Annotated in this window: 133 protein-coding genes (2 of these 133 only partly in view); 86 read left to right on the plus strand and 47 right to left on the minus strand. The window is 70.9% G+C overall.

The annotated features are described in order from the left end of the window. The 3 genes from glgX to ADL05_RS25495 all read left to right on the plus strand — a co-directional run. A protein-coding gene (glgX, locus tag ADL05_RS25485) for a glycogen debranching protein GlgX (protein ID WP_053619542.1) crosses the window boundary here: on the plus strand, positions 1-1,533 show its 3' portion. The gene continues 630 nt to the left of window position 1, outside the view; only the last 1,533 of its 2,163 coding nucleotides appear in the window; its start codon lies off the left edge, out of view; the stop codon is at positions 1,531-1,533. 98 nt (positions 1,534-1,631) lie between these two features. Then, positions 1,632-2,417, plus strand: a complete 786-nt coding sequence (locus tag ADL05_RS25490; RefSeq protein ID WP_053619793.1) for a pyrimidine reductase family protein — start codon at positions 1,632-1,634, stop codon at positions 2,415-2,417. Between the two features lie 167 nt (positions 2,418-2,584). Next, positions 2,585-3,373 (plus strand): GntR family transcriptional regulator, encoded by a 789-nt coding sequence (locus tag ADL05_RS25495; RefSeq protein WP_053619543.1) that lies wholly within the window; start codon positions 2,585-2,587, stop codon positions 3,371-3,373. Between the two features lie 81 nt (positions 3,374-3,454). Here the strand turns inward: ADL05_RS25495 and ADL05_RS25500 are convergent, their stop codons facing one another. Further along, a complete protein-coding gene (locus tag ADL05_RS25500; protein ID WP_053619544.1) occupies positions 3,455-3,874 on the minus strand; it encodes a hypothetical protein in 420 nt (139 codons plus the stop codon). Between the two features lie 250 nt (positions 3,875-4,124). Here ADL05_RS25500 and msrB point away from each other — a divergent pair, with 250 nt between their 5' ends. The 3 genes from msrB (at position 4,125) to ADL05_RS25515 (ending at position 6,294) form a co-directional block, all read left to right on the plus strand. After that, positions 4,125-4,568 carry a peptide-methionine (R)-S-oxide reductase MsrB gene (msrB, locus tag ADL05_RS25505; RefSeq protein WP_053619545.1) on the plus strand — a complete coding sequence of 148 codons (444 nt, stop codon included), beginning with the start codon at positions 4,125-4,127 and terminating at the stop codon, positions 4,566-4,568. 270 nt (positions 4,569-4,838) lie between these two features. Next, positions 4,839-5,507: a phosphatidylserine decarboxylase gene (locus ADL05_RS25510; RefSeq protein ID WP_053619546.1), complete on the plus strand. Its 669-nt coding sequence runs from the start codon at positions 4,839-4,841 to the stop codon at positions 5,505-5,507. After that, the gene (locus ADL05_RS25515; protein ID WP_053619547.1) at positions 5,494-6,294 is read left to right on the plus strand and encodes a phosphatidylcholine/phosphatidylserine synthase; all 801 of its coding nucleotides are present in this window, start codon (positions 5,494-5,496) and stop codon (positions 6,292-6,294) included. The genes ADL05_RS25510 and ADL05_RS25515 overlap by 14 nt, the downstream gene beginning before the upstream one ends. Positions 6,295-6,465: 171 nt before the next feature. Here ADL05_RS25515 and hemQ read toward each other — a convergent pair whose 3' ends face one another. Then, the gene (gene hemQ / locus ADL05_RS25520; protein ID WP_053619548.1) at positions 6,466-7,176 is read right to left on the minus strand and encodes a hydrogen peroxide-dependent heme synthase; all 711 of its coding nucleotides are present in this window, start codon (positions 7,174-7,176) and stop codon (positions 6,466-6,468) included. Then, entirely contained in the window at positions 7,173-8,639 is a 1,467-nt protein-coding gene (hemG, locus tag ADL05_RS25525) for a protoporphyrinogen oxidase (protein ID WP_053619549.1), read from the minus strand. The genes hemQ and hemG overlap by 4 nt, the downstream gene beginning before the upstream one ends. Before the next feature lie 179 nt (positions 8,640-8,818). Between hemG and ADL05_RS25530 the strand changes: the two genes are divergently transcribed. Beyond that, positions 8,819-9,901: a DUF4349 domain-containing protein gene (locus ADL05_RS25530; RefSeq protein WP_369800995.1), complete on the plus strand. Its 1,083-nt coding sequence runs from the start codon at positions 8,819-8,821 to the stop codon at positions 9,899-9,901. Between the two features lie 267 nt (positions 9,902-10,168). On the opposite strand, the gene hemE is transcribed toward ADL05_RS25530, so the two are convergent. Beyond that, the gene (gene hemE / locus ADL05_RS25535; RefSeq protein ID WP_082376894.1) at positions 10,169-11,206 is read right to left on the minus strand and encodes a uroporphyrinogen decarboxylase; all 1,038 of its coding nucleotides are present in this window, start codon (positions 11,204-11,206) and stop codon (positions 10,169-10,171) included. 281 nt (positions 11,207-11,487) lie between these two features. Here hemE and ADL05_RS25540 point away from each other — a divergent pair, with 281 nt between their 5' ends. The 7 genes from ADL05_RS25540 to ADL05_RS25570 all read left to right on the plus strand — a co-directional run bounded on the left by ADL05_RS25540 (position 11,488) and on the right by ADL05_RS25570 (position 19,411). Further along, positions 11,488-12,063 carry a DUF3000 domain-containing protein gene (locus ADL05_RS25540; protein WP_053619794.1) on the plus strand — a complete coding sequence of 192 codons (576 nt, stop codon included), beginning with the start codon at positions 11,488-11,490 and terminating at the stop codon, positions 12,061-12,063. A gap of 64 nt (positions 12,064-12,127) precedes the next feature. Beyond that, positions 12,128-13,390 (plus strand): ribonuclease D, encoded by a 1,263-nt coding sequence (locus ADL05_RS25545; RefSeq protein ID WP_231640906.1) that lies wholly within the window; start codon positions 12,128-12,130, stop codon positions 13,388-13,390. Positions 13,391-13,726: 336 nt separating this feature from the next. After that, positions 13,727-14,785, plus strand: coding sequence for a tetratricopeptide repeat protein (locus tag ADL05_RS25550; RefSeq protein WP_053619795.1), 1,059 nt, complete (start codon positions 13,727-13,729; stop codon positions 14,783-14,785). Positions 14,786-15,045: 260 nt separating this feature from the next. After that, positions 15,046-16,245 carry an acetyl-CoA C-acyltransferase gene (locus ADL05_RS25555; RefSeq protein WP_053619553.1) on the plus strand — a complete coding sequence of 400 codons (1,200 nt, stop codon included), beginning with the start codon at positions 15,046-15,048 and terminating at the stop codon, positions 16,243-16,245. Continuing rightward, the gene (locus ADL05_RS25560) at positions 16,242-18,335 is read left to right on the plus strand and encodes a 3-hydroxyacyl-CoA dehydrogenase NAD-binding domain-containing protein (protein ID WP_053619554.1); all 2,094 of its coding nucleotides are present in this window, start codon (positions 16,242-16,244) and stop codon (positions 18,333-18,335) included. The genes ADL05_RS25555 and ADL05_RS25560 overlap by 4 nt, the downstream gene beginning before the upstream one ends. Before the next feature lie 48 nt (positions 18,336-18,383). Continuing rightward, a complete protein-coding gene (locus ADL05_RS25565) occupies positions 18,384-18,824 on the plus strand; it encodes a hypothetical protein (protein ID WP_197285931.1) in 441 nt (146 codons plus the stop codon). Positions 18,825-18,949: 125 nt separating this feature from the next. Further along, on the plus strand, positions 18,950-19,411 hold the full coding sequence (locus ADL05_RS25570) for a MarR family winged helix-turn-helix transcriptional regulator (RefSeq protein ID WP_053619555.1): 462 nt from the start codon (positions 18,950-18,952) through the stop codon (positions 19,409-19,411). Positions 19,412-19,445: 34 nt separating this feature from the next. Here ADL05_RS25570 and ADL05_RS25575 read toward each other — a convergent pair whose 3' ends face one another. Together ADL05_RS25575 and ADL05_RS25580 are read right to left on the minus strand one after the other, a co-directional pair. Next, entirely contained in the window at positions 19,446-21,671 is a 2,226-nt protein-coding gene (locus ADL05_RS25575; protein WP_053619556.1) for an MMPL family transporter, read from the minus strand. Between the two features lie 299 nt (positions 21,672-21,970). After that, the gene (locus ADL05_RS25580; protein WP_053619557.1) at positions 21,971-24,196 is read right to left on the minus strand and encodes an MMPL family transporter; all 2,226 of its coding nucleotides are present in this window, start codon (positions 24,194-24,196) and stop codon (positions 21,971-21,973) included. Positions 24,197-24,343: 147 nt separating this feature from the next. Between ADL05_RS25580 and ADL05_RS25585 the strand changes: the two genes are divergently transcribed. Both ADL05_RS25585 and ADL05_RS25590 read left to right on the plus strand, forming a co-directional pair. Continuing rightward, positions 24,344-25,138: a TetR/AcrR family transcriptional regulator gene (locus tag ADL05_RS25585; RefSeq protein ID WP_053619558.1), complete on the plus strand. Its 795-nt coding sequence runs from the start codon at positions 24,344-24,346 to the stop codon at positions 25,136-25,138. Positions 25,139-25,227: 89 nt separating this feature from the next. Then, entirely contained in the window at positions 25,228-26,292 is a 1,065-nt protein-coding gene (locus ADL05_RS25590; RefSeq protein WP_231640907.1) for a neutral zinc metallopeptidase, read from the plus strand. Positions 26,293-26,964: 672 nt separating this feature from the next. Here ADL05_RS25590 and ADL05_RS25595 read toward each other — a convergent pair. Beyond that, positions 26,965-28,377, minus strand: a complete 1,413-nt coding sequence (locus ADL05_RS25595) for an FAD-dependent oxidoreductase (RefSeq protein ID WP_053619559.1) — start codon at positions 28,375-28,377, stop codon at positions 26,965-26,967. Between the two features lie 464 nt (positions 28,378-28,841). On the opposite strand from ADL05_RS25595, the gene ADL05_RS25600 reads away from it, so the two are divergent. The 4 genes from ADL05_RS25600 to ADL05_RS25615 are packed head-to-tail and all read left to right on the plus strand — an operon-like array spanning position 28,842 to position 32,508. Next, complete coding sequence (locus ADL05_RS25600; RefSeq protein ID WP_053619560.1) at positions 28,842-30,110, plus strand: ABC transporter substrate-binding protein; 1,269 nt, start codon at positions 28,842-28,844, stop codon at positions 30,108-30,110. A gap of 8 nt (positions 30,111-30,118) precedes the next feature. Beyond that, complete coding sequence (locus ADL05_RS25605) at positions 30,119-31,063, plus strand: carbohydrate ABC transporter permease (protein ID WP_053619561.1); 945 nt, start codon at positions 30,119-30,121, stop codon at positions 31,061-31,063. Continuing rightward, the gene (locus tag ADL05_RS25610) at positions 31,060-31,902 is read left to right on the plus strand and encodes a carbohydrate ABC transporter permease (protein WP_053619562.1); all 843 of its coding nucleotides are present in this window, start codon (positions 31,060-31,062) and stop codon (positions 31,900-31,902) included. Before ADL05_RS25605 ends, ADL05_RS25610 begins: the two co-directional genes overlap by 4 nt. A gap of 6 nt (positions 31,903-31,908) precedes the next feature. Further along, positions 31,909-32,508 carry a hypothetical protein gene (locus ADL05_RS25615; RefSeq protein ID WP_053619563.1) on the plus strand — a complete coding sequence of 200 codons (600 nt, stop codon included), beginning with the start codon at positions 31,909-31,911 and terminating at the stop codon, positions 32,506-32,508. Positions 32,509-32,579: 71 nt separating this feature from the next. Here the strand turns inward: ADL05_RS25615 and dxs are convergent, their stop codons facing one another. From dxs to ADL05_RS25645, 6 genes are all read right to left on the minus strand, one after another. Continuing rightward, entirely contained in the window at positions 32,580-34,505 is a 1,926-nt protein-coding gene (gene dxs / locus ADL05_RS25620) for a 1-deoxy-D-xylulose-5-phosphate synthase (RefSeq protein ID WP_053619564.1), read from the minus strand. 345 nt (positions 34,506-34,850) lie between these two features. After that, complete coding sequence (locus tag ADL05_RS25625) at positions 34,851-35,621, minus strand: sulfite exporter TauE/SafE family protein (protein ID WP_053619565.1); 771 nt, start codon at positions 35,619-35,621, stop codon at positions 34,851-34,853. A gap of 241 nt (positions 35,622-35,862) precedes the next feature. Further along, on the minus strand, positions 35,863-37,143 hold the full coding sequence (locus ADL05_RS25630; protein WP_053619566.1) for a sugar ABC transporter permease: 1,281 nt from the start codon (positions 37,141-37,143) through the stop codon (positions 35,863-35,865). Further along, complete coding sequence (locus ADL05_RS25635; RefSeq protein WP_053619567.1) at positions 37,140-37,940, minus strand: ATP-binding cassette domain-containing protein; 801 nt, start codon at positions 37,938-37,940, stop codon at positions 37,140-37,142. Before ADL05_RS25635 ends, ADL05_RS25630 begins: the two co-directional genes overlap by 4 nt. A gap of 48 nt (positions 37,941-37,988) precedes the next feature. Then, a complete protein-coding gene (locus tag ADL05_RS25640) occupies positions 37,989-39,134 on the minus strand; it encodes a sugar ABC transporter substrate-binding protein (protein WP_053619568.1) in 1,146 nt (381 codons plus the stop codon). Between the two features lie 382 nt (positions 39,135-39,516). After that, on the minus strand, positions 39,517-40,692 hold the full coding sequence (locus tag ADL05_RS25645) for an ROK family transcriptional regulator (RefSeq protein ID WP_053619569.1): 1,176 nt from the start codon (positions 40,690-40,692) through the stop codon (positions 39,517-39,519). A 320-nt stretch (positions 40,693-41,012) separates the two neighbouring features. On the opposite strand from ADL05_RS25645, the gene ADL05_RS25650 reads away from it, so the two are divergent. Then, positions 41,013-41,627: a uridine kinase gene (locus ADL05_RS25650; protein ID WP_053619570.1), complete on the plus strand. Its 615-nt coding sequence runs from the start codon at positions 41,013-41,015 to the stop codon at positions 41,625-41,627. A gap of 60 nt (positions 41,628-41,687) precedes the next feature. Here the strand turns inward: ADL05_RS25650 and ADL05_RS25655 are convergent, their stop codons facing one another. Continuing rightward, on the minus strand, positions 41,688-42,548 hold the full coding sequence (locus ADL05_RS25655; protein ID WP_053619571.1) for an alpha/beta hydrolase: 861 nt from the start codon (positions 42,546-42,548) through the stop codon (positions 41,688-41,690). Between the two features lie 129 nt (positions 42,549-42,677). On the opposite strand from ADL05_RS25655, the gene ADL05_RS25660 reads away from it, so the two are divergent. Beyond that, entirely contained in the window at positions 42,678-43,331 is a 654-nt protein-coding gene (locus ADL05_RS25660; RefSeq protein WP_053619572.1) for a TetR/AcrR family transcriptional regulator, read from the plus strand. 1 nt (position 43,332) lies between these two features. Here ADL05_RS25660 and ADL05_RS32000 read toward each other — a convergent pair whose 3' ends face one another. The 8 genes from ADL05_RS32000 to ADL05_RS25700 all read right to left on the minus strand — a co-directional run bounded on the left by ADL05_RS32000 (position 43,333) and on the right by ADL05_RS25700 (position 57,288). After that, a complete protein-coding gene (locus ADL05_RS32000; protein ID WP_053619573.1) occupies positions 43,333-44,823 on the minus strand; it encodes a protein kinase in 1,491 nt (496 codons plus the stop codon). Between the two features lie 14 nt (positions 44,824-44,837). Further along, complete coding sequence (locus ADL05_RS32205) at positions 44,838-45,212, minus strand: protein kinase (RefSeq protein ID WP_053619574.1); 375 nt, start codon at positions 45,210-45,212, stop codon at positions 44,838-44,840. A gap of 28 nt (positions 45,213-45,240) precedes the next feature. Next, positions 45,241-47,379: a serine/threonine-protein kinase gene (locus tag ADL05_RS25675; protein ID WP_231640908.1), complete on the minus strand. Its 2,139-nt coding sequence runs from the start codon at positions 47,377-47,379 to the stop codon at positions 45,241-45,243. Positions 47,380-47,419: 40 nt separating this feature from the next. Next, positions 47,420-49,726, minus strand: a complete 2,307-nt coding sequence (locus ADL05_RS25680; RefSeq protein ID WP_053619576.1) for a serine/threonine-protein kinase — start codon at positions 49,724-49,726, stop codon at positions 47,420-47,422. Between the two features lie 137 nt (positions 49,727-49,863). Next, entirely contained in the window at positions 49,864-51,231 is a 1,368-nt protein-coding gene (locus tag ADL05_RS25685; RefSeq protein WP_156366032.1) for a hypothetical protein, read from the minus strand. Next, complete coding sequence (locus ADL05_RS25690) at positions 51,221-53,221, minus strand: hypothetical protein (protein ID WP_053619577.1); 2,001 nt, start codon at positions 53,219-53,221, stop codon at positions 51,221-51,223. Before ADL05_RS25690 ends, ADL05_RS25685 begins: the two co-directional genes overlap by 11 nt. A gap of 152 nt (positions 53,222-53,373) precedes the next feature. Then, the gene (gene acnA / locus ADL05_RS25695) at positions 53,374-56,088 is read right to left on the minus strand and encodes an aconitate hydratase AcnA (RefSeq protein WP_053619578.1); all 2,715 of its coding nucleotides are present in this window, start codon (positions 56,086-56,088) and stop codon (positions 53,374-53,376) included. Between the two features lie 264 nt (positions 56,089-56,352). After that, entirely contained in the window at positions 56,353-57,288 is a 936-nt protein-coding gene (locus tag ADL05_RS25700) for an LLM class F420-dependent oxidoreductase (protein ID WP_053619579.1), read from the minus strand. A gap of 127 nt (positions 57,289-57,415) precedes the next feature. Between ADL05_RS25700 and ADL05_RS25705 the strand changes: the two genes are divergently transcribed. The 6 genes from ADL05_RS25705 to ADL05_RS25730 all read left to right on the plus strand — a co-directional run bounded on the left by ADL05_RS25705 (position 57,416) and on the right by ADL05_RS25730 (position 61,918). After that, a complete protein-coding gene (locus ADL05_RS25705; protein WP_053619580.1) occupies positions 57,416-57,997 on the plus strand; it encodes an RNA polymerase sigma factor in 582 nt (193 codons plus the stop codon). Then, a complete protein-coding gene (locus ADL05_RS25710) occupies positions 57,994-58,794 on the plus strand; it encodes a zf-HC2 domain-containing protein (RefSeq protein WP_053619581.1) in 801 nt (266 codons plus the stop codon). Before ADL05_RS25705 ends, ADL05_RS25710 begins: the two co-directional genes overlap by 4 nt. Next, positions 58,791-59,681: an ABC transporter ATP-binding protein gene (locus tag ADL05_RS25715; protein ID WP_053619582.1), complete on the plus strand. Its 891-nt coding sequence runs from the start codon at positions 58,791-58,793 to the stop codon at positions 59,679-59,681. The genes ADL05_RS25710 and ADL05_RS25715 overlap by 4 nt, the downstream gene beginning before the upstream one ends. Continuing rightward, on the plus strand, positions 59,678-61,189 hold the full coding sequence (locus ADL05_RS25720) for a hypothetical protein (protein ID WP_053619583.1): 1,512 nt from the start codon (positions 59,678-59,680) through the stop codon (positions 61,187-61,189). The genes ADL05_RS25715 and ADL05_RS25720 overlap by 4 nt, the downstream gene beginning before the upstream one ends. A gap of 86 nt (positions 61,190-61,275) precedes the next feature. Then, positions 61,276-61,524, plus strand: coding sequence for a hypothetical protein (locus ADL05_RS25725; protein ID WP_156366033.1), 249 nt, complete (start codon positions 61,276-61,278; stop codon positions 61,522-61,524). Further along, the gene (locus ADL05_RS25730; protein WP_053619585.1) at positions 61,517-61,918 is read left to right on the plus strand and encodes a type II toxin-antitoxin system VapC family toxin; all 402 of its coding nucleotides are present in this window, start codon (positions 61,517-61,519) and stop codon (positions 61,916-61,918) included. Before ADL05_RS25725 ends, ADL05_RS25730 begins: the two co-directional genes overlap by 8 nt. Before the next feature lie 110 nt (positions 61,919-62,028). On the opposite strand, the gene ADL05_RS25735 is transcribed toward ADL05_RS25730, so the two are convergent. Continuing rightward, on the minus strand, positions 62,029-63,414 hold the full coding sequence (locus tag ADL05_RS25735) for an MFS transporter (protein WP_053619586.1): 1,386 nt from the start codon (positions 63,412-63,414) through the stop codon (positions 62,029-62,031). A gap of 607 nt (positions 63,415-64,021) precedes the next feature. Between ADL05_RS25735 and ADL05_RS25740 the strand changes: the two genes are divergently transcribed. The 9 genes from ADL05_RS25740 (at position 64,022) to ADL05_RS30825 (ending at position 69,427) form a co-directional block, all read left to right on the plus strand. After that, the gene (locus ADL05_RS25740; RefSeq protein ID WP_053619587.1) at positions 64,022-64,273 is read left to right on the plus strand and encodes a hypothetical protein; all 252 of its coding nucleotides are present in this window, start codon (positions 64,022-64,024) and stop codon (positions 64,271-64,273) included. Further along, on the plus strand, positions 64,270-64,503 hold the full coding sequence (locus ADL05_RS25745) for a hypothetical protein (RefSeq protein ID WP_053619588.1): 234 nt from the start codon (positions 64,270-64,272) through the stop codon (positions 64,501-64,503). Before ADL05_RS25740 ends, ADL05_RS25745 begins: the two co-directional genes overlap by 4 nt. A gap of 78 nt (positions 64,504-64,581) precedes the next feature. Beyond that, the gene (locus ADL05_RS25750; protein ID WP_053619589.1) at positions 64,582-64,770 is read left to right on the plus strand and encodes a hypothetical protein; all 189 of its coding nucleotides are present in this window, start codon (positions 64,582-64,584) and stop codon (positions 64,768-64,770) included. Beyond that, positions 64,770-65,213, plus strand: a complete 444-nt coding sequence (locus ADL05_RS25755) for a hypothetical protein (protein WP_053619590.1) — start codon at positions 64,770-64,772, stop codon at positions 65,211-65,213. The genes ADL05_RS25750 and ADL05_RS25755 overlap by 1 nt, the downstream gene beginning before the upstream one ends. Before the next feature lie 10 nt (positions 65,214-65,223). Then, a complete protein-coding gene (locus tag ADL05_RS25760; RefSeq protein WP_053619591.1) occupies positions 65,224-65,403 on the plus strand; it encodes a hypothetical protein in 180 nt (59 codons plus the stop codon). Then, on the plus strand, positions 65,400-67,082 hold the full coding sequence (locus ADL05_RS25765; protein ID WP_053619592.1) for an FtsK/SpoIIIE domain-containing protein: 1,683 nt from the start codon (positions 65,400-65,402) through the stop codon (positions 67,080-67,082). The genes ADL05_RS25760 and ADL05_RS25765 overlap by 4 nt, the downstream gene beginning before the upstream one ends. Before the next feature lie 178 nt (positions 67,083-67,260). Next, positions 67,261-68,406 carry a hypothetical protein gene (locus ADL05_RS25770; protein ID WP_053619593.1) on the plus strand — a complete coding sequence of 382 codons (1,146 nt, stop codon included), beginning with the start codon at positions 67,261-67,263 and terminating at the stop codon, positions 68,404-68,406. A 123-nt stretch (positions 68,407-68,529) separates the two neighbouring features. After that, a complete protein-coding gene (locus tag ADL05_RS25775) occupies positions 68,530-69,252 on the plus strand; it encodes a metal-dependent hydrolase (protein WP_231640909.1) in 723 nt (240 codons plus the stop codon). Between the two features lie 19 nt (positions 69,253-69,271). Further along, positions 69,272-69,427, plus strand: a complete 156-nt coding sequence (locus ADL05_RS30825; protein WP_156366034.1) for a hypothetical protein — start codon at positions 69,272-69,274, stop codon at positions 69,425-69,427. 101 nt (positions 69,428-69,528) lie between these two features. On the opposite strand, the gene ADL05_RS25780 is transcribed toward ADL05_RS30825, so the two are convergent. The 5 genes from ADL05_RS25780 to ADL05_RS25795 all read right to left on the minus strand — a co-directional run bounded on the left by ADL05_RS25780 (position 69,529) and on the right by ADL05_RS25795 (position 71,274). Continuing rightward, on the minus strand, positions 69,529-69,828 hold the full coding sequence (locus ADL05_RS25780; RefSeq protein ID WP_053619595.1) for a hypothetical protein: 300 nt from the start codon (positions 69,826-69,828) through the stop codon (positions 69,529-69,531). Positions 69,829-69,883: 55 nt separating this feature from the next. Then, the gene (locus ADL05_RS25785; RefSeq protein WP_053619596.1) at positions 69,884-70,225 is read right to left on the minus strand and encodes a DUF6221 family protein; all 342 of its coding nucleotides are present in this window, start codon (positions 70,223-70,225) and stop codon (positions 69,884-69,886) included. A 59-nt stretch (positions 70,226-70,284) separates the two neighbouring features. Continuing rightward, on the minus strand, positions 70,285-70,428 hold the full coding sequence (locus ADL05_RS30830) for a hypothetical protein (RefSeq protein ID WP_156366035.1): 144 nt from the start codon (positions 70,426-70,428) through the stop codon (positions 70,285-70,287). 86 nt (positions 70,429-70,514) lie between these two features. Continuing rightward, positions 70,515-71,012 (minus strand): hypothetical protein, encoded by a 498-nt coding sequence (locus ADL05_RS25790; protein WP_053619597.1) that lies wholly within the window; start codon positions 71,010-71,012, stop codon positions 70,515-70,517. A 67-nt stretch (positions 71,013-71,079) separates the two neighbouring features. Continuing rightward, the gene (locus ADL05_RS25795; protein ID WP_053619598.1) at positions 71,080-71,274 is read right to left on the minus strand and encodes a hypothetical protein; all 195 of its coding nucleotides are present in this window, start codon (positions 71,272-71,274) and stop codon (positions 71,080-71,082) included. Between the two features lie 99 nt (positions 71,275-71,373). On the opposite strand from ADL05_RS25795, the gene ADL05_RS25800 reads away from it, so the two are divergent. Then, the gene (locus tag ADL05_RS25800) at positions 71,374-71,595 is read left to right on the plus strand and encodes a hypothetical protein (protein ID WP_053619599.1); all 222 of its coding nucleotides are present in this window, start codon (positions 71,374-71,376) and stop codon (positions 71,593-71,595) included. 4 nt (positions 71,596-71,599) lie between these two features. Here ADL05_RS25800 and ADL05_RS25805 read toward each other — a convergent pair whose 3' ends face one another. Next, positions 71,600-72,199 carry a hypothetical protein gene (locus ADL05_RS25805; RefSeq protein ID WP_053619600.1) on the minus strand — a complete coding sequence of 200 codons (600 nt, stop codon included), beginning with the start codon at positions 72,197-72,199 and terminating at the stop codon, positions 71,600-71,602. Next, positions 72,196-73,044, minus strand: coding sequence for a hypothetical protein (locus tag ADL05_RS25810; RefSeq protein WP_053619601.1), 849 nt, complete (start codon positions 73,042-73,044; stop codon positions 72,196-72,198). The genes ADL05_RS25805 and ADL05_RS25810 overlap by 4 nt, the downstream gene beginning before the upstream one ends. A gap of 224 nt (positions 73,045-73,268) precedes the next feature. On the opposite strand from ADL05_RS25810, the gene ADL05_RS25815 reads away from it, so the two are divergent. The 11 genes from ADL05_RS25815 to ADL05_RS25860 all read left to right on the plus strand — a co-directional run bounded on the left by ADL05_RS25815 (position 73,269) and on the right by ADL05_RS25860 (position 77,517). Beyond that, positions 73,269-73,640: a ParB N-terminal domain-containing protein gene (locus tag ADL05_RS25815; protein WP_053619602.1), complete on the plus strand. Its 372-nt coding sequence runs from the start codon at positions 73,269-73,271 to the stop codon at positions 73,638-73,640. Next, complete coding sequence (locus tag ADL05_RS25820) at positions 73,640-73,855, plus strand: helix-turn-helix domain-containing protein (RefSeq protein WP_053619603.1); 216 nt, start codon at positions 73,640-73,642, stop codon at positions 73,853-73,855. The genes ADL05_RS25815 and ADL05_RS25820 overlap by 1 nt, the downstream gene beginning before the upstream one ends. A gap of 17 nt (positions 73,856-73,872) precedes the next feature. Continuing rightward, the gene (locus ADL05_RS25825; RefSeq protein WP_053619604.1) at positions 73,873-74,070 is read left to right on the plus strand and encodes a hypothetical protein; all 198 of its coding nucleotides are present in this window, start codon (positions 73,873-73,875) and stop codon (positions 74,068-74,070) included. A 23-nt stretch (positions 74,071-74,093) separates the two neighbouring features. Continuing rightward, on the plus strand, positions 74,094-74,315 hold the full coding sequence (locus tag ADL05_RS25830; RefSeq protein WP_053619605.1) for a hypothetical protein: 222 nt from the start codon (positions 74,094-74,096) through the stop codon (positions 74,313-74,315). A 9-nt stretch (positions 74,316-74,324) separates the two neighbouring features. Then, the gene (locus tag ADL05_RS25835) at positions 74,325-74,522 is read left to right on the plus strand and encodes a hypothetical protein (RefSeq protein WP_053619606.1); all 198 of its coding nucleotides are present in this window, start codon (positions 74,325-74,327) and stop codon (positions 74,520-74,522) included. Beyond that, entirely contained in the window at positions 74,522-74,713 is a 192-nt protein-coding gene (locus tag ADL05_RS25840) for a hypothetical protein (protein WP_053619607.1), read from the plus strand. The genes ADL05_RS25835 and ADL05_RS25840 overlap by 1 nt, the downstream gene beginning before the upstream one ends. Next, positions 74,713-75,090, plus strand: a complete 378-nt coding sequence (locus ADL05_RS25845; protein ID WP_053619608.1) for a hypothetical protein — start codon at positions 74,713-74,715, stop codon at positions 75,088-75,090. The genes ADL05_RS25840 and ADL05_RS25845 overlap by 1 nt, the downstream gene beginning before the upstream one ends. Then, entirely contained in the window at positions 75,090-75,257 is a 168-nt protein-coding gene (locus ADL05_RS30835; RefSeq protein ID WP_156366036.1) for a hypothetical protein, read from the plus strand. The genes ADL05_RS25845 and ADL05_RS30835 overlap by 1 nt, the downstream gene beginning before the upstream one ends. After that, the gene (locus tag ADL05_RS25850; protein WP_053619609.1) at positions 75,257-75,691 is read left to right on the plus strand and encodes a hypothetical protein; all 435 of its coding nucleotides are present in this window, start codon (positions 75,257-75,259) and stop codon (positions 75,689-75,691) included. Before ADL05_RS30835 ends, ADL05_RS25850 begins: the two co-directional genes overlap by 1 nt. A gap of 300 nt (positions 75,692-75,991) precedes the next feature. Beyond that, positions 75,992-77,200 (plus strand): helix-turn-helix domain-containing protein, encoded by a 1,209-nt coding sequence (locus ADL05_RS25855; protein WP_053619610.1) that lies wholly within the window; start codon positions 75,992-75,994, stop codon positions 77,198-77,200. A 71-nt stretch (positions 77,201-77,271) separates the two neighbouring features. Then, positions 77,272-77,517: a hypothetical protein gene (locus ADL05_RS25860; protein ID WP_053619611.1), complete on the plus strand. Its 246-nt coding sequence runs from the start codon at positions 77,272-77,274 to the stop codon at positions 77,515-77,517. Positions 77,518-77,609: 92 nt separating this feature from the next. On the opposite strand, the gene ADL05_RS25865 is transcribed toward ADL05_RS25860, so the two are convergent. After that, the gene (locus ADL05_RS25865) at positions 77,610-77,873 is read right to left on the minus strand and encodes a winged helix-turn-helix domain-containing protein (protein WP_053619612.1); all 264 of its coding nucleotides are present in this window, start codon (positions 77,871-77,873) and stop codon (positions 77,610-77,612) included. A gap of 78 nt (positions 77,874-77,951) precedes the next feature. Here ADL05_RS25865 and ADL05_RS25870 point away from each other — a divergent pair, with 78 nt between their 5' ends. Then, positions 77,952-78,251, plus strand: a complete 300-nt coding sequence (locus ADL05_RS25870; protein ID WP_053619613.1) for a hypothetical protein — start codon at positions 77,952-77,954, stop codon at positions 78,249-78,251. A gap of 190 nt (positions 78,252-78,441) precedes the next feature. On the opposite strand, the gene ADL05_RS25875 is transcribed toward ADL05_RS25870, so the two are convergent. After that, a complete protein-coding gene (locus tag ADL05_RS25875) occupies positions 78,442-78,825 on the minus strand; it encodes a DUF6221 family protein (protein WP_053619614.1) in 384 nt (127 codons plus the stop codon). Then, positions 78,822-79,085 (minus strand): hypothetical protein, encoded by a 264-nt coding sequence (locus tag ADL05_RS25880; RefSeq protein WP_053619615.1) that lies wholly within the window; start codon positions 79,083-79,085, stop codon positions 78,822-78,824. Before ADL05_RS25880 ends, ADL05_RS25875 begins: the two co-directional genes overlap by 4 nt. Before the next feature lie 98 nt (positions 79,086-79,183). On the opposite strand from ADL05_RS25880, the gene ADL05_RS25885 reads away from it, so the two are divergent. The 8 genes from ADL05_RS25885 (at position 79,184) to ADL05_RS25915 (ending at position 82,137) form a co-directional block, all read left to right on the plus strand. Then, complete coding sequence (locus ADL05_RS25885; RefSeq protein WP_053619616.1) at positions 79,184-80,062, plus strand: hypothetical protein; 879 nt, start codon at positions 79,184-79,186, stop codon at positions 80,060-80,062. A 26-nt stretch (positions 80,063-80,088) separates the two neighbouring features. Next, a complete protein-coding gene (locus ADL05_RS25890) occupies positions 80,089-80,439 on the plus strand; it encodes a hypothetical protein (protein WP_053619617.1) in 351 nt (116 codons plus the stop codon). Between the two features lie 8 nt (positions 80,440-80,447). Next, positions 80,448-80,720 carry a hypothetical protein gene (locus ADL05_RS25895; protein ID WP_053619618.1) on the plus strand — a complete coding sequence of 91 codons (273 nt, stop codon included), beginning with the start codon at positions 80,448-80,450 and terminating at the stop codon, positions 80,718-80,720. Continuing rightward, positions 80,720-80,932 (plus strand): hypothetical protein, encoded by a 213-nt coding sequence (locus tag ADL05_RS25900; protein ID WP_053619619.1) that lies wholly within the window; start codon positions 80,720-80,722, stop codon positions 80,930-80,932. Before ADL05_RS25895 ends, ADL05_RS25900 begins: the two co-directional genes overlap by 1 nt. After that, entirely contained in the window at positions 80,929-81,147 is a 219-nt protein-coding gene (locus ADL05_RS25905) for a hypothetical protein (RefSeq protein WP_053619620.1), read from the plus strand. Before ADL05_RS25900 ends, ADL05_RS25905 begins: the two co-directional genes overlap by 4 nt. A 71-nt stretch (positions 81,148-81,218) precedes the next feature. Further along, positions 81,219-81,596, plus strand: coding sequence for a hypothetical protein (locus ADL05_RS25910; RefSeq protein ID WP_053619621.1), 378 nt, complete (start codon positions 81,219-81,221; stop codon positions 81,594-81,596). Then, positions 81,593-81,721: a hypothetical protein gene (locus ADL05_RS32210; protein WP_255351867.1), complete on the plus strand. Its 129-nt coding sequence runs from the start codon at positions 81,593-81,595 to the stop codon at positions 81,719-81,721. The genes ADL05_RS25910 and ADL05_RS32210 overlap by 4 nt, the downstream gene beginning before the upstream one ends. A gap of 152 nt (positions 81,722-81,873) precedes the next feature. Continuing rightward, a complete protein-coding gene (locus ADL05_RS25915) occupies positions 81,874-82,137 on the plus strand; it encodes a hypothetical protein (protein ID WP_156366037.1) in 264 nt (87 codons plus the stop codon). A gap of 49 nt (positions 82,138-82,186) precedes the next feature. On the opposite strand, the gene ADL05_RS30090 is transcribed toward ADL05_RS25915, so the two are convergent. Continuing rightward, a complete protein-coding gene (locus ADL05_RS30090; RefSeq protein WP_231640910.1) occupies positions 82,187-82,567 on the minus strand; it encodes a hypothetical protein in 381 nt (126 codons plus the stop codon). 87 nt (positions 82,568-82,654) lie between these two features. On the opposite strand from ADL05_RS30090, the gene ADL05_RS25925 reads away from it, so the two are divergent. From ADL05_RS25925 to ADL05_RS26050, 28 genes are all read left to right on the plus strand, one after another. Continuing rightward, entirely contained in the window at positions 82,655-83,197 is a 543-nt protein-coding gene (locus tag ADL05_RS25925; protein WP_156366038.1) for a helix-turn-helix domain-containing protein, read from the plus strand. Continuing rightward, positions 83,142-84,434, plus strand: coding sequence for a PBSX family phage terminase large subunit (locus ADL05_RS25930; protein ID WP_053619625.1), 1,293 nt, complete (start codon positions 83,142-83,144; stop codon positions 84,432-84,434). The genes ADL05_RS25925 and ADL05_RS25930 overlap by 56 nt, the downstream gene beginning before the upstream one ends. Continuing rightward, positions 84,431-84,592, plus strand: a complete 162-nt coding sequence (locus tag ADL05_RS30840; protein ID WP_156366039.1) for a hypothetical protein — start codon at positions 84,431-84,433, stop codon at positions 84,590-84,592. The genes ADL05_RS25930 and ADL05_RS30840 overlap by 4 nt, the downstream gene beginning before the upstream one ends. Positions 84,593-84,659: 67 nt before the next feature. Continuing rightward, complete coding sequence (locus tag ADL05_RS25935) at positions 84,660-86,255, plus strand: phage portal protein (protein ID WP_197285932.1); 1,596 nt, start codon at positions 84,660-84,662, stop codon at positions 86,253-86,255. 62 nt (positions 86,256-86,317) lie between these two features. Then, the gene (locus ADL05_RS25940) at positions 86,318-86,983 is read left to right on the plus strand and encodes a hypothetical protein (protein ID WP_053619627.1); all 666 of its coding nucleotides are present in this window, start codon (positions 86,318-86,320) and stop codon (positions 86,981-86,983) included. Between the two features lie 18 nt (positions 86,984-87,001). Next, complete coding sequence (locus ADL05_RS25945; RefSeq protein ID WP_053619628.1) at positions 87,002-88,069, plus strand: major capsid protein; 1,068 nt, start codon at positions 87,002-87,004, stop codon at positions 88,067-88,069. Between the two features lie 5 nt (positions 88,070-88,074). Continuing rightward, on the plus strand, positions 88,075-88,413 hold the full coding sequence (locus tag ADL05_RS25950; protein ID WP_156366040.1) for a hypothetical protein: 339 nt from the start codon (positions 88,075-88,077) through the stop codon (positions 88,411-88,413). Then, the gene (locus ADL05_RS25955; RefSeq protein WP_053619630.1) at positions 88,410-88,595 is read left to right on the plus strand and encodes a hypothetical protein; all 186 of its coding nucleotides are present in this window, start codon (positions 88,410-88,412) and stop codon (positions 88,593-88,595) included. Before ADL05_RS25950 ends, ADL05_RS25955 begins: the two co-directional genes overlap by 4 nt. 27 nt (positions 88,596-88,622) lie before the next feature. Next, positions 88,623-89,012 carry a hypothetical protein gene (locus ADL05_RS25960; protein ID WP_053619631.1) on the plus strand — a complete coding sequence of 130 codons (390 nt, stop codon included), beginning with the start codon at positions 88,623-88,625 and terminating at the stop codon, positions 89,010-89,012. A 131-nt stretch (positions 89,013-89,143) separates the two neighbouring features. Next, positions 89,144-89,383: a hypothetical protein gene (locus tag ADL05_RS30845; protein ID WP_156366041.1), complete on the plus strand. Its 240-nt coding sequence runs from the start codon at positions 89,144-89,146 to the stop codon at positions 89,381-89,383. Position 89,384: 1 nt separating this feature from the next. Continuing rightward, the gene (locus tag ADL05_RS31330; RefSeq protein WP_053619633.1) at positions 89,385-89,765 is read left to right on the plus strand and encodes a hypothetical protein; all 381 of its coding nucleotides are present in this window, start codon (positions 89,385-89,387) and stop codon (positions 89,763-89,765) included. Between the two features lie 8 nt (positions 89,766-89,773). After that, positions 89,774-90,019, plus strand: a complete 246-nt coding sequence (locus ADL05_RS25975; protein WP_053619634.1) for a hypothetical protein — start codon at positions 89,774-89,776, stop codon at positions 90,017-90,019. Continuing rightward, positions 90,012-90,290 carry a hypothetical protein gene (locus ADL05_RS25980; protein ID WP_053619635.1) on the plus strand — a complete coding sequence of 93 codons (279 nt, stop codon included), beginning with the start codon at positions 90,012-90,014 and terminating at the stop codon, positions 90,288-90,290. Before ADL05_RS25975 ends, ADL05_RS25980 begins: the two co-directional genes overlap by 8 nt. 9 nt (positions 90,291-90,299) lie before the next feature. After that, entirely contained in the window at positions 90,300-90,761 is a 462-nt protein-coding gene (locus tag ADL05_RS25985; RefSeq protein WP_053619636.1) for a hypothetical protein, read from the plus strand. An 82-nt stretch (positions 90,762-90,843) separates the two neighbouring features. After that, a complete protein-coding gene (locus ADL05_RS25990) occupies positions 90,844-91,662 on the plus strand; it encodes an Ig-like domain-containing protein (protein WP_053619637.1) in 819 nt (272 codons plus the stop codon). 91 nt (positions 91,663-91,753) lie between these two features. Beyond that, positions 91,754-92,134 carry a hypothetical protein gene (locus ADL05_RS25995; RefSeq protein WP_156366042.1) on the plus strand — a complete coding sequence of 127 codons (381 nt, stop codon included), beginning with the start codon at positions 91,754-91,756 and terminating at the stop codon, positions 92,132-92,134. Between the two features lie 17 nt (positions 92,135-92,151). Beyond that, a complete protein-coding gene (locus tag ADL05_RS26000) occupies positions 92,152-92,556 on the plus strand; it encodes a hypothetical protein (protein WP_053619639.1) in 405 nt (134 codons plus the stop codon). A gap of 10 nt (positions 92,557-92,566) precedes the next feature. Continuing rightward, entirely contained in the window at positions 92,567-96,028 is a 3,462-nt protein-coding gene (locus ADL05_RS31335; protein ID WP_053619640.1) for a hypothetical protein, read from the plus strand. After that, positions 96,021-96,902 (plus strand): hypothetical protein, encoded by an 882-nt coding sequence (locus ADL05_RS26010; RefSeq protein WP_053619641.1) that lies wholly within the window; start codon positions 96,021-96,023, stop codon positions 96,900-96,902. Before ADL05_RS31335 ends, ADL05_RS26010 begins: the two co-directional genes overlap by 8 nt. Positions 96,903-96,911: 9 nt before the next feature. Continuing rightward, a complete protein-coding gene (locus ADL05_RS26015) occupies positions 96,912-97,910 on the plus strand; it encodes a hypothetical protein (protein WP_156366043.1) in 999 nt (332 codons plus the stop codon). After that, a complete protein-coding gene (locus ADL05_RS26020) occupies positions 97,910-99,157 on the plus strand; it encodes a hypothetical protein (RefSeq protein WP_053619643.1) in 1,248 nt (415 codons plus the stop codon). Before ADL05_RS26015 ends, ADL05_RS26020 begins: the two co-directional genes overlap by 1 nt. Next, a complete protein-coding gene (locus ADL05_RS26025; protein ID WP_053619644.1) occupies positions 99,154-101,139 on the plus strand; it encodes a hypothetical protein in 1,986 nt (661 codons plus the stop codon). Before ADL05_RS26020 ends, ADL05_RS26025 begins: the two co-directional genes overlap by 4 nt. 8 nt (positions 101,140-101,147) lie before the next feature. Next, on the plus strand, positions 101,148-101,321 hold the full coding sequence (locus tag ADL05_RS30860) for a hypothetical protein (RefSeq protein ID WP_156366044.1): 174 nt from the start codon (positions 101,148-101,150) through the stop codon (positions 101,319-101,321). A 10-nt stretch (positions 101,322-101,331) separates the two neighbouring features. Further along, a complete protein-coding gene (locus tag ADL05_RS26030) occupies positions 101,332-101,625 on the plus strand; it encodes a hypothetical protein (RefSeq protein WP_053619645.1) in 294 nt (97 codons plus the stop codon). Then, a complete protein-coding gene (locus ADL05_RS26035; RefSeq protein ID WP_053619646.1) occupies positions 101,625-101,846 on the plus strand; it encodes a hypothetical protein in 222 nt (73 codons plus the stop codon). The genes ADL05_RS26030 and ADL05_RS26035 overlap by 1 nt, the downstream gene beginning before the upstream one ends. Before the next feature lie 10 nt (positions 101,847-101,856). Next, positions 101,857-102,132 carry a hypothetical protein gene (locus ADL05_RS26040; RefSeq protein WP_156366045.1) on the plus strand — a complete coding sequence of 92 codons (276 nt, stop codon included), beginning with the start codon at positions 101,857-101,859 and terminating at the stop codon, positions 102,130-102,132. Positions 102,133-102,189: 57 nt separating this feature from the next. After that, positions 102,190-103,059 (plus strand): N-acetylmuramoyl-L-alanine amidase, encoded by an 870-nt coding sequence (locus ADL05_RS30095; protein ID WP_082376897.1) that lies wholly within the window; start codon positions 102,190-102,192, stop codon positions 103,057-103,059. A gap of 52 nt (positions 103,060-103,111) precedes the next feature. After that, positions 103,112-103,306: a hypothetical protein gene (locus ADL05_RS26050; RefSeq protein ID WP_053619648.1), complete on the plus strand. Its 195-nt coding sequence runs from the start codon at positions 103,112-103,114 to the stop codon at positions 103,304-103,306. 48 nt (positions 103,307-103,354) lie between these two features. Here the strand turns inward: ADL05_RS26050 and ADL05_RS30865 are convergent, their stop codons facing one another. The 13 genes from ADL05_RS30865 to ADL05_RS26105 form a co-directional block, all read right to left on the minus strand. Further along, positions 103,355-103,810, minus strand: a complete 456-nt coding sequence (locus ADL05_RS30865; RefSeq protein WP_156366046.1) for a helix-turn-helix domain-containing protein — start codon at positions 103,808-103,810, stop codon at positions 103,355-103,357. Continuing rightward, the gene (locus ADL05_RS26055) at positions 103,807-104,601 is read right to left on the minus strand and encodes a hypothetical protein (RefSeq protein WP_156366047.1); all 795 of its coding nucleotides are present in this window, start codon (positions 104,599-104,601) and stop codon (positions 103,807-103,809) included. The genes ADL05_RS30865 and ADL05_RS26055 overlap by 4 nt, the downstream gene beginning before the upstream one ends. Positions 104,602-104,696: 95 nt before the next feature. Beyond that, positions 104,697-105,404, minus strand: a complete 708-nt coding sequence (locus ADL05_RS26060) for a hypothetical protein (protein WP_053619650.1) — start codon at positions 105,402-105,404, stop codon at positions 104,697-104,699. 137 nt (positions 105,405-105,541) lie between these two features. Further along, the gene (locus ADL05_RS26065) at positions 105,542-105,778 is read right to left on the minus strand and encodes a hypothetical protein (RefSeq protein ID WP_053619651.1); all 237 of its coding nucleotides are present in this window, start codon (positions 105,776-105,778) and stop codon (positions 105,542-105,544) included. Continuing rightward, positions 105,771-106,133: a hypothetical protein gene (locus ADL05_RS26070; RefSeq protein ID WP_053619652.1), complete on the minus strand. Its 363-nt coding sequence runs from the start codon at positions 106,131-106,133 to the stop codon at positions 105,771-105,773. The genes ADL05_RS26065 and ADL05_RS26070 overlap by 8 nt, the downstream gene beginning before the upstream one ends. Next, positions 106,126-106,431, minus strand: coding sequence for a hypothetical protein (locus ADL05_RS26075; protein ID WP_053619653.1), 306 nt, complete (start codon positions 106,429-106,431; stop codon positions 106,126-106,128). The genes ADL05_RS26070 and ADL05_RS26075 overlap by 8 nt, the downstream gene beginning before the upstream one ends. After that, positions 106,428-106,745 carry a hypothetical protein gene (locus tag ADL05_RS26080; RefSeq protein WP_053619654.1) on the minus strand — a complete coding sequence of 106 codons (318 nt, stop codon included), beginning with the start codon at positions 106,743-106,745 and terminating at the stop codon, positions 106,428-106,430. Before ADL05_RS26080 ends, ADL05_RS26075 begins: the two co-directional genes overlap by 4 nt. Before the next feature lie 55 nt (positions 106,746-106,800). Then, positions 106,801-107,262 (minus strand): single-stranded DNA-binding protein, encoded by a 462-nt coding sequence (locus ADL05_RS26085; protein WP_053619655.1) that lies wholly within the window; start codon positions 107,260-107,262, stop codon positions 106,801-106,803. A 3-nt stretch (positions 107,263-107,265) separates the two neighbouring features. After that, entirely contained in the window at positions 107,266-107,439 is a 174-nt protein-coding gene (locus tag ADL05_RS30870) for a hypothetical protein (protein ID WP_156366048.1), read from the minus strand. Between the two features lies 1 nt (position 107,440). Next, a complete protein-coding gene (locus tag ADL05_RS26090; RefSeq protein ID WP_053619656.1) occupies positions 107,441-107,848 on the minus strand; it encodes a hypothetical protein in 408 nt (135 codons plus the stop codon). Beyond that, on the minus strand, positions 107,848-108,324 hold the full coding sequence (locus tag ADL05_RS26095) for a hypothetical protein (protein WP_053619657.1): 477 nt from the start codon (positions 108,322-108,324) through the stop codon (positions 107,848-107,850). Before ADL05_RS26095 ends, ADL05_RS26090 begins: the two co-directional genes overlap by 1 nt. Before the next feature lie 119 nt (positions 108,325-108,443). Further along, the gene (locus tag ADL05_RS26100) at positions 108,444-108,686 is read right to left on the minus strand and encodes a hypothetical protein (RefSeq protein ID WP_053619658.1); all 243 of its coding nucleotides are present in this window, start codon (positions 108,684-108,686) and stop codon (positions 108,444-108,446) included. 154 nt (positions 108,687-108,840) lie between these two features. Beyond that, on the minus strand, positions 108,841-109,866 hold the 3' portion of the coding sequence (locus ADL05_RS26105) for a DNA cytosine methyltransferase (protein ID WP_053619659.1). 375 nt of this gene lie beyond the right edge of the window; the window shows 1,026 of its 1,401 coding nt (coding positions 376-1,401); its start codon lies beyond the right edge, outside the window; it ends in the stop codon at positions 108,841-108,843.

Raw genomic sequence — 109,866 nt, forward strand, 5'->3', positions numbered from 1 at the left:
GAGCACGCCATGGTGGCGCGCGGACTCACCAACTACTGGGGCTACAACACCCTGGCCTTCCTCGCCCCGCACAGCGGGTACGCGGCGCGGGGCTCGCGCGGCCAGCAGGTCCAGGAGTTCAAGGCGATGGTGAAGTCGCTGCACGAGGCGGGCATCGAGGTGCTCCTGGACGTGGTCTACAACCACACCGCCGAGGGCGACCACATGGGGCCCACGCTGTCGCTTCGGGGCATCGACAACATCGGCTACTACCGGGTCAGCGACGAGGACCAGCGCTACTACCTCGACTACACCGGCTGCGGCAACAGCCTCAACGTCCGCTACCCGCACTCGCTCCAGCTCATCATGGACTCGCTGCGCTACTGGGTCCTGGAGATGCACGTGGACGGGTTCCGCTTCGACCTGGCCTCCGCGCTGGCGCGCGAGTTCCACGACGTGGACCGGCTGAGCACCTTCTTCGACATCGTCCAGCAGGACCCGGTCATCTCGCAGGTCAAGCTGATCGCCGAACCCTGGGACGTGGGGCCCGGCGGCTACCAGGTCGGCAACTTCCCGCCGCTGTGGACGGAGTGGAACGGCAAGTACCGCGACACCGTCCGCGACTTCTGGCGGGGCGAGCCGGTGCTGGGCGAGCTCGCCTCGCGCCTGGCCGGGTCCAGCGACCTCTACCAGAACGACGGCCGCCGCCCGGTGGCCTCGATCAACTTCATCACCTGCCACGACGGCTTCACCCTGGCCGACCTGGTCTCCTACGACCACAAGCACAACGAGGCCAACGGTGAGGACAACCGGGACGGGACCGACGACAACCGGTCCTGGAACCACGGGGTGGAGGGGCCCACCCAGGACCCCGAGATCATCACCCTGAGACGTCGCCAGATGCGCAACTTCCTCACGACCCTGTACCTGTCGCAGGGGGTCGTGATGCTCTCGCACGGCGACGAGGTGGCCCGGTCCCAGGGCGGCAACAACAACGCCTACTGCCAGGACAACGAGATCTCCTGGATCGACTGGAAGGGCGCCGGGCTGGACGGGGAGGAGCCCGACAACGACCTGTTGGACTACGTGCGCACACTGGCGCGGCTGCGCCGGGAGCACCCGGTCTTCCGGCGCAGGAGGTTCTTCCACGGAAGCCCGGTGGAGGGCCCGCGCTCGGGCCGGGACGGCCTGCCCGACATCGCGTGGCTGCGCCCGGACGGCCAACCCATGTCCGGAGCCGACTGGAACGCGGCCGGACGGGCACTGGGCGTGTTCCTCAACGGGGAGGCCATCACCGAGCCGGACCCGCGCGGCCGGGGCATCCGCGACGGCTCCTTCCTGCTGCTGCTCAACAGCGGCGCGCAGGCGGTGGACTTCACGCTGCCCGGCAAGGAGTTCGGGATGGCGTGGGAGACCGTCCTGGACACGGCCGAACCGGACGTGGAGGACCGTCCGACGGTGCCCGCCTCGGGCCCCGTCCGGGTGATCGACCGCGCCCTGCTGCTCCTGCGCAGGGTCTCGCACCGCACGGGCCGGACCGCCCGCCGCGGCTGAGGGGCCGGGCCGTCCGGCCGGGCCCTTCCGCTCCCGGCCGGGCGGCGCGGCTCGCGCCGCACGGGTCACGCGGGAGGGAAGCCCTACCCTTGGTGACCATGTCGTCGAACAACCCGGACCACGCGCCCCTGCGCGCGCTCCTGCCCGCTCCCGGGACCACGGACGTGGACCTGGCCGCCGCCTACGCCTACCCCGTCGGCCTGGACCAGCCCTGGGTGCGCGCCAACATGGTCGCCAGCGCCGACGGCGGCGCCGTCGGGCCCTCCGGGCGCAGCCGCGACCTGTCCTCGGTTCCGGACCGCCGGGTGATGGGCGTCCTGCGCGGGTTGAGCGACGTCGTCCTGGTGGGCGCGGCGACCGCGCGCGCCGAGGGATACGGTCCGGTCCGCGCGCGCCGGTCGTGGGGATCGCTGCGCGCGGGCCGCCCGGACACGCCGCGCGTGGCGGTGGTCTCGCGTTCACTGGAGCTGCCCGAGGCCCTGCTGACGGAGGCGCCGAAGGACGCGCGCACCCTCGTCTTCACCACCTCGCACGCCCCGCCGGACCGGCTGGAGCACGTGCGCGAGCACGCCGACCTGGTCGTCGTCGACGGCGTGTCCGTGGGCCCCGAGCACGTGGTGAACGCCCTGGCCGAGCGCGGGCTGTACCGGGTGCTCACCGAGGGCGGTCCGCACCTGCTGGCGGAGTACGTGGCCGCCGGGCTCCTGGACGAGCTGTGCCTGACCCTGAGCCCGCACCTGCTGGGGTCCGGCGCGCCCCGCATCGTCGCCGGGGGTTCCGGCACACCGGGGGCGCCGGAACGCGCCTCCGTCCAGAGCACACCCGTGCGCATGGCACACCTGTTGGAGGCCGACGGCCACCTGTTCGCGCGTTATCTGCGGTAAACGCTCCCTCACGGGACCCGCGCGCTACAGGTCGATTTCGGCCACCCCCCAATCACGCATGAACCGCCCCGGAATCGGACATACCCGATGTGTGCCTCCGGTGGACAGATCCCCGGCGGGCACACCGCATCGACGGGGCTTACCGGCTTGGCCCCCCGGCCGAGAGGATGAACGTAGTGCCGACGTCCGACAACGGGTCCCCTCCGGTCTACCGAGAGATCGCCGAGGAACTACGCGGACAGATCCGCTCCGGACGGTACGCCGACGGCGACCGCCTCCCCGGTGAGAACTCCCTCATGGAGCGTCATGGTGTCGCGCGGGCGACGGCACGGCAGGCGCTCTCCGTCCTGATCAATGAGGGCCTGGCCGTGGCCGTGCGCGGCTCCGGCATCTACGTCCGCCTGTTCCGACCGGTACGAAGACACGGGGCCCGCCGCCTGTCCAAGGAGCTGTGGGGCAGCGGGCGGGCGATCTGGCAGACCGACAGCGAGGACCGCGGCTACGAGGTGGACCGCCTGCGCGTGGAGGAGGCGGCCGCCGGGGACCACGTGCGGCGCGCCCTCGGACTGGCCGAGGGCGCGGCGGTGGTGCGGCGGGCCCGGCGCTACCTCGTGGACGGCCGCCCGGTGCAGAGCGCCGTCTCCCATCTGCCCGTCTCCCTGCTCGGCCCGGCGGAGGGCTCCCCCGCGGCCCGCAGGATCAGGGAGCCCGACTCCGGCCCCGGCGGGATCTACGCGCGCCTGGCCGAGCTGGGCCGGGCACCGGCGCGTTTCACCGAGGAGATCCGGGTGCGCATGCCGACCCCCGAGGAGAGCGAGGAGCTGAGCCTGACGCCCGGAACGCCGGTTCTGGAGGTGGCGCGCACCGCCCTGACCGAGCAGAACGTGCCGGTGGAGTTCAACGAGATCACCATGGACGGGTCCGCGTACGTGCTCCAGTACGACTTCGACGCCTGAGTCGGCCGCGCGCACGCCGTACCCGCGCCGTACACACGAGGAGGGGCGCCCGCGGGCGCCCCTCCTTCCGTTTCGGTCGGCTCACACTCGGTCGACTCGATTTCCGTTTTCCGTCCTGACTCGGCCACCACCCCGCTTGGAGGCGAACACCAGATATCCCAGCGGCAGGATCGCCAGCCCGACGGCCAGCGCCCCCGCCGCGGCGAAGAACGGACTCTCCGGCTCGGTCATCGCCCACTGGGCCATCCCGTACCCCAGGAACACCGCCAGAGCCAGGGCGCCGGCGGCGATCGCGCCCGCCAGCACCAGCAGACCGCGATCGGTCCAGGGTTCGGGCCTGGCACGGGCGATCCCCGCCACCGTGGCCCTGGCGCTGAGCTCGGCCGCCCAGCGCACCTCTCCCGCGACCGAGGCCACCCCCGCGGAGGCGGCCCGGGCACGGACCCGGGCTCCCGCGGTGGCCTGGTCCAGCCACCACAGTCCGTATCTGATTCTTCCCACACGCAGTGGTCGGCGCGTCACTCTGAGTGGTTGTTGTGCCGCTACAGCCATGCCACCTGCCTCAGTGCACTTCGACCGCTGACCCTAATTCGTTGCGTACCCTGCACAATCCGCTCCGAACGTTGCGCAAAGTGAAGTTACGGGTATGTGGCCTCTAAGGATGATTTACCTGGCTTCGCGGATATCTGCGCACTTTGTCGCGCTTGGGGCCGTGGCAGCACGCGAGCACGATTCGGGGTAGCGTCTCACCATGGCTGACTCAGTGGATCCGACCCCGGGCACCAGCGGTGGGGCGGCACGCATTCCCCAGACCGACCAGGAGTGGCGCGAACGGCTCAGCGCCCAGGAGTACGCCGTACTCCGCCAGGCGGGTACCGAGCGCGCCTGGACCGGCGACTACGTCGACACCAAGACGGCCGGGGTCTACCGCTGCCGCGGGTGCGGGGCCGAGCTGTTCCGCTCCAGCGAGAAGTTCGACTCCCACTGCGGCTGGCCCAGCTTCTTCGACCCGGCCGACAGCGACGCCGTGACCCTGCACGAGGACACCTCGCTGGGCGCGGTGCGGACCGAGGTGCGGTGCGCCACCTGCGACTCCCACCTGGGCCACGTCTTCCGGGGCGAGGGCTACGCTACTCCCACCAACGCCCGGTACTGCATCAACTCCGTCGCCCTCGACCTGGAGCCGACGGAGTAGGTTGGCATACCATCCAGGTTCCGGGTCACGAGCCACGCCGACCACCGCCCCCGGTGGCCGGCGACGTCTCCGGCGGCCGCGCCACGGCCACGGCCGGATCAGGGATAATCACATGACGTGCGACCGGGTGCCCCCCAGCCCGGGGCGCACGGCGCGGACGGGCGGAAGCACCCGCACGCGCACCCGCCAGACCCGGCAGGCACCGGGTCGACCCCTCACAGCGGTACCCGATGTGCGGGCGACCAGACCGACCCGCGACGAAAGCGCTCGATGACCGACGACTCACCCTCCTCCTCCGCCTCCCCGCGTCCCGCGGCCAGGCCCAGACTCGGCATGGCACAGGGATCGGCCCCGTGGCTGGTCCCGTCCCTGGCCGCCGCCGGCGCCGCCGCCCTGGCCGCGCGCGGTTCCCGGGCCCGTACGGCGGCCGCCCTCCCCGTGGTCGCCCTCGCCGCGGGCATGACCTGGTTCTTCCGTGACCCCGAGCGGGGCCCGGCGACCGGTCGGGTGCTGTCCGCGGCCGACGGCGTCGTGCAGAGCCTCGACCCCCAGCCCGACGGGCGCCTCCGGGTCGCGGTGTTCATGAACCCCCTCAACGTGCACGTCAATCGTGCTCCCCTGGCCGGCGTGGTCACCGGCGTCGAGCACCGCCCCGGGGGTTTCCGCCCCGCATTCGACAAGGACAGCGAGCGTAATGAGCGCGTCATCTGGACCCTTGAAACCGAGATCGGTGAGGTCACGGTCGTTCAAATCGCCGGCGCGATGGTCCGGCGTATCGTCCCGTATCTCGCTGCGGGGCAGAAGGTCGAGCAAGGCGAGAGGATCGGTCTCATCCGGTTCGGGTCACGCGTCGACGTCTACCTTCCGACCGGGATCGCCCCGGCGGTGGAGGTCGGCCAGAAGGTCCGCGCCGGAGAAACCCGTCTTGACGCCGACTGACGGCGCGGTCCTTCCCCCACCGGCCGGAACGGCCGCTGAGACGGCTCCACGGCTGCGGCTGGGCCTGGCCGACTACCTCACCCTCGGCAACGCCCTGTGCGGCTTCCTGGCCGTCTGGGCGCTGGCCACGGCCCAGTCGGCGCACGCGGTCTCCGGGGCGGGCGGGCCGCTGCCGCACGCGGCCATGGCCACGGTCGTGGGCCTGCTGCTCGTGGCCGCGGCCCTGGACGTGCTCGACGGCCGTGTGGCGCGCAAGCTCGGCGGCAGCGGCATGGGCGCCGAGCTGGACAACCTCGCGGACGTGGTCAGCTTCGGCTTCGCCCCGGCGTTCTTCTTCGTCGTGTGGGGCATGCGGGCCGAGGGCCTGGAACCGTTCGCCGTCGTGGCGGGCGGCGCCGTGCTGCTCGCGGTGATCGTCCGGCTGGCCCGGTTCTCCTGCCAGGCCCCGGGATCGCACTACTTCACCGGCCTGCCGTGCCCCTTCGGCGCGATGGCCGTGGTGACGGTGGTCCTGCTCGACCCGCCGCCGCTGACGGGCGTGGCCGCGGTGCTGCTGATCTCCTGGCTGATGGTCAGCCGGATGGAGTACCCCAAGCCGCGCGGGCGCAAGGCCTACGCCGTCCTGGGCGTCCTCGCCGTCGGCGTGGCCCTGATGGCCGCCTGGGGTCTGGGGCTCCCGGCCGGGCAGTCGCTGATCTACCTGATGAGCGCCGCCGTGCTGGGCTTCATCGTGACGATCCCGTTCTACGTGCTGGCCACCCGCAGATCGGCCCGCGAGGACCTCTGAAGCACCAACGTGCGCCGGCCGGACGGTTTCCACCGTCCGACCGGCGCACGCGTGTGTCCGGGCCGACCCGCTCTCCGGGACCACAGGGGGTCGTTCGGAGTCCGGCCCGCCGTCAGCCCCAGGGGGTCGGCTCGGGCCAAAGCGAGGAACGGGCGGAGGCCCCAAGGAAAACTAGGGCAGGGCGTCGACCAGCTCCGCCACACTCCTGCGGCGACCGGTGTAGAACGGCAGCTCCTCGCGGGTGTGCAGGCGGGCCTTGGCGCCGCGCAGGTGGCGCATGAGGTCCACGATGCGGTGCAGTTCGTCGGCCTCGAAGGCCAGCAGCCACTCGTAGTCGTTCAGCCCGAACGACGACACGGTGTTCGCGCGCACGTCGGGGTAGGGCGCCGCCATGCGGCCGTGCTCGGCGAGCATCGCGCGGCGCTCGTCGTCGGGCAGCAGGTACCACTCGTAGGAGCGCACGAACGGATACACGCACAGGTGGTCGCGGGGCTCCTCCCCGGCCAGGAAGGCCGGAACGTGGCCGCGGTTGAACTCGGCCGGGCGGTGCAGGCCCACGACCGACCACACCGGGGTGCTCGCCTGGCCGACGCGGGTGCGCCGGAAGGCGGAGTAGGTCTCCTGGACCAGCTCGGAGCTGTCGGCCACCCACCAGAACATGATGTCGGCGTCGGCGCGGAACCCCTGGACGTCGTAGGTGCCGCGGGTGGTCACCCCGCGCTCGGCCGCCTTGTCGAGGAAGGTCCGCAGCTCGTCGGCGGCGGCGGCGCGGTCCAGGTCCTGGAGGGAGTCGACCTTGAAGACCGACCACATCGTGTAGCGGATGAGGGCGTTGAGGTCGGTGCCGTCCTGGTCGACGGCGGTGTTCTGCTGGCCCGTCACGGGTTGACTCCTTGTCGGTTCGGTCCGTCGGCGTCGCCGCCGCGGTGGGTGTGACTGTGCGTCTGGAGTGTGCCCGCCAGGTGCGCGGCCTCGCGGCCCGCGTCGGCGATGCACGCGGGGATGCCCACGCCACCGTAGGCGGCGCCGCACACCCCCAGTCCCGGGAGGCCGTGGACGGCCGAGCGCACGCGCTCGACCCGGTCGGCGTGCCCGACCGCGTACTGGGGCAGTCCGCCGGCCCACCGGGTGAGGCGGGTCTGCACCGGAGGCGCGGTCCGTCCGGTGACCGCGGCCAGGTCCGCGAGCGCGGCCGCCGTCAGCTCCTCGTCCGAGCGCTCCAGCGCCCCGTCGCCGGCCCGGCCGATGGAGCAGCGCACCACCACGAGGTCGTCGCCGGGGTTGGCGGCGGCGAGCTCCTCGGCGAGCCACGGCCACTTGTTGGTGGAGTAGGTCGCGGCCTTGATGGTGAGCCCCTCCCCCGCCGGAACGAGGAACCCGGTGCCGCTGAGCGGTTCGGGGAAGGCCGAGGCCTGGAAGGCGAAGGTCAGCAGCGCCATACCGGCGTACTCCACGCCCCGCAGCCCGTCGGCCGCCGCCGGGGCGTGGCCGGCGAGCAGCCGGGCGGCCTCGGGGGCCGGGCAGGCCAGCAGGACGCCGTCGCAGTCGAACGCCTCGCCGTCGTCCAGGTGCACCCTCCAGCCCCGGGCGTGCCGTTCCAGGGAGCGCGCGCGGGTGCCCGTGCGCACGTCCTTGCCCAACCGCTCGGCCAGGGCGGCGGTGAGCGTGGCCACGCCGCCGCGCAGGGAGGCGAACACCGGCCCGTCGGCCGTGGGGGCCGAACCCCGGCCCCGCAGACTCGTGTGCACGGCCCGCATGAGGGAGCGGTCGCGGCGGGCCATGGGGGCGATCTGGGGCAGGGTCGAGTCCAGGGACAGGCGGTCGGCGCGGCCGGCGTAGACGCCGCCGAGCAGGGGTTCGACGAGGCGGTCCACGACCTGGGCGCCCATCCGGACGCCCACGTAGGCGCCCACGGGCACGTCGCCGCGCACCGGGGTGCGCGGCCAGACCAGGTCGAGCCCGGCGCGCAGCGTCCCGGACCAGGTCAGCACCCCGCTGCGGGCGAGTTCGCGCAGGCTGCCCGGTACGCCCATCAGCTGGCCCTTGGGCAGCGGGCGGATCCGACCGCGGCTGTAGATCCCGGCGCCGCCGCGGCCGGGGTGCACGATCCGGTCGGACAGGCCCAGCTCGGCGAAGAGTTCCAGCGCCTCGGGGCGGCGTGCCAGGACCGACTCCGCGCCCGCGTCCACGGGGACGCCCGCGACGGCCGAGGCGTGCAGCTTCCCACCCGGGGTCCCGGCGGCCTCCAGGACGGTGACGGCGGTTCCGAGCCCGGTGAGGCGGTGGGCGGCGGTGAGTCCGGAGACCCCGCCGCCGACCACGACGACGTGCGGTGCTTCAGGCATGTACCCAGCTTTCCAGATGCTCCGGGTCACAGCGATCCGCACTGCCCGTTGGAGCCGGCCGAGGGCTCCCCGTGGGAACCGCCTCCACCGCGGCGTGTCCCAGCCGTTGCGGGGTCGTGACCGCGCGACCGCAACGGGCGCCGGAGCGGCTGCGTCCGAGGGACATGGATACTTCAGCGTTGCCCCCGGCGCGGTCCGTCGGGGTGGTGATCGCGGCCGGCCTGTCGGCCTGGCTGCTCGTCGCGTGCGGAGCGCCCGGAAGCGGCTCGTCCACGGACCGCTCCACCGAGGCCTACGCCCAGGGCGCCGCTCCGGAGGCGGCCCAGGACGAGGCGGCCGACAACGGGGCGGCCGAGGGCGGAGCCGCCGAGGAGGGCGCCGGGGACGGATCCGCCGAGGCGGGCACCGGCGCCGGTACCGACGTCGACGCCGAGGTGGAGGGGCGCGACCTCATCCACACGGCCGACCTGTCCGTGCGGGTGGACGACGTGGCCGAGGCGGCCGAGGCCGCCAAGGACATCGCCGTCGCGGCGGACGGGTACGTGGCCTTCGAGGAGCTGTCGACCCCGACGGGCGGCGCGCCCGAGGCCTCACTGACACTGCGCGTGCCCAACGAGGGGTACGAGGACGCCCTGGGCGATCTCGCCGAGCTGGGCGACCGGTCCAGCCTGGAGCGGTCGGTGGAGGACGTGACCGAGGAGGTCACCGACGTCGAGAGCCGGATCGAGTCGGCCGAGGCGTCGCTGGAGACCCTGCGCGGCTACCTCGACGAGGCCGAGGACGTCGACGACCTGTTGCAGGTGGAGCGCGAGATCCAGTCCCGGCAGGCGGAGCTGGAGTCGCTCCAGGCGCGGATGGAGTCGCTGAGCAACCTCACGGCCTACTCCACGGTGCACCTGCGGCTGATGCCGCCGGAGACCTACATCGAGGAGCCCGCCGAGGAGTCGATCGGGTTCCTGGGCGGGCTGGAACGCGGCTGGCTCTCACTGGTCTCGGTCGGCGAGGGGATCGCGGTGGCCGTGGGCTGGCTGCTGCCGTTCCTCGCGGTCATCGCGGTGATCGGCGCCGGCCCCCTCCTCTGGTGGCGCCGCCGTCGGCGGGCCGCCCGCGGGACCGGGGGCGCGGTGCGCCGCACCCCGTTCGGCCGCGGGCGCGCGAAGGCCGAGGGGCGGGGCGGCGGGTCGTCCGCGGCCACCGCCGAGCGCACGGACGAGGCGGGTCCGGACACCGGCGACGCGCCGGACGGAAGCGACGAGGGCTGACCCGCACGGCCACCGGGCCGTGAGCGGCACGGTGCCCGGTCACCCTCCGGGGGCGTGACCGGGCACCGGAGCACCCGCGGGGGTCGATCGGGCCGAAGCGGGAAGGGCCGCGCCGGAGGCGTCCGCTGAGGGTGGTGGCGGGCGACGGGGTGGGCACGAGCGGAGGCCCGGGAAGGGCACAGCGAGGGCCCGGAGTGCCCGGAGGTGCACTCCCTCGTTCCTCGGGAGTGCACCCGAGGGCGCGCAGACTCCGCCTGAAGTCCCCGTCTAGAGGCGCCCGACACTCTGCTCGTGCACGAACGCCGTCAGGCGCGTGAGGACCTCGGGGTCGGTGCTGGGCAGCACGCCGTGCCCGAGGTTGAAGATGTGGCCGTCGGCGGCGCGGCCGCGGTCCAGGATGTCGCGCGTGCGCTCGGCGATGACCTCCCAGGGAGCGAACAGGGTCGCCGGGTCCAGGTTGCCCTGGAGCGCGGTTCCCGGCTGGACGCGCTGGACGGCCTTGTCCAGCGGGACCCGCCAGTCGACGCCCACGACGTCGGCCCCGGCCTCGCTGAGCAGGCCGAGGAGCTCGCCGGTGCCCACGCCGAAGTGGATGCGCGGCACCTCGTACTCGCTGAGCTGGCCGAAGATCCACGAGGTGTAGGGCAGGACCGAGGTGCGGTAGTCCTCGGCGCTCAGCGCGCCGACCCAGGAGTCGAACAGCTGGACCGCGCTGGCCCCCGCCTCGATCTGGGTGCGCAGGAAGCCGAGCGTGATGGTGGCCAGGCGGCGCATCATCTCGTCCCACAGCTCGGGCTCGCCGTACATGAGCGCCTTGGTGTGCTCATGGTTCTTCGACGGCCCGCCCTCGATGAGGTAGGAGGCGAGGGTGAACGGCGCCCCGGCGAAGCCGATGAGCGGCTTGTCGCCCAGTTCACCGGTGAGGCGGCCGACCGCCTCGGTGACGAAGGGCAGGTCGTCCGGCTCGATCTCGCGCAGGCGCTTGATCCCGGAGGCGTCGCGCACGGGGTCGGCCACGACCGGTCCGACCCCGGGCTTGATGTCGAGGTCGATGCCGATCGCCTTGAGCGGGACGACGATGTCACTGAAGAAGATGGCGGCGTCGACGTCGTAGCGGCGCACCGGCTGCATCGTGATCTCGGTGATCATGTCGGGGCGCGCGCAGGCCTCGAGCATCGGCACGTCGGCGCGGACCCGTCGGTACTCGGGCAGGGAGCGTCCGGCCTGGCGCATGTACCACACCGGCGTGTGGTCCACCGGCAGGCGCCGGCAGGCGCGGAGGAATGGAGAGTCTTGAAGCGTCACTCCTCGATCGTGCCATGCCCTCCGCCGTACTCCGACTCGGACCGGCCGTCCGGGGAAGGCCGGGAGGGGCCGCGCGGGCGCGATCCGGGGCGGCCCAGCGGTTCCGGGTCCCAAGATCATCACAAAACCCCGACACGCCGTGCCATCTGCGGCCACCACGCGGTGACTCGTGCCACGGTCGAAGGCGTGCCCACCCCTTCGTCCGCGGGGGGAGAACCGGGGATATCCGGACGAGCCCGCCAGGACGTGATCACCACACAATGAAGGCTGACGTTCCCACCATGCCCGATGTCGGAAGTGCCGAGAACGCGCACGAGACGTTCCGGCGAGCGGTCGAGGCCCTGCACGGCGCCCGTGTCCGCCCCGAGATCACCGTGCGGGAGATTCCCGCCCCCCAGCGGCTGGCCCCCCACACGGCCGCGGTCTCGGCCGAGGTCAGCGTGCGCGACGAGGAGATCGCCTGGGGACGCCTCATCCTCCTGTACGACCCCGAGGGCGTACGGGACTGGCCGGGGCCGTTCCGCGTCGTCTGCCAGGTCAACTCCGAACTGGAGTCGGACATCGCCACCGACCCCCTGCTGGGACCGGTCGCCTGGAGCTGGCTGACCGACGCCCTGGACGCCGAGGGGGCCTCGCACCACACGTTGAGCGGCACGGTCACGCGTGCCACGACGGAGGGATTCGGCACGAAGTCGGGCGAGGGTTCGACCACGGAGGTGGAGATGCGCGCCTCCTGGACACCGGAGGCCGACGACCTGTCACCGCACGTCAGCGCGTGGTTGGGGCTCCTGGCCTCGGCCTCGGGGCTCCCGCCCCTGGACGTGGCCGACATCGCCAGGCAGCGCTCACGGCCCTGAGCACGCGTGCCGTGCCCCGACGGCCGAATCGGCGTTCGGTGGTGACAGCGCATACCGTAGTGGTGTGGCGAACGCGTTGAACTCCAAGACAGACTCCCGCGAACCAGGCGACGACGACGCTGAGAGGGCGCCCCTGCTGCGGGAACCGCGCGAGGGCCTGCCCGAGGTCACCTCCGACGCAGACGCGCTGGCCGGTGTGGTCACGGCCCTGTCGGCCGGGTCCGGCCCGGTCGCGGTGGACGCCGAGCGCGCCTCCGGCTACCGGTACGGCCAACGCGCGTATCTGGTGCAGCTGCGCCGGGAGGGTTCGGGGTCGGCACTGATCGACCCCGTCGCCTGCCCCGACCTGAGCGCCCTCAACGACGCACTGGACGGCGCCGAGGTGGTCCTGCACGCCGCCCACCAGGACCTCCCGTGCCTGTCCGAGGTCAACCTGCGCCCGGCGCGGCTGTTCGACACCGAGCTGGCGGGCCGGCTGCTGGGCTACCAGCGGGTCGGCCTGGGCTTCATGGTCGAGCGCCTGCTGAACGTCCGCCTGGCCAAGGAGCACTCGGCGGTGGACTGGTCACAGCGCCCGCTGCCCGAGGACTGGCTGCGCTACGCGGCGCTGGACGTGGAGATCCTCATCGAGTTGCGCGACGCCCTGGAGCAGGAGCTGGCCGAGACCGGCAAGCTGGAGTGGGCCCGGGAGGAGTTCGCGGCGGTGCTGGCCGCGCCGCCCAAGGAGCCGCGGGCCGATCCCTGGCGCCGCACCTCGGGGATCCACCGGGTGCGCAACCAGCGGGCCCTGGCCGCCGTGCGCGAGCTCTGGTACGAGCGCGACAGGATCGCCCAGGAGCGGGACGTCTCGCCCGGCCGGGTGCTGCCCGACGCGGCGATCGTGGAGGCCGCCTCGACCATGCCGCGCACCACGGCCGAACTGGCCGCGATCCGGCAGTACGGCATCAAGCTCGCGCGCCGCTACCTGACCACGTGGATGAGGGCGATCAACCGGGCGCGCGACATGGAGCAGGCGGATCTGCCACGGCCCAACGCCCCCGGCGACGGGCCTCCCCCGGTGAACCGGTGGGCGGACCGCGCCCCGGAGGCGGCGCGGCGGCTGGAGGCGGCGCGTGCGACGGTGACGGGCATCGCCGAGGACGTCGTCATGCCGACGGAGAACCTGCTGCTGCCGGACACGGTCCGGCGCCTGGCCTGGTCGCCACCCGAGACGGTCGACCCCGAGTCCGTGGCCGCGTTCCTGCGGGAGCGCGGGGCGAGGGACTGGCAGGTCGGGCTGACCGCCGAACCCCTGACCACGGCTCTGCTCGGAGCCGAGCAGGAGTAGGACGGGTCGTCGGCGGGTAGGCCCGTCGCCGTCGGCGGGCGATCCGTCGGGGGCGGAGGGCTGGATGACCGCCCGGCGGTGCGGTGGTGCGGCGAACACCACCTGGCCGGAGAGTGGACAAAACGTAGCTGGTACCCCCAGCGGCCACATCCAACCCAAACGTGACCGAAGTCACGGACCATTGAGGGTGGTTCACGCCTGGTCCGTGGCCTCGTGTCCGATTAAGTTATAGAAACGTGCCCCGACGTTCTCGGGCGCGTGAGGATCATTCGGGTTTGCGACCGACCGTCGGCGATCACGGCCACGGCGTTCGATCAGGGAGATGTGGTGAGTCTGCTGTCGTTCTGGCGTGCCCTCGTACGCGGCACCCGCCTGGCGGGTCTGTCCGCCCAGCGGTCGGCCGGCACCGCACGTGCCGCCTCCGGCGAGCGCGCCCAGGATTGGGGCGAACACGCCGACACCGCCATGACCGAGGAACAGGTGACGGGCGCCTCCGTCGCTCCGGTCCGGGCCCCCGCCCCCAAGCGCCTGCCCGCGCCGAGCGCGACGCACGCCGTCGCCGAGCCCGCGGACGGGACGACGCGTGTCGTCTCCCGCTCGGCCCAGCCGCACGTCCCCACGGCGGGGATGCGCGCCGCCTCCCTGGAGCGGACGCTGCGCTCCCTGGTGGAGCGCCTGGGGACGGAGCACCCGGACACGATCACCGCGCGCAACAACCTCGCGACCAAGTACGCGCAGATGGGTCGCCGCCAGTCGGCGGTGCAGCAGTTCGAGCTGGCCCTGGCCGAGGCCGTCTCGGTCTACGGCGACGAGCACCCGCGCACCGAGATCATCCGCGAGAACCTCGCCTGGGCCTACGAGGACGCCGGGCGTCCCGCGGAGGCGGCGAGCCAGTGGGAGGTCCTGCTGGGCGAGCGGGAGAGCCAGTTCGGCACGGCCGACGCCGACACCGTGGAGGCACGGATCCGGCTGGCGGTGTGCCTGCGGCGCAGCGGGCGCCCGGAGGCGGCCGTGGAGCACTACGAGCAGGCGATCCGGGACGTGTCCTCGACCGAGCGCCGCGAGGAGCTGCGCCTGGGCCTGAGCGCCGCTCTGAGCATGACGGGCGGCGCGGAGGCCGCCATCGACCAGCTGCGCCTGGTCCTGGCCGCGCGGCGGCGACGCCTGGGCAAGGGCCACCTGGACACCCTGTCGGTGCACCACCGGCTGGGGCGGGCCCACACACAGGCGGGCCGGCCCGACGAGGCGGTCGACGTGCTGCGCGAGGCCTACCGGGTGGCGCTGAACTCCTCGGGCGACCCGGAGGTGCGGCGGCTGACCATGCGGCTGCGCCGGGACCTGGCGGGCGCCTACAACGCGGCCGGCCGCCACCGGGAGGCCAACGCCCTGCTGTGACCCCGCGGGACGGCCGCGGAGCGCCGACGGGTACGCGGGAGCCACCCCGCCCGCACGGCGCGCCGTCGGCGGTATCCCGGACAGGAGCACCTCGAACGCCCCCGACACCGAGCCGCGTGTCGGGGGCGTTCGCGTGCCCGGGAGGGGGAGGATGCGGGTTCGGTCCGCGTTCGTGGCCCCCTCCCACTCGCGGAACTTGTTACTGGCGAGTAGCATGAACGCATCGAGTCCGTTCACATCTTGGAGAAGGAGGGCCCATCGTGCCGCGAACAGCCCGCGATGTCGTGTTTGTCGACGGGGTCCGCACCCCGTTCGGCAAGTCAGGCAAGGGCCTCTACGCCGAGACACGCGCCGACGACATGATCGTCCGTGTCATCCGCGAACTGATGCGCCGCAACCCGGGCCTGCCGCCCGAGCGCATCGACGAGGTCGCCATCGCCGCCACCACCCAGATCGGTGACCAGGGCCTGACGATCGGGCGCAGCGCCGCGATCCTCGCCGGTCTGCCGAAGAGCGTCCCCGGCTACGCCATCGACCGCATGTGCGCCGGTGCGCTCACGGCCGTCACCACCTCCGGCGCGGGCATCGCCTTCGGCGCCTACGACGTCGTGATCGCCGGCGGTGTCGAGCACATGGGCCGCCACCCCATGGGTGAGGGCGTGGACCCCAACCCGCGCTTCCTCTCCGAGAAGCTGGTCGACCCCAGCGCCCTGGTCATGGGCAACACCGCCGAGAACCTGCACGACCGGTTCCCGACCATCACCAAGGAGCGCGCCGACGCCTACGCGGTGCGCAGCCAGGAGAAGGTCGCCAAGGCCTACGCCGACGGCAAGATCCAGCCCGACCTGGTCGAGATGCTGGTCCGCTCCCTGGAGCAGGGCTACGGCCTGGCCACCCAGGACGAGCCGCCGCGGCCCGGCACGAGCATGGAGTCGCTCGCCGGCCTCAAGACCCCGTTCCGCGCCCACGGCAACGTGACGCCCGGTAACGCCGCCGGCCTCAACGACGGCGCCACCGGTGCCATCCTGGCCGCCGAGGACGTCGCCGCGGAGCTCGGCCTGAGCTCCAAGATGCGCCTGGTCGACTTCTCCTTCACCGGTGTCGAGCCCGAGGTCATGGGTGTGGGCCCGGTCCCGGCCACCGAGAAGCTGCTCGCCCGCCAGGGCCTGGGCATCGACGACATCGGCCTGTTCGAGATCAACGAGGCCTTCGCCGTCCAGGTGCTCGCCTTCCTGGAGCACTTCGGCATCGCCGACGACGACGCGCGCGTCAACCCGTGGGGCGGCGCGATCGCCCTCGGCCACCCGTTGGCCTCCTCGGGCGTGCGCCTGATGATGCAGCTCTCGCGCCTGTTCGCCGAGCGTCCCGACGTCCGCTACGGCCTGACCACCATGTGCGTGGGCATGGGCATGGGCGGAACCGTCCTGTGGGAGAACACCAACTACGAGGGGGGCAAGTGAGCACCGCCATCGAGCAGGCACGGGAACTGTTCAGCGACGAGGTCGTCACCAACGCGATCTCGCGTGACGTCGAACTCCCCTACGGCGCCGGCACGGCCGTCCTGATCACGCTGGACAACGGCCACGACCACACCAAGCCGAACACGTTCGGCCCCGGCGGCCTGCTGAGCCTGGACGCCCAGATCGAGGCGGCCCGGGCGCGCACCGACATCGTGGCCGTGGCGATCACGGGCAAGCCGTTCATCTTCGCCGTCGGCGCGGACCTGACCGGTGTGCCCAAGATCCAGACCCGCGAGCAGGCGCACGCCATCGGCAAGCTGGGGCACGACGTGTTCCGCAAGCTGGGCGAGCTCGACGTACCGACGTTCGCTCTGGTCAACGGCGCGGCGATGGGCGGCGGCACCGAGGTGGCGCTGCACTGCACGTACCGCACCATCTCCTCGGGCGTCCCGGCGCTCGCGCTGCCGGAGGCCTTCCTGGGGCTCGTCCCGGGCTGGGGCGGCACGTACCTGCTGCCGCACCTGATCGGCGCCGAGAAGGCCCTGAAGCTGATCGTCGACAACCCGCTCGCCCAGAACAAGATGATCAAGGGCAGGCAGGCGTTCGAGATGGGCATCGCCGACGCGATGTTCGAGCCCGCCGACTTCGTCGAGGAGTCCCTGCGCTGGGCCGCCCAGGTCATCAAGGGCGACGTCACCGTGGAGCGCCCCGAGGTCGACAAGGGCGAGGCCTGGGACAACGCGGTCAACATGGCCCGGTTCGTGGTCGAGGGCAAGCTGCACGGCGCCGCCCCGGCCCCGGTCCGCGCGGTCGAGCTGGTCGCCGAGGCCAAGAACCGCACGCGCGACGAGGGCTTCGCCGCCGAGGACGACGCGCTGGCCGACCTCATCATGAGCGACGAGCTCAAGTCGGGCCTGTACGCCTTCGACCTGGTCCAGAAGCGCGCCAAGCGCCCCGCGGGCGCGCCCGACAAGTCGCTGGCCCGCAAGGTCACCAAGGTCGGCGTCGTCGGCGCCGGTCTGATGGCCGGGCAGCTGGCGCTGCTGTTCGCCCGTCGCCTGGACGTGCCGGTCGTCATGACCGACCTGGACCAGGAGCGCCTGGACAAGGGCGTGGACTACGTCCACGGCGAGGTCGACAAGCTCCTGAAGAAGGGGCGCATCAACGGCGACAAGGCCAACCACCTCAAGGCCCTGGTCACGGGTTCGCTGACCAAGGACGCCTTCTCGGACGCCGACTTCGTCATCGAGGCCGTCTTCGAGAAGATGGAGGTCAAGCAGCAGGTCTTCGCCGAGGTGGAGGCGGTCGTCTCCCCGGAGGCGATCCTGGCCACCAACACCTCGTCGCTTTCCATCACCGAGATGGCGTCCAAGCTCCAGCACCCCGAGCGGGTCGTGGGCTTCCACTTCTTCAACCCGGTCGCCGTCCTGCCGCTGCTGGAGATCATCCGCGGCGAGCGGACCGACGACGCCGCGCTGGCCACGGCCTTCGGCACGGCGCGGAAGCTGAAGAAGACCGCGGTGCTGTGCAAGGACGCTCCGGCGTTCGTCGTCAACCGCCTGCTCACCCTGTTCATGGGCGAGGTGCTGGGCGCGGTGGGCGAGGGCACCGAGCCCGAGGTCGCCGACCGCGCGGTCGCGCCCCTGGGCCTGCCGATGTCGCCGCTGATGCTGCTCCAGCTGGTCGGCCCGGCGGTGGCGCTGCACGTGTCCGAGACCCTGCACGAGGCGTTCCCCGAGCGGTTCGCGGTCTCGTCCGAGCTCGCCGAGATCGTGAAGGAGGGCAAGACCGCGATCTTCGCCCCCGACCTCACGATCGACCCGGAGGTCAAGAAGCTCTTCAGCGGTGGCGACCAGCCCTCCGAGGAGAGCGAGATCCTGGAGCGGGCGCTGCGCGCGCTGGCCAGGGAGATCCGGATCATGCTGGACGAGGGTGTCGTGGCCGAGGCCGCCGACATCGACCTGTGCCTGATCACGGGCGCGGGCTGGCCGTTCCACACGGGCGGCATCACGCCGTACCTGGACCGCGCCGGCGTGTCCGAGGCCGTCAACGGCAAGCGGTTCCACGAGGGCGACCCGAAGGCGCTCTAGCCTCGCCGAACCCCTGGACGGGCCCGGTCGCCATCGGCGACCGGGCCCGTGACGTTTCCCCACGAAGACGACACCGTCTCCGCCTGCCCCACGCTGGGCGTGCTGTCGGCCGCCGCCCACGGAACGAAGAAGTCGGACGTCCTGGAGGCCCTCCACACGGGCCTCGCCGCGATCGACCCCGAAGACGCGGCGAAGTACATTGGATACTCGCTGCACCTGCTCGCCGACACCGATGGACAGAAGGCACTGGAGGCGCTCATGATGGCGGACACCTACGAGTACAGCAGCACCTGGGCCGACAGCCTCAGGGCCGAAGGCGAGGCCAGGGGCGAGGCCAAGGCGGTTCTGCGGGTTCTCGCGAGGCGCGGCGTCGAGGTGCCCCAGGAAGCGCGCGAGCGCATCAGCCGGTGCACGGACGAGGAGACCCTCGGCGCGTGGCTGGACAGGTCAGTGACCGCGGCGACCGTGGACGAACTGTTCGCCGAGTAGGTCCGCGTACGTGAACGGGTCCGGCCGCCGCGGGCGACCGGACCCGACCATGACCCGATCCGATGATTATAGGATTGAACTATAGTCAAGCATTTTGATTGATCAGCGGATCTGGGGACCGAGCGATGAACAATGCCGCCGAATGGGAGACCCCCCTGTGGCACATGACCGGCTTCCGGCTGATCAAGCTGGGAGAACTGGTCCAGGCGACGACCGCCGAGGTCTTCGGCTCTTTGGAGATCACCTCGCGCCAGTTCCACGTGCTGTCGGCCGCCGCGTCCCTGCCCACGCCCTCGCAGAAGGAACTGAGCCGGGTGCTGGGCGTGGACCCCAACGTGATGGTCGGCGTCGTCGACGACCTGGAGGCCCAGGGGCTGGCCGAACGCGTCCGCAACCCCCAGGACCGGCGGCGCTACATCGTCACCCCCACGGACAAGGCCCGGCGCCTGCTGGAGGAGTCCTACGCCGTCGTGGCCGCGGCCGAGAAGGACCTGTTCGCCTCGCTGTCGGACCAGGAGCGCGCCGACCTGCACGAACTCGCCGGGCGCATGCTCACCGCCAACCCCCGGGTGACCAAGCACGAGTAGGCGGGCGCGCCGCCCCGGCGCACCCCCGGTCCCGTCAGCCCTCCCTGATCCCGTACCGTTCCTGGAACCGCTTGAGCGGCGCCGGCGCCCACCAGTTGGCCCGCCCGGCCAAGCGCATGAACACCGGGACCAGGACGGCGCGGATGAGCGTGGCGTCCACCAGGATCACCACGGCCATGCCGACCGCCAGCATCAGCAGGTAGAGGACGCTGGAGGACGCGTAGGTCGCGAACGACGCCGCCAGGATGACCGCGGCGGCGGTCACCAGCGGGCCGCTGCGCTGCAGGCCCGCCGCGACGGCGCCCGTGGTGTCGCCGGTCGTGTCGTACTCCTCCTTGATCCTGGACATCATGAACACCTCGTAGTCCATGGACAGGCCGAAGGCGATGCAGAACATCAGGATCGGGAACGTCGTCTCCAGGGTCCCGTTGGCGGTGAACCCGAGTACGCCCGACAGGTTGCCCTCCTGGAAGATCCACACGATCACGCCGAACATCACCGCCAGGCTGAGCACGTTGAGCACGATCGCCTTGGCGGGCAGCAGCACGCTGCCGGTCATGAGGAACAGGATGACGAACGTGATCGCGAGGATCAGCCCGAACACCAGCGGCACCTGGCCCAGCAGGGCCTCGCGGAAGTCGGTGAGGTCGGCCGGGTAGCCGCCGATCTCGGTCTCGGCCGGGGCCGGGACGTCACGGATGCGGTCAATGAGCCCGGCCACGTCGTCCAGTGCCTCGGCCTCGGGCACGACGGAGAACCAGGTCGCCTCGGCCGAGCCGAACCGCTCGACCGCGTCCGGCTGCGGGCCGGACAGCGCGCGGCCGTCGGCGTAGCCGCCGGTCAGGGCGTCCACCTGGTGGACGCCCTCCACCTCCGACAGCGCGGTCGCGTACGCGTCGATCTCGGCCGCGTCGGCCTCCCGCCCCGGCAGGTCGGTCAGGACCTGGACGGCGTCCATCTCCTCCTGGGCGAAGTCCGCCTCGATCCGGTCCTGCACGTCGCGGCTGGAGGTGCCCTGCGGCAGCACGCGCGCGTCGGGCAGTCCGAAGTCCAACTGGACCACGGGCGAGGCGAGCAGCAGGACCAGGCCCAGCGCCGGGATCCCGTACAGCAGGGGTCGGCGCATCATCCGCAGCGACATGGTGTGCCACCAACCGCTGTCCGCGCGCGGCTCACGTTTGGGCCGCACGCGGTGGCCGACCTTGGCCAGGGCCGCGGGCAGGATCACCAGCGCCGCGAACACCGAGGTCAGCACGACCCCGACCCCGGCGTAGGCGAAGGACCGCAGGAAGGGGAAGGGGAAGAGCACCAGGCAGGACAGCGCGACCGCGACGGTCAGGCCGCTGAAGGCCACCGTGCGCCCGGCCCGGGCCACCGAGATCCGTACCGCCTCGGGGACCGCGCGCCCCCGGGCCAGCTCCTCGCGGAAGCGGTTGATGACGAACAGGCTGTAGTCCACGCCGAGCCCGATGCCCATGACCAGGGTGAGGTTGGCGGCGAACGTGGACACGTCGGTGAGGTAGGTGACCCCGCGCAGCAGGGCGAGCGTGGTGACCACGGAGAAGAGGCCCATGGCCAGCGTCAGGGCGGCCACGGAGACCCGCCGGTAGAGGACCAGCAGCAGGACGAACACGAGCGGGAGGATGATCAGCTCGGCCCGCACGAAGTCGGCCTGGGCCTGCGCGGCCGCCTGGCGGAACACCTCGTCGCCGCCGCCGACCGCCACGCTGATGACGTCGTCCCGCCGGGTGAAGTCCGGGGAGATCTCGGCGAGCGCGGTACGGGCCTCGGTGACGGTGCCCTCCATGCGCACGGTCACCAGCGCCTGGGTGCCGTCCTCGGAGCGCATGGCGGGCGAGTCGCCGCGCGACCAGTACGACGCCACCTCCGCCACGCCCTCGCGTGCGGCCAGCTCCCGCTCCACGGCGGTCGCCGCCTCGGCCACCGCGTCGTCGTCGACCGTGCCCTGGCGGGCGGTGACCAGTAGCAGGAAGTGGTGCTTACCCGTGCCGAACTCCGTTTCCAGGGCCTCCTCGACGCGCAGCGACTCCGAGCCCGGGCTCTCGAACCGGCTGAGCAGCAGGCGGTCCATCGTGCCGACCGCCAGCAGGAGGCCGACGAGCGCCAGGACGGCGCTGAGCACGATCACCCGCCCGGGGCGGCGCGCCACTCCCCCGCCGAGTCGGGAGAGGAGCCCGGGGCGCTCCGGCGGCGCCGCCGTCCGGGCGGGGGGCGGCTGTGTCGACGGTGACGTGGTCATGTCCTGCCTTCCAGGGTCAGAAGGTGCGGGCGTGCGGCCCAGGGGCGGGCCGACCCTCGGCGGCACCGTACTATATGTAACTCCTATGAATAGGGTGCGTGATAATATGCTTCACATACTGTTTACCCTGACGCACGGACAGCCCGAGGGAGGCGGTCACGGCCCCGAACGGCGACCGCCCCCGAACCGGCCCCGGGGATGACACACGTCGGCCCGCGCCGGAAGGATCCGGCACGGGCCGTCCGCGACCTCGGGCGGGCGCGGGCCTCAGCGCCCGCCGCCCCGCTCGTCACGCCGCGTCAGATGCGCTCCAGCTCCCGGCCGCGGCGCTCCCGCGCGGTGGGCGCCTCCGGTTCGTCCTCCTCGCCCCCGCCCTCCGAGATGCCGATGCGGTCGTGCACCCACCGCAGCGGCCGCGGCAGCCACCAGTTGGCGCCGCCGAGCAGGCGCATCGTGGCCGGCACCATCACGGCACGCACGAGTGTGGCGTCCACGACCACGGCCAGCGCCAGGCCGATCCCGATGACCTTCAGGAACAGCAGGCCGGAGGTTCCCATCGCCAGCAGGACCACCACGAGCAGCAGCGCCGCGCTGGTGATGATCCGCCCCGTGCGCTGCAGGCCCAGCGCCACCGACGCGGTGTTGTCCCCACTGCGCAGGTACTCCTCACGCACCCGGCTGAGCAGGAACAGCTCATAGTCCATCGCCAGGCCGAAGGAGACGATGGTGATCAGGACCAGGTAGGTGGGGTCGATCGTGCCGACGGCGTCGAACCCGAGCACGGCCGCGAAGCCGCCCTCCTGGAAGCCCCACACGACCAGCCCCAGGGACGCGCTCAGCGACAGGGCGCCCATCAGGACCGCCTTGACCGGCAGCACCACGGACCCGAAGGCGAGGAAGAGCAGCAGCAGGGTCGCCGTGGCCACGAAGGCGACCGTGACGGGCACCGACTCGACGATCGACGCGACGTTGTCCGTCTGCATGGCGGCCACTCCGCCCACCAGGGACTCCTCGGCGCCCTCGGGCAGCGGTTCGGACCGCACGTCGGCGACCAGGCCCTCGATCTCCGGCGAGTCCGACTCGCCCTCGTAGGCGACCAGGACGTGCGCGATGCCGTCCCCGGTGCGCTCCACCGAGGCCAGGGCGGCCTCGGGCAGGTCCGCCAGCCGTTCGGCGTAGTCCGCCAGGTCGTCCTCGGCGACGTCGCCGACCACCGCCACGTGCAGCCGCCCCAGGCCGCCCGCGGGGAAGTCGTCGGCCAGCGACTCGGTCGCGATCCGGCTCCCGGCGTCCTCGGGCAGGTAGCGCTGGTCGGTGGAGCCGAGCTGGGCCGAGGCCAGCCCCGAGCTGAGGACGAGGAGCACGCCGCCGACCGCGACCAGCGAGACCGCGGGGCCGCGCATCACCGTACGGGCCAGCCGGGCCCAGCCCCCGGCCCGCTCGTGCACGGCGCCGGTGAGGGTGCGGCGCGGCAAAGGGATGCGCAGGCTGTCGATCCGGGACCCGACCACGGACAGCAGCGCGGGCAGGAAGACGAGTGCGGCGATCAGGTCGAAGGCCACGACGGCGATACCGCCCCAGCCGATCGACTGCAGGATCGGCTGGGGGAAGAAGAGCAGGCCCGCGAAGGCGATGCCCACGGTGACGCCGGAGAAGGCCACCGTGCGGCCCGCGGTGTCCACGGTCCGGCCCACCGCCTCGGCGATCGACCGGCCGCGGCCGGTCTCCTCCCGGAACCGGCTGACGAGGAAGAGTCCGTAGTCGATCGCCAGGCCCAGGCCGAGGATGGTGGCGACGTTGATCGCGAACACCGACACGTCGGTGACGTAGGTCAGGGCGCGCAGGGCGGTGAGGGAGCCGAGGATGGCCAGTCCGCCGACGGCCAGGGGCACGAGCCCCGCGATGAGGCCCCCGAAGATCAGCACGAGCAGGAGCAGCAGGATCGGCAGCGTGACCAGTTCGGCGCGCACGACGTCGCTCTCGGCCGTGGCCGAGAGTTCGCTCTCGACCGCGACGGGACCGCCCAGGTGGACGTCGAGCTGACTGGACTCCAGGACCTCGGCGACCTCGTCGTACTGGTGGAGGCGCTCGGTGTGGTCCGCGCCGGACAGGGTGACCGGCACGTAGGTGGCGTGCATGTCCTCGGAGACGAGCATGCCGCGCTCGGTCTCGCCCAGGTCCTCGTCGAGGTAGGTGTCGGCCTCGGCCACGGCGTCCTCGGGCAGCGCGTCCACGACCCGCTGCACGGCCGCCGCGAAGGACGGGTTGTCCACGCGCATCTCGTCACTGCGGTAGACCGCGACGACGTCGACGTCATCGTGGCCGAGTTCGTCCTCCAGGAGCCGCACGGCCCGCGACGACTCCGAGTCGGGGTCCTCGAAGCCGCTCTCGCTGACATCGGAGAAGACCGCCGAGCCCCAGACCGCGGCGAAGACCGCGAAGAGCGCCGTGGCGACCAGGACCCACCAGCGGCGTCGGTGGGCGGCCAGCCCCAGGCGCCCGAAGATCCCCATGTGTGTGCGCATGCGTCGCCCTCCGCGAACGGTCTTCGTGTGGGTGAACAGTGTGAGCTAACGGTGTTCACTAAAGCGTTCGGGCGTTACGATGTCAATGTCGCATTGTCGAGTCACGCGCCACCGACCGGCGCGTGGAGACGGGGTGTTCCGCAGCACATGACCACACCGCAGGTCCCGGCGCCACCGACGGGCACGAGCCCCCTCACCCGGAGGGAGCGTGTGCGCGAAGCCACACTCCTGGAGATCAAGGAGACCGCCCGGCGCCACCTGGTCGAGCACGGCCCCGCGGGCGTGTCCCTGCGCGCCGTCGCCCGCGAGATGGGGATGACCGCCCCCGGCCTGTACCGCTACGTTCCCGGGATCGACGCCCTGCTCGTGGCCGTCACCGCCGACCTCTTCGACGAACTGGCGTCCGCCGTCGCCGCCGCGGACGCCGGCGTCCCCGACCACGACACCGACCAGCGCATCCTCAGCTCCCTGCGCGCGTTTCGCTCGTGGGCGACCACGCACCGCGCGGAGTTCGCGATCATGTTCGGGCCGCGCACGGCCCCCGAGGCCGACATCACCCCCGCGGTGGAGGCGGGCCGCCGGTTCGGCGCCACGTTCTTCACGCTCTTCGACCGGCTGCTGGCCGAACGGCGCTTCCCCCTGCCCGACGACGCGAGCGTTCCCGACGACCTCGCGCGGGAGCTGCGCTCGTTCGCGGACACCTGCGGGATCTGGACCGACCACATTCCCGTGGCCGCCGTCCAGGTCCTCGCCTCGTGCTGGGTGCGGCTGTACGGGGTGGTGTGCATGGAGGTCTTCGAGCACATGCACTTCGCCATGCACGACATGACGCCGCTGTTCGAGGCCGAGCTGTTCGACGTCCTGACCGGGCTGGGCGTGCGCTACACACCGCCCGGCGACGGGGGCGGCACGGCCGCGCGTCCGAGCGACTCGTCGGATTAGGCCCCATACTGGAGTTCTGCGACACTTGCCGGATTCGCGCGCCGAACCGGCCAGCCCGGTGCGTCGGAACGATAGCGAGGACAGACCCCGTGGAGAACCGACCCGGCGGCGGCGAACCGCCCGGGGCCGTGCCCTCCGGCCCGCAGGGCCCCGGCCCCGCAGCCCAGGCCCCGCGGCCCGCCCCGCCCGCGTACCCGGCCCCGCCGCAGGGCTACGGCGCCTTCCAGCCGCCCGCCTGGCACCTGCCGCCCGCGCCGCGGCCGGTGCCGCCGCCTCCCGCGCCCCCGTCCGGTCAGAGCGGCGCGGGCGTGCTCTTCGGCGCGGGCGTGGCCGCCGCGGTCGCGCTGTCCGCCCTGGCCGCGAGCGTCCTGATCGTCGTCACGACCCCGCGCGAGGAGCCACCCACCGGAGGGACCGACCTGTCGGTCCACTACGACGACGCCCTGGCCGCGCCGCCCAACCCGGTCACGGTGGACCTGGCCGACCACCCCCTGTACGAGTCCGCCATGCCGGAGCCCGTGGACTGCGAGACCCCCGAGCTGCGGTCGGAGTCCGACGAGTCCTGGGAGGAGTTCGCGACCGCGGCCGGCGGCTGCCTGGAGGAGCTCTGGGCACCGGTGCTGACGGATCTGGGCCTGACGGCCGAGGCACCGGACTTCGCGGTCACCACGGAGTCGCCGGATCCCGCCGACGCCGAGGGTTACACGCTCGCCTACTACGAGGGCGACTTCACCCGGATCACCGTGGTCCTGCCGAACGTGCGCGAACTCGGCGCCCAGGTGCTCCCGGACGAGCGCGAGCAGGTGTGGCTGGCCCTCATGGGACACGAGTACGGCCATCACATCCAGTACGCCACCGGCATCCTGCGCATCAGCCACGACCTGCGCACGTCCGCCACCAGCGAGGCCGACGAGCTCGACGCCCTGCGCCGGACCGAGCTCCAGGCCGAGTGCATGGCGGGGATCGGGCTCCGCGGGATCACCGACGGCGGCGCCGACACCCTCGAAGTGGTCAACGCCAACTTCAACGGCGGCGGCGACCTGCCCACGCACGGAACCGCGGTCAACCGGGCCTTCTGGATGGAACAGGGCTGGTCGCAGCCGACCGTGGGCAGCTGCAACACCTACGGCGCCGACGACGACCAGGTCCTCTGACCGAGCACGTGCACCGGAAGGCGCGCCCCGTCTACCGGCCGCCGTGCCCCGCCCCTGGGCGGCGAAGGTGAACGGCCTTCTCACAGGAACCACAGGGGGTTGGTCGGGCCGAAGCGAGGAACGAGCAAGGCAGTAGCGACGACGAAGGCCCCGGCGTGAAGCGCCCCGAACCACCGGGCCAAAGGAGGACCGCGCCGCAGGCGTCCGTTGAGGGTGGTGGCGGGCGACGGTGTGGGAACGAGCGGCGGCCCAAAGAAGGCACGGCCCCGTCTACCGGCCGCCCTGCCCCGCCCCCAGGCGGCGAAGGTGAACGGCCCCTCTCGCGGGGACCACAGGGGGGTTGGTCGGGCCAAAGCGAGGAACGAGCGGAGGCCCAAAGAAAGCACGGCGAGGGCGCCGACGGGTCCTGGAGTGGCTGGAGGTGCACTCCCGAGGAACGAGGGCGTGCACCGGAAGGCGCGAAGGCCCCGTCTACCGGGCGCCGTGCCGCGCCCCCCGGGGGGTGAAGATGAGCGGCCGCGCGCACGGGACCACAGGGGGGTTGGCCGGGCCAAAGCGAGGAACGAGCGGAGGCCCAAAGAAAGCACGGCGAGGGCGCCGACGGGTCCTGGAGGGCCTGGAGGTGCACTCCCGAGGAACGAGGGCGTGCACCGGAAGGCGCGAAGGCCCCGTCTACCGGGCGCCCGAGCGCCGGGCCGCCTCGCGATAGGCGTCCCAGCCGTGCAGTTTCACCCGTTCGCCGCGCTCCAGGTCGCGGGCCTGGTCGGCCTCGGCCGTGTCGATGCGCAGCCAGTCCTGGTAGTCGTAGTGCGCGAGCCCGCGCTCGTCCAGCAGCCGCTCCAGCGGTACCGTGTCCGGGCTCGCGGCCAGCAGGGCGTCGGAGTCGGCGAGCAGGGACCGGACGGTGGCGGCGGCGTCGGACTTGTTGGTCCCGATCACCCCCGTGGCGCCGCGCTTGATCCACCCGGCGACGTAGTCGCCCGGGACCACCGCTCCCTCGGCGTCCAGCACCCGTCCGTCCTCCTGCGGCACCGTGCGCCGCCGGTCGTCGAAGGGCACGCCCTCCAGGGGCACCCCGGCGTAGCCCACCGAGCGCAGCACCATCCCGGCGTCGAGGTCGGTGGTCCGGCCCGTGCCCTCGATCCGCCCCTCGGCGTCCAGGCGGGTGTGCTCGACCCGGACGCCGTGCACCCGGTCCGTGCCCAGGATCCGCACTGGGCGCGACCAGAAGTGCAGGTGGACGCTTCGGGGCAGTCCCCTGGGCGCTCGCCCGGCCAGCTCGGAGAGCAGGCGGAGGTTGGTCCGCGCGGCGCGGGAGACGTCGCGCAGCTCCGGGCCGCCGCTGCCCACCTGGGCCGGGTCGATGTCGACCTGGTCGGCGCGCACGTGGACGTCGGCGCCGGGCAGGTCGAGCAGGTCGCGCAGCTCCGGAGCGGTGAACCGGGCCTGGAGGGGGCCGCGGCGGGCCAGCAGGTGGACCTCGCGTACGCGGCTGGCGGCCAGGACGTCCAGGACCGGCTGGGGGATGTCGGTGTGGCGCAGCTCGTCGGCGGTCTTGGCCAGGATGCGCGCCACGTCGAGGGCGACGTTGCCCGCGCCGACCACCACCGCCCGCTCGGCGTCCAGGACGAACCGCTCCAGCTCGCTGTCGGGGTGGCCGCAGTACCAGTTGACGAAGTCCGTGGCGGCGACGCTTCCGGGCAGGTCCTCCCCCGGCACGCCCAGGCGGCGGTCGACGCTCGCGCCGGTCGCGTAGACCACGGCGTGGTAGACGCGCGAGAGGTCCTCGCGGGAGAGGTCGGTGCCGAACTCCAGGCCGCCCACGAAGCGCACCTCGGGGCGTTCCAGGACGGTGCGCAGCGCGCGGGCCACGCCCTTGATCTTGGTGTGGTCGGGGGCGACGCCGTAGCGCACGAGTCCGTAGGGCGTCGGCAGGCGGTCCATGACGTCGACCCGGACGGGGACACGTGTCTGCCGGGTCAGGGCGTCGGCCGTGTAGACGCCCGCCGGTCCGGAGCCGATGACGGCGACGCGCAGCGGACCGGCGCCGTCGGTGCGCGGCCGCTCGGGTGCGGGTGAGGTCATGGCGCCATTGTCGCAGCCATGGCGGCGGAGCGGCCCGTAACGCTCGGGCGGCGAGCACGCCGAGCCAACTTAAAACGTATTAACCATCTGCTCGCCCGCGCGCCGACGGACTCCTCAGCGGTGGACGCCGATGTGATCCACTTCATTGCGATCAGGTAACAGGAAAGCCGCCTGCCAGAAACCGCGACAACGCTCCCCACCTGGTACGACAGGCCCCCTACCGACCTTCGCGCACCACCGGGGCGCCACCCGACCTCCGCCGTTCACTCGGCCCCAGGGTCTTGTCCACCCGGCATTAAGACGTTTAAATCCAAGGACGCACCGGACTCGGACACCCCTCGGAGCCCGATCCGCGTGCTCCACCAACCGAGGAGCCTCCCACCAGCCACCCCCCAGGTTTTGGAAAGCGCTTGCTCACCATTGAGCGACGTGTGTCCGGACCTGGCCAGACGAGAGAGATCCACGTGAAGAAGACACCGGTCGCGGTCACCGCGCTGGCCCTGACCCTCCTGGCGACCGCCTGCGGCGGCTCGGGCTCGGAGGACGGCGAGACCACCCTGCGCTTCGCCATCTGGGGCAGCGACGAGCGCTACGAGATCGTCCAGGGCGCCGTCCAGGCGTTCATGGACGACAACCCCGGCATCCAGGTCGAGACGACCGTCGCCGAGTACGACGCCTACTGGCAGCGGATGAACACCGAGATGGCCGGCGGCAACGCCCCCGACGTGTTCCTCATGAGCGACCGGCACCTGCGCGAGTACACCGGACGCAACGTCGTGATGGACCTGGCACCGCACGTCGGCGAGGGCGTGCGCACCGACGACATCACCCCCGAGGTCATGGGGCTGGGCACCGACGGCGACCACCTGTGGGGCCTGCCGATGAGCCAGATCACCATCACCATGCCCTACAACCCGGGGTTGTGGGAGGAGGCCGGGGCCGAGGCCCCCGAACTCGGCTGGACCTGGGACGACTACCTCGAAGCCGCCCAGACCGTCTCCGAGCACACCGACGAGGACGTCTACGGCGCCAGCGACTTCGGCGGCATCGAGTCCTGGTTCAAGGTCTACCTCAGCCAGAAGGGCAAGTCCCTCTACACCGAGGACGGCGAGCTCGGCTACACCGCCGACGACGTCGTCGAGTGGTGGGAGATGGCCACGGAGTTCCGCGAGGCCGGGGCCACGACCCCGGGCGAGATCACCAACGACACCACCGCCGGATCGCCCATGGTCCAACGCCACTCGGCCTCGGAGTTCACCCCGGACTCGACCTTCGCGCCCGACCAGGCCGACGAGTTCGACGGCGACTTCGCCCTCGCCCCGCTCCCCCAGGCCGACTCCCTCGGCCTGTACGCCGAGCCCGCCATGCTCATCAGCGCCAGCGCCCGCACCTCCCACGAGGAGGAGTCCCTGGCCCTGATCGACTACGTCGTCAACGAGCCCGCCGCCGCGGAGGCGCTGGGCATGACCTTCGGCCTCCCCGCCAACCAGACCAACCGCGAGCACATCTCCGGGGACCTGGAGGGCGCCTGGCAGCAGGTGTACGAGTACGAGGAGCTGGTCGGCCCCGAGCTCAAGGAGGGTCCGCCCGCCCCGCCGCAGGGCGCCAGCGCCCTGTTCGACCTCTTCACGGCCTACTACGAGGACGTCATGTTCGACCGGGCCGACCCGGAGGAGCAGGCGCGCGCCTTCTACGCCGAGGCCGAGCAGGTCATCGCCGACAACCAGGACTGAACGGCCACATGACCACTCCGCTCACCCGCTCCGCCGCCGCCCGCCCCCGCCGGCGGCGGAGCGGCACCTACGGCGACCACCCCGCGACCGGATACCTCTTCCTGTCCCCATGGATCCTCGGCGCGCTGCTGCTGTTCCTCGGCCCCATGCTCGCCTCGCTCTACCTGTCCTTCACCGACTACGACCTCTTCTCCACACCGAACTGGATCGGGCTGGAGAACTACGAGCGAATGCTCACCGACGACGCCAGGTTCGGCAACTCGGTGCTCGCCACCGTGCGGTTCGTCGTCTTCGGCGTCCCGATCCAGCTCGCCGCCGCCCTCGGCGTGGCCCTGCTGCTGAACCGGGCGAGCCGGATGTCGGGCGTGTACCGCTCCGCGTTCTACGCCCCCTCGCTGCTGGGCGGCAGCGTGGCGCTGGCCCTGGTCTGGCGCTCGCTGTTCACCGCCGACGGGCCGGCCGACCAGCTCTCCGGACTGTTCGGGATGCCCTCGCGCGGCTGGGTCAACGACCCGCAGCTGGCGCTGGCCGTGCTGGTGCTGCTGATCGTGTGGCAGTTCGGCGCGCCCATGGTGATCTTCCTGGCCGGGCTCAAGCAGATCCCGCAGGAGCTCTACGACGCCGCCTCCGTGGACGGCGCCAACGCCTGGCAGCGGTTCCGTGCGATCACGGTCCCCATGCTCTCGCCGGTGATCTTCTTCAACCTCGTCCTCAACACCATCAACGCCTTCCAGGTGTTCAACGCCGCCTTCGTGGTGAGCGGCGGCACCGGCGGTCCGAGCGACACGACGCTGTTCTACACGCTCTACCTGTGGCGGAAGGGATTCGTGGAGTTCAACATGGGCTACGCCTCGGCCATGGCCTGGCTCCTGCTCCTGGGCATCGCCCTGGTGACGGGGCTCATCTTCCGCAGCGCCCGCTCCTGGGTGCACTACGCGGGGGAGAAGAAATGACGCCCGCACGCATGCGAAGGCTCGCCTGGCACGCGCTGGTCCTGGCGATCGTGGCGGTCATGCTCTACCCGCTGGCGTGGATGCTGGCCAGCAGCCTCAAGCCCAGCCGCGAGATCGTCACGAGCGTCGCGCTCATCCCGCGGACCTGGGAGTGGGCCAACTACGCGTCCGCGCTCGAACCCCGCGTGGGCGTCCCGGTGTGGCGGTTCTTCCTCAACACCGCGCTCATCTCGGCCGGAGCGGTGGTGGGCAACGTCATCACCTGCTCACTGGCCGCCTACGCCTTCGCCCGCCTGCGGTTCCGCCTGCGAGCGCCGATGTTCGCGTTCATGCTGGCCACGATCATGCTGCCGTACCACGTGGTGCTGATCCCGCAGTACACGATCTTCCAGCAGCTGGGCATGGTGGACACCTTCTGGCCGCTGGTGCTGCCGAAGTTCCTGGCCACCGACGCCTTCTTCGTCTTCCTCATGGTGCAGTTCGTCCGGCAGCTGCCCCAGGACCTGGACGAGGCCGCGCGCATCGACGGCTGCGGACCCTTCCGGATCTTCACCCTGGTGATCCTGCCGCTGCTGCGGCCCGCGCTGATCACCACGGCGATCTTCACCTTCATCTGGACCTGGAACGACTTCTTCCAGCAGCTGATCTACCTGTCCTCTCCGGACAACTACACGCTGCCGCTGGCGCTGCGGCTGTTCGTCGACACCCAGGAGTCGGTGGCCAACTTCGGCCCGATGTTCGCGCTGTCGGTGCTGTCGATGCTGCCGGTCCTGCTGTTCTTCGCCGCCTTCCAGCGCTACCTCATCGACGGCATGGCGACCTCGGGCCTGAAGGGGTGATGTGAGGTGTTCCCACGCCTGGGCCTGTTCGCGGAGTCCCTGCTGGTGGGGCTGTTGACCGCGTTGGCCGCGCTGCTGGTCGTCCCGGCCCTGGCGGCGGTCGCCGCCGGGTGCTCGGTCCTGCGCGAGTCGCGGACCGGCCCGGCCGGCGCCGCGCTGTTCGCCGTGCGCCTGCGCGAGGCCCTGCGCGCGGGCCCGCCCGTCCTGCTCCTGCCGCCGGCGGCCGCGGCCCTGCTCCTGGTGGGGTACGGAGCGGCCGGGGCGGGCCTGCCCGGAGCCCAGGCGTGGTCGGTCGCCGCCGCCGTCGCCGTGGTGGCGGCCGCAGCGGCCCTGCTGCGCATGGCGGCGTGCTGGCGCCCGGGCATGGGCTGGCGCGACGCCGCCCGCGCCGGGGCCGACCGGATCACCGGCGACCTCCACGGGTCGGCCCTGGTGGTCCTGGCCGTGGTCGCCGCGGCGGTGGTCTGCACGGCCGTGCCGGTCATGGCACCGCTCGTCCTGGGGCAGGTGCTGCTGGCGGGCGCGGCCGTGGAGGTGCGCGCCGAGGAAGGAGAGGCGGCCCGGGCCTCGGGCCGAGGCATCGACGGATCGGCGGGCCGGGGATGAGGGCCCGGACGCCGTGAGGCCGTCCCGCCGGCGGCGGGACGGCCTCACGGACGTGTGCGGGGGGGGGGAGGTCAGGCGGTCTCGTCGGCCAGTTCGTGGCCCTGGCCGGCCTCGGTGCGCCGCAGGACGGCCTCGGTGAGCTTGCGGGACAGCTCCTGGGGGGTCAGGCCCTGCTGCTGGAGGATGCGGTCGCGCTTGGCGTGGTCCAGGAACTCCTGCTCGATGCCGAACGTGCGCACCGGCACGTCGACGTCGTTGTCGCGCAGCAGGCGGGCCACGGCGTCGCCCACCGCACCCGTGCGGCCGTTGTCCTCGATGACGGCGACCACGCTGTGCTCGGCGGCCTCGGCCACCAGGGCGCTGTCCAGGGGCTTGACCCACACGGGGTCGATGACGCTGACGCCGATGCCCTGGTCGGCCATCCGGTCGGCGACCTCGCAGGCGACCTGGGCCATCGTCCCCACGCCCACGATGAGCAGGTCGCGGGACCGGCCGCCCTCGGTGGCGCGGCGGAGCAGGTCCATCGAGCCGACCTTGTCCAGGGCGGGCAGGTCCTCGGCGACGGCGCCCTTGGGGTAGCGCACCACGGTCGGCGCGTCCTCGACGGCGACCGCCTCGCGCAGTGCGGTGCGCAGGCGCTCGGCGTCGCGCGGAGCGGCCAGGCGCAGGCCCGGCACGACCTGGAGGATGGACATGTCCCACATGCCGTTGTGGCTGGCGCCGTCGTTGCCGGTGACGCCCGCCCGGTCCAGGCAGAACGTGACGCCCTGGCGGTGCAGGGCGGCGTCCATGAGCACCTGGTCGAAACAGCGGTTGAGGAAGGTGGCGTAGACGGCCACCACGGGGTGCAGGCCGTTCATGGCCATGCCGGTCGCCGAGGTGGCGGCGTGCTGCTCGGCGATGCCGACGTCGAAGATGCGGTCGGGGTGGGCCGCGGCGAACTTGTGCAGTCCGGTCGGGTGGAGCATGGCCGCGGTGATGGCGACGACGTCCTCGCGCTCGTGGCCGATCTCCACCATCGTGTCGGCGAAGACCGAGGTCCACTTGACGACGTTGGGGCCGGGCTTGGCCTCGCCGGTGGCGGCGTCGAAGGGGCCGGGCGCGTGGAACTGGTCCTCGTCGTGGTTCTCCGCGGGGGCGTAGCCCTTGCCCTTCTGGGTGATGCAGTGGACGATCACCGGGCCGCCGAAGTCGCGCGCGCGGCGCAGCGCCTTCTCCAGGGCCTGCTCGTCGTGGCCGTCGATGGGGCCGAGGTACTTCAGGCCCAGGTCCTCGAACATCATCTGCGGCTGGATGGCGTCCTTGACGCCCTTCTTGAGGCCGTGCAGGGCCTCGTAGAGGGGCTGGCCGACCACGGGGGTGCGGTTGAGGGTGGTCTTGGCCAGGTCGAGCGCCTGCTCGTAGCCGGGGGCGAGCCGCAGGGAGGACAGGTGGTCGGCGAGGCCGCCGCGCGTGGGCGAGTAGGAGCGGCCGTTGTCGTTGACCACCACGACCAGGCGGCGGTTCTTCCGCTCCGCGATGTTGTTGAGCGCCTCCCAGGCCATGCCACCGGTCAGGGCGCCGTCCCCGATCACCGCGACGACGGTGCGGTCGGTGCGGCCCTGGACCTCGTTGGCCTTGGCCATGCCGTCGGCGTAGGACAGGGCGGTCGAGGCGTGGGAGTTCTCGATGAAGTCGTGCTCGGACTCGGCCCGCGAGGGGTAGCCGGACAGGCCGCCCTCCGACTTGAGGTTGCTGAAGTCGTGCCGCCCGGTGAGGACCTTGTGCGCGTAGGCCTGGTGGCCGGTGTCGAAGAGGATCGGGTCCTTGGGAGACTCGAAGACGCGGTGCAGGGCGATGCTGAGTTCGACCACGCCCAGGCTCGGGCCCAGGTGGCCGCCGGTCTGTGCGCAGGAGACGACCAGGAAGTCTCTGATCTCCTGGGCCAGCGCAGGGAGCTGGTCGGCCGGAAGCCTCTTGAGCGCTTCCGGATTCTGTATCGACTCGAACAGTGCCACTGTCTCGTCAGTCCCCTCGTCCAGCGTGTCCGTCAACTGTGCCCCGCCCGGCCCCTGACGTGGGTCCGGAGCCGGCTACCGGCAGGTATACATACCCGAGTTTATGGGCCGGATCCCACGGGTCCCGCCCAGGTCGGCCTCGCGGGGGCCGCGGATCCCGCACGGACCGGCCCCACGCGGTGAGCCGCACCCCGCGCGTCGACGGCCCGCCCTCGGTTTGGGCGTACATTACCGCCTTTGGGACGCGATACGGCCGCTGCCGTGCTGGGGCACCGTCCGCGCGGCGCGCGCCAGGACGTGTTCGGCGGTGACCCGCTCCCGCGCGCGGCGTCCCCGGGCGTGTCCCTAGCCGAGGACGGCCTGCACGAGCAGGCCCAGCGCCGAGGCGGTGACCACGCACAGCATCGCCAGGCGCAGCCACCCCGCGTCGACCCACCGGCGCAGGAGGTTGCCCACCCCGAAGCCGACGGCCACGCACGGGATCATCGCGACCCCGGCCACCAGCGTGCGGGTGTCCATCTGCCCGCCCAGCGTCAGCGCGGTCAGCGACAGCGCGGCCCCGAACAGGAAGAACGCGGCCAGCGTCGCCCGGACCCTGGCGGGCGGCTCGTGCTGGTAGAGCAGCGCCATCGGCGGCCCGCCCACGGAGGTCGCGGTCCCGGCGAACCCCGACAGGCATCCGGCGACCACCAGGGACACCGGGGTGATGCGCGCCCGGAAGGACCACACCGACAGCGCCACGGCCGCGAGCACCATGGCGCCGACGACCCCGGCCAGGGCCCGGGGCGCCAGGACGGCCACCACCCACACCGCCACGACCGTGCCCGGCAGGCGCGCGGGCAGTCCCCAGGCGATGCCCCTCCAGTCCACGTGCCGCCACTCCTGCAGGAGCGTGAGCACCGGCAGCAGGACGGCGGCGATGAGCATGGCCCCGGGCATCAGCGTGGGGTCGAGGAAGGAGATGACCGGCGCGGCCACCAGGCCGAGGCCGAGGCCGACGGTGCTCTGGACGGCGGCTCCGGCCAGGACGGCCACTCCGGCGATGAGCAGCACCACCCAGATGTCGGCGGAGCCGGCCAGCCCCTGGGCGGCGGGGCGTGCGATGTCTTCGATCATGAGGAGGCCGACGCTATATGTCGATCCATCCGACCGGGATTAGGAGATCGGGACATCGGATGTCCGTGCCGCCGTGGACCGGCGGAGGATTCGGGGGAACGGGCCGCGTGACGGGGAAGTCGGGCAGGAGGCGGCATGGCGGCGACAGCGCGGAAGGGCCCGCCTCGGTCGGCGGGCGGCGCACGCCACGGCGCACCCGCCCGGGCCCGAGGTCGGGGCCGGACGGGTGCGCCGGACGTCCCTAGGCGCCGCCCCTGGCGTGGGTCTTGCGACCGCGCCGGGAGATGGCGTCCAGGATGACCGCGATGAGCAGCACCGCGGCGGTGATCATGAAGCGCACCGAGGACTCCATCTGCAGCAGGAGCAGACCGGAGGCGATCGCGCCCAGCACCAGGCCGCCCAGCAGCGCCGAGTAGGCGTTGCCCCGGCCACCGAACAGGCTCGTTCCGCCGATGACCGCGGCCGCGATGGCCATCATCAGCTCCTCGCCGCCACCGGTGGACACGCTCGCCGCGAAGTTGCGCGAGACGAGCATGATGCCGCCCAGGGCCGCCAGCATGGAGGCGATCCCGAAGACCGAGATCCGGATGAAGTCCACGCTGATGCCGGCGCGGCGCGCCGCCTCGGAACTGCCGCCGACCGCGTAGACCATGCGCCCGTACCGGGTCTTGCGCAGGATCAGGTCGAGGGCGACCACGAACCCGACGAAGATCAGGAAGGCCAGCGGCACACCCTTGTACTGGTTGAGCACCCACACGCCGCCCACCAGCGGCACGGCCAGCAGCGCGGACCGGAAGAGCACCTCGGGCAGGGGCTTGTAGGGCAGCCCCGCCAGGCGGCGCCTGCGCTCGACCGCGAACACCGTGCCCATGTACAGCAGCACGGTCACGATCACGAGCGACCAGCCCACGACCGGGACGAAGTAGGTCTGGGTCAGCATGGCGATGGCGCCGTTGGCGCTGGTGTTGACCGAACCGGAGCTGTCCAGCAGGTACAGGTGCAGGCCCTGCCACCCCAGTAGTCCGGCCAGTGTGACCACGAAGGCCGGGACGCCCAGCTTCGCGAAGATGACGCCGTGCAGCAGTCCGACCAGGAGGCCGACCAGGACCGCCGCGCCGATCGCCACCCATTCGGAGACGCCGAAGCGCACGGCCAGGACCGCCAGGACGGCGGCCGAGAGCCCGGACACCGACCCCACGGACAGGTCGATCTCGCCCAGCAGCAGGACCATGATCACGCCGGTGGTCATCAGGCCCACGGCGGCGATCTGGACGGTGAGGTTGGACAGGTTCTGCGCCGACAGGTACCGGTCGTTCATCGACTGGAACACGACGGCGATGAGGATCAGGCCGATGATGACCGGGACGGGCCCGAGCTCGCCGCCGCGCAGGTTGCGGCGTAGGGCCTTGAGCCAGCCGCTCGGGGAGGCGGCCGTGACCAGGAGGCGCGGGTCGCGCCGCGGCTCGCCGGGTGTGCCCGTCCCTTCGCCCGACGCGGGCGTGGCGTGAGTCTGCTGAGTCATCGGTTGTCCTCCGTGGCCAGGGCCGAGGAACCGGTACGGCTGGAGCGCCGGGTGACCGGGTTGTCGGCGGCACCGGTGATGGCGGCCACGATCTCCTCGTAGCTCGTCGACGCGATGGGGAAGTCCCCGGCGTTGCGGCCCAGGCGGAGCACGACGGCGCGGTCGGCGACGGCGCGTACGTCCGCCATGTTGTGGCTGATGAGCACGACGCCCAGGCCCTGGTCGCGCAGGCGCTCGATCAGGTCGAGCACCTGGGCGGTCTGGGCCACGCCCAGTGCCGCGGTGGGCTCGTCGAGCATCACCACGCGCGGCTGGCCCAGGAGCGAGCGGGCGATGGCGATGATCTGCCGCTGGCCGCCGGAGAGCGAGGAGACGGGGACGCGCAGGTTGGGGATGCTCACCGACAGCGAGTCGAGCAGTTCCCGCGCCCGGCTCTCCATCTCGACCTCGTCGAGGGTGCCGGGGAAGTGCAGCTTCTCGTTGCCGAGGAACAGGTTGCCGACGATGTCCAGGTTGTCGCACAGCGCGAGGTCCTGGTAGATGGTGGCGATACCGAGCTTCTGGGCGTCGGACGGCGAGCCGATGGTGACCGGCCGGCCGTCCCAGGTGATGACTCCGCCGGTGTCGGCGGGGTGGGCTCCGGCGATGACCTTGACCAGGGTGGACTTGCCAGCGCCGTTGTCGCCGAGCAGGGCGACGACCTCTCCGGGATCGACCTGGAAGTCGACCTCGCTCAGGGCCCGGACGGCCCCGAAGGTCTTGGAGATCCCGGACAGTTCCAGGACGGGTGTACTCATGCGCTCTTTCTCTCTTCTCGTCCCGGCGGGGCGTCGCGCCTGGACCGGTTAGAGGGCTTCCTGGCAGAAGTCGGTGTCCTCGTAGTCGGCCGTGCAGATCTCCTCGATGGAGTAGATGCCGTCGGAGACCACGGTGTCGCCGATGTTCTCCTCGGTCACCGAGATCGGCTCCAGCAGGATGGAGGGCACGGCCTCGCCGTTGGCGTCCTCGACGTCGGTGAGCGTGTACTCGCCCGCCTCCAGCTCCTCGCCGGTGGCCAGGGAGACCGCCATCGCGGCGGCGATCTCGGCCTCCGGCCGGATCGCCTTGTAGACGGTCATGTACTGCTCACCGGAGATGATGCGCTGGATGCCGTGCAGCTCGGCGTCCTGGCCGGTGACGGGCGGCAGGTCGTCGGTGGACACGCCCGCGCTGCGCAGCGCGGAGATGATGCCGGAGGCCATGCCGTCGTTGGCGGAGTAGACGCCGACGATCTCGTCCACGCCCAGGGAGGTGATGGCACCCTCCATCTGGCTGTTGGCCTCGTCCGGCGACCAGTCCGGCGTGTCGAACTCCTGGCCGATCTCGACCTGGCCGTCGAAGATCTCGTGCGCGCCGGCCTTGAAGTCGGCGGCGTTGGGGTCGGTGGGCGAACCGTTGATCATGACGATCTGGCCCTCGCCCGTGGTGCCGTCCTGCTCCAGCGCCTCCAGCAGGGCCTGGGCCTGGACCTGGCCCACGCGGTGGTTGTCGAAGGACACGTACATGTCCGCGCCGCCCTCGGCGAGGCGGTCGTAGGCGACCACGGGCACGCCCTGCGAGCGGGCCTCGTTGACGGTGCCCGCGGCGGCCTGGGAGTCGACGGCGCCGAGCACGAGGACGTCGACCCCGTCGGTCAGCATGGCCTGGGCCTGCGTCTGCTGCTCGTCGACGTCCTGGTCGGCGTTGGCGTAGGAGAGCTCGCAGTTGGGGCAGAGCTCGCCCAGGGCCTCCTCGAAGAAGGGACGGTCGAAGGCCTCGTAGCGCGCGGTCTGCAGCTCGGGGAGCAGCAGGCCGACGTGGAAGCCCTCCTCGACCGTGTGGTCGGCCTGATCGCCAGCCTCTTCACCGGAGGTGGTGAGGGCACCGCAGCCGGAGACGAGCAGGGCCAGGGAGGCCGTGACGGCGGCGAGGCCGCCTGTGAACTTCTGGTGGGTTGCGAAGCGTCGGGTCATCAACGCTGTGCCTCTCTTCACGGGGGATTTTCGGTGTGGGAACTCGCGAGCAATGATGTGAAGTACAACCCCGCGGTGGGCTTGCCGTCAACTCCTGAACACATAACTGAAACATCACGGACATTGCCTTCAAGCACTAAATGCACGGAAACCCCTGGCCAAAGCGGCTCGCGGCGTTCGTGACCTTGTGTGAAGGGTACGCGTCGATTGCCCGTCCTCGAACTTTTTACCCGCCCCTGACCTCGAAGGACGCCGAGCGACACACCTCGGCGGGGCGCCGCGGGGAGCGCGCCGGACGGCGTTCGGGCACGCGTCAACGCTGTGGAGCGGTGACACGCCCCACAGTGACGAGCCCTACAAGACTTGGGTGGGAAGGCGCCGGTCAGCCGACGCGCTGCGCCGCCATGAGCAGCCCGCCGTAGAGCGAGGCGTCCCCGCCCAGCGCGCTCGGCACCAGTTCGAGCTGGCCCAGCGCGCTGCCGAGCGCACCCAGCTCCATCGCGCGGCGCATCGGGTCCAGCAGCAGCTCACCCGCCTCGGCCAGGTCGCCGCCGACGACCACCCGGTCCGGGTTGAACAGGTTGGCGATGATCGCCGTGCCCTGGCCGAGCGCCGTGCCCGCCTCGGAGACGATCCGTCGGCTGCCCAGGTCCCCGTCCAGGGCCGCGGCCACGACGTCGGGCACTCCGACCGGCCCGGGGCGACGCGCCACGTCGGCGTTCTGGGGCAGCATGTCGAGCAGGTAGTGCGCGCCCGTGAACGTCTCCAGGCAACCCCGGTTCCCGCACCGGCACACCTGGCCGCGCGGGTCCAGGGCGATGTGGCCCACCTCGCCCGCCGTGCCGCCCGCGCCGCGGAAGAGCCGGCCGGACATGATGATGCCCGCGCCCACACCCTCCCCGATGACCAGGGTGATCACGTGCTGGGCGCCCCCGCCCGCGCCCTGGTGCCATTCGGCCAGCGCGGCGAGGTTGGCGTCGTTCTCGGCGACGACCGGCAGGCCCAGCCGCTCGGTCAGCGCCTTGGCCGGGCGGTGGCCGGCCCAGCGGGGGACGCAGGAGATCCGGCCGACCTCGCCGGTGCCCGGGTCGATCGGCGCCGGCACCGAGGCCACCACCGAGGAGACCGTGCCCACGTCGATCCGGGCGCGCTGCAGTGTGGTCTCGGTCAGCCACGCAGCCCGGCGCACCCCGCGTTCGGCGTCGGCGGCCACGTCGTAGGCGATCGCCTCGCGGGCGAGCATGTTGCCGTCGCTGTCGCCGACCGCGACCTGGATCCGGGTGGGCATGAAGTCCACGGCCACGACGGCGCCGGGCGGGCGCAGCAGGGTGACCGCGCGGGCGCGGCGCCCGTTCGAGGCGGTGTCGCGGACCGAGACGGTGCCCGCGGCGCGCAGCCCGCGCACGATGTTGGACACGCTGGCGGCGGACAGCCCGGTGGCCCGGGCGAGTTCGGCCTGCGTCCGCGTGCCCTCCTTGCGGAGCGCGTCCACGATCCGGCGTTCGTTGGCCTGCCGGAGGGCGGACTGTGATCCCGGTGTCCCGGCGGTGTCGGTCACCCGGTGGCCCCTTCGTCGTCTCTCGTGCCAGCGCGACGGCGCTGCTGAGACGAATGCTACAAGCATTGAACGCAAGCCGGAACGCCGCCTGGACCGCGCTCGGCATGGCCAGGGCGGTTCCGCGGATGCCGCCCGTCGCGGGCGGCGCATCCAGTGGTGCTCCCGCGAGGCCGAAGGAGGAACTCCCCTCCTCTGCGGCTTCGCCGTTGTCCCGTGGGCCCGGGCGGTCCCCCTGCCGACTGATGGGAACGCGGTGAGAGTGCCGCTGGGGCGCCGCGCAGCAGGGTGGGTGTCCGCGGAACATGGCCTAGGGTGCGATCGTGCCAGTACCGAGGATCAGCACCGCCGAGAGCGGTTGGGCGGCCCGCGCGGTGTCGCTCCTGCCCGCCCGGAGCACTCCCGTGCGGGTCGTGGCCGTGGAGGGCCGCTCCGGATCCGGCAAGAGCACGGTCGCCGGGCACCTGCGCGCGGCGCTGGCCGCGTGCGGCGAACCGGTCCACGTGCTGACGATGGAGGACCTCTACCCCGGCTGGGACGGCCTGGCGCGAGCGCCGCACCTGCTCCGGGACTGGGTGCTGGCCCCGCTGCGCCGCAGGGAGCCTGCCGCCTGGCACCGCTACGACTGGGCGGACGGCCGTTTCGCGCCGGAGTGGTCGCGGCTCCCGGCGGAGGTCGCCGCCGGGGGCACGCTGGTGGTGGAGGGCTGCGGGTCGGGCGCGACGCGGGTCCGGGACCTGACCGACGCGCTGGTCTGGGTGGCCGCGCCCGGCGCCGAGCGGGCCCGCAGGCTGGACGCGCGCGGGGACGCCGCCGTGTACGCCCCCCACCGGGACCGGTGGGCCCGGCAGGAGGAGGCGTTCTACGCCCGGCACCGGCCCCGCGCGCACGCCCGGCTGGTCGTCGACAACTCCGCCGCGGCCGGTCCCGCGCGGTGAGGCCCGGAGGTGCACGGGACCGGTGCGCGGAACGCGGCGGGCCGGTGCGGCCGGTCCGCGCTACGGCAGGGCCAGCGGCGCGCCCTGGACGAACGCGGTGATGCGGTCCAGGCTGGCTGCGTCGGCGAGGATGCCGTTGTGCCGGAGTCCTGACGTGGTGACCAGGCGGGCGCGCTCGCCGAGGGCGGCGAGCACCCGGCGCGACTGGGAGTGCGGGATCATCGGGTCCTCCTGGTCGTGCAGGAGCAGCACCGGCTGGGTGAGGGTGTCGGCGTCGTGGGTGGCGCTGAACCGGGTCCACACGGTGGTGTCGCCACCGAAGTACCGGTGCTCGATCGCCGAGCGCAGGGCGGCGACCGTGCGGGGCCGTAACCGCAGTTCGGCGGCGAACCCGGCGACGACGGTCTCGAAGTCGGCCACCCCGGAGACGAGGACGAGCCGGTCCGCCCCGATGCCCTCGCGCAGGGCGTGGACCGAGAACAGCGCGCCCAGGGAGTGGCCGACGACGGCGCTGAAGTGACCGTTCCGGGACTGCAGCAGGCCGATGGTCTCCAGGGCGTCCAGGATGGTGCCGGCCCGGCCACCGGTCGCCCCGTGGCCGGGGGCGTCCCAGGCCACGGGGCTGTAGCCGAGGTCGAGCAGACGGCGCACGAGCGGCGCGAACCGGGAGGCCCGTGAGCGCCACCCGTGCGCGAGCAGCACGGGGCGGGCGCCGTCGCCCCAGGCGTAGGTCGCCACCTCCCACTCCCCCACGTGCAGGGTCTCGGCGCGGGCCGACTCGTGGACGTCGCGGTCCTGGTCGGCGACCGGGCGCGTCCCGCCCGTTCGGACCCAGAGACGGCGGGCCCGGTCTCCGGCGAACGCGGGAGCGGGCAGCGCGAGGGTGTTGAGGGCGGTGCCGATGAGGCGTGCGGTGTTCACGGAGGCTCCCCTACGATAAAATAATACGAACGGTCGTATTATTTGTTTGCCAGCGTCACGTTGTCAAGGCGAGGTATTCTGAACCGGTACTCGACCGACCGTGCACTTTTGCCCTCGGGGAGACGGAGCATGACCACACAGACCGACGGGAGGACCCTGCGCGGCGACCAGACCCGCAGGGCCGTCCTGGGGCGCGCGCTGGACATCGCCTCCAGCGAGGGCCTGGAGGCGTTGTCGCTGGGGCGGCTCTCCAAGGAGCTCCAGGTGAGCAAGAGCGGCGTGTTCGCGCACTTCGGTTCCAAGGAGGAGCTGCAGCTGGCCGCGATCAGGGCGGCGCGCGAGGTCTTCGTCGACCACGTCGTGCGCGACGCCCTGGAGACGCGCCCGGGGCTGGAGCGCCTGTGGCGGCTGTGCGCGAACTGGATCACCTACTCGCGCGACCGGGTGTTCAGCGGCGGGTGCTTCTTCTACACGGTGACCGCCGAGTTCGAGTCACGGCCGGGACGGGTCCGCGACGCGCTCGTCAAGGCGCACCGGGACTGGCGCGGGTCCCTGTCCAGGAACGCCGCGGACGCCCGCCAGCTCGGCGAGCTCTCCGAGGCGGCCGACCCGGACCTGCTGGCCTTCGAGCTGCGCGCGCTGCTCGACGCCGCGAACGGCGTCTCCCTGCTGGAGGACGACCGGGACACGCCCTACGCCATGGCGCGCGCGTCGATCGTCGCCCGCCTGGACGTGCTGGTCCTGCCGGGCGTGCGACGGCCCTGGGAGGACACCGGGTCCTGAGTCAGGGGCGCCGGAGCAGCCCGAACACGGCCGCGGCGTACCCGGCGCGCGCGGCACCGGCGGCGCCCTCGACCCGCGCCCACAGGCCGCGCGCCCACTCCGCCCTCCCGGGCCGGTCGCCGGGGTCGGGCTGGACCACCAGGTCCGGGTGCAGCAGGAACACCAGGGTCAGGACGGGGTCCGGTCGTCCCGGGGGCCCGTTCTCCTGCCAGAGCGCCGCCCCGGCGCGCTCAGCCGTCGCGAGGTCCTCGGCCAGGACGCGCAGGGTCTCGGCGTCCGGGCCGTGGTGGGCGGCCATCAGCCGGATCACCGCCGGGCGGGCCATCAGCAGGCGTTCGTGGGCGGTCCGGTCGCCGGGCCCCGGCGGCCGGGTGTCCCGGAACAGGGCGCGCAGTGCGGCGGGCGAGGCGTCCTGGCCGCGGAAGGCCGGCGGCAGGTCGGGGCGGAGCTGGGCGACGAACGACGCCACCGCCAGGTTGACGTCCACCACGCCGCGCTGGAAGGGCGAGCGGTCGGCGAGCGCGACGCGCAGGTCGTGGGAGATCCAGGAGTCGAGGGCGGCACGCTCGGTGGTGTCGCCGAAGACGGAGGCCGCCGCCGTCCAGTCGCGCCGCATCGCCGCCGCGAGATCTCCGGCGTCGGCGTACGCCGTCCCGGCGAAGCGATAGGTCGGCACCCGGCCCCGCCCGGGCGGCGTCCCGGTGTGGCCGGGGGTGGAGGGCACGCCCGGGTGGGCGGCCCCGGCGTCCGACGGCACCGCGTGCCCCGGTGCGGCGCGGGAGTGGTCCGGGTAGGGCGGGACCCCGGTGGCACCGGAGGTGGCGGGCGCGCTCGTCGGATGCGGGGCGGGCAGGGTGTACCCGTCACCGGGATCCGGCGGCGGCGCCCCGGGGTCGGACGTGCGGGGCACACCCGTCGCACCCGAGGCAGGAGACACCGCCGTCGAACCGGGAACGTAGGACCCCGCCCCGTGCCCTGACGTGTACGGCGCGGGCGGGGTGTGTGGACCGTGGCCGCCCTCGGGGGGCACCGGTCGCCGCGCGGCCCCGAGGGCCCCGCCCTGCGTCGCGCGCTGCGTGTAGGCGCGGGTCGGAGGCACGCCCGGGCCGCCGACGGCCAGGGGGCGGCCGGTGACCAGGTGGTCCATCAGCGCGGCGGCGTCCGGCCTCCGGTCGGGGTCCTTGTCCAGACAGGCCCGCACCACCGTGGCGAGCGGTTCGGGGACCCCTCCGGTCTCCGGTTCGCTCGACAGGATGCGGGCGATGCGCGAGGCCTGGGTCGGGCCGGGGAACGCCTGGTGCGCGGTCGCCGCGAACACCATCACCGATCCCCAGGCGAACAGGTCCACCGCCGACGTCAGACGGGCGCCCTCCAGCTGCTCGGGCGCCATGTACCCGACCGTGCCGATCACTCCGCTGGCGGTCACGGAGGTGGCCTCCACCGCCCGGGCGATCCCGAAGTCGATCACCCTCGGACCGTCCGGCGCCAGCATGATGTTGTCCGGCTTCAGATGGCCGCCAGCGCGGTGGCCGTTGACACCGCCAGGCGGTGGAGCGCGGAGCCCGTGCGCGGACCCTCCGCGGCCACGGCCTGGTGGAGCGTGGGGCCCTCGATGTACTCCGTGGCGATCCACGGCCGCTCCGCCTCGGGGTCGGCGTCCAGGATCGCCGCGATGCAGAACCCGCTCACCCGCCGCGCCTGCTCCACCTCGGCCGTGAAGCGCCGCCGCATGTCGGCGTCCTCGGCCCAGGCGGTGTGCAGCAGCTTGACCGCCGCCCGGGTACCGTCCGCCCGCTCCCCCAGGAACACCTCGCCGAACCCGCCGCGTCCCAGTGAGCGCACCAGTCGGAATCCGCCGACCGTCCGCGTCGTCTCCTCCACGCGGTCCTCCGCTCACCTCGACGACCTGTCAGCCTCCGCTGATCCTACGGGCCCGGTCGAGGTCGGCGTCCATCCGCTGCAGGCCGCCCCGCAGTTCGGGCAGGAGGCGGGGCAGGCCCTCCATGTGCCTGACCCTTCGTCCGCGGGCGATCGAGTCGCCGTGCGCGCCGTGGTCCATCGAGAGCAGGATGACGAAGACCAGCGCGCACAGGAGCGCCGATATCCAGCCGAGCGCGAAGAGCAGCGGCATGTCCGTCCCTCCGGCCAGGGTTCCGATCCCGAAGGACGCGCCTCCGGTCCAGAGACAGCACACCTTCGCGGTCCCGTAGGACCTCTGCGTGCGCACCACCCTCTCCAGGTGGGCGTACTCGCCGCGCGTCCGCTGTTCGCGCTCGCTCCACTCGGCCCGCTGCCGGGCGAGGTCGGTGAGTGTGGGCAGGACTCCGTAGATCGTGGCGGCGTATCCGGCGCGTTCGGCGCCCGCGGCGCCGTCCACCCGGGGCCACAGGGCCGCGATCCACTCGGCCACGCCGGGTCGGCCGCCGGGGTCGGGGGCCGCCACGAGCGCGGGGTCGAGCAGGAAGGTCAGGACCAGGGCCGGATCCACCCTGGCCGGAACGTCGCGCCATCCGACCAGGTTCTGGGTCAGCTCCTGGTGGAAGGCCGTCCCCGCGCGTTCGGCGGCGTCCAGGTCCTCGGCCAGCGAGCGCAGCTCCGCCGCGTCCCCCGTACCGTGCGAGGCCATCACCCGCAGGACCGCGGGGCGGGCGAGCAGGACCAGCTCGTTGGCCATCGGCGCGCCGGTCAGCAGCGGCCGCGGATCGTGGAAGAGCTTGCGCAGGCCCGGCACGGACGCGTCGTGGCCGCGGAAGACGGGCGGCAGGTCGGGGCGGGCCTGGGCGACGAAGGACGCCACGGCCAGGTTCACGTCCCTCACCTGGCGCCGGAAGAGGGAGCGGTCGATCGTGGTGTCCCCCACGTCGTCCATCACCCAGGAGCCGAGCGCGGCCATCTCGGCGGCGTCGCCGAAGACCGCGACCGCCGCGCGCCAGTGCTCCTGCATGGCGGCGGCCAGCGCACCGACCCGGGTGAAGCGGACCCCCGCGAAGTGGTAGGGCGGGGCCTCCCCGGTCGGCGCGGAGCCGGGTCCGGCCCCTGCGTAGGCGCCCCGGGCGGGCGGGGCGGAGGCCTGGCCGCCGGAGGCCGGCGGAGCCGCCGGTGGCGTGGCGGACGAAGCGGGCGTGGCGGACGAAGCGGGCGTGGCGGCAGGCGGCGCGCCCTCCAGACGGGTGTAGGCGCGGGTCGCCGGGGTCGAGGGCGCGCCCTCGACCCGGGTGGCCTCGGCGTCCGTGATCGCCGGGCCCGCCCCGGTGGCGATGGGGCGTCCGGTGACCAGGTGGTCGAGCAGCGTGGGCGCGTCGGGGCGCCGGCGCGGGTCCTTGCCCAGGCACGCCCTGACCGCGGTGGCCAGGGACGCGGGAACGTCGGCCGTCTCGGGTTCACCGGACAGGACGCGGGCCACGCGGGAGGCCTGGGTCGGACCGGGGAAGGCCTCGTGTCCGGTGGCGGCGTAGACCATCACCGAGCCCCAGGAGAACAGGTCCACCGCCGACGTCAGGCGCAGGCCCTCCAACTGCTCGGGCGCCATGTACCCGATGGTGCCGACCACGCCGCTCGCCGTCACCGACGTCGACTCGACGGCCCGGGCGATCCCGAAGTCGATCACCCTCGGCCCGTCCTGCGCCAGCATGATGTTGTCCGGCTTCAGATCCCGGTGCACCACGCCCGCGGCATGGATCGCGGCCAGGGCCGTGGCCGTGGACACCGCCAGGCGCTGGAGCTCGTCCCCCGCCCTGGGCCCCTCCTCCGCCACCGACTGCTGCAGGGTGGGGCCGTCGATGTACTCCGTGGCGATCCACGGCTGATCCGCCTCCGGGTCGGCGTCCAGGATCCCCGCGATGCAGAACCCGCTCACCCGCCGCGCCTGCTCCACCTCGGCGGCGAACCGCCGCCGCATGTCGGCGTCCTCGGCCCAGGCGGTGTGCAGCAGTTTCACCGCCGCCCGCGCGCCGTCCGCGGTCTCCCCGAGGAACACCTCGCCGAACCCGCCGCGTCCCAGCGACCGCACCAGCCGGTACTCGCCCACCGTACGAGCGGTCCCGTCCATACCCGTCCCCATCTCCTGTTGTGTCGTCCCCCGCGGCCGGTCAGCCCTCGCTGATCCTGCGGGCCTGGGCGAGATCGGTGCGGATCCGTTCCACGCCCGAGGTGAGCTGCGGGAGCTGGGCGTTGGAGTGCTCCAGCTCCATGACGCGGTGGGCGCGGCGCACGGGGGTGCCGCAGACCACGCGGCGGGCCGCCGTGCACGAGACCGCCCCGGTCAGGCCCAGGACGGAGGCCACGACCAGCAGGCCGGTGATCCATGGCGGCGCGCCGAGGACGTGTTCCAGCACGAGCGCCGCCGGGAAGCCGAAGATCGCCCACCGGCTGTAGCGCACGGCGTTGGTGAGGTGGACCTGGAGGCCGACCCGGTTCATCAGGGCGTCGTGCTCCGCGGAGACGGCGGCGAAGCGCTCCTCCCAGTGGCGCCGCTGGCGGGCCAGCTCGCGCAGGGTCGGCACGGCCCCGTAGACCATCGCCGCGCACCCGGCGTTGTCGGGCACGGGCGCGGACTCGACCCTGCGCCAGAGGATGTCGACCCACTCCGCGACGGCCTTGTCGCCGTCGTTGGGCGGGACGACGCGCTCGGGGTGCAGGAGGAAGGCCAGGACCAGGGCGGGGTTGACGTGCACGCGGGTGCTCGCCCATCCGGCCAGGTCGCCCCGGAGCCGCTCGTGGAAGGCGATCCCGGCCCGTTCGGCCTGGCCGAGGTGCTCGGCGAGCCGGTGGAGCGCACCGGGTCGGCCCGAGTGGTGGTGGCCCATCACGCGCAGGACGTCGGGCCGGGCGAGCAGGGCCATCTCGTTGGCCAGGGGCGCTCCGGTGAGCACGGGCGCGGGATCGGCGAAGAGTTCGCCCAGCGCCTCCAGGGAGGCGGGGCGGCCGCGGAAGACCGGCGGCAGGTCCGGGCGCAGCTGGGCGACGAAGGAGGCGATGGCGAGGTTGGCGTCCGTGGTCTGGCGACGGAAGAGGGAGCGGTCGACGGTGGTGTCGCCCAGGTCGTCGATGATCCAGGCGCCCAGGGCGGCGCGCTCGGCGGGGTCGCCGAAGACCCGTAGCGCCCCGGCCCAGTCCTGTTGGAAGGCCTCGGCGAGCGCGCGCGGATCGGTGAAGCGCACACCGCCGAAGTGGTACGGGGGGACGCCGCCGGTGTGGAGCGGGCCCGACGGCAGCGGACCCGAGGGCAGCGGGCCCGACGGCCCGGACCCGTTCGGCACGGGGCCGGAGTGGTACGGACCCGGCGCCACCGCGCCGGACTGGTGCGACACGGGCTGGGCGGCCGGCGCGGACGCGGCCTGGGCGTCCTGCGGGGCCAGGGCGGTGTAGGCGCGCGTGGGGTCGACCGTGGCCGGTGGTGCCACGCGCGTGCGGTCCACCTGGGGCGGGGCGCCGTCGGCGACCATCGTCCGGTCGACACCGACACGGGTCCGGTCGTCGGGCGCGGGCGCGACCGTGGTGCCCTGGGCGTCCGCTGACACGGCGGGTGCCGGTGCCGGGGGGAGCGCCGGTGCCGGAGTCCCCTCGGCCGGGGCCGCGATGAGCCGGTTGAGCAGCGTGGAGGCGTCGGGGCGCCGGTCGGGATCCTTGTCCAGGCACGTCCGGATGATCCCGAGCAGGGGCTCGGGCAGCGCCCCCAGGTCGGGCTCCCCGCCCAGGATGCGGGCGATCCGCGAGGCCTGGGTCGGGCCGGAGAAGGCCTCCTTGCCGGTGGCGGCGTAGACCATCACCGAGCCCCAGGAGAACAGGTCCACCGCCGACGTCAGCCGGGCGCCCTCCAGCTGCTCGGGCGCCATGTACCCGATGGTGCCGACCACGCCGCTGGCGGTCACGGAGGTGGCCTCCACCGCCCGGGCGATCCCGAAGTCGATCACCCTCGGACCGTCCGGCGCCAGCATGATGTTGTCCGGCTTCAGATCCGGCTTCAGATCCCGGTGCACCACACCGGCCGCGTGGATGGCCGCCAACGCGGTGGCCGTGGACACCGCCAGGCGGTGCAGCTCCACTCCGCCGCGGGGGCCGTCCCGGTCGACGGCGTCCTGCAGGGTGGGGCCGTCGATGTATTCCGTGGCGATCCACGGCTGCTCCGCCTCGGGGTCGGCGTCCAGGATCCCCGCGATGCAGAACCCGCTCACCCGCCGCGCCTGCTCCACCTCGGCCGTGAAGCGCCGCCGCATGTCGGCGTCGCCCGCCCAGCTGGCGTGCAGCAGCTTGACCGCGGCCTTCGTCCCGTCGGGAGCCTCGCCGAGGAACACCTCGCCGAACCCGCCGCGTCCCAGTGACCGTAGCAGCCGGTAGTCGCCGACCGTGCGCTCCGGCGGCGGCGCGCCCCCGTCCTCGCCCGTCCCGTCGTCCACAACCGCCCCGTTCCCTGGTCGTTCGTCCTCGTGTGCCCCGGCCGTCCCACGGGAGCCCGTGGGAACTATAGCGACGGTCGGCCTCGTTCCGGGACGGAGCCGCCCGCCGTCCGCGTCCCCGGCCGCGCGGGCCGCGGCTACGCCCTGGTCCGGTGGGCGCCGCGCTGGATGCGTTCCACCAGGTCGTCGGTGAGGGTGCCGTAGCCGGTGGCGGCCCACACGCTCTCCTCGGGCGGTACCTCGTAGTACGGGACCGACCGGCCCTCGTGTTCGTCCGCCAGGACGGTGGGCCGCACGCGGTCGCGCACGGCGCGCGCGCAGTCCGGGCACAGCGGCACGCGGATCGTCCGGGTGCCGCCGTACTCGCGCCACTCGACCTGCCGGGTGTCGGTGCCGTGCAACGGGTTGGCGTAGCAGGGACGGCGCGGGGTCCGGCGGCCGGCCAGGGCGTCCTCGGCCAGGTCGAGCAGCACGAGCACGCCCGCGGCGTCGGGCAGGGTGGGCCCGTCCGCGACCATCCGGTCGTACACGCGCGCGGCGGCGTCACGGGCGTCCAGCGCTCCGGTCAGGCGGCGCCCGTTGGTGTCGCCGGCCCGGCTGAGGCGCTCGCCGAGTTCGATGAGGTCCTGTTCACAGCGTTCGACCAGCGAGTCCAGGCGGGCCCGGTCGGCGTTGTCGAACGCGGCGTGCTGGGCGAGCGGGACGGCCGGGCGCGCGCGGCGCCGGACGGCGATCACCGCGCCCAGTCCGACCAGCAGCACGGCGGCTCCGCCGGCCACGGACCAGGGGAGCCAGTTCGTACCGCCCATCGGCGACAGGCCGCCGTTCTCGGCCTCGTAGTCCGCCACGGCCTGCTCGTAGGCGGCCTCCGGGTCGTCGGAGAGGGCGGTCTCGACGGCGATCTCCACCTCCTCCAGGATGGTGGTGTCGCTGTCCCCCATGGTGCGGTAGGAGGCCGTGTGGGCACCGTCGGCCGCGGGCCTGGTCTCCGGATACGCGCCCCCGGGGCCGAAGTCCGCGCCGCGCAGCGAGAATCCGTCGTGCACGAGGAAGTGCCGCTCCCCCAGTCCCATCCGGTCCTGGACGGCGGAGACGAGTTCGTCCACGTCCCCGTTCCACTGGTCGCCCTCGGTGAGCGGGACGGCGATCACGTACAGGTCCAGGTCGCCTTCGGCGATCGTCCCGGCCAGGCGTTCGCGCTCGGCGACGGGGAAGGCGCTGTCGAAGGCGGACGAGACGTGGACGGGCGACTCGGCCAGGGCGTCGGCGATCGTCTGGGCGGGACTCGCGCCCTCCTCCGCCGTCCCGGCCTCCGCATCGGCGGCCGGGTCGGTCGCGCCCGCGGGAGCGGGGCTCCCGGTGGGCGACGGACTCCCGGCCGTGTCGGCCAGGGCCGGGGTCGCCGCCAGCAGCGCGGCGGCGGCCAGCGCGGCCACCAGGGCCCACGCGCGCCGGGGCGTGCGAGGTGTCCGGGGCACGGCGGCGTCACGGTGTTCAGTGGACACGGTCCTCCTTCAACAGCAGGTCGACCAGCGTCCGCGGCCGGTCGGCTCCGAACCGGTGCTGGATCCACGGGTCCTTGGGGCTCTTCAGATAGCTGTGCGCCGTGGTCCGTGTCCGCAGGCGCAGGACGCGCGTCTGGCGCTGGTCGTCGGTCAGCTCGGCGCAGGCGGCGCACAGCGCACCGCTCCCGCTCGGGTCCAGGCGCGTGCCCCTGCGCTGGGTCGCCGCCGGGTGCAGGGGGTTGACCAGGCAGGGGCCCAGGTCGTCGGCGCCCGGGTTCTCGGCGGCGGCCGTCACCCGCCTGGCCAGGACGGCCGTGCCGAGCAGGTCCAGGCCCTCCACCCCGCGGTCCATGAGGATCAGCGCGGCCTCCGCCTGCGGCATGTACGCCTCCGGTACCCGGTCGCCGCGGGCCGACAGCAGGGTGCGCAGGCGTCGGGTCTCCCGCCGGGCGATGCGGCGCAGCGCGCGCGGGCCGAGCACGGTCCGTCCGGCGCCGCTGCGCAGGTTGCGCACCAGCAGCACGGTCAGGTAGTAGGACCCGATCACCGCGGCCGCCACGAGCGGCCCGACGAGGAGGAGACCGCCCCACAGGCCGCCCGACCAGTACCGCTCCGACCGCGGGCCGGGCAGGATCGGCTCGTCGTCGGCGAACTGGGGCGTGAACCGGGCGTCCTGGGCGGGCTCCATCTCCGCCTCCTCGCGCAGGGCCGTCACGGCCGCGTCGACGGCCAGGGCCGGGGTCGGCTCCTCGATGTCGTAGATCGGGCTCCACAGCGCGAAGGAGTCCACCTCCACCCCGTGCGCGGCGGCCCCGACCTGGACGCTGGAGGCGTCGAACGCGGGCCCCGCGACGAGGTAGATCCCCTCCCGGCCGGCGACGGAGGCCAGGGCCGCGGCGAGGATGTCGGGGTCGCCCTCGGCCTCGTCGTCGGAGTCCAGGTTCACCACGGCCGCGTACACCGGAACGGACCCGTCCGAGAGCGTCGCGGCGACCTCCTCGAGCCCGTCCCGGGGCTGGGGGTTGAGGGGGTCGACGTAGAGCGGGTCCCCGGCCAGCCGTTCGGCGATGTGCTCGACCCGGCCGGTGGAGACCACGTAGGGCTCCTCCATCCGCACCAGCTCCAGCGGATCGGGGATCTCGTGCCCGCCCACGGGCGCGTCGAGGACGTAGGGGTAGGGCACGACGACGGCCGCGGCCGCGAGGGCGACCGCGCCCGCGGCGGTGGTGGCGGCGACGGCCCCGCGGCCGCGGCGCAGCGCCAGCCACACGGCCCACCCGCCGGCCGTCACCAGGATCCCGGCCACCGTTCCGGCCAGGAAGCCGAGGTTCTCCGGGCCGTTGAACCGGGTGGGGTCGATGTCCTCCAGGAAGTCCGCCCACGCCTCCGGAGCGGCCTCCGCGCGCTCCGCCTCCGCCTCCAGGGCGTCGGCCACCGCGGGGTCGGCCATGGCCTCGGCGAGCACCCGCGCGACGTCGGCGGCGGGCGCGTCGTAGTCCAGGCCGGCGTCCACGGCACGGGTCCCGGCGTCCACCGGCACGTCGACACCGTAGGCGCGGACCTCGAGGGGGCGTCCCTCGGGCGGCAGCAGGACGTAGATCCCGTCGGTGCCGAGCCGGTCGTGCAGAGCGGGCACCATCTCTCCCGAGACGGCCATGCCCCCGATACCCGCGAAGGGGGTGACGACGACCTGATAGGGCACGCCCAGGGGGCCGAAGGCGGCGTGGACCGCCTCGGTGACCTCGGCCGGCTCCGCCAGGCCGCCGATGGCGGGATCGACCACGACGGCGGCGTCCTCGGGCTGTGCGGCGAGGAGCCCGGCGTAGTACTCGGCGGGCGTCACCGGGGCCTGGATCGAGGACCCGGGCGTGTCGGCCGGGGCCGTGTCGGCCGTGTCGGCCGCGACGGGGGACGCCGCCAGCGCCACCGACGCCACCGCCAGGGAGAACACCGTGCGGACCAGGAGCCGCGGGAGAGTGAGGGCGGGCATGAGCCGAGCATACAGACCGGTTTCGGTCATCCGGATCACCGCGTCCGGAACAGCTGCCGCGACGAGGCCGGGGCCGCCACCGTCGGTCGGACGGTGGCGGCCCCGGTGAACCGCGCGGCGCGCCGTTGTGGGCGCGGGCGGAGCCTGGTGGACTACTTCGCGATGAGCTGGCGCAGCACGTACTGCAGGATGCCGCCGTTGCGGTAGTAGTCGGCCTCACCCGGGGTGTCGATGCGCACCACGGCGTCGAACTCCACGCCGGTGTCGGTGGTCACCTTCACCGTGTTCGGGACACGGCCCTCGTTGAGCTCGGTCACGCCGGTGATGGAGAAGGTCTCCTCACCGGTCAGGCCGAGGGAGTCGGCGGACTGGCCCTGCGGGAACTGCAGGGGCAGCACGCCCATGCCGATCAGGTTGGAGCGGTGGATGCGCTCGTAGGACTCGGTGATGACCGCGCGCACGCCCAGCAGGCTGGTGCCCTTGGCCGCCCAGTCGCGCGAGGAGCCGGAGCCGTACTCCTTGCCGCCCAGGACGACCAGCGGGGTCCCCTGCTCGGCGTAGTTCTGCGCGGCGTCGTAGATGAACGACACGGGTGCGTCGGGCTGGGTGAAGTCGCGGGTGTAGCCGCCCTCGGTGCCCGGTGCGATCTGGTTCCGCAGCCGGATGTTGGCGAACGTCCCGCGGATCATCACCTCGTGGTTGCCGCGGCGCGAACCGTAGGAGTTGAAGTCGCGGCGCTCCACGCCGTTGGCCTTGAGGTAGTCGGCCGCCGGGGTGCCCGGCTTGATGGCGCCGGCCGGGGAGATGTGGTCGGTGGTGACCGAGTCGCCCAGCTTGGCCAGGACGCGGGCACCGGAGATGTCGGTGACCGGCGCCGGCGTGGTGTCCATGCCCTCGAAGTACGGGGGCTTGCGCACGTAGGTGGAGTCCGCCTCCCACTCGAAGGTGTTGCCGGTGGGCGTGGGCAGCGAGCGCCAGCGGTCGTCGCCGGCGAACACGTCCGAGTACGCGGACTCGTACATGTCCGAGGCGATGGCCGAGTCCATGACCTCCTGGATCTCCTCGGCGGTGGGCCAGATGTCGGCCAGGAAGACGGGCTGGCCGTCCTTGCCGACGCCCAGGGGCTCGGTGGTGATGTCCACGTCGAGCGAGCCGGCCAGCGCGTAGGCGACCACCAGCGGCGGCGAGGCCAGGTAGTTCATCTTCACGTCCGGGTTGATCCGGCCCTCGAAGTTGCGGTTGCCGGACAGGACCGCGGAGACCGCCAGGTCGTTGTCCTGGACCGCCTTGGAGATCTCCTCGGGCAGCGGGCCGGAGTTGCCGATGCAGGTGGTGCAGCCGTAGCCGACGAGGTTGAAGCCCAGTTTGTCCAGGTAGGGCGTCAGACCGGAGCGCTCGTAGTAGTCGGTGACGACCTTGGAGCCCGGGGCCATGGAGGTCTTGACCCACGGCTTGCGGGACAGGCCCCTCTCCACCGCCTTCTTGGCCAGCAGGGCGGCGCCCAGCATGACCGAGGGGTTGGAGGTGTTGGTGCACGAGGTGATCGCGGCGATCACGACGGCGCCGTGGTCGATCTCGGTCTCCGTGCCGTCGGCCATGGTGACCTTGACCGGGCGGTGCGGACGGTGGTTCGCGGACGCGGCCGGGGCGTCGGAGGCCGGGAAGGACTCCTTGCCCGCCTCGTCGTCGGAGACGTAGTTCTGGACGTCGTGGCGCCAGGTCGGCTTGGCCGCGGACAGCGCGATGCGGTCCTGCGGGCGCTTGGGGCCGGCGATCGACGGAACGACGTCGCCCAGGTCCAGCTCCAGGTACTCGGAGAAGACGGGCTCGACCGACGGGTCGTGCCAGAAGCCGTTGGCCTTGGCGTAGGCCTCGGTCAGGGCGACCTGCTGCGCGGAGCGGCCGGTCAGCTTCATGTACCGGATGGTCTCGTCGTCGACCGGGAAGATCGCGGCGGTGGAACCGAACTCCGGGCTCATGTTGCCGATGGTGGCGCGGTTGGCCAGCGGCACGGACGCGACGCCGTCGCCGTAGAACTCGACGAACTTGCCGACCACACCGTGCTCGCGGAGCTGCTCGGTGATGGTGAGCACCAGGTCGGTGGCGGTGGTGCCGGGCTTGAGCTCACCGGTCAGCTTGAAGCCGACCACGCGCGGGATGAGCATGGAGATCGGCTGCCCGAGCATGGCGGCCTCGGCCTCGATACCGCCCACGCCCCAGCCCAGGATGCCCAGGCCGTTCTGCATGGTGGTGTGCGAGTCGGTGCCGACGCAGGTGTCGGGGTAGGCCTGGCCGCCGCGGGACATGGTCACGCGGGCCAGGTGCTCGATGTTGGCCTGGTGCACGATGCCGGTGCCGGGCGGGACGACCTTGAACTCGTCGAAGGCGGTCTGGCCCCAGCGCAGGAACTTGTAGCGCTCGTAGTTGCGCTCGTACTCGATCTCGACGTTGCGCTCGAACGCGTCGGGGCGGCCGAAGAGGTCGACGACGACGGAGTGGTCGATCACCAGCTCGGCGGGGGCGAGCGGGTTGATCTTGTCCGGGTCGCCGCCCAGGTCGCGCACGGCCTCGCGCATGGTGGCGAGGTCGACGACGCAGGGCACGCCGGTGAAGTCCTGCATGATCACCCGCGCGGGGGTGAACTGGATCTCCTGGCTGGGCTGCGCCGCGGCGTCCCATTCACCCAGGGCCCTGATGTGGTCGGCGGTGACGTTCGCACCGTCCTCGGTGCGCAGGAGGTTCTCCAGCAGCACCTTCAGGCTGTAGGGAAGCCGGTTGGCGCCCTGCACGGCGTCCAACCGGAAGATCTCGTACGACTCGTCGCCAACGCGCAACGTGTCACGGGCGCCGAAGCTGTTCGCGGACACGGTGTCTGCCTCCTGATCTCGCCACTTTGTCCCCAGCTTCCCGCCTCGTCGGGCGGGAGCGGGACCTGCCGCTTCTGAGCGGACGCGGGGCCGATAGGCCGCGGGGTGGCCTTCGCCTTCTCGGGCGTCCGTCAGAACCGCTGCCCTGAAGCGGGCCGGGGGGAGCCCCGCAGTTATCTTGATGTCAAGGTATCCAACTTGTATCTCGATATCAAGTTATCGGGTCGCTCCCCGGCCCGCGCGACCGCCCCCCGCGGTTCGCGGTCAGTCCAGTTGCGGAACGACCCGCGAGGCCACCAGCTCCAGGTGGTCCAGATCGGACATGTCCAGCATCTGCAGGTACATCCGCTCCGCGCCCGCCTCGCCGAACCGGCCGATCTTGTCCACCAGCTCGTCGGGCGACCCGGCCAGGCCGTTCTCCCGCAGTTCCGGCACCCGGCGGCCGATCCGGTCGGCGCGCGCGGTGATCTGCGCCTCGTCACGGCCCGCGCACAGCACCTGCGCCGCCGAGTACACCATCGGCGCGGTGCGCCCGGAGGCCGAGACCGCCGTCCGCGTCCGGTCGAAGGCGGCGGAGGTCTCCTCCAGTGAGGCGAAGGGCACGTTGTACTCGTCGGCGAACTTCGCCGCCAGGCGCGGTGTGCGCTTGGGCCCGGTGCCCCCGATCAGGACCGGCGGACGGGGACCCTGCTGCGGTTTGGGCAGCGCGGGTCCCTCCGCCAGACGGTAGTGCTTGCCCTCGTACTTGAAGGTGTCCCCCGCCGGGGTCGACCACAACCCGGTGATGATGTCGAGCTGTTCCTCGTAGCGGTCGAAGCGCTCGCGCGCGGTGGCGGGGAAGGGGATCCCGTACGAGGCGTGCTCCTGCTCGTACCACCCGGCGCCGAATCCGAAGTCGACCCGGCCGCCGCTCATCCGGTCGACCTGGGCGACGGAGATGGCCAGCGGGCCCGGGTAGCGGAAGGTGGCGGCGGTCATCAGGGTGCCCAGACGGATACGGGAGGTCTCCCGGGCCAGCCCGGCCAGGGTGATCCACGCGTCGGTCGGGCCGGGGAGCCCGTCGGTGTGGTCACCCATGTGGAGGTAGTGGTCGGAACGGAAGAGGGCGTCGAATCCCAGGTCCTCCGCCGCTCTGGCGACGGCGAGCTGGTCCTCGTACGTGGCCCCCTGTTGGGGTTCAAGGAAGATCCTCAGGCGCATACGCCCCATTTTCTCCCATCCGCCGCAGCCTCGGCGCACACGCCGCGCGGTTACTGTGGAAAAGCGTGCTCACAGCCGTGCCCACCGGGCTGAACCGATCCCCGCCGCCACCGCGATAAGCAATCACGTGAAACTGCTCCGCCGCGCCCGACGACGCGCCCCCTCCCCCGACAGCACCGACGCGGTGCTGCTCGCGGCCGTCGCCGACGGTTCCACCGAAGCCCTGGAAACGCTGCACCGCAGACACGCGCCCTGGTTGCGGGCCCGGCTGCGCTACCGCTGTTCGGACCCCGACCAACTCGACGCCGCCCTCCAGGAGACCTTCCTGGCGGTGTGGAAGAACGCCGGGTCGTTCACGCCCCGCCCCGGCGACCCCGACGCCGGCGCCTGGCTGTGGACCATCGCGATCCGGCAGCTGATCTCCCAGCTGCGCAAACGGGCCAACCGGTGGATCGCCGACAGCGACTCCGAACCCTACGAGACCATCGGCGACGCCTCCGCCGAGGACACCGTGCTGCTCAACATCGAGCACGGGCCACTGGGCGCCGCCCTGCACACCCTGTCCCCCGAACTGCGCTCGGCGATCCAGGCCACCGTCCTGGACGGACTCACCGTGCGCGAGGCCGCCGAGATCCTCCAGATCCCGGAGGGGACGGTCAAGACACGGGTGATGCGCGCCAAGGCACGTCTACGGGAGGCCCTGACATGAGCTGGCACCTGACCCCCGCCCAGGTCGACGAGTACGTGTCGTCCACCGTCGACGACGTCACCGCCATGTCCGTGGAGGCCCACCTCATGCACTGCCCGCCCTGCCGGTCCCTGGTTCCGGCCGACGAAGCGTGGCTGGCCGACAGCTGGGCCGACCTGCGCGACATCGTGGACCGGCCCCGCGTCGGCCTCCTGGAGCGCGCGCTGACCGCGCTCGGCCTGCGGCAGACCACCGCCAGACTCCTCACCGCCACCCCCCAGCTCTACCGCGCCTGGCTCGTGGCCACCGTGGTGGTGCTGGCCGCCGCCCTGCTGAGCGCCCACCACCTGCCGCGCGGCTCCCTGCTGTTCGCCTTCACCGCGCCCGTCGTGCCCCTGGTCGGCGTCGCCGTCGCCTACGGCCGGGGGGTGGACCCCGCCCACACGCTCACGTCGGTCACACCGCTGGCGGGACAGCGGCTGCTGTTCCTGCGCTCGTGCGCGGTCCTGGTCCCCGCACTGGTGATGTGCACCGCGGCCGCGCTGCTCATGCCCTCCCCCACGACCCTGTGGAACGCCGGGTTCTGGCTGCTGCCGTCCCTGACCCTGGTCGCCGGTTCGCTCGTGCTCAGCCGCTGGATGCACCTGAGCGCCGCCGGCGCCGCGGTGGGCGGGCTGTGGGTGCTCGCCATGGTGCTGTTCGCCGCCACCGACCAGATCTCGGTCCTGGAGCTGTTCGCGCCGGTCTCCCAGCTGTGGTGGGCCGCCGCGCTGGCCGCCCTGGTCGGCGCGATCGTCCTGAGGGTGAGGCCCGCGTGAGCGCCCCGGCCACGGCCACCGCGCCGGTCCACGCGCGCGGGCTGGTCCGCCGGTACGGATCACGCAACGCGCTGGACGGCGTGGACCTGGACCTGGGAGCCGGGGTCACCGGGCTGCTGGGCCGCAACGGTGCGGGCAAGACCACACTCCTGCGCAGCCTGGCCACCGACCTGGACGTCAGCGCCGGCCGGCTGCGGGTGCTCGGCCGCGACCCCGGCGACGCCGCGGAGCGCACCGAGATCCGGCGGCGGCTGGGCTACCTGCCGCAGAGCCCGGAGTTCTACCCGCACTTCACCGCGTTCGCGCTGCTGGACTACGTGGCGGTGCTCAAGGAGCTGGGCGGGCGCCGCGCCCGCCACGACGAGATCCGCCGCAGCCTGGACCGGGTGGGGCTGACCGCGCGGCGGCACACGCGGGTGCGGCGCCTGTCGGGGGGCATGCGCCAGCGGCTGGCGCTGGCCGCGGCGCTGATGGGCGACCCCGAACTGCTGCTGCTCGACGAGCCGACGATCGGGCTGGACCCCGAACAGCGCATCCTCTTCCGCAACCTGGTCTCCGAACTGGCCGTGCGCAGCACCGTGGTGCTGTCCACCCACCAGATCGAGGACGTGTCGGCGCTGTGCCAGCGGGTGGTGTGCCTGGACCGGGGACGGGTCGTCTTCGACGGCACGCCCGCCACGCTGATCGGCCGGGCCCGCGGCCACGTGTGGGAGCAGACCGGACGGCCCCGGGACGGGGTCACCACATGGCGGCTGGCCGACGGCCGCTACCGCGTCCTGACCACCGAACGCAACGATCCGGCGCCGCCCGGGGACCGGTCCGCCGTCGAGCCCACCCTGGAGGACGCCTACCTGCTGCTGACGGGCGTGGAGCGGAGCGCGCGGTGAGCCGAGCGGCCACGTTCGCGCGGCTGACGGCGTTCGACGCGCGCCGGATGGCGCTGAACCCGCTGCTGTGGCTGGGCGCGGCCGCGACGGGCTATCTGTCCGCGTGGCCCCGCTACTGGACGGCGGCCCCCACCAGGACGGAGTTCCACGCGAGCCTTGAAAGCGCCGCGACGGTCGTCGCGGTCACGATGGCCGCCGTCGTGTGCTTCCCCGCCATGCGCGAGGTAGCCCACATCCGGCGAACCGTCGTCCCCCTGGGGCCCGTGGGACGCCTTCTGGCCCTGAGCACGGCCGCCGTGCTGATCGCGACGGTGATCATGACGGCGATGGCGCTGGTGGACCCGCTCCTGCGCTCCGCCCCCCTGGTCGGCACGCTGAGCCCCTACGCCTACCCCGCGCCCTTCCTCATCGCGACCGCCGGACCGCTGGCGTCGATCGCGGTGGTCGCCTGGACCCGCACCTACGCGCCCCTGATCGTGCTGTCCCTGGCCATCCCGGCCCTGCTCGTGTACGAGTCCACCACGGTCGACCTGGGACTGGGAACCGCCGTCTACCAGATCTCCCGGATGACCGTCCTGGTGGAGCGCCCGTTTCCCTTCCACGGCCCGGCCGTCACCCCGTTGTCCGGCCTCCAACTCGCCTACACCGCCCTGGCGGCGGCGCTCCTGGTCACGGTCATCGCGGCCGCACGCGCCCGGCCCGCCCGGCGCACGGCACTACTGGCGTCCGCAGCCGCACTGCTGGCCGGGGCCGCCGCGACGGTGGGCTACGGGCGCGTGGCCCACTCCTTCGACACGGCCTTCCCGGACACGGCGATCCACGGGGCCACCGCCGACCAGTGCCAGGTCCGCGACGGCATCACGTACTGCCCCCTCCCCGGTTACGAGCCCTGGGTGGACGAGTGGCACGGCGCGATCGGACCGTCCCTGGCCCTGCTGCCCGAGGACGCCCGGGACGGCCTGCCCGTCCTGTGGCAGGACGGGAACGCCTACAACCGGGACCTGGAGGTGCCGGCCGACCGCTCCGTCACCGTGTACGAGTACCTGGAGACCAGGGATCCGTACATGCGCGCGACCCTGGTGGGGTCGGCCTCCCTGGCCTCGCTGGGACTGGGCGAGTACGTCTGGGACTCGTGCCGGGGCACCGGGCAGTCGAGGTTCGTGGTCGTGTCGTGGCTGACCAGCACCGCGGAGGGCGTGCCCTTCGACGACCGGTTGGAGGCCGCGGCCACGCTGTTCAGCAGTTTCTCGCCCTCACTGGCCGACCTGGAGCTGCTGCGGGCCCTGATCGACGACGTGCCCCGGGAGCGGATGGTGGACGCTCTGGCCGGGCACTGGGACGTGCTGTCCACTCGTGAGGGCACGACCCTTGAACTGGCCGAGCTGGCGGGGGTGTCCGTCAGCGGGAACGCGGACACCCCGGCCACACCGACCGACTGGACGCGGGTGTTCCCCGAACTCGACCCGGAGACGCACATGGTCTGGGGAGAGGGCCCCGACTGCGTGTGAGCACACCGGTCGTTCATCCTGCGGTGGCATCGTGAGTGGCCACAGCAGGAGCATGCGTTGCACGCGTTGCGTGCTACCGTTTTCTCATGACCAATGTGAGCATCAGAGACGTACCGGACGAGGTCGTCAACAGGGTCCGCGCCCACGCCGCCAGCCAGGGGAAGAGCCTTCAGGCCTATGTTCGCGAACTCCTGGAGCGCGACGCCCGGACCACGCCCACCAGTCATGAGGGCACTCGGGGCACTCGCCTGGTGATGCGCCTACAGGCTCTTGAGCAGCGAAACGAATACGCCCATATGAGTACGGATGAGTACCTGGAGCTGATCCGTGGCTGACACGCTGATCGATTCCTGCGTCCTCATCGACGTCATCAAAGAGGACGCCGCTTGGGCCGATTGGTCGGCGACCGCGCTCGCTGAGGCGGCCGACACCGGGCGCGTGGTCATCAACCAGTTGGTCTACGCCGAGGTGTCCTTGTGCCTGGCCGACCCCGGCCAGTTGGACGCCGCCCTGGACGATCTCGTGGACCGTGAGGACCTGCCCTGGAAGGCGGCCGAGCTGGCGGCGGCCGCGCACGCCGAGTACCGCAGGCGGGGAGGAGCCAAGACGTCGCCCATGCCCGACTTCTATATCGGTGCCCATGCGGCCGTGTGCGGATATCGACTGTTGACACGGAACAGGAAGGACTTCACGAGTTACTTCCCCGGCCTGGACATCATCGCCCCCTGACACACGGTCGGTACGAGAACCGGGAAGCGATCAGGTGGGTCTTGCCCGAGCTCGAACCGGAGCTGTACCAGACCTGGGGCGAGATCGCCGCGTGCCCCTGGGCCGTGTGCTCACCCGGCGGGGACCACGCGTCGGCGGCCCCGCTCCCCGTCCCGCGGTCCGCCTCGGGTCGGCCGTCTGCGGTAGGCCGACCAGGTCAGCAGCGCGCACCCGAGGTAGAAGACGACGAACACCGCGAACGCCGGCACGGCGGTGTCCCACCGGGTGTAGGACTCGCGCAGGGCCATGGTGATGCCGACCCCGCCCAGCGCCCCCACCGCGCCGATCATGCCGAGCAGGGTGCTGGAGGTGTGCTCGGCCCGCGCCCGCGCCCGCTCCATGGGAACGCCCCTGGCCGCCAGGTCCTGGGCCCGGGCCGCGTAGACGGACGGGATCATCTTGTAGGTGGACCCGTTGCAGATCCCGGTGAGCGCGAACATGGCGGCGAAGACCGCGACGAACAGCAGCACGGAGTCCGCCACCAGGGCGGGGACCACCAGCGTGCCGACGACGGCCATGCCCAGGAAGGCCCGGAGGGTCACGCGCGCGCCGCCGAAGCGGTCGGCGAGCCAGCCGCCGAGCGGACGGATGACGGAACCGATCAGCGGGCCCACGAACGCGATGGACGCCGCCTCCAGAGGGGTACGGCCGAACTCGCCTTGGAGCAGCAGGCCGAACGCGAACCCGAAGCCGATGAACGAACCGAACGTGCCCACGTAGAGCAGTGACATGATCCAGAAGTGGCGTTCACCGAAGGCGCGCAGCCGGGTCCGCGCTCCGGCGCGCGCGTGCGCCAGGTTGTCCATGAACCGCCACGCCACCCACAGGCCCAGTGCGAGCGCGGGCAGGAACAGCAGCGGCAGGAGGTGGCCGGACACAGTACCGGCCACGGCGATCACGGCGAGTCCGGCGAACTGCACCGAGGCCACCCCGACGTTGCCGCCGCCCGCGTTCAGGCCTAGGGCCAGGCCCTTGTGGTGCTCGGGGAAGAAGTAGGTGATGTTGGCCATCGACGACGAGAAGTTGCCGCCGCCCAGGCCGGCCGTGGCCGCCAGGGCCAGGAAGACGGGGAAGGGTGTCTCGGGCCGCTGCATGAGGACGGCGGCCAGCACGGTGGGCACGAACAGCAGGGCCGCCGAGACCATCGTCCACGTGCGGCCGCCCAGCCGGGGCGCGACCAGGGTGTAGGGCACGCGCAGCACGGCACCGACGAGTGCGACGGCCGAGACGAGCAGGAACTTCTGCTCGCCGGTGAAGGAGAATCCGGCCTCGGGTGTCATGAACAGGACGAGGACCGACCACAGGCTCCACACGCAAAAGCCCAGGTGCTCGGTCGCGATCGACGCCCACAGGTTGCGGTTGGCGACGGTGAAGCCGTGCTCGTCCCAGAAGCGGGTGTCCTCGGGGTCCCACCGGGTGATCCAGCGCGGACGTCGGGAGAGGCGTTCGGAGTCCATGGGGGTCCTCGGGGAAGGGGATACCGACCCCGATGACGCTAGGAAGGCGCGATGTCGGCGATGGTGCCCTCCCGTGACACACCGGCGACGACGCACTCACTCCGGGCTGTGCGCGCGGTGAGTTCGGACCAACCTCGCACAGAGGCCGTCGAGGGACGTCCCGGACGATCGGACCGGGCACGGACGCGCGGCGGGCGCCGGGGCCGGGCCCCGTCCCGACACGACACCGTCGCCTCTGACGCACGCGCGTGAACGGCGCGCGCCCCGGTCCGCTCGGGGACCGGGGCGCGCGCCGTCGTCACGTCAGTCCTGGTCCTGCTCCTGGTGGCGGCGGGCCTTGTGGACCGGCTCCAGCACCGCCAGGCACTCCACGTGGTGGGTCATCGGGAACATAGCCCTCAAGCGTCGTTGCAGGTCAGAGGCTCTTTTCAGGGTCTGATCTGCGAAAACTTCATACGCGCATGTGCCAGCACGTGACATCAGATGACGGGGTTTGACCCTCTCCTGACGCATCAGTGACGCACAGACGCGAACGGCCCCGGGTGGCGCTGCGAACGCCAACCCGGGGCCTTGGCCCAACACCCTGACGACGCAGGAGTTGAACCCGATGGAAACCCTATCTCAGCTGCCCAGCCACGTCTCCACGTGGTGGATGCACTTGAGCAGCCCCGCGCTTGAGACCGTCCGTCTCGCGCTCTCCCCCGCCTACGAGTGGGTCCTCACCTACCCGCTCCTCGCCGCGTTCGCCGCCGGGTGGACGCTGTTCTGCTTCGCGATGCTGTACGCGTTCATCAAGGCCGATGCGCGCCCCACCCTGAACCAGCGGTGCGCCGCTGAGGTTGAGGAGGCGCGGCGGTGACCTCCCCCGACCCCCTCGACCTGTCGTTGCGCGCTATCGCGCTCGTGCGTGCCGTCCATGACGGCGACCAGGACCGGATCGCCGCTGCTGTTGACGGTCTCGATCCGACCGATGTGCTCGGTGTCGCCATCCAGGGCGCGACGCTCACCGCGGCCCTCATCCGCGACAACTCGCCCCACTCGGTGGATCAGGTGTGCCGGAAGTTGGAACGCAACGTCCGCTCCTCCTAACCCCGTGTTCTGCCTGTGCTGCCCTTCGGGGCGGTGCGGGGACCAACACGGGTCCGCAGTTCACCCTCAGGAGGACACATGGCGTCCGACGCCACCGCCCGACGCGTCGGGCGTGAAGACCTCACCGGCTGGTACCGGCTCAGCACCAAGCCCGCCATCGCCGCACGCCAAGCCGAAACCCTCATCGACCGGTGGGGCGCCCCCTGTCGGTGGCCGTCCATCGACGGTGTCCTGTCCGCCGCTGACCCGGAGGGGCGGGCGGCCTGATGATCGAGACCGCGAACATCTCCGTGTCAGTGGTGTGCCTCATCGTGGGGCTCATCTGCTGGTTCTCGAAGGCGTGGCCGAAGGCCCAGTTGGTGCTGTTCATCCTCGCTGGCGCCGGGATGGGCGCCGGGTTCATCGGCGGGTCCATCTTGGACGGCATCGCGTCCATCATGTCCGCGGTCGACGGCGGGATGGCTGACGCGTTCGGCGCCCCCGTCCCCGGTCTGCTCGCGGTGACGGTGACGCTGTTCATCGTCCTGGGGTGGATGGGCAAGCTCGGCTGGATGAAGAAGGGCTCCCGCATCGTGACCGCCCTGTCCGCGTTCGGTGCCCCGCTGATCTGGCACATGACGGGCGGCATCTTCGGGGGCCTGGCCATGGTGGCCGGGTCCATTGGCGGTGTCCTCGGGTCCGTGATCTTCCTGCCCATCACTGGTTTCTAGGGAGACCACCATGCGTCATGTACTCATCCCAGCCGCTGTCGGCGCCCTTGTCGCGCTGATGTCCTCCCACGCCGTGTCGTGGTGGGTGGTCCTACTGGCCGTCCCTGTTGCCGCGGTCGCCTGCATCGGGTTCCTGGTGTGGGCCGACAGCCGCCCCTCCCGTCCGATTCTGCGAAAGAAGGAACTGTGACTGCCGAGCTGCACACCGCGGGTTCCGGAGCGGAGGTGATCGACTTCGCGTCCCGCCGCCGCACCCCCACAGTGGAAGAGGTTCCCGAACCCGAACTCATCACCGGGCGCCGCCGTAAGCTCCCCACCCTGCCCGCCGGCGTTGGCGGTGTCGTGCTCGCCGCCCCCAAAAACTGCGTGTGCCGGATCGGCCGCGGCACCAAGAAGGGCGGCGACACCTGGGGGCACTGGGTGCGCGAGAAGGGCCACCGGGTCGAGCGGGCCAAGAAGACGCTGTGGTGGGCGGCGGGCACACTCGTCGTGCTGGCGTGGACGGCTCCGTTCGGGATCATCGCCGCCGCGGTCGTGGGCCTCACTGCGGCGGTCGTGGCTGGCGCCCCAGCGAAGACGAAGAAGTCCGCGGCTGCTTCCCCTGTGGAGGCGGGGGGAGGCGTAGCGCCTCCTGCTCCGGTCGACGGCACCTCCACGGTGGAGGCGGGCGCCTCCATGCCCACGGAATCTGTGGAGGCGCCCACGCCCCCCACGGATGCCACGACGGTGCCAGTGCAGGCACCCTCTGTTCCCCGGGGTGGCCGTGTTCCTGTGGGTCCGCCGTCCACGTCCCCGCTCGTGGGCCGCACCACCGCCGTTGACGTGTGGACCGAACCCGTCCGGTGGGGCATCGACGCCTACGGCGCGCCCGTGGAGACGGTCCTGCCCGGCAACCCCGGTCTGCTCACCGGCGGCGTGTCCGGGTCCGGTAAGTCCGTGGCGTCCCACCAGATGCTCTGCCACGTCGCCCTGGACCCGCACGCGCAGCTGTGGCTCGTGGACGGCAAGATGCTGGAGCTCGTCCACTACGAGGACATCGCGCACCGCCGCCTCGGCGGGCCGGACCTGGACGCGTTCGGGGAGATGGTCGACGACCTGGACGCGGAGATCCAGCGGCGCACCCGCGCGATCGCTGGCAAGACCGTGAAGATCACCGGGAGGAACTGGCAGCAGTACGACGCGCCGTTCATTCTGCTGCACGTCGATGAGATCCAGCTGTTCACCCTCCAGGGCAAGGAGGGCAAGGAGCTGGCGCAGCGGCTGGCGCTGCTCGCGTCGGTGTGCCGCGCCCTGGGCGTGTTCATCTCGGTGGCCACCCAGCGCCCGGAGGACTCGGTGGTGCCGCCGCTGCTGTGCAACAACCTCGTCCTCAAGTTGGGGATGCGCACGGAGGACGCCGCCCAGTCCAACACTGTGCTGGGCAACGGCATGGCTGGCCGCGGCTACCGCAGCGACCGGTTCACGGGCGACCAGAAGGGCGCCGCGTACTTCCGCGGCGAGGTCGGTGACCCGACCGCGTTGACGACAGGGTTCCTGCGCATCCCGGACGAGGACGAGGGCGGCCCGGACCACGTCCGCGACATCGTCGCGCACGCCACCGAACTGCGGCGTGAGGCCGAAACCCTGCCCGTAGCCGATAACCGGCCGCCCCGAGCGGACCGGTTGGAAGTCGCCTCCGACGCCCTGGACGCGATGGAGGAGGCCGGGGTGGATCGGATGAGCCGCGTCGACCTCGCGGCCGCCATGGGGTGGGACGAGGAGGAGCTGCGGTCCGCGCTCACCCGCGCGGGGGTGTGCTCGCCGCACCCCCTGGCGGGTGTCAGCGGACGCGGTTGGTACCGCAAGGATCTGGCGGCCCTCATGCGATGACACCTGCATGACGACCCGTATGACGCTCTGACCTGCTGTTACACCGATGACACTCCAGTGGCGCCCCCGGAAATCGGGGTGGCGCGCGGGTGTCAGACCGTCACCCGATCACGAAGGTGGCCCGCCGGAACTTCCAGGGACCGGGCGGGCCACCACCCCCAGAAAGGGCAACACCACGATGGCACACGAGACCGAGAACACCGACCCGCAGGAGCGCCCGCCCGGCGCCGTGGAGGACCTGAGGCGGCGCCTGAACCTGCGTCAGTCGTTGGACAAGCTCAAGCGCTCTGACTCCGTGGCCCGCCTCCAGGCGCGCGTCGCCCACCGCATCGCGGTGGCTGGGGCCCGCGCGGAAGCCCGCCGTGACCGGCGTACCCGCCGTGAGGAGGAGCGCGACGCCACCGAGTCCTCGACCCTGTCTGACCTGTACCGTCGCGCGACCGTGTCCGGGGAACGCGCCCGCGTGCGGGCAGTCATCACCCAGTCCGCGGAGATGCGCGCCATGCGCGTGGAGAAGGTCCGCCGCACGTCCCTGCTGGTCCTCATCCCCGTGTTGGTGGCGTTCGCCGCCTGGTCCACCGCGGGAGTGCACACGGGCATCACCGGGCTGCTCGCCGCGGCCCCGGGTTCGCCGATGTGGTGGGCGGCGTGGGGGCTGGAGCCCGCGCTCATCACGATCGTGGGCGGCCTCATCATCGTCCGCGCCGTGCTGCGCTCATCCGGTGGGGATCTGGGGTGGCGGGCGACGCTCGCGGAGTGGGCGGCGCTCACCGTGTCGATCGCTCTGAACGCTGCCGGTCACTGGCCGGAGGCGGGGACGCTCACCGCGGTGGCGGCGCTCATCGCTCACTCGATCGGTCCGCTCGGGGCGGCGCTCACGGCGTGGCTGATCGGGATCATCGACGATGCGGTGGCGAACGCGAAGCCGGGTGAGCGCAACGGTGAGCGGGTTCCGTCGCTGACTGAGCTGTCGGTGAGCGCCCCGGTGCGATCGGGTGGCGAGCGTCCTCTGAGCGCCCCTGAGCGGGACGCGATCACGCAGGTGGGGACGGCTGAGCGGCCCGGGGGGCTGTCGGAGTCCGACTATGAGCGACTGCTGTCCGGCGACCAGTCGGACGACGCCCCGGAGGAGCCCGCCGCGGCTGAGCGGCCCGAGCGGGGAGTGAGCGGGTCGGTGTCCGAGCGGCGAGCGATCGTCGCCCAGCTGTTGGCTGAGCGCCCGGACATGACCGGACCGGAGATCGCTCAGGCGCTCACGGATGCGGGGTTCCCGGTGAGCGTGCCGACGGCCAAGCGTGACCGGTCGGCGGTCACTGGGGAGTGATCGGCGGGCGCCCGCTCACACCGAGCGGGCGCCCCGTTCACCTGAGCGCATCACTGAGCGGGTGCGGTCTGGTGAGCGAGAGGTGTTCTCGATGGTTCTGCTACCTCCTGGAGGAAGCCCATGATGGGCACCAGTCATTCGGCCAGTGGTCTGCTCGTGGGCGTGTCCCTCGCCGCGGCTCTCGGTTCCCACCCCGCCGACCTGTTCGTGTGCGCGGCGGTTGGCGCCGGCGCGGCCCTCCTCCCTGATCTGGATGAGCCGGGCAGCACGGTGGGCCGGTCGCTGGGTGTGGTGACCGCTGGCCTGTCGCGTCTGCTGCGCTCTGCCTCCCGTGCCACCTACCGGGCGACGGGAACGCCGTATGAGCTTCGGGAGGATCGGGATGGTGGCCACCGCCACCTCACCCACACTGTGCCCGCTGTGCTCACGTTCGGCGCGCTGTGGTGGGGTGTGGCGTCCCTCGGGGCGGTGGGCCTGGCGGTCGCGGTGTTCGCCCTGGCCGCGTTGGGGCTCGCCTGCGTGCTCCGCCCGTTCGGCCGGTCCGCTGTGCAGGGCGCTGGTGTGCTCGGGGTGGTGGTCGCGACCGCGGCTGTGCTGTTCGGCTCGTCCCCGTGGCTGGTCGGCCTCACCGTGGCGGTCGGCTCGTTAACGCACATCCTCGGTGACTGGTTGACCCGCTCGGGTGTCCCGCTGGCGTGGCCGCTCACGCACAGGGGCAAGAGGTGGTGGATGTTCCGCTCCCCGGTCGCGTTCCGCACAGGGCAGTCCCGTGTGGAGGACGCGATCAGGTGGTGCTGTCTGGCCGGCGCCCCGGTCGTGGGAATGTTCACGCTGGTCGCGGCGTAGAACCAGCGGGGGTGATGGCGTGGAGAACGTCACGCACGAGGTCGAGAAGACGCGCCGGGGCCTACCGTATGTGGTGCCCAGTCTCGATGAGGACGAGCTGGACACGCTGATACCGGAGCGGCTGGAAGCGGTCGATGAAGTGCGGGAGCCTGTGTGGGACGAGATCCTGCACTGATCAGGGCCCCTCTTCGGAGGGGCCTTCTGCGTGCGCCCGTGCGGGGGGCTGCCCACAAGGTGTCTCACTTGGTGTGGGCAACCTAATGAGCAACCTCGGGGTCAGGCGTCGTCGGTCGGCGCTTCCTCCACGAAAATGCCCTTGGCCTCCTCCAGGACGAGCTTCAGCAGGGTCCTCTGCTCGTCGCCGTCCGCGCGCCACCGCGACGACCCGATGCGGGCGTGCTCCCAGTGGCGGTCGATGACGCGGAACGCGCGGGGGTCGTCGGGGAGGCTGAGCATGTCCCCGACAGCGGGAGGGAAGTCGGTGAACATGTGGTCAGGGCCGATGGGTTCGTAGTGGTAGCCGCCCTCGACGGTGGTGCGGACGTAGGGCCAGAGTTCGGCGCGGGTCACGTGCATGGTGTGCTCTCCTGTCGTTGGTGGTGGGGCGCCCGTGTCGGACGCCCCAACAAGGTCAGCCATCCGTCCAGCGGGTCGGGAAGTCCGGACGGTTCTTGTACGCCTGGGCTACTACCGCCACCGCCTGACTCATCGCCGTGATGATGGCCTGAGGCCCGTCCGCGAACTCCTGCTCTGCTACGACCGCTTTCGTGTTCTCCCACTCATCGAGGAGAGCGCGCTTCGCAGCGATGTCGTCCCGGATCTGCTGCGGGTATCCGCAGTCGCAGGCGTCGGGACCGTACTCCTCGTTGTAGATGACCGTCCCGCAGTGGCTGAGGTGGGCCTTGGGGGCGTTCGCTTCGTCTTCTTCGAGGTACTCGCGGAGTAGCTGCACGAGTTGAGCTAGCGGGTCCATGTTGCCTCCTTCTTTGATTGTCGCTTGGGGCCCGCGGTCACAGCACGAGCCCGGGGTGGTCAGACGTCAGCCATCGACCGGTTGAAGGACTCCATCGCCCGCCGGATCGGAGTCGGCATCGGACCGGGCGCGGGCTCCTCCCATGCGGCGGCGAAGTCGACCATCGCGTCGTTGGCGTTGTCGAGCGCGGTTTCGAGGTCCATGGGTGCTCCTTGTGGTTGGTGTTGCTCTGATAGTGCCTGAGGTGGTGGGCCCGTACCGTGGGTTCACAGCACGAGCCCCAAGGTGGTCAGGCTGCGGTCGTGAGGCTCCCCGCCCACACGGCCAGCGCCTCGAAGTCGGACGTCTCCAGCCCGATGGCGGGGTCCACCCAGTGCAACAGCGCCGGGCCGTCATGGCGCTGAGCGACCCAGTCCCGGTCGGCGTCGGTGATCTCGTCGTCGATCCACGCGAACGGGCGGCCGTTGGCGTAGGCGATGATGTCCGACGTCTTGAAGTACACGGCCCGGGGTGCGTCGTCGTCGCCGTCGGGGAACGCGCACACGGGCAGGTGCGGGAGCCCGATGCGGGGGGCGATGTAGGTGTTGGCCTCCGCCTCCCACGTGGTGCCCCACACCAGTTCGTAGGGCAGTTCGGTGAGGGCGCGGCCGTGGTCGCGGCGTAGGAGCACGTTGATCCCGTTGAGCTTCCACTTCCGGTAGCCGCGCTTGTACGCGCCCCGGTTGGACCCGTCGCAGGGGTTGAGGGGTCCGTCGACGTCGATGAACAGTAAGGGCCGCTCGTCCATGTGTGCCTCCTGGTCTGATTGTGGCCTGTGGTGGGGCACCGGCAGTGACGCCGATGCCCCGGGGTGGTCAGGCGCGCAGGGCGCCCCGTTCGATCTCCAGGAGTCGCCCGTCTTCGCCGGTCTCCGCGTAGTGCGCCCACCGTGCGCGGGTGGCGTCGTCCTCCATCTCGGACAGCACCTGCTGGCATTCGTCGGTCTCGCAGGCGTCGATCTCGCGCTTGTGGTGGCAGTGGCGGGTGAGTTCGTGCTCGGGAAGGGTCATCGTGTTCTCCTTGCTGGTGGTGTTGGGTTGATGGTGTCGCGTGGTGGTGACGGCCAGGCTGCCTTCTGGGCTTTGTCCGCGCCGGAGCGTAGCGTTCGTGTGACCATCCACGATCGGGAGCGCACCATGGCCAACGTCGCCTACGTCAACGTCAACGTCAACGTCTCCGAGTCCCGGTGGGACGTCATCCCCAAGGACAAGCCCCGTCACGTCAGTGTCGGCGCGGCTCTGAACTCGCAGGTGCCCGAGGGCTGGCCCACCACGGGACGGGCGGTCATCGTTGAGGTCGATGAGGACGGGCAGAACCTCGGCGTCATGTGACATCTCATGCCGCCCGCGTCCGGCAGGGATCCCCATGTGGGAACCCTGCCTGCCGCGCCTTCTCGTGCACGAGTTCTACGAACCGCCACGCCGCCGGGGTGTGCCGCTTCGGCCGGTACGGGACCGGGGCCAACAGCTCCTCCCCCGCGACGGTCACGCCGACCCCGTAGAACGACGCCTGTGTCAGGTACATGTCCCGTTTCGAGTCGGGCAGGCGGGTGAGGTGGACGGCGCGGGCACAGAACGGCGCGAACGACGTGGCGGCGTTGAACGCCTTCGCTGGTGGCCCGGTCACCACGGCGACGTCCACGGCCAGCGGACGCACCGCCAGCCGGGTGATGGTCGCCCCGTCGCGCAACGCCGCCCCGTGGGGCAGGGAGCCGATCAGGTGGCGCTCACGGGCCCTCAGGGCCACCTCTGGGACAGGCTCCCCGACCGGGAGAGCGGAGAGGAGTTCGAGGGCCGACCAGTTCGTCACAGGCGCAGCGTTGGCGTCCTGACGCCGTGCGATCTCAACGGGGTCGGGGCGGTAGTGGATGGTCGTGGCCGCGTTCCACTGGAGCGTCAAGGCGTCGTTGGTGGCGAGGGAGTTGGAAGAGCTCATGCTGTGGCCTCCAGACCAAGCGGGTTCGCGAGGAACGCGGGTGTGTTGATCCCCTTGTTGGCGTAGTGCAGCAAGGCGAACTTGCACGCGAGGTTGTCGACGCCCTTCGGGGTACTGCTGATGCCGTCGCCCTTCAGTTGCTCCAGGGCGTTCTGTCGAGCCTTGCGGTAGATCGTGGGCCGCTGCTTCTCCAGCTTCAGCATGGCCGCCCTCAGGTCGTCAGGGGAGAGTGCGTCCACGAGGTCCCATCGCCTGTTCAGCTCTGCTGCGCGTCGGCGCTGTCGTTCTTCTCGCTGCTGCTCGGCTGCTTGCTCATCGCGCGCTTGATCGCTTGCGATCGAGCCCGAGCGAGCGGAGCGAGCTCGGAAGGACTCTTCTTCCTCGGTACTTCGTACATCGGTACTTCCGTTGTCGGTCCTTCTTATAGACGCCCGATCCACCGACGCCCGGTCGCCCGACGCCTGGTTCACCGACGCCCGGTTAGCCGTACCTCGGTCCGACCTGCGGTTATCCGCGTTCTCGCTGGTCACGTCCTGGGGCACGTCGTACACGTAAAGCTCGGTCGTCCACGAGCCGTCGTCGCGCTGTGCCTTGACGCGCACGATGTATCCGGCGGCTTCGATCTCGCCGAAGAGAGCCCGGACAGCTTCGCGTCCCTCGCCGCGCTTGTTGCGCTCCCGCTTGGCGGTGCGCGCGAGTTCGTCGGCGGTGGTCTTCCAGTCGTCGGGACGGGAGAGCAGTTCCATGAGGACGCCACGGGCGGCCCACGAGAGACGTGGGTCGCGGATGAGGGCGTTGGGGAAGATGGTGAAGTGGTCCTCGTGCCGGGATCGAATGATCTTCACCGGGCACCCCCTACGGGGTGCGAGCACGGGTTACCATTAGGCTTAGACAAAGCCGCTCCCTGAGGTTCGTTCAGGTTGTGGTTAGAAGCCGTCGTGGTGCTACCAACACCCGGCGGCTTCGCTCGTTTATGTGGTTGTCCTCCCAGTCTACCCGGTTCGCACGTGCATCGCCGGGTTCTGGGAACCCCTTGCATGTAGCCTACCCGCAGTCGTATGGTGGGTACATGCACAACCCACTGAACCTCGACATCATCGACGCCACCGGCTTCGCCACCGGGCAGCCCGACCGCGACGCCGGCCACGTCAACGAGATCGCCGCCTCCATGGAAACCCACGGCTGGCACGGCGCACCCCTCGTCGTCCTCAGTGACTACGCACGCGCCTACACCGGCACCCACCGCCTCGCCGCCGCCGAACAAGCCGACCTCGACTACGTGCCCGCCGTCGAGCTGGCCGACATCTTCGAGGCGTGCGACCTCGACCTGTTGCAGATCTGCGAAGACGAGGACCTGTCCATCCTCGAAGACCGCCCCGAGGTACTGAGGCACCTGCCCGACGACATCCGCGCCGCCTACGGCCTCGACGACATCTGCTGATGAGCGACTACGTCGAACAGTTCCGGGCCCTCACCGTCCAGCAGAACGCCGCACAGGCAGAGGTGGACAGGATCGGCGCTGAACGGGCGCGGGTGCTCGCCGCCTACCACGCAGAGTCCGGCCTGTCCTACGCCAAGATCGGCGCGGAAGTCGGGCTGAAGCGCGCCACTGTCCAACAGCTCGTGGAACGCGGACGCGCCCTCGACACCCCCTGAGCACCGACGGAGGAACCATGAACGACCTGCCCCGCGACCCCGGCACCCTCTACGCCGTCAAGTCCAACGTCACCGGACGCCACATCACGCTCCCCGACTACGGGGCCGCCTACGAGCACTGGCACGCCGGACGTGTGGTCTACACGAAGAACGGCAACGGCACCCGCGCCGAACGCAACGCCCGCACCTGGCAGCCCGTCGACCCGCCAGCCTGACCCCCTGAACGAAGGAGCACAACATGGCCAGCTACACCGACCACATCCGCCCGAACCAGCGGTACAAGAACTGCCACCCGCTCGACAGCACCGTCCTCATCGTCCGCGAGTACGACGGCGGCGACCGAGTCAAGGTCACCGACACCCGAGGCAAGAACGTGCGCTGGATCAACGCGAAGACGTTGCGCCCGTCCGCGACCAAGCCCAACGGAGAGCCGTACAAGTCCGGCTACGCCCCCGCCTGAGGAGCCCCCTTGCCCACCCCGGCCGTTGACCTCACCCCCGGCGACACCTACGCCTACGGCCCCCACGTGTTCACCGTGACCGCCCGGCCGTACACCGTGCCCGGGTGCTTCGGGGAGGACGTGCTCCGCATCCCCGTCCGCGACCACAACGGCGTCGACACCTGCGACGTCGTGTACCCCGACCACGAAGTACAGAAGGAGACGTGATGGACCACGCCGACCGAGTCCGCATCACCCGAACGAACTCCCCCGCCAACCCCTACGCGTGGCGGTGCACCGTTCCCGACTCCGAGTCGTACACCGGAGAGTGCGGAGACGCCTCGTTCTCCAGCTCGCAGGAGCGCGCCGAAATGGACCACGCCGCACACGTCGCCGACAAGCACACCGAGGAGTCCTGATGTCCGGCCTGTCCGCCGACCCCACCCTGTTCCGCTGGACCGGCGGACCCGACCAAACCGAAGACCCCACCTGGGCCGTGAACGCCATCCAGGCGGGAGGTCTGGAGTTCACCAACGACGGCACTCCTGACGTGCGCCTCAAGGTCACCGACACCGGGCAGACCGCTAAGCCTGGCGACTGCCTCACCCACCGAGACGGCACCATCCGAGTCATCCCCGCCGGGGTGGCGCCGAACGCCTGCCGACACTGCGGCGACGACAAGTACCACCACGGCAACCAGTGGCACCGGGCGGTCGGGTTCCACAAGTGGATCGAGCCCACCGACGAACAGCGCAAGGACCGGATGAAGGCCCGCGCGCTGGGAGGAGAGAAGTGATGTCCGACCCCACCGACGGACAGGTCGCCGCTGTCATGGCCGCGATCGTCGCACCACCCGAGAAGCAACCCCGCAGTGTCGCGGTCGAATACCAGCGGTTCGAGCTGGAGCAGACCATCCGGCGGGTGTGGCCGCACATCGCAGAACAGATCACCAAGGAGACGTGATGGACCTGCGTGACCGGATCGCTGACGCCATCGCCCGCGCCCACGACGACACCCCCGCCAGCGTGCACCCGCTCATGGAGGACTACCGGGAGACCGCCGACAAGGTGATGGAGGTGGTGGACGCTGAGATCGGGCGGCTCACCCGGGAACGTGACGAAGCCCGCGATGCCGCCCGCACCTACCTCCACAACGGGGCAAGGCTCATCAACAAGCGAGCAGTGAAGCAGTACCACCTGGAGGAGGAAATCAAGCAGCTTCGGCGGACCGTGCCCGACCCCGACGACCTCGCCACCGTCCTCGAACTGACAAACACCCACGCCCACAAGGTGTCCCGCCTGTGGGGCCCCAACGGGACCTCGTGCGAGAAGTGCGTGGCCCGCTTCCGGGTGAACGCCGCCCCGGCCCGCGCCCGCCAGCTCAAGGAGGAGAAGTGAACAGCCCCGAGGAGCGCCCGCCACTGCTGAGCGGCCCCCGAGTCATCCCGCGATGCCGATGGTGCAAGCGCCGGGTTCGCATCCGCGCCACCGGCACCGCGACCGCCCACAAGGTCAAGGGGGAACGCTGCCCTGGGAGCGGCCAGAACATGGACCTGCGAGAAACCACCTGACCACCCACCACCGTGAGGCCCGGCTTCGGCCGGGCTTCCGTGCGTCACAACCAGGTCGAGCCCCTGACAACAAGAAAGCCCCGCCCTACCCTGAGAGTGCGACCAACCAGGAAGGACGGGGCCAGACATGACCCACCATACCGAAGAGACCACCGGCCAACGAGTAGCCCGACTCCGCAAACTCCGCGGCCTCACCCAACACGGGCTCGCCGACCGCGCCCACGTCTCACGCGGCCTCATCGCCAAAGTAGAAACCGGAGACCGGGTGGCCACCCCCGCGTTCATTGCAGCCGTCGCCGGCGCCCTCGCAGCGGATCCCACCGAACTGTCCGGGCAGCCGTTCCGCGGAGACACCGCAGCCAAAGACCGGGTGCACGCCACCATCCCCGACATGCGCCGCGCCCTGGACACCATCGACGTCCCCCCGGATCTGGGTATGGCGCCGCGCCCGGTCCCGGTGCTCGCGCGCGAGATCGAACGGTTGCGCCAGTGCTCGCTGAACGCCCGCTTCGTGGACGTCGGCACGTCCCTGCCCGCTGTGCTCACCGAGTTGGCCGTGCACCTGCACACCACCGAGTCCCCGCGCGTGTGGCGGCACATCAACGCCGCCCAAGCACTCGCCGCGTCCATGACGCGCCGGCTCGGGTACATGGACCTCGCGACGGCCGCCATCAAGGACGCCGCCACTTCCGCGGGACGCTCCGACGACCCCAACCTCCCAGCGCTCGCGCTGCTCCCCCGGGCGCTCATGATGATGATGTACGGGTCATGGGTCACCGGGTTGCAGTTGGTGCGCACCGCCGCCGGCCGACTCGACCAAGACACCCCGCAGGCGTTGGCGGTGTCCGGGGCGCTGCAACTCCGGTCGGCGATCCTGTCCGCGCGGGGCACACAGACCGGTGACACCACCGAGTCGCAGGCATGGGATCACCACGCACAAGCCGTGGAAGCCGCACAGCAGCTCCCCCCGCGCGCCCACGACTTCTACGCGCTCCAGTTCAACCCCGCCAATGTGGCGATCCACGGGGCGGCGGTGGCTGTGGAGATGGGCGACTACGACGAAGCGCTCCGTCGGGACACCGAGATCACCGCGCCCGTGCTGGCGTCCCTGCCGGATGAGCGCAGGGCGCACCACGGCATCGACATGGCGCGCGCTTACGTGGAGCTGGGTAAGCGCGACAAGGCTCTGGAGCGGCTTGTGGGCGCCGAGAAAGCTGCCCCGCAGATGACCCGCTACCACCCGTCCGCGCGGGGCGTGGCGGCGCACCTGGTGGACTACCACCGCACCATCCCCGAGCCGTTGCGTGGGTTGGCGCGGAGGATGCAGGTCAGCTAGCCGACGGTGTCAAGAACCCGCGTGTCCCAAGTTGGGACAGCAAAGGTGTTGCGGGCTGTGACCGTGGACACATGGACGCTCACAGCCCGGACGGGGCCCCGCAGCCACGAGACGAAGACGCCCACGAACTCGCCCGCCTGGCCCGCATGTACGGCGACGAGTACCGGGTGTGGCGCACGGAGCGGTTCTGGATGGCGACCGCGCTGGTGGACGGTGTCACCCCCACGCTCATGGAGGAGACCGCGGACGCCCTGGAGGCGCGCCTACGCGCCCCGGGGAAGCCGATCGCAGCGAAGTACACGCTGGGGTCGTCGTGACGCGCCCGGGTGTGCTGTGGCGGTGCGAGGCGCCCCGTGAGGACATGTCCGACCTCGCGGAAGCGGTACGGCAGTGGGTGGCGCTCAACCCCTCACCCGCCCGCGACGAACGTGCCCCGCTGCGGAACCACGTACACCACACCGTCCTCGACCAGCAGCCGTATCGACCGGCGCACCGTCGACCTGGCCAACCCGTACTCCTGCACCAGGCGCGGCTCCGACGGGATCGCCCGATGCGCAGCCCAGTCACCGCGGCGGATGCGCGCCGCCAGGATCGCAGCCAACTGCCGGTACGGGGTGACGGGACCGTCATAGTCGATCTCATCGTCCGGCCCGAACTCTGAGTGATGTGCCATGGGCGCACCGTAGAGACGTGCATACGTTCAGGTACCAGCGGATACGTTTCGATACGTAGGAAGACAAGGCGATACAAGATGGCTGCCCTCGAAGGACTCGCGCAACACGCCGCGCCAGACACCGACCGGTCCCAGCTCGACCTGTGGTTGGTCGACCGCGACCAGGTCACCGACGCTGACGGTGTCCCGCTCACCGGTGAGGAGCTGGTGGCGCTCGCCACCCGCATCGGTGAGCACACCCACGCCGGCCCCGGGACCCTGCCCGCACTCCCAGCGACCGTGGAGTTTCACCGGTGCCTCGTGCACATCGGAGGCCGGGCGCTCATCGGCGGTGAGGTGGCTGCGCTGTCCGTGCACGTGGCCAGCCTCGCCCAATAGGTCGTCCGCGCGCCCCCACCGTCCTGAGGACGCGCGCGGTCAGGTCCTGGGTGCGGCTGGTGGGCCGCCCCGGGGAGGGCCCGGCGGGGAAGCACGTCCGGGTCCGGCCCCCGTCATCCGCAAGGGTGGCGGGGGTTTTCGCCTGAGTGGGCCCCGCCCCCGGGAGGGAGGGCGGGGCCGTGGGGAGAGGCTACGGGATGCGGATCTTGGCGTAGTCGCGGTGGTCGCTGTAGACGGACGCGAGGGCTTGGAGTACGAGGTCGTTCCGCAGCAGCTCCGCGTCAGGCACCCCCTGCGATTCGCCCTGTTCGATGCGCGCCCGCTGCTCACAGAGGTCGATGATCCGTCGCTTCACCTCGATCTCCCGCAACACCCGGGCGGGATCGTTGCGGACGATGTGGCGTGACACCCCAGCGTCGAAGGTGAGTAGTTCTTCTTCGTGGTCGCCGAGCGAGATGGCTCCGGAGCGCACCTCGCGCCAGTCCGGTCCGGCGTCGTTGTGGGCGCCGAACGCGAACCGCGCCGCCCACTCTTCCTCGTCCAGCCGTGCGGCCAGGAACTCGGTGATGGTCATGATCCGGTCTCCTTCTTCTTCGCGGCGCGGCGGGCCTTGATGGCCTCACGGATCTCGGGGTTCAGTGCCTGCCGGATGGTCTCCCGGGTGTATCCCGTGGCGTTGATCAAGTTGACCTGCTTCCACCCGGCGCGGGCGTGGATGTCGCGTAGTCGCTGGTCGCGGCGTTGGATGGCTTGTTCGGTGAGTTCTTCTATGTGGGCGATGTCGGCGTCGTAGTCGGCGATGGCTTGCCGGACTTCGGTCTCTGGGTTGGTCATCCTTCGAGGATAACAGGCAACGTTTGGCCTAACCATGCTTGACAATGCCTAACCATGCTTGACATACTGAGGTCATCAGCACAAACGAGGGAGCGGACATGACCAGCACCGAGATCCCGGCAGGGACCAGCGTCACGATCACCACCGGCCAGTACGCGGGGCGCACCGCCACCGTCCTGGACCACAACCACGGCGCCGTCGACGCCCCCGACCGCCCCAACCACGGGCGCGCCTACCTGATGGTCGCCTTGGACAAGCCCGACCACGAGTGGAGCCCCGGGTGGACGCGCCAGTTCGCCGACGAGCTCCAGGTGAACGAAGAGACCAAGGAGCCCGCCCGCACCCCCTACGACGCCGACCACGTCGTGATCATCGAGGAGCCCGGCACCATCACCGCCCTGTACATCTACGACCCCGAGAAGGCCAAGGACCCCCACGCGACCTACAACGCCCCGGGCTTCAGGGCCATGGACGAGTACGAGGTTGTCGCCGAAGCCAGCCGCTTCTACAAGGTCTGCGGCGCGGACTTCTCCGGATGGATCGTTCGGAGCGGCAACGAGTACAACACCGAGCCGATCCCGAACAAGAAGGCCGCCATGCAGGAGCTCAAGTACTGCATCGCCGACTACTTCACCGGAGGGGCCACCCCCGAGGAGACGGAGAAGGCCCCGGAAGCCGAGGCGAACGACACGGGCAGCCCCGCCCCCGCTCTCGTAGAAGAGATCGCACGCATCACGGAACAGCAGCCCACCGGAACCCTCGCGGACTGGTTGGGGACCGCGCTCACCAGCAACGTCGCCCACCTGCGCAGGGAGCCCGGCGGCGCGGAGGCATGGTGCGACCGCAACAGCCAACGCCCCGTAGGCACTCGGAAGGTCATCGCCTGCCACACCTGCGCAGAGATCCTCTGGGAGCTGTCCAGCGAGGCCATGGCCCGGGTCTATCAGAACGCCGTGCGCGACAACGTCAACCGCTAACCCCCTCTGGCCTCGAAGGAGCCCCCGTGAAGATCCGCCCCACCATCGAAGAAGCCTGCGTCAAGAGGGCCATGCGCCAGGCCGCACGCCGCGCGACCGTCGCCACCCGCAAGGCAGCGTCCGCCGCCCACCGCGACGGGCTCCACACCATCGCGAGCCACCTCCGCCAGATGGGCGCCGACGAGAAGACCGCGACCGCGATCGCCGCCACGCTCCGCAAGAAGGTCACCCCCGGCATCCGTGGGTTCGCGCTCAAGGACGGTGTACGCCGCTCCTGCACCCGCTACACCCGCGGCCAGATCCTCGCCGCCCTGGTGGTCTACAAGCCCCGCAGCGACGCCAACAAGGCGTTCCGCACCCTCGCCCTCGCCGCATAGGAGACACCGTGACCAAGACCGAAACCCGCGCTTCCTACCGCGCCCGCAAGAAGGCGTTCCGCGCACAGCTCCCCCAGTACCTGCCGCACCTCGCCGCCATCAACGACGAACTCGCCGAGAATCCGGACGACCCGCGTGGCGACGACTGGGCGTTCGTGGACGCTCTCGCCGCGAACATCCGCGAAGCACTCGCCAACAAGGCATGGCTCCAGCGGCAGAGCCACGCGACGCTGGAGCGCATCGGCCGCATGGGCACCGGCTACGCCCAGGAGGTGTCCTGATGGGCCGCACCTACCGCGACGGCACTACCAGCGTCGGACCGCAGTGCGGCGAGTGCGGCCACCCCGCCCGGTGGCGCATCGACTGGTCCGGAACCCGACTCGGCCACACGCACGCCTGCGGACAGCACATCGCCAAGCTGGCACCCCGCGACCAGGACGCCATGCTCCTCAGTCCGATCGAACCGCAGCGCATCCCCTTGGAGGAGTCGTGACCGCGTCTGTGGAGATCCCCTACTACACGCCGCCCGAGCCACCCGACGACGAAGACCAGAAGTGCGTGGTGGAGATCGACCGGTTGGGCTACCTCGACAACTGCGGGCTGCCCGTCGACGAAGGTCGCATCTGCGCCGGGCACATGCTCGACATCGACGCCGGGCGGATTCCCTACGCCGAGTACCAGCGGTACGTGCGCCACTACGGCGCATGAAGACGGCCCGACAGGAGCTTGCACCCTCCCGCCGGGCCCACGGAACCCACCCTGCGAAGGAAGAAGGAACCATGGCCAACGCTACCGCCATCGCCCCCGCACGTCGCGGACACGCGCACATCAACCGGATGCTCGACTACATCCTCCAGAAGTCCCGCCGGTGGACCACCGACAAGCTCGCCGACCTGATCACCCGCGAAGGCATCGTTGGGCAGCCCAACAGCGCCGACAACGGGCCCGTCGGGTTGTACGTGCTCGGGAAGATCCAAGCCGTCGGAGTGCCCGTCACCACCTACAAGTGGGACAAGGCACTGGAGGTGTACAGCGGCGAGGAACTCCTCGGCGAGGTGACCGTGCCCAAGGGCCACACCATGTACGACCTCGACGCGGAGATCAACGACCTGACGCGGGCGGAGCTGTGCGACCAGGGCGAAGGGGACCAGCGATGATCCGCGCCCGCCTCTCCCTGATCCTGTTCGACTTCATCCAGTGCAGCCGCGGCCACGGCATGTTCGACCCGCGCATGGGCCCGTGCCCGGTGTGCAAGACGCCCGTGTACGTCCCGAGGGCGTAGGTTGCGCACGGCCAGTCGTGGCCGTATGATCATGTCAACGTAGAAGTTTTGTCGAAAGGCCCGGTCTTCGGATCGGGCCTTTTGCGTGCCCGGAGGTGCTTGTGGTCTCAGCCGCCCAAGAACGCGACCACCTCAAAGGCGTCGTGTCCCGCATGGGCAAGACCCAAAGCCGCGTCCGAGCCATCATGGACCTCGCGACCGCGTACACGTGGACGACAGCCGCAGGCACCACCGTGCGCATCGAACCCAGTCACAACGAGGTCGACGACGTCATGATCACAGTGGGCGGGACCATCTACGGGTGGACCGACAGCATCGACACCGCGGTCACCAGCGCGGCGCGCATCGCCCCGCCCGCTGACACGGACCTCGCCGCGCTGCTCACATGGACCGCGTGCGGGCACCAGCGCACCTGAACGTCCCGGCCGCTCCGCTCCTGGGGGTGGCGTAGAGCGGCCGGGCGACTCACCAAGGCGAAGACGGATTCGTCGCCTCCGTGTTCTCCTCACACCACGGAATCATCGCCTCCGCAGCCGCATCCTGATCCGCCGAATGCTCCCGAGCGATCTCCCGCAGAGCAGGTTCCGCGTCCTCCTCCAACGCCGCCACCAAGATCTCCCCACCCAACACGAACATGTCCGTCTCCTCCGACGGCATATCCGCACGACGGTACGCATCCCACAAGCGCAGGTCATCACAGATGAACTGGGCAGAGTTCGCATCCACCTCAACCTCAGGCGAAGGGGCAGCAGCCTCCGACGGCGACGCCGGCGCGTCCACCGCGGGCTCACCACCCGAGCAACCCGACACGACCACCAGCACCACGAGCGCAGCGAACCGCTTCACGACACACCTCCAGTAGGGGGAAGCGTCGGAGCGGGCGACGCACAGGCCACCAGTGTGCACCAGGACCGGGCAGGAGGTGAGGGTGTTGTGCCACCACGCATCCCAGATGAGAAGCGCGCCGCCATCGTCGCCGACCTCCAAGCTGGCAAGACCCGCAACCAGATAGCCCGCGACCACGACGTGTCCCCCTCGACCGTCAGCAAGGTCGCCAACGAGGAACAGCACGCGTTCGACCGGACGCAGGTCATCCACGCCACGCGCGCGAAACAGGCCGACAACCGGGCGCGCCGCGCACGGCTCTCCGCGGATCTGCTGTCCGACGCCGAACGGCTCCGCAAGCAACTGTGGGAGCCCACGACCATCGGCGCGTTCGGTGGCCGTGAGGGCGACTGGCACACCGCTGAGGTTGAAGAGCCGCCGTTCGCTGACAAGCGGGCGATCCTCTCCTCTGTGCAGACGGCTGTGCGGGCGCACACCGAGTTGGAGAAGGTCGACGCCGCTGGTTCCGCTGATGGCGCGAAGTCCATGCTCGGGAACCTGTTCGCGACGGTGAAGCAGGCGTGGGAGGCAGAGAGTGCTGGAGGCCCTCCCGCTGAGCCGCAAGCAGGTCGAGTCGGTAGCGACGAGTGAGGCGTCCGTCAACATCTGGGACGGCGCCATCCGCTCCGGAAAGACCATCGCGTCCCTGCTCCGCTGGTTGATCTACGTCGCTGACGCCCCGCACGGCGGCGAGCTCGTCATGATCGGGCGGACCCGTGAAGCCATCGGCCGTAACGTCATGGGCCCGTTGCAGGACCCGGCGCTGTTCGGTGAGTTCGCGGGCATGGTTTCGTACACGACGGGGGCGCCGACAGGGACGATCCTCGGGCGGAAGGTCCACGTGATCGGCGCTTCGGATGCGAAGGCTGAGAAGGTCATTCGCGGTATGACGGTGGCCGGCGCGTACTGCGATGAGCTGACGGTGCTGCCGGAGGACTTCTTCACTCAGCTCCTTGGGCGCATGTCGATCGAGGGCGCGAAGCTGTTCGGGACGACGAACCCGGACAGCCCGTCGCACTGGTTGAAGGTGAAGTTCCTCGACAAGCTCCACAAATTGCCGCACTGGCGGTACTGGCGCTTCACTATGGACGACAACCCCGCGCTCAGCGAGGACTACAAGGCGCGTAAGCGCATCGAGTTCACCGGGCTCTGGTTCCGCCGGTTCATCCTCGGGGACTGGGTTGCTGCTGAGGGTGCCGTCTATCCGATGTGGGACCCCGACAAGCACGTCATCGGCTGGGACACGCTCCCGCCCATGCAACGGCTCATCGCGGCTGGGATCGACTACGGCACGACGAACGCCACGAGCGTGCTGCTGCTCGGGCTGTCCGACGAGACCGACGGCCGCGGCAAGGACCGGTCCCGGTTGGTGCTCGTGGATGAGTGGCGGCACGACCCGCGTTCGGGTGCACCAAGGCTCACAGATGGGCAACTGTCGGGGAAGGTCAGGTCGTGGCTGTCGATGGCGCACCTGCCCAGCCAGGTGTTGCAGCCGGAGTACGTGGTCGCTGACCCGTCCGCCGCGTCGTTCCGATTGCAGTTGCACCAGGACGGCCTTGCAACCTCACCGGCGAACAACGACGTGTCGCACGGCATCGGGATGACGGCGACGCTTCTTGCCGAAGGACAGTTGGTGGTCGCGGACCGGTGCCGCGGGTTCATCTCCGAGGTGTCGGGCTACTCGTGGGATGACAAGGCGACGGAGAAGGGCAAGGACGAGCCCGTGAAGGTCGCCGACCACAGTATGGATGCTTCCCGGTACGCCCTTGCGACGACTGAGGCGCTGTGGCGCACAGCCCTACCGAACCCCTTGGAGTTGGCAGCATGAGCGACGCGAACGAAGACCTCACCCTCGAAGAGCGCGTCGAAGCGCTGGAGAGCGCGACGCTGACCCATAAATTCGCGCGAGGCGGCATCATCCGCGGGCCGCTCAACGTGCCGACGGGTGGATGCGTGATCGACACCAGCAAGCACAGCGGCGAGTAACACCACGTGACCACACTCCCGAAATCCCCGGGCTCCATGACTACAGCCAGTGAAACGGGGGTGTGTGGTGCCGCTCCCTGACTCCTCCGAGCCCTGGCCGCCAGCCAGTACCGAGAAGCCCCGCGCGCTCTACGACGCATGGGGGGCCTGGTACTCAGGCGACCCCGACCAGCTGTCCGCGTACTACGGCGGCACCGGCAACCACAACCGGCTCTCACCCCAACCCCGCCCCTCCCAGTACCGCGGCGGCGTCGTCGGCACCGTGGCCCGCTGGTTCTGGGGAGCACCACCCGACCCCGACCAGCTCCCCGACCGGTTGCACGTCCCGCTCGCCTCCGACATCTCCTCCACGAGCGCTGACCTGCTGTTCGGTGAAGCGCCCACGCTCGCCGTGGACGAGCAGGGCGAGAACAAGCCCACGCAGGACCGTCTCGACTGGCTGATGACCGAAGGCGGCATGCACGCCGCCCTCCTCGAAGCCGGCGAGATCGCATCCGCCTACGGTGGTGTGTTCCTGCGAGCCTCATGGGACAAGCAGGTCGCCGACCACCCGCTCGTGGACGCCATCGCACCGGACTGTGCAGCACCCGAGTGGCGGTCCGGACGCCTGGTCGCCGTCACCCTGTGGAAGGTGCTGGAGGAACGCGACGACAACAGCGTCGTCCGCCACCTGGAACGCCACGAACCCGGCGTGGTCTACCACGGGCTCTACGAAGGGTCGCGGGACGCGCTCGGCAGGAAACTGCCGCTCGCTGATCGGGAAGAGACCAAGGGCTTCGCGGTCAACGGCCAGGGTGGCATCCCAACCGGAGCCAAGCGGTTGGCCGTGGTGTACATCCCGAACATGCGCCCGCACAGGCGCATCCGCGGCACACCACTCGGCCGGTCCGACTACTCCGGTGTCGAGCACCTCATGGACGCCTTGGATGAAACGTGGTCGTCGCTGATCAGAGACATCGACCTCGGCAAAGCCCGGTTGATCATCCCCGACAGCTTCCTCGACGTGCATGGTCGTGGCCAGGCGTCGTCGTTCGCGTCCGAACGCAAGGCATTCACCCCGGTCAAGGGTTTGCAGGGCGCGGGTGACAAGTTCACCGACATGATCGAGCAGGTTCAGTTCGCGATCCGTGTGGACGAGCACATCGCGGCGGCGACCGCGTTCACTGAGCAGATCGTGCGCGGCGGCGGTTACTCCGCTCAGACCTTCGGAGAGTCCGGCGATTTGGCCATCACCGCGACGGAGGTGCAGCACCGGGAGCGCAGGTCGTTCTCGACTCGTGGCCGCAAGATCGGCTACATCACCCCGGAGCTGGCCAGTTTCTCCGAGACGGTTCTGGAGATGGACGCCGCGAACTTCCGCACCAAGGGTGTGGTGCCGCAACGCCCCACGATCGAGTGGCCGGACGGTGTGCAGGACGCCCCGGAGGCGACCGCCCGCACCATCCAGATGCTCGACTCCGCGCGTGCCCTCTCGGATGAGACGAAGGTGCGCATGGCCCACAAGGACTGGGACGACGAGCAGATCGCCAAGGAGGTCAAGCGCCTCAAGGACGAGAACCCGCCTGTGGACATCCGCGCCGGTGCGGGTCTGGTGAATGGCCAGGACGACGCCCCTCCCGACGACGCACCCGAAGAGGACTCCCCGCCTGAGCGGGACGAGTAACCACACCCACCCAGCACAAGGGCCACCCGGGCGGTGGCCCTTTCGCATGCCAGGAGACCCACATGTCTGAGCAGCCCGAGGGCCAGGCGCCCGAAGCCGCCGACACCACCCCGACCACCACCGAGGCCCCGAAGCCTGAGGCGCCCCGCGTCGACAAGGCCGCAGAGGACAAGGGCCAGGAGCCCAAGACCTTCAACGAGGCCTACGTCAAGAAGCTCCGCGAGGAGAACGCAGAGAACCGGGTCAAGGCCAAGGAAGCGGTAGAGGCGCGCACTGCCGCTGAGCAGCGCCAGCAGGCGCAGATGGACGCCATCGCGAAGGCCCTCGGGCTCAAGGACGACGACGCTCCGCCGGACCCGGAGAAGCTCACCGCTCAGCTCACCGAGACCGCGAAGGAACGCGACGCCACACAGGCCGAACTCCGCACCATGCGAGTCGAGCGTGCCGCTGAGAAGGCGGCCCGTGAGCACGGCGCCGACGTCGACACGTTGCTCGACAGCCGCAGCTTCGCCAACAAGCTCGCCGGCCTCGACCCCACAGACTCCGGCTTCTCCGAAGCCGTGAGCGACCTGGTGAGAGCCACGGTCGACTCCAACCCCAAGTACAAGGCGGCCCAGGTGGCCACCTCTTCCAGCGCGGACTTCTCCAGCGGGCCTGGTGAGCAGCGCAAACGCACCAACTCACTACACGCCGCCGCACGAAGCCACTACGGCGTCGGCGGCGACTAGCCCAACAGGAGACACAACATGCCGGTCACTCTGGCACAGGCGCAGGTCAACGCCCGCGCCGACATCGACCACGCCGTCATCGACAACCTCCGCCGCTACTCGTGGCTGTGGGACCAGATGGTCTTCGACGACGCAGCCACCCCCGGTGCGGGTGGCGACACCCTCATCTACGGGTACACGCGGCTCACCGAGACCCGCAGCGCCGGGTTCCGTGACTTCAACACCGAGTACCCGGCACAGAAGGCCGCCCGCCAGCAGTTCACGGTGAACCTCAAGCCGTTCGGCGGCGCGTTCACCCTGGACCGCAAGCTCCGCAACCTCGGCCCGCAGGCCACCAACGAGATGGTGTTCCAGCTCCAGCAGCTCATCACGGGCGCGACGATCGCGTTCCAGTCCGAGCTGATCCACGGCGACACGGGCGTGAACGCGCTCGGGTTCGACGGCCTCGACAAGTCGCTCACGGGTGAGTCCACCGAGTACCTGCCCATCGACAACGACGTGTCGTCCGGTCACCTGGACTGGCGCGGGTCTGTGGTGAACACGCAGGCGCTCGCGCTCGCACAGCTCGACATCGTCGATGACTTCCTGTCCCGCATCGTGCCCTCCACCACGGGTGGCGGCGACCAGGGTTCGGCGGGCGCGCTTCCGCCCGGGGTGAAGGCGATCCTGGGCAACACCCGGTCCATCACCCGGCTGCGTGCGCTGGCCCGGTGGGCGGGCATGTACACCGAGACGAAGGACGCGCTGGGACGTCAGGTGTCGATGTACGGGGCGTGGGTGCTCCAGGACATCGGTGACACCGTGGACGGGTCCGGGCCGATCATCCCCATCGAGTCCCGTGACACCGACGGCGGTGGCGGCGGCGCGTCCCTGGCCGGCATGACCGACCTGTACGCGGTGTCCTTCGGCATGGACGCGTTCCACGGCGCGTCGATGGCGTCGACCCCGCTGCTGGAGACGTTCATGCCGGACTGGTCGCAGCCCGGCGCCGTCAAGTCCGGTGAGCTGGAGATCGGCCCCGCCGCGGTGGTGCTGCGCAACACCCGCTCCTGCGGTGTGCTCCGCAACGTGCGCGTGAGTGGGTGACCTCAATGACCCGCTATGACGTGACGTCCCCCGTGGGGGACTACAACGGCGACGTGGGCGGGGTGAAGTTCTACAAGGGCCGTGCGGTCGTCGACAGCGACACGCACGGTGCTGCGGTGGCGTACATGCGCCGCCGCGGCTACACCCTCACCCCGATCAACGAGACCGCGGCCAGCGAGGAGCGGGTGCCCGAGCAAGACGGCCCGGTCAAGCCCAAGGCCGCGGACAACAAGGACACGTGGGTGGCCTACACCGTGGCCACCACCGACCTGTCCGAAGCCGAAGCTGGCGACCTCACCAAGACGGAGCTCCAGGAGCTCGCAGACAAGGAGCAGGAGTCATGAGCCACGTCGCAGGTGCCTTCACGGGCGTCGTCCGAGACAGCCTCACGGACGGCCTGATGGCCGGAGAAGCGCCCGAGATCGCGGAGACCACCGCGGTCGACGCCGCCGCACTGGTCACCTACATCAACACGGTGCTGCTGCCCGCACTCGCGGACCGCGGCGTCATCACGATCGCTGAGTAAGAGAGGGGGTGTCCCGTGGCTTCTCCGGTGTACGCGACCGACGTGCAGTTGGCGGCGTGGTTGGGGTTGGATGACCCGCCCGCGAACGCCACCCGTGCGCTACGGGACGCCTCCCTCGACGTGGACACCCTGCTCGTCGGCGCGGTGTACGACGTCGATGAGGACGACCAGCCCACCGACGCGGATGTCGCCCTGGCGCTCCAGGAGGCCACGTGCGCGCAAGCCGCGTGGAACCCGTCGGGGCACAGCCAGACCGCTGAGGACGCACAGAAGACACAGGTGAAGGTCGACAAGGTCAGTGTCAGCTATGCCGCTGACCCGTCGTCGGGGCGTGTCATCCGTGACCGGTACGCGCCGGCCGCCGTGGACATCCTGCGTGTGGCCGGCCTGGTTCCCGCGCATGTGGTGGTGTGCTGATGGCGCTCCCGTTCACGACCGATGAGGTGTACGTACTGCGTGCCCCGGTGGTCATTGACGCGTATGGGAACCGCTCCAGGTCGACGAAGGACTGGGCGAACGCTGTGCGCACCGGGCCTTTCCCTGCGTGTGTGCAGCCCGACAGTGCGACCCTCGGGGCCTCTCTGGCGACCAAGGAGGAGCGCCGGGGCGGCCGTGAGCAGCGCTCCAAGTCCATCGCCGTGTACCTCGAACCCGGTGTGGACGTGCTGGCCACGGACGCGCTGGAGATCGCTGGTGTGGTCTGGCAGGTCAACGGTGACCCTTTCACCCTCCCGGATGTGGGCGGGCTGGGCCACATGATCCTCAAGGCGGACTGGATCGAGGGGTGACGTGGGCAAGGTCGTGCTGAACCAGGCCACCATCAACCGGTTGGGGTCGTGGGGTCCGGTGGATGACGACATCCATGATCGGGCCCGCCGTGTCCAGGCGATGGCGCGCGGGCGTGGACCGATCGACACCGGCGATTACGTGTCCTCGATCGACACAGAGTCTTTGGAGCCGCATGGGTGGCGGGTGATCGCCCGCGACCACAAGAGCGCGTGGATCGAGTACGGCACCCGCCCGCACGAGATCCGGCCCCGCAACAAGAAGGCGCTCTACTGGCCGGGCGCCGCACACCCCGTCGGCAAGGTCGATCACCCCGGGACGGCCCCGACCCACAATCTCGCCGAAGCGCTCGAACTCGCGGCGCGCGGCACCACACACACCTAGGAGACACTGTGCCGCACGTGAAGATCGGCTACCCGCACAAGGCCAAGGACGGCACCAAGCGCGTCCAGGGCGAAACTGTGTACGTGTCCAGCGAAGAAGCCCGCGCTCTGGTCGCGGACGGCAAGGGCAAGGTCGTCAAGCCCTCCCCCGAGGAGGTCGTCAAGCTCGGCGGCGGCAAGGTCCCCGCGAAGGCCAAGCAGGAGCCGCCCAAGCAGGAGACGAAGCTGCCCGCCCGCAAGCCCGCCGATGGGTGATCTCCCACTGATCGAGGTCGAACGATACGGCGACAGCCTGCGCATCCTCGTGGACGGCAAGCCTCTGCCCTGCCCCGTGGACGAGTCGGGTGTGCGCATCGTCGCCGCACCCGGCTACCCGTCCGCGATCAACGTCACCATCCCCGCCCGCGAGGTCAGGTTGGTGGACACCAGCGCGCCGAAGGTGCCCGAAGAGGACAAGCAGAAGGTCGCGGACTACCTGAACTCGAAGGCGCCCCCCTCATCCTGGCGGCCCAAGCCACGCACCTAGGGGGTGGCTGTGCAGCCGTTCCCGCTGGTGCTGTACCCGGCCGCTGAACTCGTCTCCGTGACGTGGCACCGCCCACTCCTCGAACCCGTAGGCGTGTACGTGTGCTCCGAACTGCCCGTGCCCGAGGAGTTCACGGGGCTGCTGCCCATGGTGCAGTTCATCCGGCTGCCGTCACCGCCCGCAGACCGCAGGGTGCACGACATCGCCCGCATGCAAGGCATCATCCGCGTCGATGAGGACGCCGGCGTGCCCGCCGTAGACGACCTCGCGGGGTTCGTCGCCGCGCACTTCGCGACCATGTCCGGGCAGACCATCACCCTCCCGGCCACGGAGTACACGCCGGGCGGGCCCGCCACCGTCGGGTGCATCCGACGCCAGACGTCACCTACGCCGTTCGCTGACAAGAACACAGGCGTGCTCGCCCGCGCCTTCACAGGCGAGCTGTACCTGCGCCCCTTCCGGGTCGGCTGACCCGGCACACCACACACCCCGGACACCCCACGGTGCCGGGGTTTTCCCATGCCCACGCCAGGGCTGAACCCCAGGAGGGGACATGGCTGACAACGTCGATGCCATCCGCGCATACGGAACCGACGGCGGCAAGGTGTACGTCGCGCCGCTCGGATCCACCCTGCCCACCGGACTGGACGCATTCGGTGCCGAGTGGTGGGACCTCGGAGCGTGCGACCCGTCCGGGCTCGTCGAAGCCTACGAGGAAGAGCGCAACGAGAAGCGCCCCCTGGGCTACAAGAGCCCGGTGCGCACCGACATCATCTCGGTGACGAAGACCTTCACCACCCCCATGTGGGAGATGAACCCGTACACGCAGGCCCTCTACGACGGTGTGGACCTCGCCGACATGGAGGAGCTGGCCGGTGGCATCCTCCACTACCCGAAGTACCGGCCCACGGGCCCCCGGCGTTACATGCTCGCGGTGGACACCTTCGATGGCACCAACCACGAGCGGACCGTCGCGGCGATCGCGGAGATCACCTCGCGGGCGGAGCGCACGAAGAACGCTGAGAACGTCACTGGTTCGCCGCTGACGTGGACGGTGTACGAAGCCAGCGACGGGCTCATGTTCGACCGCTACTTCCTGTCCGACGGCATGTGGCTGCCCGTGGAGACCATGGCTGTCACCGGCACCCTGACCGCTGCCGTGTCCGCGACCACGCAGCTCACCGCGACCGCCACGTTCTACAACGAGAGCAACGAGGACGTGTCCGCGACCGCTGAGTGGGACACCGACGCGCCGCTGATCGCGACCGTCGACGCCCTCGGTGAAGTGACGGGTGTGTCCGCCGGCACCGCGAACATCACCGCGATGTACCGGGGTGTGACCGACACCGTTGAGGTGACGATCACCGCCTGATGAGCGGCGGTCGGGGTGTACGCGCAGGTCCACCCCGGCCGCTTTCTACCTGACCTGCGCTAGGCCTGCGTGACCTGCGAGGAGAACCATCATGACTGCTGCCCGTAAGCCCACCCCGGCGCGTAAGCCCGCGGTGAAGAAGCCCGCCCCGCCCGCTGGCGCGGTGTCCGTCGCTGACCTGCCCGACAACCAGGCGTCGCAGATCAACGAAGCGATGGAGGAACCGGTCCCGTTCGTCATGGGCGACGGGACGGTGTTCGTGTTCAAGGCGCCCGCGGAGTGGTCGTTCAAGGCTGACGTGTCGTTCGCCCGCGCTGACATCGTCGGGTGGGCGCGCGGCGCCCTCGAAGACCCCGAACAGTTGGACGCGTTCCTGAACTCGCCCGCCCGCGCGGTCGGCCGCATCATCCGCTACTTCGACGACAAGGCCGGTTTGACCCGGGGGGAAGACGGCAGCTCCTCCACGTCCTAGAGCATCACGCACGTGAGGTGGAGCTAGACCTACTCGACCGGGGCCACGACATCGTCGACTTCTACCGGGGGCACATCAGCTTCCGGCGCCTGGCGCTGCTCGTCATCCACGACATGGCGCGCATGCCGCGCACACGGGCCGCCGTCAACGGCATGGACGCCGACCGGCCGTGGGACGAGACCAACACACAGTTGGCGGTCATCGACACCCGCTTGCAGTCGCTGCTGCGGGTCGCGTGGGTGGGCGGGCGGCTCCAACACAACCCGCCCGACGTCAACCCGTACCCGATACCCACAGCCAAGGGCGATCAGCAGCAGTCTCAGGCGCGCCGCCCCGACCCGCGCAAACAGGCCTACCTGGAGCGGTTCGCGCCACCCAAACGGCACCTGACGCTCGTGAAGACACCACCAACCAGCGAGTAGGGGGTGCCGGATGCCCGACGCCGGATCAGTGTGGGTCGACGTCCTCCCCGACCTGAAGAAGTTCGGGCCGCGGCTGCGCGCGGAGCTGAAGGCGCACGCCGACAAGGGCCTGGACGTGCCCGTCGGCATCGACACCAAGGCAGCCCGGTCCGAGCTCAGCTTCTTCAAGCGGGAGCTGGACACGCTCGGGCGCCGTCACCCGCGCATCCGCGTCACCGCTGACACCAAGTCCGCGCTGTCGGGGCTCGTGGCGGTGGACAAGGCCGCGGACCGCCTCGACGGCCGCACCATCAACATGAAGGTCGCCACCTCCGGCAGCGGGCCCGTTGCGCCCGCGACGCCCCGGGCGCCCACCAGCGGAGGCAGCGGTTCCGGCGGCGGGCAGCGCCCGTTCACGGACGTGTCCCCTGCTGGCGTTGCCGCGCTCACCACGCTGATCCCGCCGCTCATTCCCGCTGTGGGTGCGCTCGCGGGCGGTTTGGGTGCTGTCGCGTCCGGGTTCATCGTGGCCGCGGCTGGTGCTGGTGCGTTCGCGTTGGCGGCTGTCCCTGCGATCAAGGACGCCACCGAAGCGACCGGCGACCTCTCCGCGCAGCAGGAGATGTTCCGCGACTCCTTGGGTGGTCTCACTGCGTCGTGGAACCAGTTCCGGTCCGCGACGGACGGGCCTGTGCTGGTCGCTGCGGCGCGTGGTGTGGACGTCGCGAACGTCGGCTTGTCCAAGCTCATCCCGGTCACGCACCGCACCGCAACCGCCCTGGGCACGTTGGGCGTGGAGGCCCGCAACGGCCTCGATGGGGAACGCTGGTCCAACTTCTTCAGCTTCTTGGACCGTCAGGCCACCCCGACCACGCTCACCTTCGGCCGCACCCTCGGCAACCTCGCCACCGGGGTGGCCGGGTTCGCCGTGTCCATGGAACCCCTGTGGAACGAGGTCGCCCCCGGCCTGGAGGACATGTCCGCACGGTTCGCCGCGTGGGGCAACGACTCGGCGGGGTTCACCGACTTCATCGAGTGGACCATCGAGAACGGGCCCGTGTTCCTGGGGTTCTTCGGTCAGATCGCCGAAACCGCCATCGACGTCGGCGTGGCCCTTGGTCCGCTCGGCACTGTCTACGCACAGGGCCTAACCATCCTCGCGGGCGCCATCAGCGCGGTCGCCGAGACCGCACCATGGCTCCTCCAGGCGGCTGTCGCGGCGAAGACCGCACAGATCGCCTTCCAGCTCCTCGGGCGCACCAACACCGGGTTGATCCAGCCCCTGCGTGAACTCCCGGCCCGCATTCAGGAGGTCGGCTCCAACTTCCGCAGCGCCACCACCAGCGCCTCCGGGTTCCGGGGCGCCCTGTCCGGCGTGTCCGGGGCCCTCGGCGGCCCATGGGGTCTTGCCCTCGCCGCCGCCACCGTCGGCCTTGGTGCCTGGATCGCGAAGAAGAACGAGGCCACGGCCGCTTCGCGCGAGTTCCGGGACGCCCTCGAAGCTGACGGTGGGGTCCTCGCCGACAACACCCGCGAACAGCTCGCGAACAACCTGGCCGAGGAAGGCGCGGTCGAACTCGCCCGCGAACTCGGACTCGACCTCGGGCTGGTCACCGACGCACTGCTCGGTAACGCGCAGGCGCGCCGACAGGTCAACGGGACCCTCGACGAGTACAGCGACAAGCTCGTGGACGCCGCTGCGGGCGGCACCGCCGTCGAAGAGCAAACGGCCTTGCAGGCCCACCAGGCTGACAGGCTCCGGGGCATCCTCGAAGGCCAGAACGGTGTCATCACTGAGGGTGTGGGCCTGTACAACGACACCCAGGCGGCCATGTTGGCTCTTGGTGTGGAGACGGGCGTCGCCACTGAGCATCAGATCGGCCTCAACGGGGCCATGGCCGAGGGCGCGTTCCAGGCCCGTGACCTGAAGACCGCGCTGGATGAGTTGACCGGTGGCGCGGTCACGGTCGCGGGCGCCGAGGCTGATTTCCAGGAGGCCGTGGACCGTGCCACCGAGTCTGTCGCGACCAACGGAGCAACCCTCGACGACAACACCGAGGCGGGTCGGGCGAACCGTGACGCGCTTGAGGAGATCCGCAACCGCACGAACGATCTGACGGTCGCGCGAGCCGACGACGAACAAGCGGTGTACGAGCAGATCGAAGCACAGCGGGAGGGCCGCGCGGAGTTCGTGCGGGTCGCCCGTCAGATGGGGTTGACCGAAGGCGCCGCTGAGGATCTCGCGGACGAGTACCTCGGTATCCCGTCCGAGGTCGAGACCGAGATCCGGATTGCGGCCAGTGGCACGTGGGCGCCGGCGTCCACGACGGAGGGGCAGGCACGGCAGGGCACGGGCCCGTGGTCGGGGTTCGCCACGGGCGGTCCGGTATCCGGCCCGGGTACGGCCACGTCGGACAGCATCCCCGCGCTCCTCAGTGATGGCGAGTTCGTTGAGCCCACCGCGTCCGTGGACTACTACGGGGCGGGCCTTTTCGAGGCGCTGAGGCACCGCGCTATCCCCCGCGAGGCTCTGCCGGGGTTCGCCACAGGCGGCCGGGTCACCCGGGGGCAGGGCACCCAGCCGTGGGATGTCATCCACGACCACCAGGACGACGTCCGTGAGGAGTACAACCGTCTCGTTGCGTCGCTGATCGGCCGTGTCGGCGATGACATGGCTGAGCAGTGGGCCAGCGCTGTGGCGGGTCCGATGGGTGTGGTGGGTCTCGCTGAGGCCAGCATCGGGCGGTTCCCGGAGATTCCTTCCGGGTCGAACCAGAACGCGATCACGTCCTGGTACGGGATGAACGGCGCGCCGTGGTGCGCGATGTTCATCAGCTGGTTGTTCTCGCAGGTCGGAGCGTCGTCAGCGCTCGGTGGCGCGTCACGTACCGCGTGGACGGGCGACTACTACGGGTCAGGGATGTCCACCACCAACAACCCGATGCCCGGTGACGTGGCGGTGTACGGCACCCGGCACGTCAACCTCGTCACCAGCCCCGGCGGGTCACGGCGGGTCGGCGGCAACCAGTCCAACAACGTCACCGCGGGCGGCGGCTACTCGGGCGGGACGATCTTCCGACCCAACTGGGGGTTGGCCGGTTTCGCGACCGGAGGCCGGGTGTCCATCGCGGACATCATGGCCCAGGACCGTGAGGAGGACCAGCGGTCCGGCATGGACCCGCAGGTCCGCAACCTCCGCCAGATCATGGGGTTGGCGGGCGGCGGGTTGGCGTCCGGGTGGACTGTGGTCGGCGAGGAGGGCCCCGAGCTGGCCCGGTTCGACGACCCGGCGCGCATCTACTCCAACCAAGAGTCGGCGCGCATGCTGTCCGTCGCCGGACAGGCCGCAGCGCAAGGCGGCGACGGTGCGTCGGCGCCGCTGGTGGGCGAGTACCACCAGCACCTCCACGACTCCCAAGCCACCATGCGCGAGGCCATGGGTGCTCTCACCCACACCCTTCGGGCCGTCGACTATGGAGGGCTGTATGGCTGATCTGGCCGAAGACCAGTGGGATTTGGGTGGGCTGGTCATCGGCCGCGGCCAGGCGGTCGCGGTCGATGACTTCGATCTCGGGGACGTGGGCGCCCGCCTTGGCGATGTGGACGTGGCGGGCGGCGAGGGCGTCGTGCCCGGCTACGACTACCACGGCGGACGCACCCTGTCCCTGACGGTGTTCACTGACCAGGCGGACGCCGCCACCGCGCAGGCGGCGTGGCGGTCGCTGGAGTCGCTGTGGCGCCAGCACGACCTCCGGTACACCCCGCGCACGGTCGTCCCGTTGCGGATCCGCGTCGCGGACCGGGACACCGTGCGCGTGTACGGGCGGCCACGCAAGTTCTCACCAACGGGGCTGCGGGGCCTGCCTGACGGCGCGGTGGGCGCTATCGCCACGTTCGACGCCATGCACACCAACTACCTCTCCGACGAAGAGTCCACGGTCACCCTGTCGTTGGTCACCACGGGGGACGGCGGTATCACCTGGCCCATCGCGTCGTGGCCGATCACGTGGGCTGCTGGGGGTGAACGCCAGGACGCGGCCTACAACGCGGGCGACATGGATGCGTGGCCGCTCATCACCATCAGCGGTCCGATCACGAACCCGCAGGTGGCGCTGGTCGGCACCAACATCAGCATCCGCCTGGTCGACACCATCGCTGACGGCCAGTCCGTGACGCTCGATCCGCGCCCGTGGTCCCGGTCCATCACCCGCTCCGACGGGGCGTCACTCGCAGGCAAAGCACGCGGGTCCCGCCTCGAAGACCTCCGACTCCCGCCCGGCCAGACGGTCATCCACTTCTCCGGCACGGACCTGACCGGCACATCCTCATGCACGGTCCGGCACCGACACGCCTACTCGACCCCGTAGGAGGTCCCCGTGACTTTGCAGGTTGACTCGTGGGCGGTCGAAGGCGCCGGATCCTCACCCCAGATCGCCCGGCTGATGCTGACCTCCGCGACCCGTTCCGGGAACGGCATCGTCGACCCCGCCGACCTCGAAGTGCAGGAGCTTGCGGTGCCGGGCACGTCGGTGCGCGTCGCGGCCGGGGCTGCGGTCATGTACGGGCAGGAGGCCGTGTTTCAGGGCTCGTACTACGCCCACAACGTCGGTGAGGAAGAAGTCCCGGTCACCGCGACGGACGGCGGCGGGGGACGCTCCGACCTGCTCATCCTGCGCACCGAAGACCCCGGCATCGACGGCACCCCGTGGGTGCACGACCCGGCCACGGACAAGATCTACTACTTCCGCATCATCGAGGGCGTCGCCTCCGACACCACCGAGGTGCCCTCGGGCACGACTGGCGTGGCGCTGGCCCGGATCGACATCCCCGTGTCCACGGCCACGATCACGCAGGACATGATCACGGACCTGCGCACGATGCTCCAGCCCCGCACCGAGTACGTCATCCGCACCCAGCAGGGTTTTGACCCGATCGACTACGCGGGCAACATCCAGACACCGAACTGGGAAAACTGGCCCGACCTGACCTGGACCGTGGACATTCCCGAGTGGGCCACACAGGTCCAGGTGGACGCCACGTGGGCGAACGCGGGCTACTTCCCCTCCGACTACTCCGGGTCCGGGTCTACCGACGCCCGGGGTGAAACCCGCATCAGTTTGAAGGCGGGCACCGACGAAATCCTCACAACCACCGGGGCGTACAACCACAACGAACTCTCCGACACCAACGGCTACCGGGTGCACATGTCGGTGCTCGATGACGTGGACATCCCCTCGGAGTTGCGGGGTGTGACCGCTGAGCTGCGCATGCAGGTGTCCGGTGACACGGTGGGCGGACGGTTGCGAGCCGACGACTACATGCACGCCGGGGTACGGCTCATGTTCAACGAGGTCCCGGTTTCTGGGGCGTCGTGATGTGGCGGTACTACGCACAGCGCGCCACGTCGGGTGAGTGGCTACACCGCGACCTGCCGCTGTCGGACGTGTCGGTGTCGCCTGCCCTGTCGGGTCCGTACAAGATCACCGCGACCATCGACCCGGAGTACACGGATCTGCTCGCTGACGACGGCGACCTGCTCCTCGCGGAGTGGGGCACCTGGATCTTCGCGGAAGCCTCCAACCAACTGCGTGGCGGTGGCCTGGTCACCGACGCCAAGATCGTCGGCTCCAACTTGGCACTCACCATCGACGGGTTCACCCGCTACCCGGGCGGCCAACCGCTCACGGAAACCCTCACGTGGGGCGGGAAAACCGAAGGGGCCACCGGAAACGGCGTGGACCCGCTGGATGTAGTGCGGGCCCTGTGGGACCACCTCCAAGCCCAGCCTGACGGGGACCTCGGGGTGACCTACGCGTCCACTAGCACCCCGTACCGGGTGGGTGAGTGGTACAACGCCCGCGCCCTGGACGCGGATGGCAGCCTCGGTGACGACCCCAAGGCGGTGCACTCCACACCCATCCCGATCGACAAGATCTGGAACCCGAAGAAGGACCGCCCACCCATCCCCGCATCGGGCAAATCCACGTACTGGAAGTACCAGTTGGCCTGGTGGGACGGCCTGGAAGTCGGCCGCACCATCGACGAGTTGGCCAGGCAGGCGGCGTTCGACTACCGCGAGACCTACCGGTGGGCCGACACCACCAAGGAAGCCGTCGTCCGCGAGTTGCAGTTCGGGTACCCGCGCCTCGGCCGTCGCCAAACCGGGCTGGTGTTCCGCGAGGGCGAGAACATCGACGACCTCGTCCCCATCACCCGATCCGGCCACGACTACTACAACTCCGTGTACGGGCTCGGCGCAGGCGAAGGCTCGAAGAAGCTCCGTCAGTCGGTGTCCCGCCGCGACCCCACCCGACTGCGCAGGGCAAAGCCGATCGACCGCGCCGAGATCACGAACGCCGCCGCGCTCAAGGCCGAAGCGGGCGACGAACTCCGCCGCTCCGTGGAGCTCGTCGACATCGCAGGGTTCACGATCCGCGACCACCCCAACGCCCGCGTCGGCTCGTTCGACGTCGGTGACGACGTGCTCGTCCACACCCGAAGGGGTTGGCAGCCAACGTCCCTGTGGGTGCGCATCACCGGGTTCACCCACTCCCCTGACACCGGCGACGTCACCGTGCGCTGTTCCCGGTCGGACCGATTCGTCTACGGAGGTACCGGATGAAGCTGGACCCGCAGACCCGCGCGGTCCTGGATGAGTTCGCGCGGGAGCTGGCGTCGCAGCGCAAGGAGATCGCCGCGCTGCGCCGTGCCCAGCGCGCCCCACAGCTCGCCCACTCCTCCCTGGAGGAGGGGCAGGCGCTGGAGGTCCGCGACGACACGGGTGCGACCCGGATGCGGTTCGGGTACCAGCCCGATGGGACTGTCACCACGACCGTGGAGGGCGGCGACCCTCCCCCGGCGCCGTCCACCCCGACGGTGACGGCGATGGCGTCGGGCCTGGTGGTCGCCTGGGACGGCACGCTCGCGGACACCGAGTTGGCGCTTCCCGCGGACTTCGACCACGTCAACGTGCACGTCAGCACGGTCGACGGGTTCATCCCGGACGCGACCACCTTCCAGGTGTCGATCCCCCGCGCCGGCGGGTCCGTGCCCATCACCCCACTGACCGTCGGCACCACCTATTACGTGATCCTGGTCCCGGTCGGTACCGGGGGCGTGTCGGGGACGGCGTCCGCACAGGCTTCGGGTGTACCGGACGCGGTCACGGACATCGCGCCCGGGTCCATCACGGAAACGGAGATCGCGGACGATGCGATCTCCACTCCGAAGCTCCAGGCGGAGGCAGTGACGGCGCTCAAGATCGCCGCCGAAGCCATCGAAGCCGGACACATCCAGGCTGCCGCTGTGACCGCCTCCAAGCTCGAAGCGGACCTCGTGCTCGGCACCCGCATCATCGCGGGCACCCCCGGCGGGGCACGCGTCGAACTCGACCCCACCGGGTTGAAGGGCTACGACGCGTCCGACGCGCTCGTGTTCGCTGTCGACAGCGCGGGCAACGCCCTCTTCTCCGGCGACATCACCGGCTCCGAAATCACCGGCTCCCGCATGACCATCGACTCCGGCACAGGAAACATCGGCGTCATCGAGGACGCGTCAGGGGTCGTGCGCGTTCGCGCCACCTCCGCCAGCGACGCCCGCGCACAGCTCGCCGCCACCGACACCCAAGCCGAATTCTCCGTGTGGGCAGACGAGACGAGCGCCACCACACCCGTCGGAGCGATGATCGCAGCGTCGGGCATCAGCCAGCTCGTCATGTACTCCGACGTGTCCGATCCGACGACCAGCCCCGTGGTGTCACTGTCGGCCCTCACGGACAGCACCCGGCTGTCTGCTCGCTCCGGAAGCGGCTCGGAAGTGGAGATCGAGTCTCTGACGGACTACTCCAGGATCCGGATCACGGCCCCTGATGCCATTGACCCTGACGACGCCCAAGGCGCCGGGTACATCTTCACGCAGCGGTACGGGTCCGACATCGCCGCTGTGTCGATGCAGGGCCCTGAGTGGTCGGACAACACCGGCCCGGAGTACCAACGGCGGTCGATGTTCCACCTGGAGGGCGCCCGGCCAGAGCGGGCGTACACCCGCGCCACCTACTCCGCGCAGCGCCACATTGTGCAGGGCGAATGGGACGGTGTCGCGGACGCGATCGACGCCACCAGCGACGGTGTCCTGGAGCTCGCGGACACGCACAGCATCCTCGCGGACCGCCACGCCCCCGTGCGTACCGACATGGTGGCCGAACCCACCATCGACGGTGACGGGTCCTTCCACGACTTCACGGCCGGGCAGATGCCCGCCGTGGATTTCACTACCGGCTGGTCGGGGCGGGTGCGGGTCACGATCGCGATGTGCGGCATCAACAACAACACCAACGCCAGCACCATCTCGCTGGGGTTCCGTCTGTCGGGGTCCTCCACTGTCGCCGCCGACCTGACCCGCGCCGCGATGATCCGTTCCACAGGGGCCGGGTCCGCCACCAACTCCGGTCGGCAGCAGTCCGCGGCCGTGTACCTGGACCTGAACGGCAACGCCGACTACACGCTGACCCCGGTGTGGCGGATCAGCGGGTCCACCGCGTGGGGGGCCGATCAGAAGTTCGACCTCAACTACCAGAACGCTGTGATCGTGGAACCGCTCACCTAGGAGGCTTCGTGCCAGCAGCGAAGAAGGTGCCCGAGGAGCCGCCGCCGATCCGGGTGATGCCCGAGAGGCCCACCCGGCGCGGCCAGGCGCGTGGCCGTCCCGCTCTGCCCCGGCAGCCCGAGGACACCCCGCCCGGGGTGGCGCGCGACTACCCGCCCTCGCCACCTATGCCTCAGGAGTAGAGACCCGCCTATGGACGTGGCCCAGTTCGCGGCACTCGTGCCCTACGGCGGCGCAGGCAGCCTCCTCGCCGCGGCGTTCTGGCTCGTCTACACCGGACGCCTCATGCCCGCGTCCACCGTCGACAAGATCCTCGAAGCACGCGACGAACGCATCAAAGCGCTCCTCGCCGACAACGAACTCCTGCGCGAGGACAACCGCGCCAACCAGCAGCAGGTCCGCGAACTCCTGGAAGTGGGCCGCACCTCGGCTTACGCCTTAGAGGAAATCCGCAAGGTCGCATCTCACGGCCCTGGGGAGGGCTAATGAAGTCCTGGCTCATCCGTGTTGCGCTGCGCTTCGGCCCGCCCCCCGTGACGGAAGAAGAAGTCGCACAGATCCGCGAGCTCACCGAGCGCGCCACCGCACAGACGCAGGAGCGTCAGGCGGAGGTGAGCGATGTGGTGAGGCGCCTGACGGGGCTGCGCGACAGGAACAACTTCGGCCCGATGGTGTGGGCCGCCCTGCGAGGGGAGTCAGATGTATGAGGTGGGCAGCGTGCTAGCAGTGATCGCGGCCGTGCTGATGTGGCTCTTCGTTGCTGATTACGCACGGTGGCGGTGGTGGGACAACCCGGGCGGCCGGTTGGTGATGACGGTCGCTGTTGCTCTGGCTCTGGTGTTGACGTTGGCGTCGCTGCGGTCGTGGTGGCCGGAGTTCCCGGGGCATGAGCTGGCCCGGGTGGTGGTGTACCTGGTGGCGTCTGGCGCGATCGTTTTCGTGTGGGCGGTGCACTGGTCGTCTCAGCGTGGGAAGCACCGCGCGAAGCGGTAGGTCCGATTTTTCATACCTTGCCCCTTTGTGGGGCTTTTTTCATGCCCAGGAGGCACCATGCCCCAACCCGACAAGCTCCAGTGGCGGTCCGACTTCGGATGGTCGCCGTACTCGCCCGCCGGATCCGCGAACCCGCGCTCCGGACTCGTCATCCACTACGACAGCTCCAACCAGCGCCTCGCGGACAAACCGCACAGCGCGTGTGAGGCGTACTGGAAGCGCACCCGCGGCTTCCACACCGGACCCAGCAGGGGTTGGACCGACATCGGGTACTCGTTCATGGCGTGCGCCCACGGGTACGTCATGGAAGGCCGCGGCCTCTTCAAGTCCCAGGCCGCACAGCCCGGCGGGAACTCGACCTACTACTCGTGCACGCTCGCGACCGGCCCCACCGACGAGGTCACCCCGGCGCAGATCAACGCCGTCCGCCAGTTGCGGTCCTGGCTGATGGAACCGCAGTCGTCGATCGGCAGCACCGTCAAGGGCCACCGCGACTTCAACTCCACCTCGTGCCCTGGCGAGAAGGCCTACGCCATGGTGCGCGACGGCACCTTCCGGCGCGCGGCCGTGTGGGGGTCCGACGTCCCGGACGTGGACGAACCCACCAAGCCCGCACCGCCGAAGGCACCCAAGCCGAAGCCGCCTACGACCAGCGCGCCGGCGTTCCCGCTCCCCAAGGGCTGGTACTTCGGCCCCCGCTCCGGGCCGTCCTACTCGGTATCGGGCTTCTACTCGCACCGCGACGAACTGGAGCGCTGGCAGCGCCGCATGCGCAACCGCGGTTGGGTCATCACCCCGGACGGGCTGTACGGGCCCCAGACCGAAGGGGTCGCCCGCGCCTTCCAGCGAGAGAAGTCCGGCCTCATCGTGGACGGCCTCATCGGCGCCAACACCTGGGCCGCCGCATGGGAGGAGCCCGTCACATGACACCCGACGGCTGGTCCTGGCAATGAACCCCAAGCACAGAGAAGAGAGATCCATGCGTCTTGAAGCCAAGGTCGTCATCGCGGCGATCGCGTCCATCCTCACCCCGCTCGCGGCGACCGTGCTCCCCACGGTGGACGTGTCCGCGATCGACGCGGTCGTCGTCGGTGTCGTCAGTCTGGCGGTGACGTTCGCCGCCGGGTACCTGACCCCGCACACGGAGCGCCCCGACCTGCCCGCGAAGAACTGAATCCCGCTTCACCCGCCCCGCTCACCTCACGGTGGGCGGGGCCTTTCGTCATTTCTGGGACCTCCACCCCGGCCGCCCGTAGGCCTGGTACAGGGTGTGCCTGACGTGTTGCTCGCCAGGTGCTTCCTGCGGGTCGCGTGGGGGAGCAGGGGCGTCTCCGGTCGCCCATGCCCATGCTTGGCCGGCGGTGGTCTCGCCGGCGCCAGTGAGCTCAACGGTGTCGTTCGCGCGGTCCGGGGTGCCGAGTAGCAGAGCGACTGGTGTGGTGTTCAGAGCAAGGGCCAAGACCACGAGTTCGTCTGCGTTGATGTGCCGAGCTCCGGGCCGACCATCAGCCGCAGCCTCGATCTTGTTAACCCCTTCCCGGGGGATCTCGTAGCCCAGCTCAGCCGTGCGAGCCGAGAGCTTGGCGGCCGAAAGCCCCTGGGCTTCCCTGAATCGGCGGACGTTTCGCGCCACGGTCTTAGTGCTTCCGCCGTGGCCTTTGGTCTTCCGAGTCTTCATGCCACCTTCGCTTTCTGGTCCACCACGTCCATGATGTCGCCCAACCGGTACTTCACGGGCCGCACCGTCGACACGGGCGTGATCTTCCCCGCCGCCGCCAACTTCCTGACGGCCCGCTCCCCGATCGCCTTACCCAACGCACGCGACGCCATCGCCGCCTCAGCCGCCGTCACACGCTGATCCGGGGCCGCCTCCACAGCAGCCCGCACAGCCTGCGCACGCCGCCCCTCAGGGTCCACCACCACACCCCCACAGCCCTCACGCGGGCACCGGGCAGAGTCGTACCCTGCCAGCCCGTACACGGCGCCCTCGCAGGTGGGGCAAGGGCCGGCGTAGATGCGCTCCGCTGGCCGGTCCACGGCCGCGCGTGCCCGCCGGACCGCGCCCCTCAGTTCGACCACGCACTCCTCGCCCCACTCCGCGACACGGATGATGGACGTCCGCGAGTGGAGGTAGCGGGCCATGCTGGGGATCGTGTCGGTTGGGGTGTCCCCGCCGTGCTCGTCGAGGAGGAGGCGGCACCACGTGGACAGCATGGAGTGAAGGTGACGGCGCACGTCGCTGGCGGTGTCGTTGATCGGTAGCGGCGGCTCAGACGACCCGCGCCCTCCCCCGCCCGACGGGAATACCGCCAGCTTGGCAATGGCGATGTCGAGGTCCGTGTCGAGCCCGTGTAGGTCACCGGTCGGCCACAGTGCCCGCAGGTCAGCGGCCAGAGCTCCCACGCACGGCGAGCACACCACACCGGAATCCATCTCGGATGCGCAGAGTCGGCAGATCAGGTAGTTCACGAGTCCCCCGCAGGTCGTACCATGTGGCCTGTGGGAGCAGCGCTTTCACGGGGGATTGGGCGGGGTCTGCCATCGGGGGATGCAGGCCCCGTTCGTCATGTCGGACGCGGGTTCCGCGCCACGCAACGGCACCGGCAATTCGGATGACTCGGCGGCAACCCCTGAAACCCAGCCCACAGCTTGCGTGGGATCCCGCGACCGCGCGGAACCGTGAACCGCTCCCCCGCCGCTGCCCGTCGTCCGTTCATGCGGGTGCACACCACGCACGCTTTCCCGTCCCGCCTGGTCACCCATTCGAGGTCGAGCCCCAACCAGCGCGCGTAGGAGAACGTCGCCGCGGACGTGGCCTGGTGGATCTTCACCACCGCAAGACGGGCCATCCGCCGACGGAACCTGTCGAACTCCACAGCGGCCGGCGTGAGCGTCACCGGAGCTTGCTCGCTGGCGGGCGGCTCCCCCGCCAAGGCCGCGTCGATCCTCTTGGCGACGTCTTCGACGACCGCGAGCACGTCCTGTTCAACGCTGGTCGGCAGCGGTTCCGGGGTGAACGTGTGCGAGCGTGGACGCCACCCCACAGCCGCTCCCAGCACGATCTGCGACCCGATCGTCCACCCCGCGTTCGCAGCCTTGTTGAGCACGTTCGTGAGCGCAGGGACGGCGGCGAGGAGCGCGGTACCGGTCAGCCCAGCGGCCACGGCCGCAGCGATGACCGCAACGAGTTCCTCTTCGGCTTGCTGCTCTGCCTGGTCGAGTCGCTGCGCTGGGGTCGCGGTGAGTGTGGCGGGTGGGGCGGGCTGCGACACGTGTCCTCCCGGGTGTGCACCCGCTCATGATAGCCGTTGGGCATGGTGACCATGCGTTTCAGCTATCGTGGGTGCCGTCCAACACGATGAGGGTCATGGGGGACATGGCGGGGCGTCCGGATGGGGCGCCCCGTCTCTCATGTCTGCTGTGTCCGCGCGAGGGCTCGCTCGTAGGCGCCTTGGTCGAGGTGGTCGATCAGCGTGCGGAGCCGCTTATTCTCCTGCTCCAGTCCGCGCACGTGTTCGTCACGCACCCGCGCGAGCCGTTCCGCGTCGCCCTTGAGCGCCGCGTAGTCCCCGGTGAGGCTGTGCCCGGGGGTGACGCCGTGGATGTCGGCGAGTTCGGCGTGCAGATCCTCCACGAGATCACTCATCGTCGGCCTCCTTGCGCGGCTTGGGGTTGCCCCATCGGCGGTCGGCTTCATCCAGGCCCATGCGGTCGTGGGGTCCGGTGTGGTCGTGGGAGAGCAGGCAGTGCCCGCCGTCGCCCGGGTCCAGGCATAGGGGCGGGTTGGTGCCGTGGTCGTCGAGGTGGTTGATGGTGTAGGTGCGCAGGTAGACGTGTTCGCTCGTGTGCCCCCATGGGAGGGCGCATTGGCGGACGCGTTCCCCGCGGGCCCGGGGTGCGCATTCGTCGCAGGCGGGTGTTTCTCCGCGTTCGATGATGCGGAGGAGGAACCAGTCGGTGGCGTTGGTGATGGTGGTGAGGAGTTGTTCCAGGTCACTCATCGTCGCTCCCGTCGATCGCGCGGATGGTCGGGCAGGGGTGACGGACGGTACTGAGGCGCGGCCCGTTGAAGATGAGGTCGGCGGCGTTGTTGCAGGCGTTGCACCACGGGCCGTCGTTCTCGCCACGGCGGACGGGCCGGTGGAGTTCCCGGATGCGCGCGACGGCGTTCACGGCGTTGACGATGATGTCGGCTTGGTCTGTGGTGTCGACGATCCCGATGAGGAGGTCCATGTCGTCGGGGTGGTCACCGATCTGCACCCTCAGGGTGCGTCCGGATGCGCCCGTGCGGAACTTCACTTGCCCTCCTCGTAGTGGCCGTGGTTCTGGTCGTGCCGGGTGAGCTCCGTCGCGGCGTCGGCTTCGTCGGGGTCGAGGCCCAGTAGCGCCCGCCCGATCTTGAGTGCCTGCTCCTTCGTGAGGAGCACGCACGCGTTCCCGCCGGATGCGTCGTGCACGGACAGGCGGGTGAGGTCGTCGTGGTCCTCGATGTGGTCGGGGATGACCGCGACGTCCACGTTGCCGTCCCGGGGGAAGTCCTCGTAGGGGTGGACGTGGGACCCGTAGTAGGTGATGGGGTCGTCGATGGAACAGACAGTGCCGTAGATGCTCACGGTGTCCTCCTTGGTTGGGGTGCCCGCGCGAACGGGCACCCACGGGATGGTCGGTTCAGAAGGGAGGTTCGGAGGTGGCCTGCTGCGGTGCGGCCCACGGGTCGACGTCGACCTGGCCACGACCGCCCTGTGCGGGGTTGTAGCCGCCCTGCGGAGCCGAGAAGCTGCCGGACTGCTGGCGGGGCGGGGTGAGCGCCCTCCCGATCTCCCGGATGATCACCTCGTCCGCGCTGCGCTTCTGCCCATCCGTTTCCCACTGCTGGGTTTCGACGTCCCCGCGCACGGTCACGAGGTCGCCCTTCTGGAGGTTGGCTTCGGCGATGGCTTCGGCGGTGCGGGCGAACGCGGTACCGCGCCCCCACCAGGTAGATCCGTCCTCCCACTGCTGGGTGTCCTTGTTGAGCTTGCGGGCGTTGGACACAAGGCGGAGCTTCGCGATCGCGGTGCCCGACTGGGACCACTTGATCTCAGGCGCGTCTACGAGACGCGCGGTCACGGTGATGCTGGGCAGAGCCATGGGTCAGTTCTCCTTGGTGGTGTCGGTTTCGCCTGCGAGGTAGCGGGCGCGGTCGTTCTGCACGGGCTCGTCGTGGAAGTTGACGAGCGCGAACTGGTAGCCCTCCAGCCACGCGTCTCGCTCGGCGGCGGGCACGTGCTCGTGGGTGGCGGTGTACACGGTCTGATCCTCGGACATGTCAGTTCTCCTTGGTGTCGTGTGGAGCTGGGGTTTCGTGTCCTTCTGCGGGGCGGGCTCCTGTGCGCCGCTTGAACCAACCGCGAACCTCAACAGCGACGGCGAGCACAGCGAAACCGCACACGATGACCGTGGTCGTGTTCAGTCCCCCGCTGGCGACCAGGTAGGCCGCTGCAACGACGAGGCAGACGACCAGCACGGTGTCAATGGCGCGGGCGGTCGCTGGCCACCGCCACTTGATGATGTGCATGGCGGCCATGAAGCCGACTGCCCCGGCGATCACGGGCAGGTTGTCGATGAGCTGTGGGCCTCGTGTCGTGATGATGTAGGCCCACAGGGCTGTGGTTGCGACGCCTGCGATGAGGAGGACGGCGAAGAAGATCGTCAGGCGCGTGCGGCGGGCGTCCATCACGCCTCCCCCACGAGCGGGCTGCCGTTCTCGATGCGCTTCATCGTGGCCAGCACGTCATGCAGCGCGGTCACGTACTCACTGTCATGCGGGAGGTTGTCGGCGGACTCACGGCCGTACAGGCGCGGGATCTCGGCCTTGAGACGGTCCCAGGCGTCGGCGGTAGGCGCTTCGTCGCGGAGCCGCTGGTTGGTGGCGCGCGCCTCGTCGCGTTCCTTCTCCGCTTCCAGCCGCGCGTGGTGAGGGGTCAGCCTCCCGACGCGCTGCACGACCACGGCGAACCGCTCACCGGTCTTGCCGTCGCGGATCTCGTACTCCACGTAGTTCTCGGCGTTGAACTCTTCGAGAGACGCGCGGGCCGCTTCAACGAACGCGTTCGCGAACGACTCGGGCGGCAGGAGGTCGAAGGTGGCGACGCCGCCCACGATGTTGAGGCTCTTGATGCGGACCTGGTCGTCTTCGGGTTCGGTGGACATGTCCCCTCCTAGGGGCTTTCAGGTGAGCGCTGAGCGCTCCACTTTCTTGAGTCTGCCTGGGGGTGCCGACAGAGGCTGTTCGTGCCCCTGTCGGCTCACGTGAAGGGCGGAACACGCCGTCAGGCGGCGGGCGTCCACGGCATGGGCTTCCCGGCGGTGATCCACCCCGGGGCGCCCCACACCTCGACGCCGTTCTTCACGCGCGCTTCGAGCCCGACCGTGGACGGGTGGTGGCACTCGAACCGGCCCGTGGCCTTGTTGCGCTTCTGGTGCTTGTCGAACGCCGACGGTGACGTGAACGAGTGGTTGCACCCGGCACAGACACAGCCTCGGGTGCCAACCGGGTCGGGTCGCTTCTTCATAAGAGCCTCATTTCGCAGATAGGGCAGAAATCTGAGCGGTCTACAGCGGTCGGCCCTACGTCGGGGCGGACCCGGGGGTTACGGGCGGCTGTGGTGCGATGCGACACTGGGGGCGTGCCCCGCCAGATACCAGCTGGCGGGGCGCACCTATGCGTCAAGCCGCAACCGCGACAGCAGGCGCCACACGGTCGATCACCTCGCCCGTCAACGCCTCCACGACCGCGGCCACGAGGTCCCGGGCGGCCGGCGGGGTGACGGCGTTCCCGGCCATGCGCACGCGCTCCCGCTTGTTGCCGAGGATCACGTAGGCGTCGGGGAAGCTCATCGCCGCGGCGTACTCGGACGGCGACAGCATCCGGAAGCCCAGGTCTTCGACCCCGGCGACCAGACCGCCGCGGAGGAGCGCGTGCCGTTCCACCGTCGTCACCGTCGGCAGGGGCTCACCCGCGGGGCGCGCCGCGGTGTTGCCGTAGTAGGGGGCGATCAGGTCCGGGATCGCCAGGCCGTGGTGGTTGCCGGACGCGCACACCGTCGCCAGCGGGTCGGACACGGCCCGGTGCTTGGACCCGACGCCGCGCAGTTCCACCACATACGGGGGCACGGCCAGGCCGGTTTCGTTGCGGGTCGTGCATGTCCGCATCGGTTCGTCGGAGGGGCGCGCCACCTTCCCGTCACGGCCTTCCACAGGCACGAGCACCGGCCGGGCGTAGGACGCGAACCCGTCACGGATGCGCTTCATGGTCTTGTCCGCGAGCGGCTTGAGCCGGTCCCCGATGCGCGCCGCGGGCAGCGACCAGTCGATGGCATCCGACGCCGGACGCACCACAGGCTCCACGACCGAGTTGCGGCACTCCACGGACGGGCACCGCCACACGTACTGGGCCCGGAACTTCCCCACCCGCTTGTCGGGGTTCTTCCACGCCTGGACGGCGCGCACCTGGCCGTGCATGGTGCACTCCGCGTTCGGGCGCGTCCACTTGTCCAGGTCGGGGGCGGTCTCACCCTTGCGCCACGCCACCACGTACAGGCGGTCTCGGGACTGCGGGGCGCCCGCTCCGAGGCCTTGGGCGTGCATGGAGTTCAGGCTGATGACCTTGAAGTCGTAGCCGAGCGCCGACAGTGCGGCCGACCAGGCTGGCCACAGCACCCACTCGCGGGCGTCGACGACGTTCTCGACGAT

The organism is Nocardiopsis sp. NRRL B-16309, assembly GCF_001279585.1.
GTDB lineage: Bacteria > Actinomycetota > Actinomycetes > Streptosporangiales > Streptosporangiaceae > Nocardiopsis.

Bases quoted from the DNA above. Each gene is read 5' to 3' on its own strand.
- ADL05_RS25490 (WP_053619793.1), top strand. From the start codon at position 1,632: ATGTCGTCGAACAACCCGGACCACGCGCCCCTGCGCGCGCTCCTGCCC.
- ADL05_RS25495 (WP_053619543.1), top strand. From the start codon at position 2,585: ATGAACGTAGTGCCGACGTCCGACAACGGGTCCCCTCCGGTCTACCGA.
- msrB (WP_053619545.1), top strand. From the start codon at position 4,125: ATGGCTGACTCAGTGGATCCGACCCCGGGCACCAGCGGTGGGGCGGCA.
- ADL05_RS25510 (WP_053619546.1), top strand. From the start codon at position 4,839: ATGACCGACGACTCACCCTCCTCCTCCGCCTCCCCGCGTCCCGCGGCC.
- hemG (WP_053619549.1), bottom strand. From the start codon at position 8,639: ATGCCTGAAGCACCGCACGTCGTCGTGGTCGGCGGCGGGGTCTCCGGA.
- ADL05_RS25540 (WP_053619794.1), top strand. From the start codon at position 11,488: ATGCCCGATGTCGGAAGTGCCGAGAACGCGCACGAGACGTTCCGGCGA.
- ADL05_RS25570 (WP_053619555.1), top strand. From the start codon at position 18,950: ATGAACAATGCCGCCGAATGGGAGACCCCCCTGTGGCACATGACCGGC.
- ADL05_RS25575 (WP_053619556.1), bottom strand. From the start codon at position 21,671: ATGACCACGTCACCGTCGACACAGCCGCCCCCCGCCCGGACGGCGGCG.
- ADL05_RS25580 (WP_053619557.1), bottom strand. From the start codon at position 24,196: ATGCGCACACACATGGGGATCTTCGGGCGCCTGGGGCTGGCCGCCCAC.
- ADL05_RS25585 (WP_053619558.1), top strand. From the start codon at position 24,344: ATGACCACACCGCAGGTCCCGGCGCCACCGACGGGCACGAGCCCCCTC.
- ADL05_RS25595 (WP_053619559.1), bottom strand. From the start codon at position 28,377: ATGACCTCACCCGCACCCGAGCGGCCGCGCACCGACGGCGCCGGTCCG.
- ADL05_RS25605 (WP_053619561.1), top strand. From the start codon at position 30,119: ATGACCACTCCGCTCACCCGCTCCGCCGCCGCCCGCCCCCGCCGGCGG.
- ADL05_RS25610 (WP_053619562.1), top strand. From the start codon at position 31,060: ATGACGCCCGCACGCATGCGAAGGCTCGCCTGGCACGCGCTGGTCCTG.
- ADL05_RS25625 (WP_053619565.1), bottom strand. From the start codon at position 35,621: ATGATCGAAGACATCGCACGCCCCGCCGCCCAGGGGCTGGCCGGCTCC.
- ADL05_RS25630 (WP_053619566.1), bottom strand. From the start codon at position 37,143: ATGACTCAGCAGACTCACGCCACGCCCGCGTCGGGCGAAGGGACGGGC.
- ADL05_RS25635 (WP_053619567.1), bottom strand. From the start codon at position 37,940: ATGAGTACACCCGTCCTGGAACTGTCCGGGATCTCCAAGACCTTCGGG.
- ADL05_RS25640 (WP_053619568.1), bottom strand. From the start codon at position 39,134: ATGACCCGACGCTTCGCAACCCACCAGAAGTTCACAGGCGGCCTCGCC.
- ADL05_RS25660 (WP_053619572.1), top strand. From the start codon at position 42,678: ATGACCACACAGACCGACGGGAGGACCCTGCGCGGCGACCAGACCCGC.
- ADL05_RS32000 (WP_053619573.1), bottom strand. From the start codon at position 44,823: ATGCTGGCGCCGGACGGTCCGAGGGTGATCGACTTCGGGATCGCCCGG.
- ADL05_RS25675 (WP_231640908.1), bottom strand. From the start codon at position 47,379: ATGGACGGGACCGCTCGTACGGTGGGCGAGTACCGGCTGGTGCGGTCG.
- ADL05_RS25690 (WP_053619577.1), bottom strand. From the start codon at position 53,221: ATGCCCGCCCTCACTCTCCCGCGGCTCCTGGTCCGCACGGTGTTCTCC.
- ADL05_RS25700 (WP_053619579.1), bottom strand. From the start codon at position 57,288: ATGCGCCTGAGGATCTTCCTTGAACCCCAACAGGGGGCCACGTACGAG.
- ADL05_RS25710 (WP_053619581.1), top strand. From the start codon at position 57,994: ATGAGCTGGCACCTGACCCCCGCCCAGGTCGACGAGTACGTGTCGTCC.
- ADL05_RS25725 (WP_156366033.1), top strand. From the start codon at position 61,276: ATGACCAATGTGAGCATCAGAGACGTACCGGACGAGGTCGTCAACAGG.
- ADL05_RS25735 (WP_053619586.1), bottom strand. From the start codon at position 63,414: ATGGACTCCGAACGCCTCTCCCGACGTCCGCGCTGGATCACCCGGTGG.
- ADL05_RS25740 (WP_053619587.1), top strand. From the start codon at position 64,022: ATGGAAACCCTATCTCAGCTGCCCAGCCACGTCTCCACGTGGTGGATG.
- ADL05_RS25750 (WP_053619589.1), top strand. From the start codon at position 64,582: ATGGCGTCCGACGCCACCGCCCGACGCGTCGGGCGTGAAGACCTCACC.
- ADL05_RS25755 (WP_053619590.1), top strand. From the start codon at position 64,770: ATGATCGAGACCGCGAACATCTCCGTGTCAGTGGTGTGCCTCATCGTG.
- ADL05_RS25760 (WP_053619591.1), top strand. From the start codon at position 65,224: ATGCGTCATGTACTCATCCCAGCCGCTGTCGGCGCCCTTGTCGCGCTG.
- ADL05_RS25770 (WP_053619593.1), top strand. From the start codon at position 67,261: ATGGCACACGAGACCGAGAACACCGACCCGCAGGAGCGCCCGCCCGGC.
- ADL05_RS25775 (WP_231640909.1), top strand. From the start codon at position 68,530: ATGGGCACCAGTCATTCGGCCAGTGGTCTGCTCGTGGGCGTGTCCCTC.
- ADL05_RS25780 (WP_053619595.1), bottom strand. From the start codon at position 69,828: ATGCACGTGACCCGCGCCGAACTCTGGCCCTACGTCCGCACCACCGTC.
- ADL05_RS25785 (WP_053619596.1), bottom strand. From the start codon at position 70,225: ATGGACCCGCTAGCTCAACTCGTGCAGCTACTCCGCGAGTACCTCGAA.
- ADL05_RS30830 (WP_156366035.1), bottom strand. From the start codon at position 70,428: ATGGACCTCGAAACCGCGCTCGACAACGCCAACGACGCGATGGTCGAC.
- ADL05_RS25790 (WP_053619597.1), bottom strand. From the start codon at position 71,012: ATGGACGAGCGGCCCTTACTGTTCATCGACGTCGACGGACCCCTCAAC.
- ADL05_RS25795 (WP_053619598.1), bottom strand. From the start codon at position 71,274: ATGACCCTTCCCGAGCACGAACTCACCCGCCACTGCCACCACAAGCGC.
- ADL05_RS25805 (WP_053619600.1), bottom strand. From the start codon at position 72,199: ATGAGCTCTTCCAACTCCCTCGCCACCAACGACGCCTTGACGCTCCAG.
- ADL05_RS25815 (WP_053619602.1), top strand. From the start codon at position 73,269: ATGCACAACCCACTGAACCTCGACATCATCGACGCCACCGGCTTCGCC.
- ADL05_RS25820 (WP_053619603.1), top strand. From the start codon at position 73,640: ATGAGCGACTACGTCGAACAGTTCCGGGCCCTCACCGTCCAGCAGAAC.
- ADL05_RS25825 (WP_053619604.1), top strand. From the start codon at position 73,873: ATGAACGACCTGCCCCGCGACCCCGGCACCCTCTACGCCGTCAAGTCC.
- ADL05_RS25830 (WP_053619605.1), top strand. From the start codon at position 74,094: ATGGCCAGCTACACCGACCACATCCGCCCGAACCAGCGGTACAAGAAC.
- ADL05_RS25840 (WP_053619607.1), top strand. From the start codon at position 74,522: ATGGACCACGCCGACCGAGTCCGCATCACCCGAACGAACTCCCCCGCC.
- ADL05_RS25845 (WP_053619608.1), top strand. From the start codon at position 74,713: ATGTCCGGCCTGTCCGCCGACCCCACCCTGTTCCGCTGGACCGGCGGA.
- ADL05_RS30835 (WP_156366036.1), top strand. From the start codon at position 75,090: ATGTCCGACCCCACCGACGGACAGGTCGCCGCTGTCATGGCCGCGATC.
- ADL05_RS25850 (WP_053619609.1), top strand. From the start codon at position 75,257: ATGGACCTGCGTGACCGGATCGCTGACGCCATCGCCCGCGCCCACGAC.
- ADL05_RS25855 (WP_053619610.1), top strand. From the start codon at position 75,992: ATGACCCACCATACCGAAGAGACCACCGGCCAACGAGTAGCCCGACTC.
- ADL05_RS25860 (WP_053619611.1), top strand. From the start codon at position 77,272: ATGGACGCTCACAGCCCGGACGGGGCCCCGCAGCCACGAGACGAAGAC.
- ADL05_RS25865 (WP_053619612.1), bottom strand. From the start codon at position 77,873: ATGGCACATCACTCAGAGTTCGGGCCGGACGATGAGATCGACTATGAC.
- ADL05_RS25870 (WP_053619613.1), top strand. From the start codon at position 77,952: ATGGCTGCCCTCGAAGGACTCGCGCAACACGCCGCGCCAGACACCGAC.
- ADL05_RS25875 (WP_053619614.1), bottom strand. From the start codon at position 78,825: ATGACCATCACCGAGTTCCTGGCCGCACGGCTGGACGAGGAAGAGTGG.
- ADL05_RS25880 (WP_053619615.1), bottom strand. From the start codon at position 79,085: ATGACCAACCCAGAGACCGAAGTCCGGCAAGCCATCGCCGACTACGAC.
- ADL05_RS25885 (WP_053619616.1), top strand. From the start codon at position 79,184: ATGACCAGCACCGAGATCCCGGCAGGGACCAGCGTCACGATCACCACC.
- ADL05_RS25900 (WP_053619619.1), top strand. From the start codon at position 80,720: ATGGGCCGCACCTACCGCGACGGCACTACCAGCGTCGGACCGCAGTGC.
- ADL05_RS25910 (WP_053619621.1), top strand. From the start codon at position 81,219: ATGGCCAACGCTACCGCCATCGCCCCCGCACGTCGCGGACACGCGCAC.
- ADL05_RS32210 (WP_255351867.1), top strand. From the start codon at position 81,593: ATGATCCGCGCCCGCCTCTCCCTGATCCTGTTCGACTTCATCCAGTGC.
- ADL05_RS25915 (WP_156366037.1), top strand. From the start codon at position 81,874: ATGGGCAAGACCCAAAGCCGCGTCCGAGCCATCATGGACCTCGCGACC.
- ADL05_RS30840 (WP_156366039.1), top strand. From the start codon at position 84,431: ATGAGCGACGCGAACGAAGACCTCACCCTCGAAGAGCGCGTCGAAGCG.
- ADL05_RS25940 (WP_053619627.1), top strand. From the start codon at position 86,318: ATGTCTGAGCAGCCCGAGGGCCAGGCGCCCGAAGCCGCCGACACCACC.
- ADL05_RS25945 (WP_053619628.1), top strand. From the start codon at position 87,002: ATGCCGGTCACTCTGGCACAGGCGCAGGTCAACGCCCGCGCCGACATC.
- ADL05_RS25950 (WP_156366040.1), top strand. From the start codon at position 88,075: ATGACCCGCTATGACGTGACGTCCCCCGTGGGGGACTACAACGGCGAC.
- ADL05_RS25955 (WP_053619630.1), top strand. From the start codon at position 88,410: ATGAGCCACGTCGCAGGTGCCTTCACGGGCGTCGTCCGAGACAGCCTC.
- ADL05_RS25980 (WP_053619635.1), top strand. From the start codon at position 90,012: ATGGGTGATCTCCCACTGATCGAGGTCGAACGATACGGCGACAGCCTG.
- ADL05_RS25990 (WP_053619637.1), top strand. From the start codon at position 90,844: ATGGCTGACAACGTCGATGCCATCCGCGCATACGGAACCGACGGCGGC.
- ADL05_RS25995 (WP_156366042.1), top strand. From the start codon at position 91,754: ATGACTGCTGCCCGTAAGCCCACCCCGGCGCGTAAGCCCGCGGTGAAG.
- ADL05_RS31335 (WP_053619640.1), top strand. From the start codon at position 92,567: ATGCCCGACGCCGGATCAGTGTGGGTCGACGTCCTCCCCGACCTGAAG.
- ADL05_RS26010 (WP_053619641.1), top strand. From the start codon at position 96,021: ATGGCTGATCTGGCCGAAGACCAGTGGGATTTGGGTGGGCTGGTCATC.
- ADL05_RS26020 (WP_053619643.1), top strand. From the start codon at position 97,910: ATGTGGCGGTACTACGCACAGCGCGCCACGTCGGGTGAGTGGCTACAC.
- ADL05_RS26025 (WP_053619644.1), top strand. From the start codon at position 99,154: ATGAAGCTGGACCCGCAGACCCGCGCGGTCCTGGATGAGTTCGCGCGG.
- ADL05_RS26030 (WP_053619645.1), top strand. From the start codon at position 101,332: ATGGACGTGGCCCAGTTCGCGGCACTCGTGCCCTACGGCGGCGCAGGC.
- ADL05_RS26035 (WP_053619646.1), top strand. From the start codon at position 101,625: ATGAAGTCCTGGCTCATCCGTGTTGCGCTGCGCTTCGGCCCGCCCCCC.
- ADL05_RS30095 (WP_082376897.1), top strand. From the start codon at position 102,190: ATGCCCCAACCCGACAAGCTCCAGTGGCGGTCCGACTTCGGATGGTCG.
- ADL05_RS26050 (WP_053619648.1), top strand. From the start codon at position 103,112: ATGCGTCTTGAAGCCAAGGTCGTCATCGCGGCGATCGCGTCCATCCTC.
- ADL05_RS30865 (WP_156366046.1), bottom strand. From the start codon at position 103,810: ATGAAGACTCGGAAGACCAAAGGCCACGGCGGAAGCACTAAGACCGTG.
- ADL05_RS26065 (WP_053619651.1), bottom strand. From the start codon at position 105,778: ATGAGTGATCTCGTGGAGGATCTGCACGCCGAACTCGCCGACATCCAC.
- ADL05_RS26070 (WP_053619652.1), bottom strand. From the start codon at position 106,133: ATGAGTGACCTGGAACAACTCCTCACCACCATCACCAACGCCACCGAC.
- ADL05_RS26085 (WP_053619655.1), bottom strand. From the start codon at position 107,262: ATGGCTCTGCCCAGCATCACCGTGACCGCGCGTCTCGTAGACGCGCCT.
- ADL05_RS30870 (WP_156366048.1), bottom strand. From the start codon at position 107,439: ATGTCCGAGGATCAGACCGTGTACACCGCCACCCACGAGCACGTGCCC.
- ADL05_RS26090 (WP_053619656.1), bottom strand. From the start codon at position 107,848: ATGGACGCCCGCCGCACGCGCCTGACGATCTTCTTCGCCGTCCTCCTC.
- ADL05_RS26095 (WP_053619657.1), bottom strand. From the start codon at position 108,324: ATGTCCACCGAACCCGAAGACGACCAGGTCCGCATCAAGAGCCTCAAC.
- ADL05_RS26100 (WP_053619658.1), bottom strand. From the start codon at position 108,686: ATGAAGAAGCGACCCGACCCGGTTGGCACCCGAGGCTGTGTCTGTGCC.